Source organism: Aquimarina rhabdastrellae (genome assembly GCA_947387485.1).
In the GTDB taxonomy this organism is placed as follows: domain Bacteria; phylum Bacteroidota; class Bacteroidia; order Flavobacteriales; family Flavobacteriaceae; genus Aquimarina.
Genome location: CANDNT010000001.1, coordinates 1 through 115343 on the forward strand (window position 1 = coordinate 1; position 115343 = coordinate 115343).

Annotated in this window: 109 protein-coding genes, 1 tRNA gene and 1 pseudogene; 54 read left to right on the plus strand and 57 right to left on the minus strand. The window is 30.7% G+C overall.

Annotated features, from left to right (window positions below; genetic code table 11):
- Positions 1-301 precede the first annotated feature (301 nt).
- The 9 genes from ACYEKI_RS00005 to ACYEKI_RS00045 all read right to left on the minus strand — a co-directional run bounded on the left by ACYEKI_RS00005 (position 302) and on the right by ACYEKI_RS00045 (position 7159).
- Positions 302-652: a hypothetical protein gene (locus tag ACYEKI_RS00005; RefSeq protein WP_459209087.1), complete on the minus strand. Its 351-nt coding sequence runs from the start codon at positions 650-652 to the stop codon at positions 302-304.
- A 2-nt stretch (positions 653-654) separates the two neighbouring features.
- Entirely contained in the window at positions 655-1059 is a 405-nt protein-coding gene (locus tag ACYEKI_RS00010; RefSeq protein WP_459209088.1) for a hypothetical protein, read from the minus strand.
- 129 nt (positions 1060-1188) lie between these two features.
- Complete coding sequence (locus tag ACYEKI_RS00015; protein WP_459209089.1) at positions 1189-1521, minus strand: hypothetical protein; 333 nt, start codon at positions 1519-1521, stop codon at positions 1189-1191.
- A 2-nt stretch (positions 1522-1523) separates the two neighbouring features.
- Positions 1524-1913, minus strand: a complete 390-nt coding sequence (locus ACYEKI_RS00020; RefSeq protein ID WP_459209090.1) for a hypothetical protein — start codon at positions 1911-1913, stop codon at positions 1524-1526.
- A 232-nt stretch (positions 1914-2145) separates the two neighbouring features.
- The gene (locus tag ACYEKI_RS00025) at positions 2146-3033 is read right to left on the minus strand and encodes a hypothetical protein (RefSeq protein ID WP_459209091.1); all 888 of its coding nucleotides are present in this window, start codon (positions 3031-3033) and stop codon (positions 2146-2148) included.
- 206 nt (positions 3034-3239) lie between these two features.
- Positions 3240-3800 (minus strand): hypothetical protein, encoded by a 561-nt coding sequence (locus ACYEKI_RS00030; RefSeq protein WP_459209092.1) that lies wholly within the window; start codon positions 3798-3800, stop codon positions 3240-3242.
- 189 nt (positions 3801-3989) lie between these two features.
- Entirely contained in the window at positions 3990-5033 is a 1044-nt protein-coding gene (locus ACYEKI_RS00035) for a restriction endonuclease subunit S (protein WP_459209093.1), read from the minus strand.
- 1 nt (position 5034) lies between these two features.
- On the minus strand, positions 5035-6933 hold the full coding sequence (locus tag ACYEKI_RS00040; RefSeq protein ID WP_459209094.1) for an HsdM family class I SAM-dependent methyltransferase: 1899 nt from the start codon (positions 6931-6933) through the stop codon (positions 5035-5037).
- 10 nt (positions 6934-6943) lie between these two features.
- Positions 6944-7159: a helix-turn-helix domain-containing protein gene (locus ACYEKI_RS00045; protein WP_169673167.1), complete on the minus strand. Its 216-nt coding sequence runs from the start codon at positions 7157-7159 to the stop codon at positions 6944-6946.
- A 139-nt stretch (positions 7160-7298) separates the two neighbouring features.
- Between ACYEKI_RS00045 and ACYEKI_RS00050 the strand changes: the two genes are divergently transcribed.
- Positions 7299-7502 (plus strand): hypothetical protein, encoded by a 204-nt coding sequence (locus ACYEKI_RS00050; RefSeq protein ID WP_159254775.1) that lies wholly within the window; start codon positions 7299-7301, stop codon positions 7500-7502.
- A gap of 162 nt (positions 7503-7664) precedes the next feature.
- Here the strand turns inward: ACYEKI_RS00050 and xerA are convergent, their stop codons facing one another.
- Positions 7665-8738, minus strand: coding sequence for a site-specific tyrosine recombinase/integron integrase (gene xerA, locus ACYEKI_RS00055; protein ID WP_459209095.1), 1074 nt, complete (start codon positions 8736-8738; stop codon positions 7665-7667).
- A 147-nt stretch (positions 8739-8885) separates the two neighbouring features.
- On the opposite strand from xerA, the gene ACYEKI_RS00060 reads away from it, so the two are divergent.
- The 4 genes and pseudogenes from ACYEKI_RS00060 to ACYEKI_RS00075 form a co-directional block, all read left to right on the plus strand.
- Complete coding sequence (locus tag ACYEKI_RS00060) at positions 8886-9254, plus strand: hypothetical protein (RefSeq protein WP_459209096.1); 369 nt, start codon at positions 8886-8888, stop codon at positions 9252-9254.
- Between the two features lie 1058 nt (positions 9255-10312).
- Positions 10313-13561 carry an RHS repeat domain-containing protein gene (locus ACYEKI_RS00065; protein WP_459209097.1) on the plus strand — a complete coding sequence of 1083 codons (3249 nt, stop codon included), beginning with the start codon at positions 10313-10315 and terminating at the stop codon, positions 13559-13561.
- A 6-nt stretch (positions 13562-13567) separates the two neighbouring features.
- Positions 13568-17161, plus strand: coding sequence for a DUF6443 domain-containing protein (locus ACYEKI_RS00070; RefSeq protein ID WP_459209098.1), 3594 nt, complete (start codon positions 13568-13570; stop codon positions 17159-17161).
- A gap of 289 nt (positions 17162-17450) precedes the next feature.
- Positions 17451-17780 (plus strand): annotated as a pseudogene (locus ACYEKI_RS00075) (hypothetical protein); the annotation flags it as partial.
- Positions 17781-18091: 311 nt separating this feature from the next.
- On the opposite strand, the gene ACYEKI_RS00080 reads toward ACYEKI_RS00075, so the two are convergent.
- Positions 18092-18165: transfer RNA gene (locus ACYEKI_RS00080), tRNA-Met, on the minus strand.
- Between the two features lie 143 nt (positions 18166-18308).
- Between ACYEKI_RS00080 and ACYEKI_RS00085 the strand changes: the two genes are divergently transcribed.
- Positions 18309-18701 (plus strand): START-like domain-containing protein, encoded by a 393-nt coding sequence (locus ACYEKI_RS00085; RefSeq protein WP_459209099.1) that lies wholly within the window; start codon positions 18309-18311, stop codon positions 18699-18701.
- 47 nt (positions 18702-18748) lie between these two features.
- On the plus strand, positions 18749-19597 hold the full coding sequence (locus ACYEKI_RS00090; protein WP_459209100.1) for an aminotransferase class IV: 849 nt from the start codon (positions 18749-18751) through the stop codon (positions 19595-19597).
- On the opposite strand, the gene ACYEKI_RS00095 is transcribed toward ACYEKI_RS00090, so the two are convergent.
- From ACYEKI_RS00095 to ACYEKI_RS00115, 5 genes are all read right to left on the minus strand, one after another.
- Positions 19594-20154, minus strand: coding sequence for a YqgE/AlgH family protein (locus tag ACYEKI_RS00095; protein WP_459209101.1), 561 nt, complete (start codon positions 20152-20154; stop codon positions 19594-19596). The two genes, ACYEKI_RS00090 and ACYEKI_RS00095, sit on opposite strands and share 4 nt — an antisense overlap.
- Before the next feature lie 125 nt (positions 20155-20279).
- Entirely contained in the window at positions 20280-20552 is a 273-nt protein-coding gene (locus ACYEKI_RS00100) for an HU family DNA-binding protein (RefSeq protein ID WP_459209102.1), read from the minus strand.
- A 185-nt stretch (positions 20553-20737) separates the two neighbouring features.
- The gene (gene fmt / locus ACYEKI_RS00105; protein WP_459209103.1) at positions 20738-21685 is read right to left on the minus strand and encodes a methionyl-tRNA formyltransferase; all 948 of its coding nucleotides are present in this window, start codon (positions 21683-21685) and stop codon (positions 20738-20740) included.
- Positions 21686-21741: 56 nt separating this feature from the next.
- Complete coding sequence (locus ACYEKI_RS00110; protein WP_459209104.1) at positions 21742-23652, minus strand: RecQ family ATP-dependent DNA helicase; 1911 nt, start codon at positions 23650-23652, stop codon at positions 21742-21744.
- A 2-nt stretch (positions 23653-23654) separates the two neighbouring features.
- Positions 23655-24194, minus strand: coding sequence for an AAA family ATPase (locus tag ACYEKI_RS00115; protein WP_459209105.1), 540 nt, complete (start codon positions 24192-24194; stop codon positions 23655-23657).
- A 131-nt stretch (positions 24195-24325) separates the two neighbouring features.
- On the opposite strand from ACYEKI_RS00115, the gene ACYEKI_RS00120 reads away from it, so the two are divergent.
- The 3 genes from ACYEKI_RS00120 to murA all read left to right on the plus strand — a co-directional run bounded on the left by ACYEKI_RS00120 (position 24326) and on the right by murA (position 26783).
- Positions 24326-24619: a DUF493 family protein gene (locus tag ACYEKI_RS00120; RefSeq protein WP_459209106.1), complete on the plus strand. Its 294-nt coding sequence runs from the start codon at positions 24326-24328 to the stop codon at positions 24617-24619.
- Between the two features lie 172 nt (positions 24620-24791).
- Positions 24792-25445, plus strand: coding sequence for a DUF4290 domain-containing protein (locus tag ACYEKI_RS00125; protein ID WP_459209107.1), 654 nt, complete (start codon positions 24792-24794; stop codon positions 25443-25445).
- A 24-nt stretch (positions 25446-25469) separates the two neighbouring features.
- Positions 25470-26783, plus strand: a complete 1314-nt coding sequence (murA, locus tag ACYEKI_RS00130) for a UDP-N-acetylglucosamine 1-carboxyvinyltransferase (protein WP_459209108.1) — start codon at positions 25470-25472, stop codon at positions 26781-26783.
- A 327-nt stretch (positions 26784-27110) separates the two neighbouring features.
- On the opposite strand, the gene ACYEKI_RS00135 is transcribed toward murA, so the two are convergent.
- Genes ACYEKI_RS00135 through ACYEKI_RS00145 form a run of 3 tightly spaced genes read right to left on the minus strand, consistent with a single transcriptional unit; the run spans position 27111 to position 30086 of the window.
- Positions 27111-27905: an arginase family protein gene (locus ACYEKI_RS00135; protein WP_459209109.1), complete on the minus strand. Its 795-nt coding sequence runs from the start codon at positions 27903-27905 to the stop codon at positions 27111-27113.
- A 7-nt stretch (positions 27906-27912) separates the two neighbouring features.
- Positions 27913-28722, minus strand: coding sequence for a hypothetical protein (locus ACYEKI_RS00140; protein WP_459209110.1), 810 nt, complete (start codon positions 28720-28722; stop codon positions 27913-27915).
- A gap of 26 nt (positions 28723-28748) precedes the next feature.
- Positions 28749-30086, minus strand: coding sequence for a M28 family peptidase (locus ACYEKI_RS00145; protein WP_459209111.1), 1338 nt, complete (start codon positions 30084-30086; stop codon positions 28749-28751).
- 192 nt (positions 30087-30278) lie between these two features.
- Here ACYEKI_RS00145 and ACYEKI_RS00150 point away from each other — a divergent pair, with 192 nt between their 5' ends.
- On the plus strand, positions 30279-30671 hold the full coding sequence (locus tag ACYEKI_RS00150; RefSeq protein WP_459209112.1) for a hypothetical protein: 393 nt from the start codon (positions 30279-30281) through the stop codon (positions 30669-30671).
- Positions 30672-30734: 63 nt separating this feature from the next.
- Here ACYEKI_RS00150 and ACYEKI_RS00155 read toward each other — a convergent pair whose 3' ends face one another.
- Positions 30735-33356, minus strand: coding sequence for a TonB-dependent receptor (locus ACYEKI_RS00155; protein WP_459209113.1), 2622 nt, complete (start codon positions 33354-33356; stop codon positions 30735-30737).
- Between the two features lie 230 nt (positions 33357-33586).
- On the opposite strand from ACYEKI_RS00155, the gene ACYEKI_RS00160 reads away from it, so the two are divergent.
- The 3 genes from ACYEKI_RS00160 (at position 33587) to ACYEKI_RS00170 (ending at position 36025) form a co-directional block, all read left to right on the plus strand.
- Positions 33587-34525, plus strand: a complete 939-nt coding sequence (locus ACYEKI_RS00160; RefSeq protein ID WP_459209114.1) for a tetratricopeptide repeat protein — start codon at positions 33587-33589, stop codon at positions 34523-34525.
- A gap of 11 nt (positions 34526-34536) precedes the next feature.
- A complete protein-coding gene (locus tag ACYEKI_RS00165; protein WP_459209115.1) occupies positions 34537-35226 on the plus strand; it encodes a tetratricopeptide repeat protein in 690 nt (229 codons plus the stop codon).
- Between the two features lie 121 nt (positions 35227-35347).
- On the plus strand, positions 35348-36025 hold the full coding sequence (locus ACYEKI_RS00170) for a hypothetical protein (protein ID WP_459209116.1): 678 nt from the start codon (positions 35348-35350) through the stop codon (positions 36023-36025).
- Between the two features lie 49 nt (positions 36026-36074).
- On the opposite strand, the gene ACYEKI_RS00175 is transcribed toward ACYEKI_RS00170, so the two are convergent.
- From ACYEKI_RS00175 to ACYEKI_RS00195, 5 genes are all read right to left on the minus strand, one after another.
- Complete coding sequence (locus ACYEKI_RS00175) at positions 36075-36389, minus strand: hypothetical protein (RefSeq protein ID WP_459209117.1); 315 nt, start codon at positions 36387-36389, stop codon at positions 36075-36077.
- 48 nt (positions 36390-36437) lie between these two features.
- Positions 36438-36941 (minus strand): flavodoxin family protein, encoded by a 504-nt coding sequence (locus tag ACYEKI_RS00180; RefSeq protein WP_459209118.1) that lies wholly within the window; start codon positions 36939-36941, stop codon positions 36438-36440.
- The gene (locus ACYEKI_RS00185) at positions 36941-37372 is read right to left on the minus strand and encodes a DoxX family protein (protein WP_459209119.1); all 432 of its coding nucleotides are present in this window, start codon (positions 37370-37372) and stop codon (positions 36941-36943) included. The genes ACYEKI_RS00180 and ACYEKI_RS00185 overlap by 1 nt, the downstream gene beginning before the upstream one ends.
- A gap of 66 nt (positions 37373-37438) precedes the next feature.
- Complete coding sequence (locus ACYEKI_RS00190) at positions 37439-38023, minus strand: Crp/Fnr family transcriptional regulator (RefSeq protein ID WP_459209120.1); 585 nt, start codon at positions 38021-38023, stop codon at positions 37439-37441.
- Positions 38024-38224: 201 nt separating this feature from the next.
- Positions 38225-38635, minus strand: a complete 411-nt coding sequence (locus tag ACYEKI_RS00195) for a hypothetical protein (RefSeq protein WP_459209121.1) — start codon at positions 38633-38635, stop codon at positions 38225-38227.
- Between the two features lie 279 nt (positions 38636-38914).
- On the opposite strand from ACYEKI_RS00195, the gene ACYEKI_RS00200 reads away from it, so the two are divergent.
- Together ACYEKI_RS00200 and ACYEKI_RS00205 are read left to right on the plus strand one after the other, a co-directional pair.
- Positions 38915-39892, plus strand: coding sequence for a hypothetical protein (locus ACYEKI_RS00200; protein WP_459209122.1), 978 nt, complete (start codon positions 38915-38917; stop codon positions 39890-39892).
- A gap of 21 nt (positions 39893-39913) precedes the next feature.
- Entirely contained in the window at positions 39914-40756 is an 843-nt protein-coding gene (locus ACYEKI_RS00205) for a GIY-YIG nuclease family protein (protein ID WP_459209123.1), read from the plus strand.
- 85 nt (positions 40757-40841) lie between these two features.
- On the opposite strand, the gene ACYEKI_RS00210 is transcribed toward ACYEKI_RS00205, so the two are convergent.
- The gene (locus ACYEKI_RS00210; protein WP_459209124.1) at positions 40842-41465 is read right to left on the minus strand and encodes a hypothetical protein; all 624 of its coding nucleotides are present in this window, start codon (positions 41463-41465) and stop codon (positions 40842-40844) included.
- Between the two features lie 411 nt (positions 41466-41876).
- Between ACYEKI_RS00210 and ACYEKI_RS00215 the strand changes: the two genes are divergently transcribed.
- The 4 genes from ACYEKI_RS00215 to ACYEKI_RS00230 all read left to right on the plus strand — a co-directional run bounded on the left by ACYEKI_RS00215 (position 41877) and on the right by ACYEKI_RS00230 (position 44256).
- Positions 41877-42317, plus strand: coding sequence for a GNAT family N-acetyltransferase (locus ACYEKI_RS00215; protein ID WP_459209125.1), 441 nt, complete (start codon positions 41877-41879; stop codon positions 42315-42317).
- A gap of 80 nt (positions 42318-42397) precedes the next feature.
- Entirely contained in the window at positions 42398-42958 is a 561-nt protein-coding gene (locus ACYEKI_RS00220) for a hypothetical protein (protein WP_459209126.1), read from the plus strand.
- A gap of 33 nt (positions 42959-42991) precedes the next feature.
- Positions 42992-43351: a hypothetical protein gene (locus ACYEKI_RS00225; protein ID WP_459209127.1), complete on the plus strand. Its 360-nt coding sequence runs from the start codon at positions 42992-42994 to the stop codon at positions 43349-43351.
- 74 nt (positions 43352-43425) lie between these two features.
- Positions 43426-44256 carry a cyclase family protein gene (locus tag ACYEKI_RS00230; protein WP_459209128.1) on the plus strand — a complete coding sequence of 277 codons (831 nt, stop codon included), beginning with the start codon at positions 43426-43428 and terminating at the stop codon, positions 44254-44256.
- 64 nt (positions 44257-44320) lie between these two features.
- Here the strand turns inward: ACYEKI_RS00230 and ACYEKI_RS00235 are convergent, their stop codons facing one another.
- Positions 44321-45712 carry a hypothetical protein gene (locus ACYEKI_RS00235; protein ID WP_459209129.1) on the minus strand — a complete coding sequence of 464 codons (1392 nt, stop codon included), beginning with the start codon at positions 45710-45712 and terminating at the stop codon, positions 44321-44323.
- A 304-nt stretch (positions 45713-46016) separates the two neighbouring features.
- On the opposite strand from ACYEKI_RS00235, the gene ACYEKI_RS00240 reads away from it, so the two are divergent.
- Complete coding sequence (locus ACYEKI_RS00240) at positions 46017-46358, plus strand: hypothetical protein (protein WP_459209130.1); 342 nt, start codon at positions 46017-46019, stop codon at positions 46356-46358.
- Between the two features lie 57 nt (positions 46359-46415).
- Here ACYEKI_RS00240 and ACYEKI_RS00245 read toward each other — a convergent pair whose 3' ends face one another.
- The gene (locus ACYEKI_RS00245; protein WP_459209131.1) at positions 46416-46820 is read right to left on the minus strand and encodes a hypothetical protein; all 405 of its coding nucleotides are present in this window, start codon (positions 46818-46820) and stop codon (positions 46416-46418) included.
- 320 nt (positions 46821-47140) lie between these two features.
- Between ACYEKI_RS00245 and ACYEKI_RS00250 the strand changes: the two genes are divergently transcribed.
- Positions 47141-49369, plus strand: coding sequence for a sulfatase-like hydrolase/transferase (locus ACYEKI_RS00250; protein WP_459209132.1), 2229 nt, complete (start codon positions 47141-47143; stop codon positions 49367-49369).
- A gap of 103 nt (positions 49370-49472) precedes the next feature.
- Positions 49473-49898, plus strand: coding sequence for a VOC family protein (locus tag ACYEKI_RS00255; RefSeq protein ID WP_459209133.1), 426 nt, complete (start codon positions 49473-49475; stop codon positions 49896-49898).
- Positions 49899-49970: 72 nt separating this feature from the next.
- Here the strand turns inward: ACYEKI_RS00255 and ACYEKI_RS00260 are convergent, their stop codons facing one another.
- The 9 genes from ACYEKI_RS00260 to mnmE all read right to left on the minus strand — a co-directional run bounded on the left by ACYEKI_RS00260 (position 49971) and on the right by mnmE (position 59011).
- The gene (locus ACYEKI_RS00260) at positions 49971-51146 is read right to left on the minus strand and encodes an MBL fold metallo-hydrolase (RefSeq protein WP_459209134.1); all 1176 of its coding nucleotides are present in this window, start codon (positions 51144-51146) and stop codon (positions 49971-49973) included.
- Positions 51109-51777, minus strand: coding sequence for an NAD-dependent epimerase/dehydratase family protein (locus ACYEKI_RS00265; RefSeq protein ID WP_459209135.1), 669 nt, complete (start codon positions 51775-51777; stop codon positions 51109-51111). Before ACYEKI_RS00265 ends, ACYEKI_RS00260 begins: the two co-directional genes overlap by 38 nt.
- A gap of 1 nt (position 51778) precedes the next feature.
- Positions 51779-52687 (minus strand): helix-turn-helix domain-containing protein, encoded by a 909-nt coding sequence (locus ACYEKI_RS00270; RefSeq protein WP_459209136.1) that lies wholly within the window; start codon positions 52685-52687, stop codon positions 51779-51781.
- A gap of 68 nt (positions 52688-52755) precedes the next feature.
- On the minus strand, positions 52756-53583 hold the full coding sequence (locus tag ACYEKI_RS00275; protein WP_459209137.1) for an oxidoreductase: 828 nt from the start codon (positions 53581-53583) through the stop codon (positions 52756-52758).
- A 129-nt stretch (positions 53584-53712) separates the two neighbouring features.
- Positions 53713-54072 (minus strand): hypothetical protein, encoded by a 360-nt coding sequence (locus ACYEKI_RS00280; RefSeq protein WP_459209138.1) that lies wholly within the window; start codon positions 54070-54072, stop codon positions 53713-53715.
- Between the two features lie 96 nt (positions 54073-54168).
- The gene (locus tag ACYEKI_RS00285; protein WP_459209139.1) at positions 54169-55347 is read right to left on the minus strand and encodes a leucine-rich repeat domain-containing protein; all 1179 of its coding nucleotides are present in this window, start codon (positions 55345-55347) and stop codon (positions 54169-54171) included.
- 38 nt (positions 55348-55385) lie between these two features.
- Positions 55386-56156, minus strand: coding sequence for a hypothetical protein (locus ACYEKI_RS00290; RefSeq protein ID WP_459209140.1), 771 nt, complete (start codon positions 56154-56156; stop codon positions 55386-55388).
- A gap of 271 nt (positions 56157-56427) precedes the next feature.
- Positions 56428-57390 carry a Fic family protein gene (locus ACYEKI_RS00295; RefSeq protein ID WP_459209141.1) on the minus strand — a complete coding sequence of 321 codons (963 nt, stop codon included), beginning with the start codon at positions 57388-57390 and terminating at the stop codon, positions 56428-56430.
- A gap of 229 nt (positions 57391-57619) precedes the next feature.
- A complete protein-coding gene (gene mnmE / locus ACYEKI_RS00300; RefSeq protein WP_459209142.1) occupies positions 57620-59011 on the minus strand; it encodes a tRNA uridine-5-carboxymethylaminomethyl(34) synthesis GTPase MnmE in 1392 nt (463 codons plus the stop codon).
- Between the two features lie 346 nt (positions 59012-59357).
- On the opposite strand from mnmE, the gene ACYEKI_RS00305 reads away from it, so the two are divergent.
- A complete protein-coding gene (locus tag ACYEKI_RS00305; protein WP_459209143.1) occupies positions 59358-61259 on the plus strand; it encodes a T9SS type A sorting domain-containing protein in 1902 nt (633 codons plus the stop codon).
- 73 nt (positions 61260-61332) lie between these two features.
- On the opposite strand, the gene ACYEKI_RS00310 is transcribed toward ACYEKI_RS00305, so the two are convergent.
- Positions 61333-61713, minus strand: a complete 381-nt coding sequence (locus ACYEKI_RS00310; RefSeq protein WP_459209144.1) for a hypothetical protein — start codon at positions 61711-61713, stop codon at positions 61333-61335.
- A 471-nt stretch (positions 61714-62184) separates the two neighbouring features.
- Here ACYEKI_RS00310 and ACYEKI_RS00315 point away from each other — a divergent pair, with 471 nt between their 5' ends.
- Entirely contained in the window at positions 62185-62523 is a 339-nt protein-coding gene (locus ACYEKI_RS00315) for a DUF4870 domain-containing protein (RefSeq protein WP_459209145.1), read from the plus strand.
- A gap of 135 nt (positions 62524-62658) precedes the next feature.
- Here the strand turns inward: ACYEKI_RS00315 and ACYEKI_RS00320 are convergent, their stop codons facing one another.
- The 4 genes from ACYEKI_RS00320 to ACYEKI_RS00335 all read right to left on the minus strand — a co-directional run bounded on the left by ACYEKI_RS00320 (position 62659) and on the right by ACYEKI_RS00335 (position 67355).
- A complete protein-coding gene (locus tag ACYEKI_RS00320; RefSeq protein ID WP_459209146.1) occupies positions 62659-63129 on the minus strand; it encodes a DUF1842 domain-containing protein in 471 nt (156 codons plus the stop codon).
- A gap of 320 nt (positions 63130-63449) precedes the next feature.
- The gene (locus ACYEKI_RS00325) at positions 63450-64202 is read right to left on the minus strand and encodes a hypothetical protein (RefSeq protein WP_459209147.1); all 753 of its coding nucleotides are present in this window, start codon (positions 64200-64202) and stop codon (positions 63450-63452) included.
- A gap of 266 nt (positions 64203-64468) precedes the next feature.
- Positions 64469-65065 carry a pseudouridine synthase gene (locus ACYEKI_RS00330; protein ID WP_459209148.1) on the minus strand — a complete coding sequence of 199 codons (597 nt, stop codon included), beginning with the start codon at positions 65063-65065 and terminating at the stop codon, positions 64469-64471.
- Positions 65055-67355 (minus strand): type IA DNA topoisomerase, encoded by a 2301-nt coding sequence (locus ACYEKI_RS00335; RefSeq protein ID WP_459209149.1) that lies wholly within the window; start codon positions 67353-67355, stop codon positions 65055-65057. Before ACYEKI_RS00335 ends, ACYEKI_RS00330 begins: the two co-directional genes overlap by 11 nt.
- 203 nt (positions 67356-67558) lie before the next feature.
- Here ACYEKI_RS00335 and ACYEKI_RS00340 point away from each other — a divergent pair, with 203 nt between their 5' ends.
- The 4 genes from ACYEKI_RS00340 (at position 67559) to ACYEKI_RS00355 (ending at position 70610) form a co-directional block, all read left to right on the plus strand.
- Positions 67559-68626, plus strand: coding sequence for a DUF4476 domain-containing protein (locus tag ACYEKI_RS00340; RefSeq protein ID WP_459209150.1), 1068 nt, complete (start codon positions 67559-67561; stop codon positions 68624-68626).
- Positions 68627-68752: 126 nt separating this feature from the next.
- Positions 68753-69424: a DUF6624 domain-containing protein gene (locus ACYEKI_RS00345; RefSeq protein WP_459209151.1), complete on the plus strand. Its 672-nt coding sequence runs from the start codon at positions 68753-68755 to the stop codon at positions 69422-69424.
- Positions 69425-69613: 189 nt separating this feature from the next.
- Positions 69614-70108, plus strand: a complete 495-nt coding sequence (locus ACYEKI_RS00350) for a hypothetical protein (RefSeq protein ID WP_459209152.1) — start codon at positions 69614-69616, stop codon at positions 70106-70108.
- 34 nt (positions 70109-70142) lie between these two features.
- Positions 70143-70610: a hypothetical protein gene (locus ACYEKI_RS00355; protein WP_459209153.1), complete on the plus strand. Its 468-nt coding sequence runs from the start codon at positions 70143-70145 to the stop codon at positions 70608-70610.
- Positions 70611-70763: 153 nt separating this feature from the next.
- Here the strand turns inward: ACYEKI_RS00355 and aroB are convergent, their stop codons facing one another.
- A complete protein-coding gene (gene aroB / locus ACYEKI_RS00360) occupies positions 70764-71831 on the minus strand; it encodes a 3-dehydroquinate synthase (RefSeq protein WP_459209154.1) in 1068 nt (355 codons plus the stop codon).
- Positions 71832-72096: 265 nt separating this feature from the next.
- Between aroB and ACYEKI_RS00365 the strand changes: the two genes are divergently transcribed.
- Positions 72097-73269 (plus strand): proline dehydrogenase family protein, encoded by a 1173-nt coding sequence (locus tag ACYEKI_RS00365; protein ID WP_459209155.1) that lies wholly within the window; start codon positions 72097-72099, stop codon positions 73267-73269.
- A gap of 62 nt (positions 73270-73331) precedes the next feature.
- On the opposite strand, the gene ACYEKI_RS00370 is transcribed toward ACYEKI_RS00365, so the two are convergent.
- Together ACYEKI_RS00370 and pdxR are read right to left on the minus strand one after the other, a co-directional pair.
- Positions 73332-75218 carry a hypothetical protein gene (locus ACYEKI_RS00370; RefSeq protein ID WP_459209156.1) on the minus strand — a complete coding sequence of 629 codons (1887 nt, stop codon included), beginning with the start codon at positions 75216-75218 and terminating at the stop codon, positions 73332-73334.
- Between the two features lie 128 nt (positions 75219-75346).
- A complete protein-coding gene (gene pdxR, locus ACYEKI_RS00375) occupies positions 75347-76825 on the minus strand; it encodes a MocR-like pyridoxine biosynthesis transcription factor PdxR (protein WP_459209157.1) in 1479 nt (492 codons plus the stop codon).
- Between the two features lie 85 nt (positions 76826-76910).
- On the opposite strand from pdxR, the gene ACYEKI_RS00380 reads away from it, so the two are divergent.
- The 3 genes from ACYEKI_RS00380 to ACYEKI_RS00390 all read left to right on the plus strand — a co-directional run bounded on the left by ACYEKI_RS00380 (position 76911) and on the right by ACYEKI_RS00390 (position 81365).
- Complete coding sequence (locus tag ACYEKI_RS00380) at positions 76911-77570, plus strand: pyridoxamine 5'-phosphate oxidase family protein (protein ID WP_459209158.1); 660 nt, start codon at positions 76911-76913, stop codon at positions 77568-77570.
- Between the two features lie 91 nt (positions 77571-77661).
- On the plus strand, positions 77662-79515 hold the full coding sequence (locus ACYEKI_RS00385; protein ID WP_459209159.1) for a CocE/NonD family hydrolase: 1854 nt from the start codon (positions 77662-77664) through the stop codon (positions 79513-79515).
- A gap of 14 nt (positions 79516-79529) precedes the next feature.
- Positions 79530-81365 carry a DUF885 domain-containing protein gene (locus ACYEKI_RS00390; protein WP_459209160.1) on the plus strand — a complete coding sequence of 612 codons (1836 nt, stop codon included), beginning with the start codon at positions 79530-79532 and terminating at the stop codon, positions 81363-81365.
- A 273-nt stretch (positions 81366-81638) separates the two neighbouring features.
- Here ACYEKI_RS00390 and ACYEKI_RS00395 read toward each other — a convergent pair whose 3' ends face one another.
- The 5 genes from ACYEKI_RS00395 to ACYEKI_RS00415 form a co-directional block, all read right to left on the minus strand.
- Entirely contained in the window at positions 81639-82010 is a 372-nt protein-coding gene (locus ACYEKI_RS00395; RefSeq protein WP_459209161.1) for a SnoaL-like domain-containing protein, read from the minus strand.
- A gap of 123 nt (positions 82011-82133) precedes the next feature.
- Positions 82134-83438, minus strand: coding sequence for a cryptochrome/photolyase family protein (locus ACYEKI_RS00400; protein ID WP_459209162.1), 1305 nt, complete (start codon positions 83436-83438; stop codon positions 82134-82136).
- 1 nt (position 83439) lies between these two features.
- Entirely contained in the window at positions 83440-84135 is a 696-nt protein-coding gene (locus ACYEKI_RS00405; RefSeq protein WP_459209163.1) for an SDR family NAD(P)-dependent oxidoreductase, read from the minus strand.
- Between the two features lie 15 nt (positions 84136-84150).
- Positions 84151-84618: an SRPBCC family protein gene (locus tag ACYEKI_RS00410; RefSeq protein ID WP_459209164.1), complete on the minus strand. Its 468-nt coding sequence runs from the start codon at positions 84616-84618 to the stop codon at positions 84151-84153.
- A 64-nt stretch (positions 84619-84682) separates the two neighbouring features.
- Complete coding sequence (locus ACYEKI_RS00415) at positions 84683-85342, minus strand: MIP/aquaporin family protein (protein ID WP_459209165.1); 660 nt, start codon at positions 85340-85342, stop codon at positions 84683-84685.
- Between the two features lie 110 nt (positions 85343-85452).
- On the opposite strand from ACYEKI_RS00415, the gene ACYEKI_RS00420 reads away from it, so the two are divergent.
- Positions 85453-86292, plus strand: coding sequence for a DUF2911 domain-containing protein (locus ACYEKI_RS00420; RefSeq protein ID WP_459209166.1), 840 nt, complete (start codon positions 85453-85455; stop codon positions 86290-86292).
- 88 nt (positions 86293-86380) lie between these two features.
- Here ACYEKI_RS00420 and ACYEKI_RS00425 read toward each other — a convergent pair whose 3' ends face one another.
- Positions 86381-87643: an NAD(P)/FAD-dependent oxidoreductase gene (locus tag ACYEKI_RS00425; RefSeq protein WP_459209167.1), complete on the minus strand. Its 1263-nt coding sequence runs from the start codon at positions 87641-87643 to the stop codon at positions 86381-86383.
- A 160-nt stretch (positions 87644-87803) separates the two neighbouring features.
- Here ACYEKI_RS00425 and ACYEKI_RS00430 point away from each other — a divergent pair, with 160 nt between their 5' ends.
- The gene (locus tag ACYEKI_RS00430) at positions 87804-88226 is read left to right on the plus strand and encodes a GNAT family N-acetyltransferase (RefSeq protein WP_459209168.1); all 423 of its coding nucleotides are present in this window, start codon (positions 87804-87806) and stop codon (positions 88224-88226) included.
- On the opposite strand, the gene ACYEKI_RS00435 is transcribed toward ACYEKI_RS00430, so the two are convergent.
- Together ACYEKI_RS00435 and ACYEKI_RS00440 are read right to left on the minus strand one after the other, a co-directional pair.
- On the minus strand, positions 88221-89543 hold the full coding sequence (locus tag ACYEKI_RS00435; protein WP_459209169.1) for a sensor histidine kinase: 1323 nt from the start codon (positions 89541-89543) through the stop codon (positions 88221-88223). The two genes, ACYEKI_RS00430 and ACYEKI_RS00435, sit on opposite strands and share 6 nt — an antisense overlap.
- A gap of 5 nt (positions 89544-89548) precedes the next feature.
- Positions 89549-90919 carry a sigma-54-dependent transcriptional regulator gene (locus tag ACYEKI_RS00440; RefSeq protein WP_459209170.1) on the minus strand — a complete coding sequence of 457 codons (1371 nt, stop codon included), beginning with the start codon at positions 90917-90919 and terminating at the stop codon, positions 89549-89551.
- Between the two features lie 160 nt (positions 90920-91079).
- Here ACYEKI_RS00440 and ACYEKI_RS00445 point away from each other — a divergent pair, with 160 nt between their 5' ends.
- From ACYEKI_RS00445 to ACYEKI_RS00475, 7 genes are all read left to right on the plus strand, one after another.
- On the plus strand, positions 91080-92327 hold the full coding sequence (locus ACYEKI_RS00445; RefSeq protein WP_459209171.1) for an efflux RND transporter periplasmic adaptor subunit: 1248 nt from the start codon (positions 91080-91082) through the stop codon (positions 92325-92327).
- Between the two features lies 1 nt (position 92328).
- Positions 92329-92481, plus strand: coding sequence for a hypothetical protein (locus tag ACYEKI_RS00450; RefSeq protein ID WP_459209172.1), 153 nt, complete (start codon positions 92329-92331; stop codon positions 92479-92481).
- Between the two features lie 11 nt (positions 92482-92492).
- Positions 92493-93191: an ABC transporter ATP-binding protein gene (locus ACYEKI_RS00455; RefSeq protein WP_459209173.1), complete on the plus strand. Its 699-nt coding sequence runs from the start codon at positions 92493-92495 to the stop codon at positions 93189-93191.
- Positions 93192-93202: 11 nt separating this feature from the next.
- Positions 93203-95593: an ABC transporter permease gene (locus ACYEKI_RS00460; protein ID WP_459209174.1), complete on the plus strand. Its 2391-nt coding sequence runs from the start codon at positions 93203-93205 to the stop codon at positions 95591-95593.
- 5 nt (positions 95594-95598) lie between these two features.
- Positions 95599-97971 (plus strand): ABC transporter permease, encoded by a 2373-nt coding sequence (locus tag ACYEKI_RS00465; protein ID WP_459209175.1) that lies wholly within the window; start codon positions 95599-95601, stop codon positions 97969-97971.
- A 166-nt stretch (positions 97972-98137) separates the two neighbouring features.
- On the plus strand, positions 98138-98317 hold the full coding sequence (locus tag ACYEKI_RS00470) for a hypothetical protein (RefSeq protein WP_459209176.1): 180 nt from the start codon (positions 98138-98140) through the stop codon (positions 98315-98317).
- A 317-nt stretch (positions 98318-98634) separates the two neighbouring features.
- Positions 98635-99402: an alpha/beta fold hydrolase gene (locus ACYEKI_RS00475; protein ID WP_459209177.1), complete on the plus strand. Its 768-nt coding sequence runs from the start codon at positions 98635-98637 to the stop codon at positions 99400-99402.
- 6 nt (positions 99403-99408) lie between these two features.
- On the opposite strand, the gene ACYEKI_RS00480 is transcribed toward ACYEKI_RS00475, so the two are convergent.
- The gene (locus tag ACYEKI_RS00480; protein ID WP_459209178.1) at positions 99409-100164 is read right to left on the minus strand and encodes a DUF481 domain-containing protein; all 756 of its coding nucleotides are present in this window, start codon (positions 100162-100164) and stop codon (positions 99409-99411) included.
- Positions 100165-100561: 397 nt separating this feature from the next.
- Here ACYEKI_RS00480 and ACYEKI_RS00485 point away from each other — a divergent pair, with 397 nt between their 5' ends.
- Positions 100562-100696, plus strand: coding sequence for a hypothetical protein (locus tag ACYEKI_RS00485; protein ID WP_459209179.1), 135 nt, complete (start codon positions 100562-100564; stop codon positions 100694-100696).
- A 76-nt stretch (positions 100697-100772) separates the two neighbouring features.
- On the opposite strand, the gene ACYEKI_RS00490 is transcribed toward ACYEKI_RS00485, so the two are convergent.
- Positions 100773-101351 carry a Crp/Fnr family transcriptional regulator gene (locus ACYEKI_RS00490; protein WP_459209180.1) on the minus strand — a complete coding sequence of 193 codons (579 nt, stop codon included), beginning with the start codon at positions 101349-101351 and terminating at the stop codon, positions 100773-100775.
- An 88-nt stretch (positions 101352-101439) separates the two neighbouring features.
- On the opposite strand from ACYEKI_RS00490, the gene ACYEKI_RS00495 reads away from it, so the two are divergent.
- From ACYEKI_RS00495 to ACYEKI_RS00510, 4 genes are all read left to right on the plus strand, one after another.
- Positions 101440-102036 carry an HD domain-containing protein gene (locus tag ACYEKI_RS00495; protein WP_459209181.1) on the plus strand — a complete coding sequence of 199 codons (597 nt, stop codon included), beginning with the start codon at positions 101440-101442 and terminating at the stop codon, positions 102034-102036.
- Position 102037: 1 nt separating this feature from the next.
- Positions 102038-103204, plus strand: a complete 1167-nt coding sequence (locus tag ACYEKI_RS00500) for an MFS transporter (RefSeq protein WP_459209182.1) — start codon at positions 102038-102040, stop codon at positions 103202-103204.
- 48 nt (positions 103205-103252) lie between these two features.
- Entirely contained in the window at positions 103253-103825 is a 573-nt protein-coding gene (locus ACYEKI_RS00505) for a hypothetical protein (RefSeq protein WP_459209183.1), read from the plus strand.
- A 147-nt stretch (positions 103826-103972) separates the two neighbouring features.
- Positions 103973-104806, plus strand: a complete 834-nt coding sequence (locus ACYEKI_RS00510) for a sulfurtransferase (protein WP_459209184.1) — start codon at positions 103973-103975, stop codon at positions 104804-104806.
- A 49-nt stretch (positions 104807-104855) separates the two neighbouring features.
- Here ACYEKI_RS00510 and ACYEKI_RS00515 read toward each other — a convergent pair whose 3' ends face one another.
- Positions 104856-105686: a UDP-2,3-diacylglucosamine diphosphatase gene (locus tag ACYEKI_RS00515; protein WP_459209185.1), complete on the minus strand. Its 831-nt coding sequence runs from the start codon at positions 105684-105686 to the stop codon at positions 104856-104858.
- 280 nt (positions 105687-105966) lie between these two features.
- Between ACYEKI_RS00515 and aroC the strand changes: the two genes are divergently transcribed.
- Together aroC and ACYEKI_RS00525 are read left to right on the plus strand one after the other, a co-directional pair.
- On the plus strand, positions 105967-107031 hold the full coding sequence (gene aroC / locus ACYEKI_RS00520) for a chorismate synthase (RefSeq protein ID WP_459209186.1): 1065 nt from the start codon (positions 105967-105969) through the stop codon (positions 107029-107031).
- Between the two features lie 186 nt (positions 107032-107217).
- A complete protein-coding gene (locus tag ACYEKI_RS00525; protein WP_459209187.1) occupies positions 107218-108546 on the plus strand; it encodes a dicarboxylate/amino acid:cation symporter in 1329 nt (442 codons plus the stop codon).
- A gap of 259 nt (positions 108547-108805) precedes the next feature.
- On the opposite strand, the gene ACYEKI_RS00530 is transcribed toward ACYEKI_RS00525, so the two are convergent.
- Positions 108806-110359 (minus strand): hypothetical protein, encoded by a 1554-nt coding sequence (locus tag ACYEKI_RS00530; protein WP_459209188.1) that lies wholly within the window; start codon positions 110357-110359, stop codon positions 108806-108808.
- Between the two features lie 206 nt (positions 110360-110565).
- Here ACYEKI_RS00530 and lpdA point away from each other — a divergent pair, with 206 nt between their 5' ends.
- From lpdA to ACYEKI_RS00555, 5 genes are all read left to right on the plus strand, one after another.
- Positions 110566-111972, plus strand: a complete 1407-nt coding sequence (gene lpdA, locus ACYEKI_RS00535) for a dihydrolipoyl dehydrogenase (protein ID WP_459209189.1) — start codon at positions 110566-110568, stop codon at positions 111970-111972.
- Between the two features lie 280 nt (positions 111973-112252).
- On the plus strand, positions 112253-112798 hold the full coding sequence (locus ACYEKI_RS00540; protein ID WP_459209190.1) for a class I SAM-dependent methyltransferase: 546 nt from the start codon (positions 112253-112255) through the stop codon (positions 112796-112798).
- A gap of 45 nt (positions 112799-112843) precedes the next feature.
- Positions 112844-113506 (plus strand): hypothetical protein, encoded by a 663-nt coding sequence (locus tag ACYEKI_RS00545; protein WP_459209191.1) that lies wholly within the window; start codon positions 112844-112846, stop codon positions 113504-113506.
- 171 nt (positions 113507-113677) lie between these two features.
- Entirely contained in the window at positions 113678-114526 is an 849-nt protein-coding gene (locus ACYEKI_RS00550) for a 1,4-dihydroxy-2-naphthoyl-CoA synthase (RefSeq protein ID WP_459209192.1), read from the plus strand.
- A gap of 97 nt (positions 114527-114623) precedes the next feature.
- Complete coding sequence (locus ACYEKI_RS00555) at positions 114624-115331, plus strand: hypothetical protein (RefSeq protein WP_459209193.1); 708 nt, start codon at positions 114624-114626, stop codon at positions 115329-115331.
- Positions 115332-115343: the final 12 nt, after the last annotated feature.

A 115343-nucleotide genomic window follows, 5' to 3' on the forward strand; every position in this document is an offset into this window, starting at 1 on the left:
CACAGGAACAACTGTATGTTTTTCTTCAGAGTGAACAGCCAATTACTCTGATGGGATTTTCACCCATTGGATTCCTATAGCCTCGTGGCACACTAACGGACTTGTGTATGGAACGTAGCGTGCAAAAAGACACTATGCTTTCGGTTTAACACAGAGCCGAATTTTTATATTTTGTTTTTAATTTCTCTTTTTAAAAGCCAAATTAAAAATTTGGCAGACTTCATAAATATACACCAACCTTTTGGCTAAAAACTTATTAGCTATGTTTTATACACAGTGTTAGCAAATGTTACTTTCTTTCTTAATGCCAATCGTAACAACAAAATCTACATTGTTTTGCATTTGGTGTACGAGCTATTTTTCCACATTTCGGACATAAATTTAATTTCAATTCATTTTTATGTTCTTTATAAATTCGAGTTGCAGATTTTACTTTGAATTCCTCAAACCCATTTTCTAATAGCTTTAAAACATTTTGATCAGTTGATATATGTCTATCTCTTAGTTGAATTAATTTTGGATGCAAATTTTCTCGACTTCCCCATTTAATCATTCCAATATTATGATTTCTTGCTTTTTTCTCAAGCTCTGTATTGAATTCAGAGCAATATTGATGAATATAATCAATCAATTCAGGATAGATTCCGTCCACTTTTATTCTTTTTTGTATTTATAAATCCGATATCCATCTTTTTGCTCAAATCCATTTGGCATATATCCTTTTTTCAAAATTCCGTCTCCTATGATTGCCATATTTAATCCCATAGCATCATTTAACTCGTCCGAAATCATTAGTGTTTCTTCCTTCTCATTAAATGATTCAGTAACATAACTTCGAGCATCTTCAATAGTGGTTAATACGTTTTGTTCCAATTTTGTATCCTTTTTGGGTTTATCCTTTTTATGACATTTACATTCAGAGTCTTGAAGTTTAGCCATTTCTTTGCATATGGATTTAGATGCTTTCATTCCTTCTTCATCGCAACTCTCATATTGCTCAATCATTTGTTCGTTTTTCAAAACTTCACATACTTCACATTGTTTTTTACAACTACTCAAAAAAATGATTGTTATTAAAATGTATAAGTATTTCATTGTTGTTTTAATATTTGCTAACGTCTCTTGTATGTTGCGTTTGCATCCCGAAGGGTGCATATGCAATATACGAATTGTTGTGTACAGTATTTTTTATTCTAATTCCATTTTTTCGTTCACAATTTTAGTCCGAAATGGGTTTCCACTTTTAGAAGGGTTCCATCCTAATCCGAACGCCTGTTGAATCCATTTAGAAATATCAGAAGGCTTTACAGGATTAATAATTTCCGTTCCTATGTCATTTGGGTGTTTTCGGTCAGTATAGATAAATAAACTCGTTCCAGGGTTTTCTTCTAGTTCAACAGCAATGTGCAATTTTCCAATTCCATAGACGGACTGACTATAGGTGGACTTTTTACGAATTAACCATCTAAAAACTAACTCATTTACCACTATTTTTCTTGCTCCTTTTTTTGGTATCGCCATTTCTACTCATTGAATTTGTAATATTCAGTTTCTATTCCATTGGTAACTAATATCATTTTGTTTGAATTCAAATATTTTAATTCCGAAATCCAGTTACTGTACAAGTGAGTGAATTTTAATTTGAATCCTTGGTCATATTTTATAATATCAATAAAAGAATGGTCATCAATTATTAAGTATTCCCCTTCATTTTCGGTTTGTTCCATTTCGGTTAGATTTCCCTGTGCTTTTTCAAACCAATAATGGTAAATGGTTTTTGAGTCCAAATTTTTTATTTTCCATTTTCCACTCAAATAAGATTCCACTGCTTTTTCAGTTTCGCAACATTTCAAATGCTGTCCGAGTAAGGTCAGAGGTAAAAAAGTCAATATTAAAATCAGTGCTTTTTTCATTTTCAGAGTTTCGTGCATATTGTACACAACGGACTTGTGTATGGAACGTAGCGTGTAAAAAGACACTAACTTTTCGGATTAACACAGAGCCGAATTTTTATATTTTGTTTTTAATTTATCAATTTTTAAAAGCCAAATTAAAAATTTGGCGGACTTTCTAAATATACACAATCCTTTTGTTTATGCACTTAATAGCTATGTTTTATACACCGTGTTAGCAGCTGCCTTTTTTTCATTTTGATGGGTTAATCTTTTTCAGGCGATAATTTACCAGCTCTGTTAACATTGAATCACAGTTATAAATTGGTATGGTTTTATTTAGTTTTAAGTAATCCGTTAATATTTTTCCAGAATGCTCGGTTAACATACCTGGTAATTTCCCAAAAAACAAGTCAATAACTTTAGATGATAATGGAATCGCTTTAATTAGATTCTCACGTAAGTTCAATATTTTACTATTTTTAGTATATAAATCTTTACCAGCTTTTTCAATTAGTTTAACGGTTTTGATTGTCAGGTTTTTATTTAATTCAATTTCTGATTGTGCTTCTTTATAGTAGCTGAATTCTTTGCTTTCAAGAATGTCAATCAATCTTTTGAATTCTTTCTTTTCTAAATCCAATTTCACAATTGGAAGGTTTGCATTACGAGTTTGAACCGACGAATAAAGAATATCAATGGGATAAATTAATTCTAATGGTAAAACCTCTTTATTATCAATTCTATTCAAAGGTGAGAAAGTCAAAATTCCAGAATTGGTTTGCATTGCATAAAACAATTGAGAAATTCGATGCGATACATTCCGCACAGCTTCTTTTGTTTCCTCCGAGCTTTTCTCTGAAATGTATTTTTCAGTTATTGTTCTAATTTTACTACTGCATTCAGACCATTCTTCCGAAAATGTTTGTGAGTCAATTTTTGTAATGAGTTTCGTCTCTGTATTTGATGGTATACTGGAAGACTGAATATTATCTACTCCAGCCATTGTCAAAGCTGACAACAATAAATGAGGAATGTCAACAGGAATATCGTTTTTTCCAAGTTCACTTTCATTTATTACGTGATGTAATGCAGCTAAAAAACCGTGTTCATAAGGTGTCAGAATTAATTTTCTACTCATAGGTTTCTGGGTTTCTTCAGGTTGCTGCTAACGGTCTCGGCTATGCGTAGTGCGGGAGTTCGAAGCGATTAGTTTCGGACTTCGCACAGCTTTTAGCGAGCCTTTTGTTATTTGTTTTATTTTCTCAACTAATATACAAATTGCGAGCGGAATAGAAGTAATGACCTTTAGGTTTTACCTTTTGCCCGCATTACGTATAGCCCGTGTTAGCCACTGGCTTTTTCTTTATTTTGAGTAATCAACTTTTGAATTCCGTTAATTTCTTCACTATGTTTATCAGCATTAAAATTCCGATTCTTCCCAAAATAGAAAACATCATTATGGTCAAAAATCAAACACCAATTTAAAGTCTTATCCCAAACCACTTCGTCAGAACCAAAAAATATGTCGTTAGAAAATTTGATTATCATTTTCCAGGTCAAAATAAACCCCCATTCTGGTTGCGTAATCCAAAACACTTTTTGGTCAAATGGGATTCCTTTTTCATAAAGCCATTTTTTAACTTTTTGGCTTTGGTTTTCCCCAAATGAAAGTTCATCTTGTTCATTGAAATACTTTCCAATACCTGAAATAGAACCTAAATATCTTTGGGTACTTTCAAATTCCCACAAAAATTTAGATGCGTCACAAGTCAGAGCAATTATTTGATCTTCAAATTCCGCTGACAACTGTTTATTCTCATCTTCAAATTTCCATTTCAGAGGATGTTCTGATAATGGTATTGAAAAAGTATGGACGTTTTCCAATGTGATTTTATTTTCCCTCACGGTTTTGTCTTGAGCTTGTGGCTAACGGTCTGTATAAGATGTCGTAGCCATCCCGCAGGGTGGCTATGCATTTTATACCTTGTTGTATGCCGTTTTTATTTTATTCATTTCGTTTTTCAGTGTTGGCGTGAAAGTTCTTTGCAACCACAGGAACGAGGACTGCAATGTGCTTGAACTTACGTTGGCTAATCAATTCATTTTTATTTTTTGATACTCTTTCAATTTGTTGTATTCCAATTGTTTTATATAGTTTTCCATATAGATATAATCTGGTTCGTTTTGGTCATTTATTGGAAGTAGTATCTTTTCTTTTTTCAATCTATTACCACTCCTTTTATATCCGAAATTGTATTTCCCCCTTACTTTGTCCGCAACAGTTGTTATAAACAACCCAATTTCCCGATTCAAATTTGAATTATATCCAACTGAAATATCAGAAGTAGCAATGAACTCTTCTGTTTTATAAATGGAATAACCCATTGAACCTTCTCCATTTCTTATAAAAGCTATTCCGTTACCTTTGTGTAACAATTTCTCTACCTTTTCTACTTGGCATAGAACACCGTTATTTTGATTTGTAGCTCCCAAATAATTAACCCCTTCTTTGCTCTTTTTTAAATGATTCAAACCTTTAGATTTTCCTTGGGATAAAGTAAATAATTCTCCAATCTCAAACACTTCCCATTCTTTATCTTCTAAAGGAGCAACTTTTTTGAAATCTTCAACTTTTTTAAGACGATTAAGGATGTAGGCGTTATAAATTTTAGTTTTATTCTCTTCTTTTTCTTTTATAAAGGCTTCCATAAATTTAAAATCAGGCTCACCTTTTGTATTAATTGGAAGTAGGATTTTTTCTCTTTTAACAACATTCATTTGTGCTTGCCTACCGTAATTGTATTTGATTCCATTACGGTTGATTATCTGACAAATGAATTTTGCATTATATTCGTTTAAGAGACTGTTTTCAATAACGGTTACATCGTGAGAGCAATAAAATTTATGAGGTTGATAAAAAGCTGTCAGTTTAATTTTTTCAATTGTAATTGCATTTCCATCAAATATTTTAGGGTTTCCTATAAAACCACTAAAACCATTTTCAATAGATTTTGCAGATACAAAAGGAATATTTCCTTTAATCATTTTTTGAGAGTGTAAATAAACTCCTTTGTCTACTTTGAATATGTCTTCAATAACAAATTCTTTCCATTTCTTATTTTTCAAATCCAAATTCATGTTATTTTAGATTTTCAAATAAATAACTTTTTCCTTGCATAATCATGTTGAATTCAAAAGTCAGATATTCTGAAATTGTATTTTCAAAATCTTTTTCTTTTGGTATTTCATCATTGAAATAGTAGAATGAATGTAACCATTCATCTGTAGGTTCTATGGTAGTTTTTACCATAAATTTGGTTTCAGCATCATCTCTATCAAACCAACAATCCAACAGTTTTACTTTTCGCTCTTTAGCTCTTTCTGTCTTTACGGGTCCAATATGTTTGTTAATGACAAAGCCATCATCTTCAAAATTGAAAAACTTAACCCTTTCCTTGGAAGAGTGTGGTTTGTGTGCAGTAAAAACTGCAATACACGGGTTAGTTCCGATGCGATAAAAAGTTTCTTTATTTAAAGTAATTACTCCTTGTAACGTATGATTTTCTAAAATTCGCTTTTTACATTGTTTGTCTTCCTTTCGTTTACCAACCATTGTAGATTGTGGTACAATGGCAATGCAAATTGCATTATCATCAAGACTATTTAACAAATGTTCTATAAAATGGATTTCTGATAGATGTGCTGTATCTTTTCCTTTTGCTTGGGAATAAGGTGGGTTTATATAGCCAACGGTATATTTCTTTTTTCTCAATTTTTTAGCATCCATTGCTAAAAAATTTCCTGGAATAAGTTGACTTTTCCCGTCATCCCTCAAAATCATATTAGTTGTAGCAATGGAGAACATATCTTCTCGAATTTCAATTCCGTGAAGTTGGTTTGATTTGATATGTTTCTTTTGTTCTTCGGTTTCGGCTAAATTTTCCATCCTGTGCATTGCAGAAATTAAGAAACCTGCAGTTCCACAGCAAGGGTCGAGAACCATATCAGTTGGTTTCAAATCAGCTAAATCACAAAATAATTCTGTGATATGTGGTGGTGTAAGCACTACACCAAGACTTTTTCCATCACCACCACTATATTTCATAAACTCTCCATAGAAATTACCTAAAATATCTTCTTTCACATTTGCCGTAATGGAAGCCAATATTTTGGTTTCAATAAATTCTGTAAAATACTTTAACGGTGTTTTTTCTAGTCTTTCGTCAAGTTCATTTAATAATGTACGGTCTCTAATAATATTGAACTGGCGTAAAACTTTATCTTTTTTTGTTTGTGGTGTTACTTTTACTCTACGCATATAATCTTCAATAGCATCAAAGATTTTGTCACCATCAGTTCTAACTTCATCACCATTTAAGTCCTCTACTTTAAAATTTCTATCACTTAAAGCAAGTAAAATTGCTGAAACAACTAAAGGTTTTTCTTTATCTCCTAACTGACCATAATTTCTTAAAGCTTCATGTAAAATGGCAGATTGTTTTGTTAACTCTTCAGCCTCTAAAACCTCTGGAGGTGTTTCTCCAAGCACTTGCTCTTTATAATATTTTTCAATATTTTCAACTGAAAAATTTTCAAAATTTTCTACTGGTTGTAAAAGTTTATACCCATCTTCATCAATAAAAATGGGTCTAATTATGTGGTGTTTTTCATCTCCCGAACAACCAAAAGCAAACACTTTTTTGAAGTTGGTATTCTCAACTATGTGTTTTCCATAATGAAGTGCTCCATTTTCAGCAAAATCAGTAAGCGATTTAACATCTATAGCTAATTCGGTTTCGTCTTCATTTATATAGTTAGCTTGTTTTTCAAGCTCTGCTTTGTCCTCTACAACTATAATAAAGTCATTTGAGATACCTACAAATTCTGGAAAACCAACTTTTCCTGTTCCTTTTTTTGATGCGGTCTTTAGAGCTGTCTGAATTTCTTTAATAACACTTCCATTAGGTGTATATTTAATCTCAGCAGCATCCAATAATTTGCCGATAAAAAAATCTGTTACTCTTTCGTTTTTTGCCATATCTAATATCTCAATTCTCCAGTTTCAAATCACTAAACACTTCTTTAAACATTTCTCCTGGATCTATATCAATTGCCAAAGCAATTAGATACAGTTCATCTGCCCGGAGTTTTGTCGATTCATTTGAAGTCAACTGTGAAAGTCTAGCTTGACTGATTCCTGTCCGTCTTGAAACCATTGCTCTATTCACAGATTTCTTAGTAAGATATAAACCTAAAGAAGTCATAATACTTTTGAATTTGTTGAGATAAATATATACTTCATAAATAAAAATATAGAATATCTAAAGTTTTATTTTGAATTTAGATAGATAGTCATTAGATTTGTTTAGAAAGTCTAAAGAATTATTTATAAAGTATAATGATATGAGCAAAAGATATACCAAAGCAGATTTAGAACAGATTGTCTATAAGCAATTAGATAATCTAAACGCAATGCACGATTTACTCAGAATAATGAAAGTCCAAAATGACTTAATTCAAAATATCAATCAAACGCTCAGAGAGGAAATTGGTCAATTCAAAGAGCAACAAGTCATGTATCCGACAAGAAGAAAGTCAAAATCGTAACTATTGGGAGCGGTGGAGAGATTAATCTCTTTTGGTTTTTTCAGCGTTGGATTTTGGAAGGAGAAAAACCAAATGTGTTTAATGTGCGGTTGGCTTTTCCGTAATGGCATACAACAATTATATATAGTTACCATGGTAACTATATATCTATTATGTGAACAGCTAAATTAGTAAATCTTTTACATTTTTGATTTTTTTTATAGCCACATGGGTATAAATTTCAGTAGTTTTACTGGATTGATGTCCCAGTAATACCTGAATATATCGTAAGTCCACTCCTTCTTCTAAAAGGTGCGTAGCAAAACTATGTCTTAGCATATGTGGATGTACTGATTGGTTAATCCTAGCTTTTTTAGCAGCTTGAGATACAATTTTTAAAATACTGGTAGCACTAAATTTTCTCTCGGGCTCTATAGATTCAAACAAATACAGCTTTGGTTGATACCTTCGGTAGTATTTTCTGAGATTATGTAGAACAGATTGATTGAGAATTGTATATCTATCCTTATTCCCTTTTGCTTTCCTTACTTTGATTAGCATATTTTTACTATCAATATCTGTTAGTTGTAAATCTAATAATTCACCTCTTCGCAGTCCAGAAGAATAAAGGAGGCTAATAATACATTTGTGTTTTATATTTTTTGTAAGATCAATCATTTTTAAGATATCTTCTTTTGCCAGTATGCTTGGAAGTTGTCGCTGTTTTCTAGGCCTTTCAATGTTATAAAACCTATTAGGCATCCCCATTACTACTTCATAATAAAATTTAATACTGTTGATGGCTTGATTTAGATAACTATTAGATTTGTTTTGATTAATGAGATGCTGTAAATAGCTTCGAATTTCTTGCTCGGATAACGATATAATATCTTTATTAAAATAGTGATTAATGAATTTTTCAAATTGAGATATATAGGTTTTACAGGTGTTTAAGGCATATCGTTTGAGTTCTAATTTTGCCAAATATTCTTCGGGGACATACTTAAAAGAAGTTGTTTTACTACGGTTTCGATACCAGTTAATATCTACTGGTTGATTATCACGTATTACCTTTTCTTTAAAAAAAGAATTACTATTGATCCAAGCTACTCCTCTAAATTTCTTAAAAACTTCAGTGAGATTTTCTTTAGTATTTATAATATACACCATTGAAAACTCTTTACTCCATCTTGGGTTTGGAAGTTCTTTTATCAACGCCTGTATTACCTTGTCAGGATAAAATTGTATTCCAATCATCTTTTGATTATGGATCAATAAATGTTTTAAGGTGATATGCTTATTGAGTTTCATTATACAAATATGTGGTATTTATATAGTTTAATAGTATTTTAGTCGAATAATATTCGAATAGAATTCGTTTATTATTCGACTAAATAAAAAATAATGAATACCTGCCCGCATTGTAAAACAGAAATCATAGGAAGATCTGATAAGAAATATTGTTCTATCCATTGTAAATCTGCTCATCAATATCAAAAGCGTAAATCAGAAGAAGCTTTATATTATGCTATCGATAAACAATTAAAAACAAACCGAAAGCTTCTAAAAAACTATAACAAATCAGGAATGTCTACCATACGCAAAGAAAAACTGATTTCTGAAGGCTTTGATCCATCATATTTTACACATTATTGGAAAAATAAAAGCGGACAGGTCTATTTATTTTGTTATGAATATGGCTTTTTGGATTTGAAAGGTGATAAAAAAGAAAAGTATCTCTTGGTAACTTGGCAAGAGTATATGGATAAATAGCTGATAATAAATATGATAATTATAAAACTTCAAAATATGTTAGTTTTGAACAAAAGGTGTACTCTGAAGTGTACTCTTGAACTCTGAAATAATTAAATAAAATTTAAGCTACTGTTTTACAACACCTTAAAAACAGAGTATTCGTTTTACAATCCCGAGGGTTTTAGTTGATTTTCTCGGAAAACCGAGTTTTTACAAAAACAAAAAACCACTGAATATCAGTGGTTTAATTTTGAATTGTAGCGAGAACGGGAGTTGAATCCGTGACCTCCGGGTTATGAAAACGAAACAGCTTATTTGATTTGTTGTTAATAATCAAGTAATTAGGGTTTTAACAAAATACATTATAAAGCATTTAGATACATTAGTGTATATTCAAAGCGTACATAAAGGTGTACAGTAAATACTTCGATATTTTATAATGACTAAAATACTCTCAAAAATCACTATTAGTTATTGAATTTCAATTCAAAAATAAATAAGGAACTTCAATTTTATGTTTATGTTAAGAAATGATATTTTTTTTGTTAAATAATTTATAAATTCTTAAATTTTACAAGTTGTTTTATGTGAGTGATACTGCTGTACTGCTGTTTATGTAAGGTAAGATATTATATATATTATTACATACGATCCTTTGATGGTATTAAGAAATATTAGAAAGCCAAGAGGTGAAACAATCTATTATCATTATGATAATTTTAATCGTTTACAAGTTATTAAAGATGCTAATGGAAATAATGTTAAAGAATATAAATAGAACTATAAAAACTAAATAAACATGATGAAAATTGTAAGTACATCTTTTCTTTTGATTCTTTTTTAATAAAAAATAAATTATATCCAAAAACTTTGTTGTCACTAGGATTTATAAAAAAGCAAAAACTAATACTATAATAGAATAGGATAAAAAATAAACAAATACTTATCATTCAGTATTTCAGAATAATAACACAAGAGTAATATTCAGGCTAGAAGAAAAAACCTTTAAGCTATAGTTTCTCATTTCGAAATATTCGAATTTACCACCAATATTTTTAAATCAACATATCAGTAAAATGAAAAAAAGCTTATTTCTATTACTATCAATCTTTAACTTTTTAAATTTAAAATCTCAAACATTACCATTACCGCAAAACATTCAATCTCCTAACGCTACTTCACTTGGTCTATATGGAGATGTTCCTATTAGTTACTATCATGGTACACCAAATATATCCGTTCCACTATATGAAATTAACGAAGGACAAATTCCTTTGAATATATCTTTAAACTATAATTCGTCGGGAGTTATGGTTAATTCAGTTCCTGGTTGGGTAGGACAAAATTGGAGTTTAAATGCTGGAGGTGTTATCACAAGAGCTATTAAAGGTAATCCAGACGAAATGAATTTTTCTTTAATTGATTATGGGCCTAATTCACAACAGGTAGAGGATGCTAGTTTAGGTTATCTCTATACTCATTCTGATCTACTGTCTACAAGATGGTCTAACCAAAACTACATTGAAAATTTATTAAGTGAAGATCTTTTATATCCTCCTAACGGAGGTACTCCAAAAAGAGATTATCAACCAGATATTTTCACTTTTAATTTTATGGGACATACTGGTAAATTTTTCCTTGGACAAGATGGTGAATGGAAAGTTTCTAGTCAATCAAATCTTAAGATTAGTATTGAAGAAAATGATTTTTTATATCCTCCTAATAAATGTGAATACTATTTATGGGATATAGCTTCGTTTGATTCATCTTCAGATCCAATTTATGGACCATGCCGAAGAGAAAAATTAAAAACTATAGGCACCATTACCATAAAAGATGATAAAGGAAATACTTATGTTTTCGGAGATGAAAAAAATAATATTGAATATACTTTAATGTCATCAATTCTATTTCAACTACCTACAACAAGTGGCTCTTCTATCGATTATCAATATGCTAATTCTTGGTACTTAAAAGAGGTTAGAAATAAACTTAACCAAGTTGTTTATAATTTTGAATACGAAAGATATCATAATTATTCAACAGCTCAGTTTTTTTTAGGAGGCTCAACCATATATCATGAATTTGATAGTTCGGGATTCACATCATCATGTATAAATAGTTATAGCGATATTAATTTGTCTACATTACCAGCTGCTGGAAAATTAATTTTCCCTACATATTTAAAAAAGATAGAAACTAGAAGTGGAAAGGTTTTAGAGTTTATAAAAGATTTAAACTTTTCAAAAACCTACAATTTTAATTCTGGTTCTATTAGAACAGCAATAATGAATCAAGCAAACTGGTTACATCAAAAATGGGGTAGTAATACATCGGTCATTAAATTTGATTTAAAAAATATGTTTTATTATTTACATACAAAATGGGGTGCAGAAGAATTAAACCCAAATTTTAAAAATTACAATTTATCTAATGCCTATGGTATTCGAGATTGTATAATTGATTGGTTAGAAAGTGAATTAAAAACACCTATTCTGAAATCTATATCTACTAATTTTAATAAAGATATAAGATTGAAATACAATCTACCTCTATATCCAGGAGCAACAACTAACCCTGAACGTTTATTTTTAGAAGAAGTTCACCTTAATTATGTTAATTTTTATGCTACAAACCACCCTGTATATAAGTTTGAATATTTCAATAAAGATTTACTTCCAGACTATACTTCTAGAGCTACTGATCATTGGGGATATTACAATGGTACTTCATCAAATGCATCGGGTACAATAGAAGGAACTAATACTTTTAATAATTACTATAATAATCGTAATACTAATGATGCTTTTTCAAGTTATGGAGCACTAACTAAAATAATTTACCCTACAAAAGGCTTTACAACCTTTGATTGGGAATCAAATACATATTCTAAATACGTAAAAGACGATTTCTCAGGTATTGAACAAGTTACAAATACTTTAGCAGGTGGACTCAGAATTCATAAAATTACCAATTACTCTTCTGATGATATACCTATTAACTCAAAAACTTACAGTTATACTATTGGTAACTCTACCAATAGTAGCGGTATCCTTGAACATAAGCCCAAATATTATTGGGACTCTTGGAATATGATAACATCAGCAGGAACGACTTATTTAAAGAAAATTTTTTCACTTACACCACAAATACCGCTATCAAATATTTTTGGGAGTCATATAGGGTATTCTGAGGTAAAAGAAGAATTATTAGATGGTTCTTATACTAAATATTTATACACAAGTAATAATAATGCTAATTATAGAGATACTCCATATGTGAATACATTTAATTTAGATATATCACCACTTTCAAATCATAATGATAAAAGTCTCATAAGAGGAAAATTAGCAGAGGTAGAATTTTATAATAATAGGAATGAAATACAAAGAACTACTAGAATGAATTATAGCTATGATATTAGTAAAAATATTAGAGGTAATGATGTAATTAAAGAAAAAGTATGCCCTTTAAACTCTGTTTTTTCATATATAGGTAATTCATATAATATATATTATTTTGATATGAATATGATAAACGAAGAAGATATAATACATTTAGAAACAGGAGATTTTATAACTAACACTGAAAACTCGTGGTTTTATCATGGTAATTTTGGAGATAGTTTTATTAGAGAAATAAAAAAGTCTTCTTCACTAGGAAATGATATAATAAATAGTGAAGAATTTAAATATACTTTTGATAATGATTTTCCTTTTCGCAATCAATTAAAGAACAATAGAGAACTTAATGTTTTTCAAACATCTTTTTTTAAAAATAATATAAAAACGCATTCAACTAGAATATCCTATGATTCTTTTGGATCTTATATACTTCCAAACAAAACTCAAAAATCTAAAGGTCAATTACCTTTTCAAGATGAAATGGTTATATACAATTATGATGTTTATGGAAACCCTACAGAAGTAAGTAAAAAAGACGGCACACATATCGTTTATATTTGGGGTTATAACGAAACACAATTAGTTGCAAAAATAGAAAATGCTACACTTTCAGATATTCCAGCAAATATAATTACTAATATTAAAAATTTATCAAATGAAGATGATGACAGTTGTTTAGATTCTCAATCATGTGATGAAAAGAATTTACGCATAGCTTTAAACAATTTAAGAGATTTTTCAACTTTAACTAAGGCTCAAATAACAACTTATACTTATAATCCTTTAATAGGAGTAACAAGTATTACGGATCCCCGAGGTGAAACAGTCTATTATCAATATGATAACTTTAATCGTTTACAATTTATTAAAGATAGTAATGGAAATATAGTTAAAGAACATAAGTATAACTATAAAAACTAAATAGCTATGAAAATATATATATATACATTTTTTCTTTTAATTCCTTTTATAGTACAAGCACAAACTACATCAGAAAACTTTATTGTTACCAAGATTTATAAAGAAGCAACAACTAATATTATAACAGGACATGATAAAGATAAAGTAATGTCAACTGTTCAGTATTTTGACGGTTTAGGAAGATCTAAACAAACCGTAAATGTACAAGCTGGAGGAAATACAAATCAAACAACCAAAGATATCATTACTCATTATGAATATGACGATTTAGGAAGACAGAAAAAAGAGTATTTACCTTATGCCAGAACATCTAGTAATGGAGCTATTATAACCGGTAATATTCCTACTGCTATAAACAACTATTATAAAACGAAGTTTCCGTTAGATATTAATAGTTCAGCTCCTAATCCTTTCTCTAAAAAAGAATTCGATAACTCACCACTTAACAGAGTTATGAAACAAGCTGCTCCTGGTTACGATTGGAGACTTAATGGAGGACACGAAATAAAATTCGATTATGATACTAATACAAATCGTGAGGTAAAAGTATATTATGTAACTACAACTTTTGCTAATAATACCTATACACCAACTTTACAATTAAATACTTCAAGCAGTAATAATAATGGATATTATTATGAAGAAGAATTATATAAAACAACTACTAAGGATGAGAATTGGCAAGCTACTCAAACGTATGACAAAGATCATACAATCGAAGAATTTAAAAACAAACAAGGACAAGTAGTTTTAAAAAGAACCTATAATAATAACCAACCTCATGACACTTATTATGTATATGATGATTTTGGTAATTTAACCTATGTCTTACCTCCAAAAATAGAGGCAACTACAAGCATCGTAACTACATCAAAATTAAACGATTTAGGATATCAATACAAATACGACTACAGAAATAGACTTGTTGAAAAGAAAATACCAGGAAAAGGATGGGAATATATTGTATATGATAAGTTAGATAGACCAGTATTAACACAAGATGCAAATTTAAAAGTTAAAAACAAATGGTTATTTACTAGATATGATGCTTTTGGAAGAATTGTATATACAGGATTTATTACTAACGGTAGTAGTAGAATTCAATTACAAAATTCAATAAACAATCATTTAAATGATTTGAATGATTCAACTACAAATTCGGTACAAAATATTGCTGGTACAAACATATTTTACACAAATACTCTTTATCAATATAGGATTTCTGAATTACACACTATAAACTACTACGATACCTATATCGATTTACCAACAGATTTAGGTACTACAATTACTACTAGTTATAATCAAACATCAACTACCAGAACAAAAGGATTGCCTACTGTTAATAAAGTTAGAGTTTTAAATACTAACAGTTGGATTACTATAGTTACTTATTATGATGAAAAAGCACGTCCAATTTATCTGTATTCTAAAAATGATTATCTAAATTCTATTGATATTGTAGAAAATAAATTAGATGATTTCACAGGTAAGGTTTTAGAAACTAAAACAACACATACTATTGCAGATAATGATCCTATAATAACTGTTGATCGTTTTGAATACGATCATATGGATAGAATTATTAGTCAAAAGCAACAAATAAATAATCAACCTCAAGAGGTGATAGTTTCTAATAGCTATGATGAATTAGGACAGTTGAAACGTAAAGAGGTAGGGGGAAAAGTAAATCAAAACAGATTACAAAAAGTTGATTATAAATATAACATTCGTGGTTGGTTAACAAATATCAATCAAGACAACCATAATGACAATGATTTATTTAACTTTAGTATTGGATATAATAATACAAATCTACCGCATAATAAAAGATTATATAATGGTAACATAGCCAAAACGACTTGGCAAACCCAAAGTGCAGATAGGTCTCAAAAAAGTTATGTTTATAGCTATGATGCACTTAATAGAATAACAGATGCGACTGGAGAAACTAACCATAACTATGACCTCTGGGGAATTACTTACGATAAAAATGGAAATATTTTAACATTAGGTAGAGATGGACATGTAAATGAAAACGGCACTCTATTTGGTCCAATGGATGATTTAGAATATACCTATGATAATGGAAATAAATTATTAGCTGTAGAAGATAATGAAAATCAAACCTATGGTTTTAAAGATGGTAATGTTTATGGAAACGATTATTCGTATGATGCCAATGGAAATTTAAAATCTGATAAAAACAAAGGCATAACAAATATTACCTATAATCACTTAAACTTACCTACAATCATATCTTTTGGAGAACCTAGTAGGACTAGAGCTAAAAAGTCTAAGATTAGTATACTTACTCCTATAAAACAACTTTTGTATGTTTATGATGCCAATGGAAATAAACTAGAAAAAATAAATAAAGGAGAATATGGTGACGGAATAGTTACTCAATATGTTGGTAATTATATTTATGATAAGTTTCATTTTAGAGGAAATGAGAGTATTAACTTACAATTTTTTAACCACCCTGAAGGATATGTAAAGAATGATAATGGTACGTTTAAATACATATATCAATATAAAGATCACTTAGGGAATGTAAGATTAAGTTATACTGATAATAACAATGATGGTGTTATTACTCCTAGTACAGAAATTATTGAAGAATCTAATTACTATCCTTTTGGACTTAAACATAAAGGGTACAACGGAGTTAAGAATATTGGTATTGGTAATCATGTTGCCCAGAAGTTTGGATATAATGGAGTTGAATTAGAAGAAGGTTTTGGATTGAATCTTTATGAAATGGATGTTAGAAGTTATGATCCCACTATTGCTAGATGGACTTCTATTGATCCAGTAGCACATTTTTCATATTCTACTTATAATACGTTTGATAATAATCCAATATTTTATGCAGATCCAAGTGGTGCTGATTCTGAATCTTTTGAAGATTTTGTAAATAGATTATTCAGAACTTCTACTAGTAAAATAACTTGGACAAATGATGGTAATGGTATTTTTTCTGATGGTAATGGAAATACCGAAGAATGTGAGAGATGTAAAGAATTACAAAAACAAAGAAAAGAGTTGATAGCTAGAATAAGTGAATTAGAAAAGGATTATCATGGAGCCTTAAAATACGAATTTTTCACAGAAGATTTAACTACTAGTGGTGCAGTAAAAGGTATCTTACTTGAATATGCTAATAAAATTAAAAGCTTTACAGATGAACAATTGGAGTACCTAGAAAAGAATCCAGATAAAGTAAATAAAGTTATTAAAGATATAATAAAAGAATCTATTAAAAAGAGTTCAGGTATACCCTTTGCCACACCAAATACATCTACAAATCAGCAGATAGGAAATGTATTTATGGATACTAAAGACAGATTTGTTTTAATAATGAATTTGGCTAATAAATATGTAAGTACTTCAACTCAAATAATGCATAAAGCAGCACGAGCAAATACGATGAATGTCAAAAGAAAGATGAAAAATGCTCATAACAATCTCAATAATGTGAATTCAGAATTACAGAGTTTGCAACAAAATGACTCTAGAGGTTTTAGTGGCGGTTTTGGCGGTGGTAGTTTTGGTGGTGGTGGTGCTAGTGGAAGTTGGCAAGAAAAGAAGAATTAAATTATATATAAGCACAGAATAGAATTAGTTTTTATTCTGTGTTTTATCTAAAAATGTTTTGAGTAATAAAACTTGAAATTAATGAGGTCTATTGATAAGTCGAGACAGTAAATCTGGGTTAAAGAAAGTAGATTAAATGAATTGTTAAAGATAGATTCATTTGTGAGATAAGTTTAATATTTTCCCTTAAAGTCAACTATATGAACTAATCGATTTAGAATAATATCAAAAACCAAATATCAATTGTATATTATTGGGAGGTAAAGTAAATCTATCATCCCAATGGTAGCTAGAGTTACTTACTTCTTGTAATATTAAATTGGATACACCTATGAGAAATAATCAAATTAACTATAAAGAGCAACCTTATATTTTTAGAAAGACTCAAAAAATAATCGAAACTTTATTCTCTCAGTTATGTGATCAGTTTATGATACGACATAATTATGCTAAATCTTTTGATGGATTTAAAACCAGAATTCTTTCTAAAATTACTGCTTTGACCATGATTCAATACATCAATAAGTTTCTATTTGAAAGAAATATCACAATCTTAAAATTAATATTCCCTGAATGCACTATGGGTATATTAAATTTATATTTCTCTTTGAATGAATAGTTAGAGGTTAGGGAAGGAGGTTTTTGATTGTTAATAATAGTAATTGAACTTAAATACATCATAAATAGCTGATATTCAAAAGTAAAACTTTAAACCTTCAAAATACGTCAATTTAAACAAAAGGTGTACATAAAAAGTGTACAGTAGAGTAATACTAATAACCACCACCAGATATATCTTATTGATTTTATGTTATTTAAAATAATGGAGTAGTCGTTTTACAATCCCGAGGGTTTTGCTGATTATCTCAGTAAAATAGAGGTTTTATAAAAACAAAAACCACTGAAATTCAGTGGTTTAATTTTAATTAGTAGCGAGAACGGGAGTTGAACCCGTGACCTCCGGGTTATGAATCCGACGCTCTAACCAACTGAGCTATCTCGCCATAAACATTAGATTTACTAATGCGGGTGCAAATATAAGAACTAATTATAATTGAACAAGGTTTTTTATTAAAAAATTATTTTTAAGTAAATTCTTTTAAAGTCGATAATTAATCTATATATTGGCTATCTAACAATAAGCAATATGTCAGAAAAAATTAAGTACGGACTCGAATTTGTTATAAAATCTTCACCTCAGTTGTTGTATCAATATATATCAACTCCTTCTGGATTATCTGAATGGTTTGCAGATAATGTAAACTCTAGAGGAGAACTATTCACATTTATTTGGGATGGAAGTGAAGAACAAGCCAAATTAATTAGTAAAAAAAGTGGCGAGCGTGTGAAATTTAGGTGGGTAGCAGATGAAGAAGAAGGAGACGATTATTACTTTGAAATGCGTATTCAAGTTGACGAAATTACTAAGGATGTTTCATTAATGGTAACTGATTATGCCGAAGACGATGAAATTGAGGAAAACAAGATGCTTTGGGATAATATGATTAGTAATTTAAAACACGTTTTAGGATCCGTTTAAAACTTTTAAAAATGTATATTTGTCCCGATTAATTCGGGACTTTTTTTATGGTTAATATTAATGGTAATTTATTAAACGCTTCAGAGGCTACTATCGCATTAAACAATAGGGGATATGCCTATGGCGATGCATTATTTGAAACAATAAGAGTTAATGCTGGAACTATTTTATTTTGGGAAGAACATTATTTTAGATTAATGGCTTCTATGCGTATTTTACGTATGCAAATTCCTATGTCTTTTACTCCAGAGTTTTTACAACAAGAAATACAGGATTTAATAGCTCAAAATGGTTTTACAAATAGTGCTGTAAGAGTAAAAATCACAGTACATCGTGAATCCCTAGGGCTATATACTCCAGAAAATAATGAAGTAGGATATACGATTACTGTTAGACCTTTAGATAATAGTTTTTATACCATAGATGATCATAGAGATAACGAAGTGATATTGTATAAAGATTATTATGTCAACTCAGGATTATTATCTACATTAAAGACTAATAATAAAATTACTAATGTATTAGCAGGTATATTTGCTAAAGAAAATGGTTTTCAAAATGCTATTTTACTGAATACAAATAAAATGGTGACAGAAACTATTAATGGTAATTTATTTTTGGTTAAGGGTAATACAATAAAAACGCCTCCTATTACTGATGGGTGCTTAAAAGGAGTTTTGAGGGGACAATTACTTGAAGTTCTAAAGAAGTTACCAGAATTCACAGTAAAAGAAGAAACGATTTCTCCATTTGAGCTACAAAAAGCAGACGAGTTATTTACAACAAATGTCATCCAAGGGATAGTACCTATAACCAAGTTTAGAAAGAAAATTTATGCTAATCAAATAGCAAGAAGGTTATTAGGAACTTTAAATGCTAAAATAAGATTATCTTAGTTATAACTAGGATTTTCGGGTGCGTTTGACCACAAAAGATATTCACCTCCAAGCTCTATCATTTTTTCTTTCCAGAAAGAATTGTAGGGCTTTTCTATAATATCTTTTTTATAAATATTCTCTACAATCACCCAAGAATTAGCTCTTAGTTCTTGTCTTAACTGTGTAGCTTCCCAACCAGAATATCCTAAAAAGAAACGTATTTCTTTAGGAGTAATCTTATTTTGATTAATAAGTTGCGAAACTATATTAAAATCACCTCCCCAATAAATACCACATGATATTTCAACACTATTAGGGATAAGATCAGGTATTTTGTGTATAAAGTATAAATTATCTTGCTCTACGGGACCACCATTATAAACTTTAAATTCATTCGAAATTTCAGGGATAAGATCAGAAAGCTGATATTCTAGAGGTTTGTTCATAATAAAGCCTATGGAGCCATCCTCGCTATGATCAGCAAGTAAAACCACAGATCTATTAAAAGACATATCTCCAATAATAGATGGCTCGGCTATGAGCAAATATCCTTTGGTGGGCTTGAGTGAAATCATTTAAGGTTGTTTAGTTAAAAATAGTTAAATTTTTGGAATATCCCAAAAGAAAACGTCTTTACTCAATGCTTTTAATAAAAAAACTCCCTTAGGAGGGAGCTTTTATGAATATATTAAATTCTGAATTAGTTTACAGAGTTTTGTAAATCTGCTCCAGCTTTGAATTTAACTACATTTTTAGCAGCAATCTTGATGATGTCACCAGTTTGAGGATTTCTTCCTTCTCTAGCAGCTCTTTGAGAAACTGACCAAGATCCAAAACCTACTAAAGAAACGCGGTCACCTTTTTTAAGCGTACCTTCTATGTTTCCTAAAAATGACTCTAATGCTTTTTTTGCTGCTGCCTTTGTGATTCCAGCATCTTCTGCCATTTTGTCAATTAAATCTGTTTTGTTCATAATTTTGTTTTTAAAATTAATTGTTGGTTAAACCATTTTTATTAAACGCTCTACAAATTTATACGGATTATTTTTTTACACAAGCATTAGCCCAGTAAATACGGGGATTTGTTAATAACTATAGTGGATTGTTAATAAACATTATAAAAAAAACGGTTTTTCTCATTTATTTGCATATAAGAGAGTTAGCTTAACTTAGCTTTTTCATCAAAAGAATACCCATTTAATAATGCTTTAGCTTCCATTGCACGTTTACCTGGAAGCTGTATTTTTTTAAGTATAATAAACCCATCTTTGACAGCTACTTTTATTTCGTTATTTAAAACTATGAGTTTTCCAATAGAGTAGGAATGTGATATTATCTCTTTTGATACATCATAAACCTTTATAGTAAGCTTTTCTTCTGGGTTATATAAATAGGACCAAGCTGTAGGGTAAGGGCATAACCCTCTAACCAAATTAAAAATAGTATCACAACTTTGTGACCAATCAATTTTGGTATTTTCTTTGTTAAGCTTGTATGCTGTTTTTGGATGTTCAATTTGTGGCTGAGGAATAGTATTCACATCTCCTTTTTCAATTTCTTTAACGGTGTTTAAAACCAATTGAGATCCTTGTATCATTAACTTGTCATGAAGCTCTCCAGCATTTTCTTCTTTATCAATTTCAATTTCTTGCTGAAGAATGATATGTCCAGTATCAATTTTTTCGTCTATAAAGAAAGTGGTATTTCCCGTTTTTTCTTCTCCATTAATAATAGCCCAATTAATAGGTGCAGCTCCTCTATATTGAGGTAATAATGATGCATGAAGATTAAAAGTTCCATATTCAGGCATATCCCAAACTACTTTTGGCAACATTCTAAATGCTACTACTATATTAAGGTTTGCATTTAATGATCTTAATTCGGTAATAAAATCTTCATTTTTAAGATTGGTAGGTTGTAAAACTGTTAAACCTTGAGATAGTGCATACTCTTTGACAGCAGATGCTTTTAATTTTCTACCTCTTCCTGCAGGACGATCAGGAGCAGTTATTATACCTACAACATTATAATTATGTTCAACTAAAGTTTTTAAAGTAGCCACAGCAAAATCTGGCGTACCCATAAATAGTATATTTAAATCTCTCACAAGTATTCGGTTTTATAATAAACAAAACTAGAACTTAAGCTCTAATTTCTTTTATATTATTGATTTGTATTAAGTATTAATTGATATTGATTATTCATATTGACACTAATAATGTTTTGTTCAAGCATTAATTGCAAAGTATCTAGTATTATTTCTTTTGAATAAGTAAGTTCTTCAATTAATTGACGCGAAGATAAATTTTGTTGTGTCAAGAGTGTTATAATTTTTTGTTTTATTTCAGAAAGATTCACAGTCTTCTCTTTCTTATTAGCGTAACAAACACTACAAATACCACAATCTTTTGTATCATGCTCTCCAAAGTAGGAGAGTAGTTGCCTACTTTTACACATGAGATCATTTTGTGTAAAAGTAATCATTGCTTCAACTTGTTTAATTTTTGTTGAATTATATTTTTTAATATGCTCTTGAATCATATTAACGGTTCGATCATCCTCTCTAGGCACCAAAAAAGTAATTTCTGCATCACTTTGTATATGATTAAAAAGTAATAATCCTGATTTTTCTACTTCTTTAAGAATCTTTGCTGCCTCTTGAGGTGTCGTACCTACTTTTTGTGCTATATAATTTAGGTCTATAGCTGTTTCTTCATCAAAAATTCCAGTATATGTTCTCAATATAGCTTTGGTTACTAATGCATATTGAGGATATTGTTCTAAATAAATGATAATAGCATTGCTATTTGCTGTAATATGGATTGTACTTCTTTTGATATACCGTTGTGTAAAAATTAATACACTATTTTGATCAAGTGCTTTTAATGCATTATAAGTCACTATAGTATTTAGATTATAGGTCCTACAAAAATGGTTATAATCAAAATTATGTGTGGTTTGATCTCCTTCACCATATGATATCTGAAAGTAATTACAAAGTTTCTTATATACCGTTTTTATAAAGTCAATTTGAGGTAATACTTTGATGAATTGATTTTTTACAGTTACAATATCACCATCATTTTTTAGTAAAATAGCATAAGCTCTTTTACCATCTCTACCTGCTCTTCCAGCTTCTTGAAAATAGCTTTCAATACTCTCGGGTAAATTAATATGAATTACTGTTCGTACATCGGGCTTATCGATTCCCATACCAAAAGCATTGGTAGCAACCATTACCTGAACCTTATCATTAAACCATTGCTCAAAACGACTTTGTTTTTCTTCGGGCGAAATTCCTCCGTGATAATAGGTACTCGATATACCATAATTAGACAATGTTCTACTTATTTCTATAGCAGCTTTACGATTGCGAACATAAATAATAGAACTTCCTGTTTGTTTCGTCAATATTTGTCTAATCTTATAGAACTTATCGACAGTATTGTAAACCATATAACCTAAATTCTCCCTCATAAATGATTTCTGAAAAATTTTAGGCTGAAATAAGTCTAGTTGAGCAACAATATCATCTATAACAATCTTTGTAGCAGAAGCTGTTAAAGCTATTAATGGTGTAGTGGGTTTGAGTATTCTTAAAACCTTTATTTTTTTATATGAAGGTCTAAAATCATTTCCCCACTGTGAAATACAGTGAGCTTCGTCTACAGCAATGAGGTTTACATTCATTAATTTGATTCGTTCTTTAACCAAATCTTGCTGTAAACGCTCTGGGGATAGATATAAAAATTTGTAATTACCATAAATGCAATTATCTAACAAGGTATCTAGTTCACTATAACTAAGACCACTTGTTAATGCCATTGCCTTAATCCCTTTTCTTTTGAGATTTTGTACTTGATCTTGCATTAGTGATACAAGTGGAGAAATAACAATACAAATGCCCTCAAGTGCCATCGCAGGTACTTGAAAGCAAATAGATTTTCCTCCGCCAGTAGGAAGCAAAGCAAAGGTATCGTTATTATCTAATACACTTTGAATGATTTCTTCCTGTAAAGGTTTAAAACTAGTGTAGTTCCAGTATTGTTCTAATATCTGAACTGGAGTTGGCATATTTATGATTTAAGCTGCTCTAGAATAAAGTTAGCTCTTTTTTCTACAGTATCAAAAGGAACTTCTATACAATCATATCCTAAATCACTATAATAACCTAATAAATGTTTATATAATTCTTCTGCCTGTTCAAAAGTTTCATAACGTTCTTTATCCGTTATATGTATCTCTTTCCAAGGGGGCAAGATAAAAATACGATCGTATTTATAATCATGACAAGCAGCGATAAAGTGTTCTGGACTTTCTTCATTAACATAATTCATATAAGCAACTATATCAGGGATTCCTCTATCAAGAAATACACGAGTTTTATCACTTTCTTGTGCATCTTTAAATTGCTGTATACGTCCTTCTAATAATTTTTGACTAAATAGCTCTGGATCTGTTAAAAACAATTGATCTACACCTTCTTTTTGTGCTTCACTAATAATTTGCCTTGATACTTCTTCATAACAAACCTCTCCGTTTGCAACTAAATAATCTATGATAGTGGTTTTTCCGCTTGACGGTCCTCCTATAATTACAATTTTCTCTGTTGTCAATTTCCTTAATGTTTTGCGCAAATTTCGTTAAATAAACTAAAAATTAAAAATCTTAGTAATAAATGAAGAATTGAGTCTAAAATATTGCAGATTGGATAGAACGATTATCTTTGTACAAAAAACTAAGTTGAATGAGTAACATGCCTAATAGCGAGGAGTTTTATAAAAAATTAAAAGAACAATTATTAACAACATCAGATTGGCCAAGTCCATACTTATATAAATTCATTGTTCCTACAGCTATAGATAAAATCAAAAAAATCGAAACGATTTTTAATAATATGGGAGCTGTGATCAATACAAAAGAATCTTCAAACGGAAAATACACTAGTGTATCTATAAATGTGAGGATGAGTGATCCTGATCATGTAATCGCAAAGTATAAAGAAATTGCCAAAAACGTAGAGGGTGTAATTTCTTTATAGAATTGATTAATTTTATAGTATAATTCTAGCAATATTTAGAGCTTAAAAAGTAAAAAAATACAATACTTTTATTTATTTTAGTATTTTGCAAGCCAAATGAGGTCTGTCCTATATAGAGCATACAAGTTTAAAACATTTAGGACAATGATCTTCTTCACTTTTTATATAAACTATGTTAGTAGATAATTTAGAATACAATACAGAGCGCGAAAAGCTTATAATACCTGAATATGGGCGTCATATTCAAAAAATGATTAATCAAGCTGTTGCTATAGAAGATAGAGAGGAACGCAACAAAACAGCAAAAGCGATCATTGATGTTATGGGGAATTTACAACCTCATTTAAGAGACGTACCAGATTTTCAACATAAGTTATGGGATCAATTGATTATAATGAGTGATTTTCAATTAGATGTAGATGCTCCGTATCCTGTTTTGACTAAAGAAAAGTTAGAAGAAAGACCAGAACCACTTGATTATCCTCAAAACTTTCCAAAATACCGTTTTTATGGTAACAATATCAAACGTATGATCGATGTTGCTATAAGCTGGGAAGAAGGCGATCTTAAAGAAGCCCTGGTTTTGACGATAGCCAATCATATGAAAAAATGTTTCTTGAGTTGGAATAAAGACACTGTTGAAGATGATGTTATCTTTAACCATTTATTCGAATTAAGTGATGGTAAAATTAATTTACTCAACAGTGAAGAAGGATTGAGAGATTCTTTTAATCTTATGAAAAGTAATAATAAGAAAAAACATCACTCAAACAATAAAAAGAATTACCGTAATAACAATAATAACAGACATAAGAAACGTTATTAATAACCTAACCAACGATTAAAATTTATGGGTACTTTTCAAATTGAAGGAGGCCATCAGCTCAAAGGAGAAATCCAACCCCAAGGAGCAAAAAATGAGGCTTTACAGATTCTTTGTGCGGTATTATTAACCCCAGAAAAAGTTACAATTTCTAATATTCCAGATATTAGAGATGTAAATAAACTAATTACTATTTTAGGAAATCTAGGAGTAAAGATTCAAAAACTTGGAAAAGGAAAATTTACTTTCAAGAGTGATGAATTGAATCTAGAATACCTAGAAAGTGAACAATTTAAACAAGAAGGAAGTAGTCTAAGAGGTTCTATCATGATTGTAGGACCACTTTTAGGACGTTTCGGAAAAGGATATATCCCTAGACCAGGTGGTGATAAAATTGGAAGACGTAGATTAGATACACACTTTGAAGGTTTTATCAAATTAGGAGCTCAGTTTAGATATAATAAAGAAGAGCGTTTCTATGGAGTTGAAGCTCCAGAAGGATTAACAGGAACATATATGTTACTTGACGAAGCTTCTGTTACAGGAACAGCTAATATTGTAATGGCTGCTGCTTTGGCCAAAGGAACTACAACAATTTACAATGCTGCATGTGAGCCATATTTACAACAGTTATGTAAAATGCTTAACTCTATGGGAGCTAATATCAAAGGTATTGGGTCTAATCTTTTAACGATAGAAGGAGTTGAAGCTTTAGGAGGTTGTGAACACCGTGTGTTACCTGATATGATTGAAATAGGATCTTGGATAGGTTTAGCAGCAATGACTAAGAGTGAGATTACTATTAAAAATGTTAGTTGGAACGACTTAGGGTTGATTCCTAATACATTTAGAAAATTAGGAATCACTTTAGAAAAGAAAGGGGATGATATTTTTATTCCTGCACATAAAGATGGTTATGAAATAGAAAGCTTTATTGATGGCTCGTTTATGACGATTAGTGATGCTCCATGGCCTGGATTTACTCCGGATTTGTTAAGTATCATTTTAGTGGTAGCTACACAAGCAAAAGGTGAAGTAATGATTCACCAGAAAATGTTTGAAAGTCGTCTTTTCTTTGTAGATAAACTAATTGATATGGGCGCAAAAATCATTCTTTGTGACCCACATAGAGCAACGGTTATAGGACACGATTTTAATTCTCAACTTAAAGCAACTACTATGGTTTCTCCAGATATTAGAGCCGGTATTTCATTGTTGATTGCTGCTTTAAGTGCAAAAGGAACTTCAACTATTCACAATATCGAACAAATCGATCGTGGATATGAAAATATAGATGAGCGTTTAAGAGCTATTGGAGCAAAAATTATCCGTACAGCTTAATTAAATAGCTTATAACTTTATAGCTTATTAGGGAATATGGTGCATACTGTATTCCCTAATTCTTTAAATAACTCTTAGCTTATCTAGGTCATTTAAAGAATAACTCAAACTTCAATTTTTATAAAATACTGATAAACAATAGTGTCACTTTTTGACACTTTGATTTCTTTTGTAAATAGAAAGGAGTCCCGTATACTTGTCGAGTGAATATTAAAATAAAATAATTAAAAAAGGCAATCAAATAAATTTGATTGCCTTCGTGAAGATTCCTTATATTTCTGAAACCACTCTTAATATGATTTTTTTAAATCAAAGAGTGGTTTATTTTTATTTCATTAATAAATCTATAATTCCTTTGATAGGTGTAAGTTCATCCATATCTGTAGTTACAGATTCCAATACACTACTACCTACCATTATAAATTCATCCTGCAGTGTTTTAATACATTCTTCGGCAGCTGTTATAGATACACCATTAGGCACTTGATAATAGGTATGGGGATATTCGTTAGGTTCTAAACAATCAAAATCAAAATGAATGTACAAATGTGTAATTCCTTTTAGTTTGAGTGTCTGTACTAAATCCTGAATATCTAATTTCTTTGGAGCATAAATCTTGTCTTTGTCTATTCTTAACTGCTCAGTAGGGTCAATGCTACGTAATCCAACATAATGAATTTGATCTGCTTTAATAGTGGCGGTTAGCAGTATGTCCATTCCTGTAGCTCCTTCTCCCAAGAGAGTACGTAATGGCATTCCATGAAAATTACAGCTAGAAGAGTCACATGGACGATTAATATCTGCATGCGCATCAAACCATAATACACCCATGTTAGGATATAGTGCATTGAGATATGAAACAGGAACAATTTCTAATCCACAATCACCACCAATAGTTTGAATAGTTTTAGGTGATGCTAATTGCAATGTATTCTTAAAATCTTTAAGTTGTTCTACAATAGCTTCATAAAAGTTAATATGGTGTTTTTGTTGTGGTGCTTTTCGCGAAAGCGGTATTTTAACAAATTTTGAAACATTGCAATATGTTAAAACAGTTTGAGCACCAGTTGCAATATTTTCACCTGTCCCTGACCCTTGCCATTGAGGAAAATATACTTTCATAATAATATTATAATGATGAAGTCTTTTTTAGATCTTTTTGAACCTTATCCAAAAATGGTTTCATTTCTAAAAGTTTAATATCATCTCGTTGACGTAATTCTCTTAAAAACCATCCTTTGTGTCCAGCACCATAAATAATTAAAACACGTTTACGTTGGTATCGGTATTGTTCTAGTGCTTTATGAATATTCCAATAATGGGCTATATTGATATTATCCCAACCACCTAAACCTAACTCAACATTAAAGCGATCATTATATACTTGTAATGCAATATCTTGTATGCTATCATACGTATGTGTATGAATAAAATATGGATCATTAACCTTACCTGAAGCTTTGTATAAAGAATCAGTTTTACGATTAGCGGCAAGATAGGCTTGCCAATCCTCGGTACGTGTAGAATCTTTACTTATAGCACGTAATTTATCTCTACGATCTAATGCCATAGGTCGTGTCCATCCAGCAGTAGGAATAATTTCGAAATTCATTTCCTTGGTTAACGGAAAAACGGCATCTGTATATTCTGGAAAACGCATTACTCTAGGTTCAGAGATACTATCATCTCTTTTAAATCCTTCCATAGCAGCTTCAAAACGATCTGGCGGAATTTCGGTAAGAATTAAATCTGGCTTAATAGCTTTTATCAACTTTTTTAAATATGTAGTATTATAAACGCTATCGGTTAGATGTCCGCTATGTATGGCTCCTAAAACTACTACTTTATTTTTGTTAAAATCTTTATGGTTTTCGCTACATTCGCTCGTAGTACATGAAATACAACAAAAAAGTAAGCAGAGATATATTATATGTTTCATAGTATTTATTTTCATCAAAAGAAAGATTATCTAAATGTTGCTGAAGGGAACACAATTGGGCTTTCAAATCCATTTTCTCCCACAGTTGCTATACCAAAGAAATAATTATCAATCACAATTCCTTTTAACAAAAATTCATTGACATTACCTACAAAACGACTGTGATCCCAAGTAGGAGAGGTAGTATCTCTCCAATAAATTTTATATCCCTTAATGGTTTTATCCTTTGATGCTTCCCATTTAAACTTAGCCGAAGGCTCAACGATTCCGCCAATTTTAACACCTGTAGGAGCAGGAGGTGCCCAAGCCAAGCTTGCAAGATTTATAGCATTTACTGCGGTAAGTTTTGCTGCATAGGCAAAATTAACGTGTTCAATAACATCGCCATAATGAATCCCATTTTCTACTCTTATATTTTGATGCTGTTGCGTATAATTTTCGTGAGCTTCCATAATACGTACACCTGCATATCCTAAATCGTTAAACGGACGATGATGTCCACCACGGCCAAAACGATCTAAGCGATAGATCATCATAGGATTCATTTCTGGCATATAGGTCTTTACATTTTTGTGAATATAACGTGCTAATTGTCTAGAAATACCATCAACCTCGCCACCATAAAAGCGACGTAAACGAACTTTGTTTTTATCATCTGTTAGATTAGTTGGTTCTGAAAAAATACGAAAACTACGGTTATCGATAACTCCGTCAACACCTTTAATATTTCCGATCATATCGTTATTAAGCACTCCTATGATATCCCAATTATTCTTCTTTGCATATTTTGCTAATCCAGCTCCACCAAATAAACCTTGTTCTTCTCCAGAAAGCCCTACATAGATAATACTACTTTCAAAACTGTATTTTGATAAAACCCTTGCAGCTTCTAGCGTACCAGCCATACCACTTGCATTATCATTTGCTCCTGGAGCATCTGTAGTATAATCCATAGTATCTGAAGCTCTAGAGTCAATATCACCACTCATGATCACGTAGCGATTAGGATATTTTGTACCACGTTGTATAGCAACAACATTCACTACATAAGCATCTTTGGGAACCCTTGACCCCATATCTGTGGTTACTAAATCTTTTTGATACGATACTTCAAGGCAATTATTACATGATTTTGAAATAGATTCAAACTCTGATTTAATCCATCGTCTAGCTGCACCAATACCTCTTGTATTTGAAATGGTATCGCTAAAAGTATTACGTGTTCCAAAACTAACCAGCTTTTGAATATCTTTCTCGATACGTTTTTCAGATACAGCATCAATGATATCATAAATACGAGCATCTGTTTGTGCTATTAAAGAAAATGAACAGCAAAATAATAATAGAAAATAAAGCTTTTTCATTGCAAAATTGTTTTTGTGGTAAGTTAAAGAAAATGATTCCTAAAAAGTGTTAATCTATTCTCAATATGGTAGGATTTTAAAGCTTTTGATTAAAATTAATAAATGGATACAGCGATTTACTATTTTTTTGTGCATGACGCAACTATTTACGTTTTTTTGAATCTATGAGATACAGACTTAAAATCAAAAAATATGAAACGTTTGAATTTATTCATTGTCATGGTAATACTTCTAGTAAGTTGTAGCAATGATAATGATGAAGATATTACATTAATAGGGAAATGGGAATTAGTAGCACGATTAGCAGATCCAGGTGATGGTAGTGGTACATTTACACCTATAACATCTGATCAATGGATACAATTTAATGATGATCAAACAGTGTTATCAAATGTTTCATTATGTCAATTTAGTTCAAATGATACCGAAGGAGGCGAAGGAACATATGCCGTAGAAGATTCAAGAATACGCCCTATAGGTTGTGATTTTGACGGAACAACAATCAAATTTGAACAAGAGGGTAATAGTTTAATTTTGCATTATATCTGTATAGAAGGATGTAGTGAAATGTATAGAAAAATATAAAATTGTATGTGTGTTGTAATAACAAAGGCGGTTTAAATATCAAACCGCCTTTGCTGTTTATAATTAAAAACTAAAATTCATTCTAGCATAATAGTATGCTCCACTAAAGCCCATTTGTACAGCGTCCCAATATCCTCCAGATTCAGTTTCTCCATCGTTTTGTTGATCTGGATACTCATTAAATATATTATTACCACCTAATGATACTTTTAGATTTTGAGTTAATTGATAACCTAAATTAAGGTCTGTAGTAAATTTTGCACCATAAATATCTTCTGTATCTGCAAAATCTATTAATGTGATTTCGCTAAAGCGCGTAATAGCCAATCCTGCATTGAATTTATCTAATTTGTAAGTTGTATTTAATGTAAACTTACTATCTGGAGCAGAGGCCAATAAAAATGCTTTTTCTCTAGCTCCAAAAAATGTATCAGCATCTAACTGACCATTATTTACATCTGCTATAGTCATATTATTAATGTTTCCTGCAAGTGTAGCTCCTAAAGTTCCGCTTGGTCCAAAATTGTGTTTCCATGAAACAATTAGATCAAGACCTACAGTTTCTGTATCAACACCATTAACAAAGAATTGAGCTTCTGCTACATTAGGTATTTGAGGAGCAGCAAATGTTCCTGTCAAAACAATACGATCTTTTACATTAATATAATAACCATCAACAGTAATCGTAAAATCATTAAAACTAGCGGTCGCCCCCAAAGACGCATTAAGTGCAGTTTCTTCTTTTAATTGTTGAATTCCAAAAGAAGCAGTCACAGGGCTATTATTTGGTGACAATAGTGTCTCTGTTGCTATACCTCCCTGAAAATCAGTAAAACGCAAATTGTAATAAATTTGAGCAAGAGAAGGAGCTCTAAATCCAGTACTAACAGAACTACGTACATTAACATATTCTCCTATTTTTACACGGGTAGCTAATTTACCATTTAACGTACTACCAAAATCACTATAATTCTCAAAACGAGCAGCAGCACTTACCAAAAAAGTATCTGTGATATCCAATTCACCATCTGCATAAAGCGATACATTAGAACGAGTGCGATCTACTTCGTTTGCTGGACTATATCCAGGAAAACCTTGAGAACCTCCTGGCCTTAATTCACCATTAGGTGCTGTAGGTTGTGTTTGATTAGCTGGATCAGTAATAGCTAATCCATTAATATCATAAGTTGCATAAGAAGCTTCTTCTCCAGCAAAAATGATAAAATTTTCTGTTCTATATTCTGCTCCAAAAGCAAGGTTAAATCCTTTTAAGATATCATCAAAATAACGAGATACATCTAGACTTGTTGTATTTTGACTTAAACTATGTCCACCAGCATCAAAATCTGTAGGTGATAGTTCTTCTAAAGAGGCATTCAAAGTTCCTTTAATAAAATAATGAAAGTTGTTTTTTCCCCAAGTATTATTAAAATCAATATTCCAATCATTTGCTGTTTTTGTACGTATACCTACAGAAGCAGAATTGTCTATAATGTTTGATGTAATTCTAGGTGTAAAACCATTAGGAAAAATAGAAGTAACCACACGCTCTCCATCATTACGTGTAAAAGCATAGGCATCTGTATCTCTAAAATTACGTCCACCAAAAGCGTAGATTTGTGTGTTTTCTGATACAGGAACTTCTCCATTAACAAAGAAGTTGAATCCTTCTAGAGCAGCTTCACCAAAACCTCTTCTGAAATCATATCCCGGACGTAAAGTTTTGTTTTTATTTAAATACTCTGTAGTAAAATTTAAGAAACCTTCTTGACCCACTTTTACACCATAATTAGCAGTTACTTTTACAGATCCACCATCAAAATTTTGATCATCTCCAATTGCATTTCCATCACGATCCGTATCTAAACGATTCCCATCAGTATTGGGAGTTCCAGTAGGGAAATCACCTTTGGCATTGGTATTATAAACTCCATAGCTCACACCTCCAGTAAACGTATCTGTATTATCTTTTAAGACAATATTGATAACACCCGCAATAGCGTCTGAACCATATTGTGCAGCAGCCCCATCTCTTAAGATTTCAATACGCTTGATAGCCGATGCTGGAATGGCGTTGAGATCTGTACCCGAATTTCCTCTTCCTCTTGTCCCAAATACATTGATTAGAGATGAACTATGTCTACGTTTTCCGTTGATTAAGACTAAGGTTTGATCAGGCCCTAAACCCCTCAACGTAGCAGGGTCGATATGATCTGCACCATCTGATCCCGATTGTTTATTGGCATTAAATGAAGGTGCTGAATATTGTAGTAATTCGTTAATTTCAATTTTTCCGCTTTGCGAAACCACATCTTGCATGTCAATTACATCAATGGCTACTGGAGTATCTACAGCTGTTCGTTTAGGACTACGAGATCCCACAAGAGTAATTGCACTTAGAGATTCTCCCTCGGTTAAAGTAACATTTATTGTAGATTGATTATTTACTGATACTTCTTGAGTGGCAAATCCCACAAAACTAAAAACTAGTGTTGCGTCTGGAGCAACTGTAATGGTGTAAGTACCATTATCACTTGATGTCGTACCATTTGCAGTTCCTTTTTCTGAAATATTTACAAAAGGTATCGGTGTTCCTTCAATATCAACTACGGTACCTGTAACAATTTGTTGGGCAAAGCCTATATTAGTTATTAAGCCCATTAATAAAAATAAGATTTTTTTCATTATATGATTTTTTATGATATGCTTAAAGGTATTTAAAATTTGATGAAGTCTTTTTGCTTATTCTAAAGAAATGAGGTGTTTAAAGCTTCAATTAGTAACTAAAATATTTTAACTAAAACAAAATCAACTGCTTATGATTTTTCACAAAAACTGGGTAATAATGATCCCTATAAACAGTGTAGTTTGGGTATTTTAGTACATATACTTTTGCTTTTATAAAATTGATGATAATGAAATTAAACTACATCTTAATACTTTTTATAAGTATAACATATCTTTCGTGGAGTCAAAAACAAGAGGATAACTACGAACAATTTAAAAATCAAATAGCTAATGAGGTTTGTGATTGTCTAATATATGAGCTTAAAGATTTTAAATTTAATTCGCTTAAAGCCTGTTTCTCAAAAAGTATGGATTTACACGTAAATAAATTTAATAGCATTATAGAGAATGATAATACCATACAAAATGAACTAGAAAAAAAGAAATTTAAAGTTTCGCTATTATATAATGTACAAGAGCAACTTATCATAGATAGCTATTTATATTATGAAACGTATAAGAACCTTAGAAATGAGCAATTCGAAAAATATGGTAAAAAAGTTTCGCTTGAGGATGTCAATATTTTTAATAAACGTATAGCTGAAAAAAAAGACGATTATCTCATTTTTCAAAGAGGAAATATCTATTATTTCAATAAAAAATATGAAGAAGCTGAACAAGATTATAAGACAAGTTTAGATATGAACCAAGATAATGCTACCTATCAATTGCAATTAGCTAATCTATATGAAAAATTAGAACGTTATACCGAAGCAGAAGAACTTTATCAAAAAGTACTAAAGCATAGCAAAAAGCAAAAAGAAGTTGTGCGAGCTAAAATATTTAAAGCTATAGTTTCACAAAAAGTAAAAGAAAAGGAATGGCTTAATACATTACAATTTAAAAATGATACGTCTCAAAGTGATTTTCTTGAGATTGTGAGATCCTATTTCTGTGATTGTAAAAAAGAAGATTCAAATACAAACTTGTGTATCTATATAAAGGTAAAAGAACATAAAGACCTATTAATTTCATATTTTAAAAAAGATCAAATAACAGTTACAATATTATATAGCTTTATAAAAAATAGCAGCTATACTTCACAAATACAATCAACTTGCAACTAATTAGTAAGCAAATGAAAAAGAAAACAATAATTACTATTTTATTAGCATTATTTGTAATTACAACCAAAGGTAATGCACAAACAGAAAAAGCAGTGTTTTATAAAAAAGTCGCAGAACAAAATTGTGACTGTATAAAAAAGTTTGAGGATTTAGATTTTAAGACAAAAGGAATTAAATCTGATGCTTGCATGAGAGAGAATCTAAAGTCATTTGTTATAGAGTATAAAGCCTTAATTAAAGATGAAGAAAAACTTGCTGATGCTCAGATTAAAAGGTTACTCAAACGAGAAGGAATACAGATTATGATTACAGAATGTAAGCCATTTTATGAAATATTTGATCAGCTATTTTATGAACAACTTAAAAATAAAAAAGAAGAAAATCCGATATTTCAAATAGATACCTTAACCTCAAAAATAAAAGAAAAAGCCACAGCTAGATTATTCACTAACAGAGGCTATTTATATATGGCTTATGATCAGTATGAATCTGCTATAACAGATTTTAAAGAAGCCTTAAAATTAAAGCCTGATTACCATAGTGCAGTGTTTGGCTTAGCACATTATTATATTCATAAAGAAGAATACACAAAAGCATTAGAACTTTATAATCAAATAAAGGTAAACGGAAATGATGATTTTTTAAGCATATTTATAAAACGGGTAAAAAATAGAATGAAGGAAAAAACAAAGAATAAATAGTTTTAACAATATTTAACCTCTTTTTTACTATTAATAATGTATTTTAAAAAAAATAATCTGGTGGAACTCGAAAAACCATAATAGAGTAGAGGCATTATTACAAATCATAAAAAATCAAACAATGAAAATAATCAAACTGTTATTAGCAGCATGTATTATCGTATTTGCATCCTGTAGCAAAGAAGAATCTTTTGAAACCGATGAAGCACTACAAAAAGCAACACAAAACAAAAAAGTAGATTGTGAGATAGTTAAAGTTAGTTGTGGTAAACCAGGAGGAACAGCTACTTATACCTATCAAACTAATTTTGTTGCTAATAACTTCATGTGGACAGAAAATAATCCACATATGAATATTACTACTGGCAATGGGACAAATACGGTAACAGTACAATTTGATACTGATTTTGAGGGTGGAATTTTAAATGTAAGTGCATCAGGAAATAACGGATATAATTGTGCCGAACCTATTTGGATTCCTAAGTGCTCAGAATGTACTCCTCCTAATTATGTAATGATAGAACAAAAAGCTGGAGCATGTAAGGGAGATGTATTTATATTTTATGCAGATCCTAACGGAAGTACTGATGAAGGAACATATCAATGGTCTGCATCTCATGGAGCTATTGTTAACCCTGATGATCAGGGAACAAGACAAGTACGTATTCAATCTCCTTTATCGAGTGGATTTTCAATTTCTGTTACACATGTCAACTCATGCAACAATACAAGTGCAAACGGTTTAACATTAGCAGAGTTTTCTGCAAGTTGCGATGATGGAGGAGGATGGGGATTCTAAACTAATCAAACATAACAAAACAAGCTCAATAAATGAGCTTGTTTTATTTTTAAGCTATAGTTGCATATTCAATTTTTACTGTACCTTCTTCTATTTTTTCAAGAAATATTTTAGAAATCTTATGTTTTAAAAATATTTTCAGCCCATTTTTAGCATGAGTAATACTTTTCCAAAATACAACTTCGACCCATGTATTATCTTCTTGTAATGCAATAAACCTATGTAAGAAACCTTCTATAGTATGTAATACCTCATCTGTTTCTTGACATGCAAATAACATTTGCTGATTACTTATACCAGATTTTGCTTTAAAAGTAACATATTCAATTACAGTAGTATTTTCTTTTATTAAATTGATTTCCATACGATATATTAATAAGGGTAGTTAGTAAAAAAACTTTCACTTTACATATTAAAATAATTGGGTAAAAGCATGTAATCTCTTTTCTGCTACAGACGAAATCACATTCGCTTCATCAATCCACGAATGAATATCACCTAGGTAATTCATTTTAAGATAGGTTGCTGATTTCTGAAATGGTATAAAATATCCTTCAATTGTCATTTGGGAAGAACCACAAGCAATAGCTGCCATGTTTTTATTTTCATACTTTTGACCTAAAGCTTTATCATACAATAAACCATCTGTAAGACGATCTATAAAGTTTTTCATAATACCGCTCATCGTATACCAATAAACTGGTGAAGCAAAAATGATCGTATCAAAACGATCAAAAATATCATGCGCAGTGCTATTAAAATCATCTTCTTGATTTTTAAATTGATAATCAAACGGCAAAATATTTTTGGTAGTTAAATCTAAAACTTCAGCATTTAATTTATCTGCTAGCATTTTTACGATAGTAGCTGTATTTCCATTAGGATTTGAACTTCCTTGAACAATTAGTATACTCATTATGCTTTAGCTTTGGTTAATACTAAAGAATCTAAAGACCATTTACCTCCACCTAAACATGCTAATGCTACAGCTGCAAAGAAGTATACTAAATGAAATTCATAGCCTTCTCCTTGTTGATTACCAAACCAATTCATAAAGAATCCATGTTCCAAATGATAAAAACCAGCTCCCAACATGACTATACTTAATAATAGTGCATTTATTCTTGAAAAAACACCTAATAATAGCATAATTGGACCAAAAAATTCGATAAGAATTACCAATGCTGCTATAATAATGGGTAAATGATAATTAGTGTTTAATATATCTAGAATTCCACCAAAATTGCTAATTTTTTGATACCCATGAGGGAGCATCACTATTCCTAATCCAAGACGCAAAATAATTCCTGCTAGATTAGGATCAGTTTTAATTTTTTTCAAAGCCATAATTTTATTTTTATAATGTTATAGCACAAAATTATGACCGATATATTCTTAAAATCTTAAACTAGATTAAGACTTTTTCTTTAAGTTTTTTGTTCTAAGACTACTTAAAAATTCGGGAGAAATGCCTAAATAAGAAGCTATATGCTTCTGTGAGATTCTACTTTCTAGTATAGGATACTTTTCTTTAAATTTAAGATAACGTTCTTGAGCTGTTAAGCTCATTTTGTAATTAATTCTATCTTCAGATGAGATTAATGCATTTTGTAAGAGTATTCTAAACCATTTTTCTAGCTTAGGTATGCGTTCAAGAAGTTCTTCAAAATCATTTTTATATATCTGTGTTAATTCACAAGGAGTTAATGCTTCTATATAAAAACGAGCTTCAGAAAATTCTATAAAACTTTTTAAATCTACAGCCCACCAATCCTCAACAGAAAAAAATATAGTTTTTTCTAAAGCGTAATCATCAACACTATAGATACGCATACACCCTTGATTGATATAAGAAAGATGTTTACAAATCATTCCTTCTTCTAATAACAATTCTCTTTTTTTAAGATGGCGCTTTTTGATTTTTGAAGCAATTAATTCTTCTTCTTCTCGAGTAAGTGTTATGATTTTTCTGAAATGCTCAATTATGTTAGGCTGCATAGGTATAGCTTAAGGTCAAAACAAAGGTACAATAGATATTTATGATGTGAATATCTCATAAAAAATTGCTTTTTACGGAAAAACGTAAAGCAGTTCATAAAAGATGAAAGAAGCTATTTTATCATATATTTAGACTAATTCAAATAATACCTAAAAGCGTATTAAATAATATGTTTTTAGGTATTAAAATTAGTTGGCAAATTATTGATCACTGATCTTGTTAATTCCTAATAAGGAAGCTAAATATGGATTTGCTTTTAAAATGCTATCAGCGTTCCATACACTATATAGAGCATACGATAAAACACCAATAGTAAATATTTTCCAAACAAAACCTTGCCATACCAAGATAGGATCTATAAACAATAATAATAAATAGTATACTACCACAAGTATTAATGGAATAGCTAATGCTAGTTTAGGCATTTTAAACGAAAGAAAACCAAAACATAAAAAGAGTGCTGTGATTACCATATTACTTATGGCAATTTCTGTTACTCCGTTTAAAAATAAATAAACTCCAGTTAAGCCATAAAGCCCTGCAATTACAAAAAGTAGAATTCGAGCCCGTTTTAAACGAGTAAAAGCTTCGTTAACGTCACTACGTTGCATTACTTGAGTAGAAATAAATACGGCTTGTTCTTTTTCTGTTCCTTGAATAGGATAATTACAAAGACCACAGAATACTTCCAGATTAGAACGATCTGTTTTACAATTGTTACAAGATGTTATTGATGAATGTTTTAATTTGGTTACAATACTACATATTTCACCTTAATTCTACAAATAATAAGCTTATTACGGTTTTCCGTAAGTTTCTTTTAGGATTTACTTGTTTCTTTATATAAGAATAAATTATATTTATACTTGTATTATAAAAAATCAAAGCATATGATATTTAATTTAGATCAACAGAAAAGAGAAATTCATAAGCGCAAAGCTATTAAGTTAGCTGATATAAATTGGAAAGAAGATGATTTACAAAAGTTAATGTTTTCTTATTTACATGAATTGTTACCAGAGGAAGAATTACTTTTAATTATGCAATCTAAACCAGGTAAAGAAGAACCTGATTTAATGGCAATTGATAAAGAAGGTACTTTATATATATTTGAGCTAAAAGCATGGGAGTCAAAAGATGTAAATCTTCTACAAGCGCTAAGATATGGACAAATATATGGTCAATATAATTATAGTGAACTAAATACCTATTATAAAAAAAGGGATAAAAACAGTAATGAATTATTGCATGAGATTAATCTAAAATTCAATACAAATCTTCAAGAAAAAGATATTAATAATAAACAACAATTTATTCTAGTAACAAATGGAATTGACATTAAAACTAGATCAGCCATATTATATTGGCAAGACCAAGGAATAAACATTACTAGTTGGATTTACAAAATATATGATGTTAAAGGTGAAATATTATTAGATTTCGAGACTTTTCTTAAATCATCTAATATATATGAAGATATCGTCGATCAAAAATATTTTATACTCAATACAAATACTAAAGATGGAGAACAGGATGAAAGAGATATGTTAACAGAAAAAAAAGCTGCAGCATATGATTCTCCATGGATACATAAAATAGAAAAACTACAAAAAGGACATTATATTTTTTTATATAGTACAGGAAAAGGGATTATTGCCAAAGGAATAGCAACAGGGAAATTATTAAAAAAAGATCATGATTATAGAAATGAAGAAGAATACTATATGAAATTAAATGATTTTGAAATCCTTAAAGAACCTATCAGTCCATCTGAAATTAAACGAATAGCTAATGTCAATTATCGATTTATGCAGACCATGTTTTCTATTGATGAAGAAACTGGAAAGAAATTATGGAGTAAACAATAATCATCAAATACAGTAATTACTATGACTCGTCCTCAAACAATACAAATATTTTTACCTACGGGATCTCCTACAGGCGTCAAAGAAGCTGAATTAACTAGTAGAATGTTAAAAGCTCTTTATTTTCCTCGAACAATTATCAATAAGGCTGAAAAAAGAGAAATGATTCAATATACAGGAGTATATTTCTTATTTGGTGAAGATGAAAATGGTATTTCTATGGTCTATATAGGAGAAGGTGAGAATTGTTGGCAACGAATAAAAGAACATCAACGTAATAAAGAATTCTGGACAGATTGTATTATAGTTACTACAAAAACTAATGATTATAATAAAACTGATGCAAAATATCTAGAACATCATTGTTTGAAAATAGCTGAAAAAATAAAACGATATAAATTTGATAATGGGAAAGGCTCTACAAAACCATCTATTAGTGAATCCAGAGAAGCTGATTTATTAGATCATTTTGAAACTATCAAAATATTAGTGAGTTCACTTGGATTTCCATTATTCGAAAATCAAAGAGGATCTGATAAAATTATTAAACAAGAAAAGTTTTATTGTAAAGGAAAAGATGCTAAAGCAGAAGCTTTGCTTACAGACGAAGGAGTTTTAGTATTACAAGGTTCAATATGTAACTTAAAAGAAACTATATCAGATGATAAATGGGTTGTTGGCCTAAGAACTCGACTTAAAGAAAAAGGAGTCTTAGTACAGAAAGAAAATATATTAGAGTTTGCCAAAGACGAATTATTCAAATCTCCAAGTTCTGCTGCTGTAACTGTTTTAGGTAGAAGAGCTAATGGTTGGAGAGAGTGGAAGGATAAAACTGGTAAAACTCTTGATGAACTAAAAAGAAATTGAAAATACTGAATAAAATCGTTGTATTGAGAAGTTTTGAATATGAATAAAATATTTTCTCGATACAACGACTTTAATTGAAACTCTTTTATTTTCTTTTTGACTCTTTATCAATAAAATTAATTTCAGAGGGAACTAAAACTTCTTTTTTTCCTTTTTGGATAGTAATTCTTTCCCACTCAAAAAGATGATATACCAAATCAGAAGTATTATCTTGAGATAATAACAAATTTAAACTCTCTTTTACATATGAAACTAATCTCGACATATCGTCTGGTTTCAAAATAATTTTTCTCAAAGCATTTCTCCATGAGAGACTTTCGGTAATATTAGCGTCAGCATGGATTTCCATGATTTTATAAGCAACTTCATTATCTATATCGTTTTTAGGATATTGTCCTCTTTTTTCATCGGTAGGTGCTGAACATATATTAATAGGATTCCATATAATAATGGATTTAATAACATCAAATTCATTAGAATCTTTAATATTAAATGTTTTTTTTATTTTCTTGGCTATTGCTATAATTTCTTCATTATCACAAACAGATCTTATCTTGTTATCAGGCACAATATGTCCTTGATGATCAGAAATCTTATGGTCTTCATATTTTATTGTAATATAATTCCCCTTATATTTACCATTTGCTTCAAAATACTCACTAAAATATTCTGAAAATATTCTATCTGTTTCGCTATTATCTTTACCCATTATACTAAATGATATATGCTCTTACTCTTTTATTATTAGGCTTTTCAGATTCCGCCTATGTTATAAGAAAAGATAGCAGCTACTTAATCGAATATCCTTCTCTTATTACCACAGATACAAAGTTGTACGAAATGCAGCGTTTAATTTATTGTTATGCAATAGAGAACAATATAAATGTTATAAGGAGTAATTGATGAATTATAAAACAATTAGTGAAGAATGTAAAAGTTTATCTCAACAGGCTCGATAACCCAAAAGTAGCCCGAGCTTGTCGAGGGCTACTCTTGGGTTGATCAAATTATTGAAAGGGAAAAGACTTCTTTATACCTCTTTTCACTATCGTTTAAAACTTACTCAAATTCTTTAATTATTTAAATTACTATATTTGACAACATAATATCATATCAAAAAATGAACTATTCAATAGAAACAATACTTCCGACAGAATATAAAGAAGTTGTTGCTGTTTGGGAAGCATCTGTACGAGCTACTCATGATTTTCTTAAAGAGGAAGATATAGCATATTTTAAACCTTTGATTCTTAATCAATATCTAGATGCAGTAACGCTGCGATGTATCAAAAATACAGATAATAAAATCATTGGTTTTTCTGGAGTTGCTGAGCAAAACCTAGAAATGCTTTTTATTCATCCAGCATATCGTGGTAAAGGAGTTGGTAAAGCACTATTACAAAATGCTATAGAAGATCAAAAGATAAACAAAGTTGATGTAAATGAACAAAACGAACAGGCTATTGGTTTTTATTTGCATAGTGGTTTTGTGACTTACAAACGATCTGAACTTGATACTACAGGAAAGCCATATCCAATTTTACATATGGAATTGCAATAAATCTCACCTTATTTTATTGCAATTCAATAGAAGCATGTTTTGCTTCTATAAAACATTTTAATTCATTCAAAAATATATTTATGAATACTACAGAACGTTCTCTTTTAGAATCTAAATTTAAAAGACACCGTATCAAATACAATATTACAAATAACAGTATTACTATTGGTCAAGCACAGATTGATTATGTTTCCTTATTTGGTTTAGCCATTTTACCTAATAGTATTGCACTAATATTACTTCTTTACATCATTTTTGATGATTATGCTTTTGTAGATCGGATACCGTTTAAGATCATCTTTATCATTATTGGTTTATTTGCTGTGGGTATTTCTCAAGCATATAGATTACTTACAAATCAAAAAATCAATGGCAGTATTAAAACATTATCTAATGGTGTTTTAAAAATAGATCATAAAGATTTTAAGGGAACTTTTGATAAACGAAATACTCAAAAAATAGGATATACGCTTGATTATTTTGAAGAAGAAGAAATCTTTCAAGGTTCATTATTCTTATTAGATAACGAAGATATAATGCATCCTTTATTAGGTTTTTATGATGAAGAAGAACGTTATATGCACAACGATCTTCAATGGTATCTAGTCTTTTTTGAAAAGCAACTTAGATTAAATCATTAATGTAATTAGCATCAACTTTTAATTTAACTAAATATGAGTGACCTAATAAACGTTTATGATACCAATAAAATAGTGGAAAAATCTACTGGAATCTATAGTATCTATATTATTGGAGGTTGGGATATAGATTTAGGCGATTTTGATATAATTTTAAAAAATGTAAGAACGAATAAAATAGTTACTCCTAAAAAGAGTAAGTGGCGTTTACAATCTTATGAATTTAATCAAAAAGCAAAAAAAATAATGTCTATTAATATTCCTGAAAGAGGAGAATATCAAATTATATTTAAAAATATTGATAGTTTAAAAGTTTGGAATTTCGATTTTCCATATTTAGGAAGACTATTTATACGCCCTAAAGCCCATCATCTTATAAGTATATATATATGCTAAATACTAAGTTAATTAAAAATACAATTCTAAAAAATGATTACATTTAATATTGCATTATCACACAATCATTATTTATGAAATCAATTTTTAGTTACGTTGTACTATTTTCATTTATAGCATGTAACACCAACCATCAGCCCATTGCAGTTGAAAAAAAGACTAGAGAGATACCAATAAAAGAAAAACAGTTGATAGATCTTTCTCATACCTATTCAGATAAAACTGTGTATTGGGTTACCGCCAAAGAATTTAAATTAGATACTGTTTTTAAAGGAGAAACAGACAAAGGTTATTTTTATTCTGCCAATAATTTTAGTACTGCAGAGCATGGTGGTACACATATAGATGCACCCATACACTTTGCAAAACATGGACAATCTGTAGATGAGATTCCGCTTAAAAAATTAATCGGTGATGCTATTAAAATCAATGTTTCTTCAAAAGCTATGGAAAATCCTGACTATTTAATTTCTATAGAGGACTTCTTGGCTTGGGAAAAACATCAAGGAATTAAAATTCCAGATGGTAGTATCGTATTATTACAAACTAATTTTTCTAAGTATTATCCAGATAGAGTTAAGTATTTAGGCACAGATAAAAGAGGAGAAGAAGCTGTTGCTTTACTTCATTTTCCCGGACTTTCTCCAGAAGCAGCACAATGGCTTGTAGAACATCGTAATATTAATGCTATTGGTATCGATACACCTAGCATAGATTATGGACAATCGACATATTTTAAAAGCCATGTTATCTTATTAGAACAAAATATTCCTGCTTTTGAAAACTTGACAAACCTAGATAAACTACCTTTAAGTGGATTCGAAATTATTGCTTTACCTATGAAAATAGAAGGTGGAAGTGGAGCTCCTTTAAGAATAATAGCTATGCTATCGAAAATTAAATAGCAACATAAGCAAAACGCTTATTAACAAATAATAAGCGTTTTTATTTAAAGTAATACTTTAAGTATTAACATGGATTAAAAACTACTTCTAGATAAAGATTATGACCATCTTTACTAATCCAGTGCTCTGATCTTACATCCCCATTTGAATGATCATATCTTGACCAAAATTTGGCTTTTGATTTTCTTTTCTTATTAGCCTTATTTGATTGAGCACTTCCAGTTTTATGTGCTTTTTGAATACAATTTGCATCTCTAAAAATACCATCAACACGTACTTTAATAAAAGGCTTGTGTCTTCTTTTTTTAACTTTTACCCAACAATTACCACCACAACTTTTAAAAGCTTCACTAGTTCCTTTAATGCGATTTGCTCCTAAAAAACCATTGGAAACATCAATCCTACCAGTTAACATCCATGTTCCATTATTTGTAGAATCAAATGTTGATCCGTTTACCTCTGTACATGCATTCTCTACGATAACACTTACTGGATCAGACATTACTTGAAGAATACCATTATCATCAAAAAACTCTATAGTTACAATAGCATTATATGGTTCAATAGAAATGTCAGTATATGTATGGCTTATATATTCTCCACTTTGTATACTGTTAATATGCGTAGTTATAGGAGTACCATCACCCCAATCAATACTTATTTTATGAAAATTACCTATATAAGGGCTAGAACTTACAATATTACCATCAATATCCTTTTTCGTTTCAAATAATGTCATAGCTATCTTCTTTTCATACACATTACAATTTACATTTTGTAATATTCCAGAAGAGTTATATTCTAAAAATGGACTCACTATTATGTGCATTTTAGTTCCCATAGTATTATTAACAGAACTTAATTCAATCACATCATATTTAGTTAATAAATCTGCGGGTAGAATACCTGTTCCTTTTTCAATCTTCTTAATCTCTTCAAGAGCTTTTTGTTCCTTTTTATCTACAGAAAGAATGATATCGTTAGAATGGAATATATAAACCTTGTCACCAATACCTATTTCGAGATCTTTATTGAGATAAGATTTTTGATATCCAGTAACATAATCCTTTTTCATGATTTCCATGATTTCTTTTTCTGTATTTCCTCGCTCGCTAAAACCGTATCTTTCATTATACAGTTTTCTATAAGAGGAAAATCCTGAGAATTGACTTTCGATATCATCTAAGATTAGATCTTCATCTAATTCTTCATCTTTAGCATCTTCAAATTTTAGATTAATATATTCTTCTAAAAAGCCATAATAAGCATCTACATGATCTTTGTCTTTAAAAAATAAAATTCCGTTTTCTACTCTGGGCATATCTACTCTTGGTAACTCAGAAGACTGTGCCTTTTCCTGTAATTCAAAAGACTCATTTGGGAGTTCTTCTTTTGCACAAGAAAATAATAGTGTTAATAATATAAAGCCTGCGGTTAATGATTTAATGTGTTTCATTTTTTACATTTTATTAAGTTCTTACTCTGTTAAGGCTTTTCAGATTCCGCCTTTCATAGTTTAGTATTACAATCAAACTCTAATCATTTAAAGTGTAATTCCTCACTATTTCATGTGATCGATCATGAGATAGGGTAGATGTAGAGACTTTATTACCCATATTTTTTTACTTTTTTTAAGCAAAAGTGACATATTTACCACAAACAATTAATAAACAGCTATTTATAATCGTTTTTTTCTATACTAAAAAATGTAACACACTATATGTTATTGATGTCTAATAAATTCCTTAATATTAAATTTTATGGATAATGGATTAATACTTTATATAACACTATTTATTCCTTTAGACTTAGTGGCTATATTTTATATGTTATTAGGGCGTAGGAAGAAAAATGATGCTATGAATTTCAAATCAGATATAATGAATTTTGAACGAGCAATAGCAACACATCAATATAAGTCTATTAATAAATATGGTTTCAGACTTATCCAAAATACTCAGCTAACCATGAAACATTTATCAGCTATGTCTAAATCGGTTAATAGCTTAAAAGATGATAATGAAGAATTAAAAGAACTAAGATCTGTTATTTATAATAAGTACCTAAATTGGAGTAGAGGGTATTTAAATAATAAGTTTTAAACGTACAGTTAAGGTGTCATTTTTAAATTAAAACGACACCTTAATTCATATTTCTATTTAAACTCTAGTAAACTTACCATTACTAAATTTAAATTTGCGACCATTTTTATCAATTAATATCCCTCCGTTTTTGGGATATTCTTTTTCTTCTGTTTTGTTAGTAATAGCATCTGCTAATTGATCAATAGTAGAACTATCAACAGCTATAAATGGGTTACGACTTACATGAAAAACAACTCCGTTTGCCGATTCTTGACATCTTCCGTCAGAAGATCTATTTTCAATTTTATAATCACTTGCACTTCTAACGGTTTCTCTTCCTATGTTAGTTACAAAATTATGATCTTGTGTAATGTGACCGTATTCATTGCCATCTTTAAAATACACAGTTTCATTTGAACCTATAGTTCCTGTATACCCTATAATATTTGCTTTTTTATAGAAATCATCTCTATATGCCATGTTGTAAAAGTTATTATTAATTCGAGTTTTTCTTTCGAATTAAGATTTTAATATGCTTACTCTATACAGTTTTCAGCTTACCTGTGCCAGAACATCAAAAAGCACTGGCTAACTTTTTGACTATACAAATTTTAAGAAGTATCATTAATTGTATAGGTAGTTTTGATATGAGCTACATTTCTTAGGTAATGGGCAGTAAATTCCCTGTTATTAAAAAAATGTTTTTAGATAGATTCCACTTATAAACTCTGTGGTTTTGACCTTTTTTGTTACTAACTATTCTTTCTAAATTTAGTAGTCACACTAAATCACATAAATAGATGTCGAAAGAACAATTAAAAAAGAATGAATCAACTGATTCAAAAAACAATGCTCAACTGTTTGGAAACGGAAAAAATGTTTTACTCATCATGGCAGATGAATTTAGATTTCCTATCAATAAAGATGCTGGAGGGATGACTACAGATCTTAAAAATATTTTAGGATTCCAAAACATAGATGGTACTTCTGATAATGTCGAAGAATACATCTCTGAAGATGCTCGTAAACTATTTCCTGGTTTTATGAAATTAAGAGAAAATGCTACAGTACTTAAAAACCATACAGTAGCTACCACTGCTTGTGTACCAAGTAGAGCAGCAATGTTTACAGGACAATATGGAACAAAAAATAAAGTTACTCAAACAGATGGAGTATTTAAAGGTGCTAGCGAAGAAGGCTTTTTCTGGCTAGATCCAGAGGGTATTCCTACACTAGGAGATTGGTTTAAACAAAATAATTATTCCACACATTATTTCGGGAAATGTCACTTTGCACATCCTAAAAAACAAAGCTTAAAGAATTGGGGATTTGATGATTGGGAAACCTCTTTTCCTGAACCACATGGTACTTTAAAAAATAATCTTGGAATGTATAGAGATCATGGTTTTACAGATCTTGTAACGACATTTTTAAGACGTAAAGGGATGGCTCTTGATTATGATCAAGAAGTAGGTCGTATTGAAATGAATGAAAGATTAACTGATGAAGAAAAACAACAACAAATTGATACCATAGATAAAAAGCCATGGTTTGCTGTAGCTTCGTTTACCAATCCACATGATATTACTACTTGGCCAGTTTTACCTGCAAAAGCTCAAGGTGTACTCCATAAGCCTGAAGGAATTGATGATGATTTTGAAGTACATCATAAAACACCATTAGGAATTCCTCCTGAAGGAACATTAAGTACACCTCCTGAGCAAGGAACTTGGAGATTTGATATGAATCCAGGCGGAATTGATGATAGTTATGCTACACTACCTAAATCATGGAGAGAAGATTTAAAAGATAAACCAGATTGTCAATTTGATTATTCTTTAAAACTAGGTATAGCACTTGCTTCAAAAACAGGAAACCAAAAGGTTGCCAATAATTCTCATAAAATAACTGGAATTCCGTTACCATTATCTGAAGATCCTAAAACATGGACCGAAGCTTATATGCAATATTATACATATTTGCATCATGTCTTAGATCAACAAATTGATCGTGTATTAAAAACACTGGATGAGTCAGGTTTAAGAGAAGATACTATAGTAGTTTTTGTTCCTGATCATGGAGAATACGGTGGCTCTCACGGAATGATGATGCAAAAATGGCATACGGCTTATCAAGAGGCTATTCATGTTCCAGTAGTAATTAGTATGCCTAAAGAGGATCGTTCTGCTAATACAACAACACCTAAAGCTATAGAAGCGCTGACAAGTCATATCGATATTGCACCAACGCTTTTAGGCTTAACTGGTGTTACAGCAGACGAAGTTTCTGTACTGAGAAAAGGATTAGGGGGCTCAAGAGTACCAGAGTTTGTGGGTGCTGATATCAGTGAATTGATTACAGGAACGGCTACACAAATTTATGATCGTTTTAATCTAGAAGGTAACAATCAAAGAAACGCTATTTTGTTTACAACTAGTGACATGATTACCGAACCTATAGATTACAAACCTCATAAAATAGATTCATTTCAGGAATATGGTAATGATTTTGATATTTATAGCAAAGCAGTAAAACATTATATCAAAACACCTGATGATAATTTAACTACCGCACAACTAGATGATATTGATCGTTTAAAAAGAGGTCCTGTAATTCAACCCGCAGAAGTGCATTGTATAAGAGAAGGTTCATGGAAACTCGTTCGTTACAGAGATTATCACGATCCAGAAAATGAAAAGAAATTTCAATGGGAATTGTATAATCTTGATAATGATTCAAAAGAAGTAAGAAATTTATTGATCTATAATTATACATCATCTGAAGAAGCATCTGGTCAATTAGAAACAATTCATCATGAAAACGGAATTGATCATGATAATAATGGATCATTTGCTACTCAAACAGCCACCTTAACACGAACTATAGCTGTTGAGGATAATCAAAATTCTTCTAGATTTAAAGCTAATCCTCATATAAAGGGATATACTGATATAGAAGGTCGTCGAATAGAAAGAAAAGCTGAACAATTATATAAAAAAATGCTTCAGTTGATTGATCATATGCTATAAGTCAAAACAAATACTATTTATTTACTAAAGTCATGGGTGAAAGCTCATGGCTTTTATTTTTAACTAATTGTAGGTTATTGTATGATTTTATACATTGTAGCCTATGATAGGTAAACAAATCAAAGGTTTAGGAGAAATTATCCTTAGAGTAGAAGATATGGAAATTATGAAAAATTTCTACCAAGATATAATAGGGTTAGAACTCGTTAATGCTTCAGAAAATTATACTTTTTTTAAAATAGCCGAAGGTTATGGTGGTCATCAACAAACTTTGGCACTCTTTGCAAAAGCTAATGTAACTGCTTTTGGAGATACTATGGGAGCGATAGATCCGAAGCAAAGTAATTTACATCATTTTGCTTTAGAAATAGACAAGAAAGACTACGATGATATTCTTAATTATTGTAAAGAAGCTAATATTCCTCATGTAACCGAAGTTTTTGAATGGGTTAAATGGAAATCAATCTTTATTAAAGACCCAGAAGCTAATATTGTAGAATTTGTATGCTATGATGTAGCTATACTATAAAAGAGAGAGCAGGTAAGGGGTATTGCTCTCTCTTTCTCTTGGGGAATACTTAAAGGTATTATGGCTATGGGTTCATTGCCACCACTTAACTAGTGGACTTGCATCTTGTTTTATTTTTATAGGTGTCCCAATTTGAGGAACCATAATAGGCAATCCCAACATGGTACTCTTTGAGATAACGCGTTCAATAGGTTCTGTCCAACTATGCAAAGCCAACTTAAAGCCACCCCAATGTATAGGCATCATTTTTTTTGCATTTACATCTATTCCTGCTTGTGCTGTCTCTTCTGGAAACATATGTATATCAGGCCACATTTCGTTGTATTGACCACATTCCATTAATGCAATATCAAAAGGTCCATATTTCTCTCCGATCTCTTTAAAATGAGTGCTATATCCACTATCGCCACTAAAGAATATTTTAGATTCAGGTGTTTGAATTACCCATGAACTCCATAATGTAGATTGTCCGTTTGATAATTTTCTTCCAGAAAAGTGTTGTGCAGGTGTACACACAAAATTAAAAGTTTCAAAATTTACTTGCTGCCACCAATCCAATTCTGTAATACGTTCTTGTGGTACACCCCAGGCTTCAAGGTGAACACCTACGCCTAATGGAGTATAAAAATGTGTTACTTTATCTTTTAACTGCTGTATTGACTCATAGTCTAGGTGATCGTAATGATCGTGAGAGATCAAAACAGCATCGATTTTGGGTAATTGCGCTATAGTTATAGGTAATTCTTTGCTAAAACGTTCTCCACCCAGCAGTGGATGTGGAGCAGGAACTTTACCTAGCATAGGATCAATCAGCACATTATAATGTCCTGATTGTAATAAAAAAGTGGAATGTCCAAACCAGATTAAACGATCCTCTTCGATATTGTTATGCAAGGCAGAGGAATCAAATTTGTGTACGGGTATGCTTTTTTGTGGCCTTGTATTAGGTACCTTAGTAAAAAAGAATTTACGCGTCATCGTCATCATATCAGAAAAACTTGGGTCTTGAGGTACATCTTTGGTATTGACAAATTTTCCTTCTTTATATTGTTTTGATGTAGTATATAACTGTTGTCTTTTTTCAGAAATATCGCCACCAAAAGTAGGGTAGTAGCCCACAAACAACATATACGCTATAATAAATAGTGCGATAAGAGCACCTAATGTTATAAACATTCGTTTAGTATATTTTAATATTAATTGTAACATATTATTTTTTTCTTGCCAAAGCATTGATAGCTTTTGCATCTAAGTGTTTTTCGTGTTTTTGATGAAACAGACTATTAATCATAGCTTGACCAATACGGCTTGTTGTAGTAACCGAATCTCTATTTTTGAGCATAGAGAAAAATGGTTTCATTAAGAAATATACACCGTTATACCATCCTGTTCTCGATTTTATTCCTTTTTCAGGAATTATCATACCGGGTCTAAAAGCATAAGCATCTTTAAATCCTTGTAACAATACCATGTTTTCTGTTCTTCCTTTTACTCTTGCCCACATACTGTTTCCGATTTCAGTACTATCGGTTCCTGCTCCAGAAACATAATTAAAAACCATATTAGGATTGAGACTATATAATGTATCTACAAAAGCCTTAGTAGTTTGATATGTTATTTTTGTATAAATCTCTTCATTCATTCCTAATGCTGATACTCCCATACAATAAAAACAAGCATCTATACCAATCAAAAATTCTTCTAATGCTGTAATTTGTGTAAAATCATGTAATAGAAGTTCTTTTATCTTAGGATGAGTCATTCCTATAGCTTTACGATTTACCAGAATGATTTCCTCTATCTTTTCACTTTCTATACATTCTAGCAATACACCTTTTCCTACCATTCCAGTTGAACCAGTTATCAATACCTTCTTCATATCAATTCATCTTTCTATATTGAGCAGGACTTAATCCTGTTTGTCTTTTAAATAATTTACTAAAGTGTTGTGGATACTCAAATCCTAGATCATAGGCTATTTCGCTTATCGTCTCTGTTGTACCTAATAGCTTATTTTTTGCACTATTAATCACAAAAGAATAAATATGATCTTTGGCACTTTTTCCTGTCTCTTTTTTGAGTAAATCACTTAGGTATTTTGGAGACATTTGTAGTTGTTCTCCACAATATTTTACTGTAGGCACGCCTAATTGCGAAAGTTTTTCTGAAGTAAAATATTCTTTAAGCATCTGTTCAAAATCCGAAACTAAATCTTGATTCAAATTAGTTCTCACATAAAACTGACGATCATAATAACGATTACAATAATCTAGCAGCAATTCGATATTAGAAATGATCAGTTTTTGACTATGTTTATCAATGTTTTGCTGATATTCTTTCTTTATTTTTTCAATGATATCTGTTACGGTTTGTTGTTCATCTACAGATAAGTGTAATGCTTCATGAACTTCATAATCAAAAAAGTTATAGCTATCAATAGTTTTTCCTAACTCAGATTTGCGGATTAAATCTGGATGAAAAATGAGAAACCATCCTTTGGCATCATCTGCTATGGTTTTATTTTCTGAGGCTAACACCTGATTAGGTTTACTAAACACCATGGTCCCATCTTTAAAGTCATAAGAATTACGTCCATAATGCAATGCACCAGTAACACCATCTTTTAACGAAATCATATACAATTCTGTAGCAAAACGTACATTATCAAGCATAGGATCTGTTGTTAAATCCTTCATATACATTATAGAAATCAATGGATGCTTAGGAGATTCTAATTGAAGCATCTGATGTATTTCGGCTACACTTTTTATGGTGATAAGATTACTCATATGACATTATGAATTTATTTTTGATTATTATAAAAGTACATTAAACTTGAGATTCTTCGCTATTTCCTTTAGTTTGAAACATTTTTAATCATACGTACAATAGCTTTGTCAAACATACGGTCACTAAACCATTTTCTAAAAAACAAAGTTTGTCCTGCCATTTTACCTGCGGCATAACGTGTTTTAGGTTTACTGCTTTTTATAGCTTTAGAAATCACGGTAGCTATCACATTAGGATGTGAGAAATTACCTTTACTATAGGTATCTGCTGTAACTTTGATCATAAGCTGTGCCAGTTCGCTATATGCTCCTTTATCAGATTTTGAGAAATTTTCGTTAAGTACATCACCAAATTCAGTTTTAATAGCACCAGGTTCTACAATGACAACATCGATCCCAAACGGACTCACTTCTAAACGTAAACAATCACTCCATCCTTCAAGCGCATGTTTTGTAGCGTGGTACCATGCACCTAATGGGCTGTATATTTTTCCACCTATAGAACTTATATTGATGATTTTTCCGCTTTTGTGCTTACGCATGACAGGTAGCACAGCTTTAGTAATTTCGGCTAGACCAAAAATATTGACCTCAAATTGTCTTTTTGCATCCTCATAAGAAGTATCCTCTACAGCTCCCCAAATAGCAAAACCAGCATTATTTACTAAAACATCAATGCGTTGGTGTGTAGCTATGATTTTTTGAATTCCTTCTTCTATCTGCTCGTGTTGTGTAACATCCATGGCAATAGCAAATCCTCCTGCAGTAACGAGATCTTGCATTTTTTCAACCCTACGTGCTAGACCATATACGATATGTCCTTCACTAATAAGCTGTAATGCTGTTGCTTTTCCTATTCCTGAAGAAGCTCCTGTAACTAAAATCACCTTTTTCATGCCTTCACTTTTTAATTATGATGACAAAATTATGTTACAAGACCAGCTTAAATGTATATATTTTACTGTTTACTGTATACATTTTACCTATTTACATGAATAACACGTTTTTTAGACCTAAAAAACAATTTAGTTTAAGAGTTCATCTTTGGACTTTATCCTAAAACAACGTTCTTCTCCTAAGTATAAGGGATTACCAAATTCTTCTGACCAGAAACCATCCAAAAGATCTTTTGAAAGACATCTATAAACTACGGTTCCATTATAAATTTGATGATCATCACCTTGATAACTAAAGTTGATTACCAGAATATTATCCTTAAAAAAGCCATGACCGATTTGCTCTTGTTCTCCATGTATAAGCCATTTGGCTATAATTCTATTGTATTTGTCAAGAGAGAGTGTAAGTGTACCCTTATATGTTATATCTCCTTCATCTTGATTGCTACCTATGATTTGATATCTACCTACTAAATCTGCTATCGTCATTTAAATACTATTAAGGCTACTGATTTGAGTTTTCAAAAATAAAGCTTTAATCTCATTTATAAATTATTCACTGTTCTTTATTAAAGAGTAGTAGTTTTATCCTATATCAATTCCTAATTCTTTAAAAGAGTTTGTAACAGCTGTGTTTAATTCATCTGCTCTTATATAGACCTTACTTGGTGATAGGGTAATAGCTGTAGGTAATTTTATGGATTTTAATTTTGTTTGTTCTAGTATTAATTCTTCTAGTTGAGTATTTTTTGTAAGATCAATTTCTTTAATAGGACATTCTTTTACTCTTAAAGATGTTATATGTTTGTTATTAGATACATCTAATTCCTTAATAGGATTACGTTCAATAATAAAAGTTTTTAATTTTAAATTATGACTAAGATCAATTGTATTTAATTCTCCTTTTTCAATACTCAAAAACGTCAAATTAATATTCTTACTTAAATCTAAACTTTTATGTCCTACAACACTATCATCATCATCCCATTGCTTAAAATCTCCTCCTATAAAAAGTGTTTTTAGGTTAACATTATGTGTAAGATCAATTGAGGTGAATTTATTAGCTGTTATACTTAAATATTCTAAATCTTTATTAATGGAAAGATCTAATGCATCATATTGATTCCAGGTGATATTTAGTTTTTTTAGTTTTTTGAAATCACTTACATTCAATCTACCTTCACCTTCACAATTTTCTATTATTAATGTTTCTAAATTAGGTAAAGACGTATTCTTTTTTTGAAACCAGAAACGGCCAGAAGAACACGAAATTTCTTTAAGATGTTCCTTGTGTCCTAATTCAATCTCTAAGTATCCACCATGTTCAACATCTAATTTTTCAAGTTTTTCATTATTGGTTAAATCTATTTTTTCTAGATTACATAAATCCCCAATGTATAATGTTTTAAGATTCAGGTTATTTTCGAGCGTTATGGTATTTACATTGTCTAAACTCTGTAGTTTAAGTGTTTCTAAGACTATATTTTTTGAGAAATCAATTGTTTTAAGATATTCACTATCTCCTATGGTTATTTCCTTTAATTTTTTGTTATAGCTTAAATCTAATTCTTCTAATTCATAAGAAGTCATAGAGAGTATCTCAAGGTTGGGGAAATACTTTATTTCGTTAATCGAAATAAAATCATCACATGTTAATGTTGTTATCTCCTCAAGAGAATTTATGTTAAGACTGAATATATAATCTCTGAACTTATCATCTTTAAAATGAATTTGGGACAGTTTCTTTACATTTAAATTCTTCATGTTTGTTCTTTGAATTAATTTTTAAATAAAACTAGTTTCTATAAGATGGTAACTTTAAGATATGAAGTATTCTTTTCTAAATCTAAATCTGTCGTTCTGGGAATAATTTTTAAAACGAAAGCAGTACCATTTAACCATTTTATTTTTAAATCTTCTGCTGTTACTACTGCAGCTTCCCAATTTGAAAACGGTATATCAATGAGTTGATGAACTGTTCCATTATTTTCTTTTTTTATAATATTTAGATTTCCATCACCCATAATGTTATCATCAATATAGGCGATATAATTACCGAAAGGAGAAATCGTAGGGTGTTGCCTTAAATGAAAAAGTTTTTCTCCCGTTATAGAAGAATATAGTCGATACGGAGATTCATTGTCATCATCTGATACATACAGTAAAAAAGCCTCCATTTTGGGTATATTACCCAAATAATTTAACGAGTAAAACATATCCTTTTCTGCTGATAAGGTAATTTGCGAACCGTTATCCAACGTAATCTCAAAAGTATTAGAAGCTAAACTATCTATCTTATCAAGCTTTTTTTCAAGCGTTAAATTCTTATCATTTGGTATAGCATCAAAAGTTTGCTTACTAATAAGTTCTAATTTGATAAGTTCTTTAATATTAGGAACAAATTCGTTTGTATAAAGAAAAGTTGATAGGGTATCCTCAGCAGTCGTTTGCGTTAACCGTTTAGTATCATTAATTACAAGCTTATTATCAGATGGCGCATTTTGATTGGATTCTTTTTTACAAGAAATCAAAAAATGAAATATTAGAACTACCAGTGGTATATATCTATTCATATATAGTTTTTTAAGGTTAACTAAAGTAGTTATCCTATAAAATTAAGCATTACTATAGTAGTAGTTCTAAAAATAAAAAAATCTTACCCATGAATATGGTTATAAGATAGGGTAATAGTGTTATTATTTTTTAGTTATATATGAAGTTGTTTTATCTTAATAATCACTTCCCAATACAGAAAATGTAATCTCTTTATTTATATGTATTGTACGGTTTAAAGAAACAAATAAGGTACAAAAAGTACGTTTTAAAAAGTAAAATTAACTCGAATTAAGTCAAATTAAAATGATATTTGGTTAATCTTTTTTCTCCTGTTTTAGTCAAAATTTGTTGTTCTACAGCCCATTTCAAATCTCTACTTGCTGTTGCTTGACTAATATCTTTAAAATTTTGCAAATAATCTTTACGGCTAAACTGATTACTACCTATAATGTCTTTATATAATTCAATTCTATCTTGTGGTGTAAGGGTTCTGTTTTGCGTTTTTAAGAGATTTTCTAAAGATTGAAGTATAATATCAAGCATAAACTCAATAAATGGTGTAGAATGCCCTGATTTATCCGATACACTTAAAACCCTATAATACTCCTCTTGATTCTCTTTGATAAGTCTTTCTACGGGTAGAAATTCAAATACTGGGTATTGCTGCATTAATATCAAAGTTTGCCACAGCCTACCCATACGACCATTGCCATCTAAAAACGGATGTATGAATTCAAATTCGTAGTGAAACACACAACTTTTTATCAATAATATATCTTCATCGGTTTTAAGATAGCTAAATAAATCATTCATAAGTCCTTTTACTAAAGAACCAGTAGGAGCAAGGTGCTCTACCTTAGAACCTTTTACGATACCTACATTTTTTATTCTTAGCTTACCAGCATCTTCTATTAAACCTTGCATTAAAATGGAATGAGCCTTTTCTAAGTCAGTTAGTTTATTAGGATTAAACGTTCGTAACTGCTCATATACTTTTATAGCGTTTTGTACTTCTAAAATATCCTTTTGTGGAGCAATTACTCTTTTATCATTTAAAAGTGCTGTAATCTGTTCTTCTGTTAGCGTATTTCCTTCTATCTCTAATGATGATTGAATAGTTTTAATACGATTCTTTTTTCTTAGCTCAGTAGGAGGTTTGTACAGATGAGTAGCTTTTATTTCTCCTAGTTTTTCAGAAATAGCAACTACTAATTTTAAAATTTCATCTGTAATCTGATATGGTGGTTTCATTTTGTGATAGTATCATTTGATAGTATCACAAAAATATAGTTTTATAAGTATTGTAAATGTTTTGTTGTCATAATTTTTAGTTCAATTGGCTCTTTGATAATTTTATAATCCTTAGAAATATAAAAAGATTGTATTACAAAGAAAAGCAATAGAATAACCCAACAAATCTTTATTTAAAAGGGTTTTTAATATGTTTAGTAAAAGTTTGTTGTTTATTTATTTTGTATGGTTACTTCCCGATACAAAAATTAGCAAAGATATTCCCTAAAAGATCATCACTTGTAATCTCTCCTGTGATTTCTCCAAAAAAGTATAAAGCCTGTCTAATATCAATAGCCATTAGATCTCCAGATAATCCATTATCGATGCCATATTGCACCTTATCAATTTCTTCTAATGCTTTAACCAAAGAATCATAATGTCTAGAATTGGTTACTATGGTTTCGTCATTGCGTAATGCACCAGTGTTTACAAATTCTAATAAGCGATTCTTAAGTTCTTCGGTACCGATATTTTGTTTAGCTGATAATAAGAAAAGTTCTGCTATATGTTCTTGTAGATGAGTAGTTTCTTCTGCTGTAAGCTTATCTACTTTATTCGCAATAACGATTAATGGTTTTTGTGGATACTTATTTTTAATCTTATTGATTTCAACATTAATCGCTGCTATACCTGTGGCATCAATAGCACTAGAATCTATCAAATACATCACCACCTGAGCTTGTTCGATTTTTTCAAAAGTTTTCTGGATACCAATACTTTCTACAACATCTTTGGTCTCTCGTATACCAGCGGTATCAATAAACCTAAAACTTACTCCGCCGATGATAATTTCATCTTCTATCGTATCTCTGGTAGTTCCTGCAATATCAGATACTATGGCGCGTTCTTCGTTTAATAAGGCATTGAGTAGGGTAGACTTCCCTACATTAGGCTCTCCTACAATAGCAACCGGAATTCCGTTTTTGATCACATTACCTATAGCAAAAGAATCTATTAAACGTTTTAAGACTACCGTAATTCTTGAAATCAAATCTTGGAATTGCGTACGATTGGCAAATTCTACATCTTCTTCGGCAAAATCAAGTTCTAATTCGATTAAAGAAGCAAAATTTAACAATTCGTCTCTTAGGTTTTTGATTTCGTTACTAAAACCACCACGCATTTGCTGCATGGCTACTTTATGAGAAGCTTCAGAGTCAGATGCTATTAAATCGGCAACAGCTTCGGCTTGAGATAAATCTAATTTTCCGTTAATAAAAGCACGTAAAGTAAATTCACCTGCATTTGCCATTCTACAACCTTTACGCAACAATAACTGAATGATTTCTTGTTGGATATACGTAGATCCGTGACATGATATTTCTACCGTAGGTTCACCTGTATAAGATCTTGTTCCTTTAAATAGTGATACCAACACTTCGTCAAGCATACGATTACCGTCCATAATATGTCCCAAATGAATTGTATGGCTAGGTTGCTCACTTAATATTTTACCATTAACAGCTTTAAATAAAGAAGAGCACATAGCAATAGCCTCTTTACCAGAAACACGAATTACAGCAATTGCACCTGCACCAGATGCTGTAGCCAGCGCTACTATAGTATCATGTGAAATCATAGATCATCTACTTTGAATGCGCAAAAATATAGATTATAGTGCATATATTATCTATAATTGAAAAGGAATCATACTACCTACCGTAATAAAATACGGTAATTTGTTTTGTTTTTAAACATAACTATTTTACTTTTATATAGTTAGCATACCGAATTATCGCAAAATACTAGTACAGAAACCACACTAAAAGGGGAATGTTAGTGTAACTTTCTAAGGTAGTTTTACCATAAAATATATTTTAAAAGTAAAGGGATTTATACGGAATACTGGCTAAGCGTTTAACGCCAAAGCTTATATATTTTGTCAATACTTAATACCTTAATTATACGATTAAAATTTACTTTTTATGAAATCACTACACACAAACACATTTAAATTTAGGAAGTTTAATCTCTCAACATCTTTTCATTGCTATCTTGTTATAGCATTTTTTATGGTTTCGCTTTTCGCGAAAGCGCAAGAAGAATTACCTAGACATTATATCCCTTATAATGTAAGTATAAAATCTGATACAAATACTGCCAAAAATCAATCAGAAGAAATTACTGAAACCGTATCTGAAAATGGTGCTACATGGTTACGTTTATTCTTTGATGATGTTAATCTAGGTAACAATAGTACAATTACGATTACATCAAACTTAGATGGAGCAACACAAACACTTACAGCAGAGAGTTTAAAGAAATGGAAAAACTCTAGTGCTTATTTTAATGGAGATGCAGTAACAGTTACTTTAAATATTGCTGCTGGAGAAAGTGAAATCGGATTTACTATAGCCGAAATAGGAGTAGGTGAGCCTGACAATGATACACAACGTTCTCAATGTGGATCTGTAGATAATAGAGTAGACTCAACAGACGATGCTATAGGAAGAATTGTACCTATAGGATGTACAGGATGGATTATTACTAATGGTAAATTAGTAACCGCTGGACATTGTACAGGAAGTAGAGCACAATTAATCGAATTTAATGTACCTAAATCAAATCCAGATAGATCTATCGTTCATCCAGGACCAGAAGATCAGTATCCTATAGGTAACTTTATTACTGATTATGTACGAGGTCAACCCGCTACAGATTGGGCTGTTTTTACAGCTAGTGCTAATACACAAACTGGGCTTACTCCTATAGAAGCGCAAGGAAAATCATTTAACGTTGTGCAATCTAGTCCTGGTAATTCGATCACAATTACTGGTTTTGGGACAGATACAGGTATTGACAATCAAACACAGCAAACACATACAGGACCTACTGCTAGTGTAACCAATACTTTTGTTCGTTATCAAACAGATACTACTGGAGGAAATTCTGGTAGTCCTATCATCGATGCTGCTACAGGAAATGCTGTAGGAGTACATGCTTATGGTGGTTGTAGAACAAGCGGAACTGGAAGTAACTATGGTGCTAGAGCTACGATTACTGATTTTTGGGAAGCTATGGATCTAGGAGGTACTACTACTCCTCCAGATGGATGTACTACAATTGATTTTAATGATTTCCAGATCAATTCGTTCTCTAATCAAGATAGTGCAGGTAACTTTGTTATTCAAAACGGTGGAGCTTCTTTATCATTACAAAACAATACATGGAAGAGTATTAGCTATAATTATACTGTTACATCAAATACTGTTATTGAGTTTCAGTTTAGTAGTACCGCTCAAGGCGAAATTCACGCCGTAGGTTTTGAAGATAACAACTCATTGACGTCTTCTAGGTATTTTAGAGTATATGGTACACAAAACTACGGAGTAGGAAACTATGACAATTATCCTGGATCTGGTACAGTTACTTATACTATTCCTGTAGGGAATTTCTATACTGGAACTATGGATAGATTAGTATTTATTAATGATAATGATGCAGGTAGCGGAAACACTTCAGTATTTAGCAATGTTAAAATCTATGAAGGTTCTTGTGGAAGCTCATTAACTTCAGAAGAATTGGTTGCCGAGTTAGAGTCTGCAACGCCACTTTTAGGTGATGAGGATGAAGGAATCTTATCAAGTATTAAAGTAGTGCCTAATCCAGCTAGTGACGCGTTTTCTTTTTATTTAAAACGCTTAAATGGTGAAGAAGTTTCTGCTTCAATCTATACTATTTTAGGACAAAAGAAAGCAACTATTGCTTTGACTGAAGGTTTAAATACTTTTTCTGCTAGAGAAATGGCTTTAACTACAGGAATTTATCTAGTTAAAGTTGAATCTAATACAGGAGAAACAGTAACACAAAAATTAATCATCAAATAATCATCGTATTTGTTAAGGTATTAAGTTTTAATGGAGAAGCCGACTGTATAGTCGGCTTCTTTTATAATAAGGTTTATTTTTTTGAAAATATACCTTTTACTTTATCATAACCTGATTCGGCTCTTAAATCACAACTATCCAAAATAGCGTCGTATAATCTGTCATAATCTCCAGAAGCAATAGCTCCTTCATACGCATCATTAAACTCTTTTAATTGAGCTGTTAAAGCACATAAAAATGCAGCTTTTTGTTGTACTTCTTCATCTGTAGACGTTCCGTTTGTCTTTTTTCCAGATTCTGCTAATTCTTTTATAGACTCTGGATTTATCTTAAATCCTTCACCCACATAAAACTTAATTAAACGTCTTTTTAAAAAACCACCAACCCATACTTTTCTTCTTGCTTCTGGGACTAATTTTAATGCACTAACGATATCTTTTGCTGCTATTGGCATATGTTAACTTTTATGATTTCTTACTCTTTTATTAATAGGCTTTTCAGATTCCGCCTGTTGTTATAAGAAAAGATAGTAGCTACTTAATCGAATATCCTTCTCTTATTACCACAGGCACAAAGTTGTAATATGTAATAGTTATAATTTGTCTTAATGACACCAACAGTAATTTAAGAATCATAAACAGTAGTATTAATGTCATAAAGTTTTTATATCATGTATAATCTAATTATTTAGGGATAGTTTATAACAAGCTTCTGATAGTAACACTAAAACTTAAAAGTAAATAGCTAATAATATTAGGAAAAAAGTATGTTTTGTCGAAAACCTCATGTTATCGAATAATTTTTTTCACAAATAAATGTTAAAAAAGATTAAAATACTGTAACAAAACTAAAGCATTATCGTCATGTAGATGTAATGCTAATTTAATTAGCAATTTTGTAATCAATAACCAAAAAAAGTAAAACCATGAGAAACGATAATCAATTTTTAGTCATAACCCATTTATCACAATTATTAAGTTTAATGACCGGAGTAGGAGGTTTTATAGTTCCGTTAATACTATGGATCACACAAAGAGATAAAGTAGTAGATATGGATGACCACGGAAAGCAAATTTTAAATTTCCAGATCAGTATGTTTATTTATAGTCTTATCTGTGTACCGTTGATTTTATTAATAGGTCTAGGTGCTTTGGGATTAATCGCTATAGGAATCATCACTATCGTTTTTCCAATTCTTAATGCTATAAAAACAAGTAATGGAGAGCATCCATATTATCCCATGACGATGAATATCATCAAATAAGGATAGTATTCTATATATAGTGAGGAACCAAAATGTCTTAAGAAATTAAGGGTTTTGGTTTTTTTATGCATAAAAAAAAGCAACAGTAGTAATTACTGTTGCTTAATGATAATGAAAAAGTAAGTTAAAATGTGTTTATGATAACGCTGGTTCTTTTGCTATTTCAAATGAATTTACTGCTTGCACATAAAAGTCATTAGCTTCTTGCCAATTTCCGTTAGGATCTCTGTATTTAAAATTTGCACGTCCTGTTTGCCAATCATCTTCTAGCACCATACGCAATTCAAAATTAGGTTGTAATTGTAGTCCGTGACCTGCTCCATCTGGCCAGTGAATATCTGGAAAACCAGTAGCAGTTACCAAAATATGTGAGTTATTAGGCATTACCGTTAAATACGTATAATTTCCAGATACTTTACTGTGTTGATCTAGTGGTGGGTTAGTTGCTTGAGTAATATGTGCTATACCACTTACTGTTTTTCCTGGAGTATATACCGCAAGGCTTAAATTTAATCTTACATCTCCTACTATTGGTTGATCAGGTCTTCCAATTCTTACTTCATAATTAACGTGAAACAATCCTAATTGTTTTTTCTCTGTTGACATAATTGATTTGTTTTGTTTGAATATTTTTTAACATGCAAACACTCAAAATATAGTATCGCGATAATCATTAAGTAATTGCTATGCTAAGGTAATCAATGTGTAACCCAATTTATTGAGGTTTGTAAATCAACTATTTACGGACTTAACTTTAGGCTAAAGAAAGAAGATTTATGCTTGTAGGTTTATTCTGTATTTTTCGATATTATGAATGAATTTTATAAATCATAACATACTCATAACTTAATATTTACATTTAATTAAACAAAAAAGAAGGCTATAAAAGCCTCCTTCTTAATTATATCGTAATACTAAACTTAATATTAAAGTTGTTGTAAAATGATGTTTGAATCGTCAGAATTTTGCTGAGAATCAATGTTCATCCATACAAATTGTCCTCCATTACCAAATAATGGATTAGTAATTGTTTGTGGTTGTCCTGATTTAGGCTTTACAATTGTAAAATCTTTATTTTCTGTAACACTTCCTATTCCTGTTACAAAAGCTTCAGCGTTTGGTCCTGGATTAACAATAAAAACTGTAGCTTGGTTTTCTATAAACTGAATACTCATAAACTGAGTTCTGTTGCTGTTGATAGTAAGGTTATACCATTGAGAAGAAGGTACTCTGTAATATCTTCTGAACTTGTCAAAAGGCATGTTCTCGTTAATTGGCATTTCTTGATTAATTAATCCAGCAGTATTAATAGGCATACCTACACTACCAATCCAAGTATCAACTGCATTTGAACCACTACCTTCATCAGTTTTAATAGATACAGAAACAGTATTAGTTTCACTTCCAGAAACTAAAGCAACAGATGCTAACCCATTGTTTCCTGTAGTACCAGGTACTTTTATTGTTACAGGTAAACTACCATTACTCCAGTTTACAATAACATCAATATCGTGATCACTTTGACTAGCATTGTAAAAGAATATTCCGTATAACTGACCTGCCTTTAATCCTTCACAAACAGCTGTTTGTTGATCTCTAAGAGTGATTCTTTGTCCTCCGTCCCAGTTAATTTCATTATTAGTTCCAATAACTGATTGATGTTTAACTTGTACTTCCATTTGATTTTGTTTTAGTATTTGTAAAGTTGTTTGAATTTCGCTGCGATATTGATCAATAATTGCAATACTAAATTACAGCATATCAACACGATACACTTACGGAAAGCTTAGCCTAAAACTACGGACTTAACTTTAGGGTTAAAATGGGGGCTTCGTACAAGTTTTTATAAAAAGGAATTAGGTGTATTTTACGGTAAAAAGGATACACATTAACTTTTTAGTAATACGTTATTTATAATTATTTTAAATAGCTATTTTACAATCAATTATAACATAAAAGAATTCATTTCTTCCCATTCACCAGGTTGCATTTTGCCTATGTGTAAATGACCAACACGCACTCGAACTAAACGTAAGGTAGGATATCCCACTGCAGAAGTCATTTTTCTAACTTGTCTAAACTTCCCTTCGGTTAGGGTTACAGCTATCCATGTAACAGGGCCATGACGCATATCTCTAATCTTCTTTTTTCGCTCTGGCAACTCTGGAATTTCGTTTAAACGTTCAACTTTACATGGTTTTGTTAAGTATTTTTTTCCGTTAATGCCTATTTGAACACCATCACGCATACTTTGAATCGCTTCGTCAGTAATAGCTCCGTCAACTAATGCGTAGTATTCTTTTTCTACTTTTCTACTATTGATATAATTACTCACTTTACCATCTGTGGTAAGCAATAATAATCCTTCAGATTTTTCATCTAATCTTCCTATAGACATAGTACCTTCTGGAAAACTGTGTAATTCTCCTAATAAGCGTTTTGAATTTTGCTTTTGTCCATTATTAATAAACTGACTTAAGTAGCCATAAGGTTTATATAGCATAAAATGACGATGGGGTAGCGGTGAAGTACTATTTTCCATTAATGAGTTTGTAAACTAATTCTTTTGTTAATTGTTGCCCTTGGGCATTAGCTTTTAAATTTTCAAAGGTATATCTAAAATTACATCCTTCTTTATATGCACTACATCCATATGCAGTTTTACCTTTTACAACAGTTCCTTTGGTACACTTGGGACAAGGAATAGGATCTGGAATACTTATTTTTTCCTTTTTAAGACCTACTTTCTTTTTTTCAAAAACTAATTTAAATTCATCGTCAAATCGCATAAGACCTTCTACAGTTTCATTTTCAGATTTAAATCCTTTTAGATTAACTGTACATCCTTTTTCTATCAATCTTAAGTATTGCTTTTCAGAAATTTTCTTTTGCATAAAGGCAAATGGCAATACAAAATCACAACCTGCTTTAAACCCACTACAACCATAAGCTTTCTTACCTTTTAACAAATTGTTTTTATTGCACTTAGGACATTTAACTTGAAGTATATCTTTAGTGTCTTTTTTTGCTTTTACAGGCTTTGTTGGAGCACTTGTGGTATGGCTTATATTGGCTCTATGTGTTTCCATACGTACTTCATAAACCAATTGATCAACCATTTGCTTCATCCCCTTGATAAATCCTCTGGCTGGGTAATTTCCTCTTTCAATTTCTTTTAATTGTTTTTCCCATCTACCCGTCAATTCTGCCGATTTTAATAATTTATTCTGGATGGTATCGATAAGCTGTATACCTGTTTGTGTTGGTAATATTTGCTTTTTATTACGCTCAATATACTTTCGTTTAAAGAGTGTTTCTATAATATTAGCACGTGTTGATGGTCTACCTATACCATTCTCTTTCATTAGATCCCGCATTTCTTCATCATCAACTTGCTTACCGGCTGTTTCCATTGCTCTCAATAAAGAGGCTTCGGTATATTGTTTTGGTGGTTTTGTTTCTTTTTCTAGAAAAGAGGGTTCATGAGGACCTTTTTCTCCTTTTATAAATTCAGGTAAGATTCCGGATTCTTTTTTGGTTGCATTGGGATTTTCAAAAACAACTCGCCATCCTTTTTCTAAAATGACCTTTCCAGTAGTTTTGAAAGAAACATCTCCAGCTTTTCCTATTACAGCAGTATTAGCAACTATACATTCGTCATAAAAAGCTGCAATAAATCGCTTGACAATACTATCGTATACCAATTGTTGATTGTACTGTAAATTGATTTCTACTCCTGTAGGTATAATCGCATGGTGATCGGTTACTTTTTTGTCATTAAAGACCTTTGCTGATTTTTTAATTTTCCCTTGACTTAAAATAGGAGTGATCAAAGGTTCATACTTAGATAGTTGGTTTAGAATCCCTGGTACCTTAGGATAAATGTCATTTGGTAAAAATGTGGTATCAACTCTAGGATAGGTAATTACTTTTTGTTCATACAATCGTTGAGCTATTTTTAAGGTTTCATCTGCCGATAGTCCAAATTTTGTATTGCAGTATACCTGTAGCCCCGTTAAATCAAATAATTTAGGTGCATATTCTTTACCTTTCTTTTTGGTAATCGATACAATTTCAAATTCGTGTTGCTTTACTTTTTCTGCAAAAGCTTCTCCTTCTTCTTTCTTTAAAAAACGGCCTTCTTCACAATTAAAAGTAGTTTCCCTATATAAAGTTTGTAACTCCCAATATGCTTGTGGTTTAAAATTTTGAATTTCTTTAAAACGATGTACCAGCATCGCCAGCGTGGGAGTTTGTACTCTCCCTATAGATAATACTTGTTTATAACCTCCATGCTTAACAGTATACAAACGTGTAGCATTCATCCCTAATAGCCAATCTCCTATAGCTCTAGAGAATCCTGCATAGTATAAATTATCATATTGTGTCGCTGGGTATAACTTTTCAAAACCTTCTTTTATAGCTTCTGTCGTTAATGACGAAATCCATAAACGTTGTACTTCTCCTGTATAACCTGCTTGTTCTATAACCCAACGCTGAATTAATTCTCCTTCTTGACCTGCATCGCCACAATTAATAACAATATCTGCTTGCTTAAAAAGGTTTTTTACAATATTAAATTGTTTTTGAATTCCTGAATCTTCCACTACTTTGGTTTTAAACTTTTCAGGAAGCATAGGCAGGTTATTTAAATCCCAACTTTTCCAATGAGGTTTATAGTCGTTAGGTTCAAAAAGTGTACATAAATGTCCAAAAGTATAGGTAACGGCGTATCCATTGCCTTCAAAATATCCATCTCGCTTTGTTTTAGCTCCCAAAACAGCAGCAATTTCGCGGGCTACACTAGGTTTTTCGGCTATGCAAACTTTCATGAATACTTAGAGTTTTTCTGGGTTTTTATATCGACAAAAATAGGAAAATTAAGATATAATTATGATTTTGGCACGGATTCTGTTTAATTAGATTCCAACAAACAAAAACACTAGTGTAATTAAAAAACGTTAAACATAATGAGCTTTAATATTTTCCGTTAAGGAAATGGTGATTTGACTCAATGAATTAAAACCAAGACGATATGAAAAAATTCTACTTACTTTTAGCAATATGCCTTATGAGTGTAGTTGCTATACAAGGTCAAAAAGATCTAAAAGCCGAAAAAGAACTCTCTAAAATGAGATCCTCTATTCAAGCAGAAAAGAATAGTGAGAGGCAATTGTCATCTTCTATCAACTTTTTTCATCGTCGCAGAGGAACCACTACTAGAGATTTAATAGAAATAGCAAGGTTAATGCCTAATGATAGATCAAAGTTTAAACTATCTGCTAGGGTATATCCTAATATAGTTGATAAACAAAACTTTTTTAATGTATTCAACATTTTTGAGAGATTCTCTTTTGCGATCAAGCTATATCACGAAACGATAGCCAAAGAACGTGTAATTATAGTGGATGAAGAGGTTGATCCACATAGTCATATAGATTTTCCGGATGCTAGACGTTATAGAGGGCGTAACGGTATCAATTGTAGAAGACCTATGAGTGATCGTAATTTTGATAGTTATATTACGAATTTACGTTTACCATATGATGAAAAAGAACGTTTACGTTTTATCAAGCAAGAAGTATTACGTACTTGTTTTTCTACAGCTCAAGTAATGAAGTTAGGATTAGAGTTAGATCTTGAGCGTGATAAGTTAAGCTTTTTAAAATTTGCTTCTAATAGAGTATATGATCTTGGACATTTTGATGCAGCTGCTCAAATTTTAAATCACAGCTATTATAAAGAAGAATTATTACGTTTTATCAATCGTGATGTTGACCAGATAGAAGAAATCGAAATAATTGAAGAAGTTTGTGTTGTTGATGCAGATGAGTTTAGATTCGTACAACAAAGTCTAGATGCTGAACCTTTTAGAGATAATAAAAGAAAATTAGCACAAAAATTGATTAGTAAGCATTGTTTTGATATGCCACAATTACGTATCATTTTTAATAAATTCAATTTTGAAGATGATCGTTTGAAATTGATGATTTTTGCATACGATTATGCTCCAGAACCTAGAAAGATGTATCAATTTAGGAATTTATTAAAATTTAGAAGCAATCAACAAAAATATGATCGTTTCTTGATAGACAAACAATAAGATCTTTTTATGACTAATATAGAAACTCACTTGTAATAAATATACAAGTGAGTTTTTTTATACTCTGATGCAACTAATTTTTAATTCTCTTGTCTTTATATTAAATCAATATTGAAAAACACTGATATGAATAGAATACTAATGCTTCTTTTATTTACAATCACATTAAGTAGTTATAGTCAAGAAACTTCAAAAAATAAGAAATCACAATTCAATCAAGAAATATTAAACGAACTAGAACAATTATTTAAAATTGATCAGATTGCTGCTGGTGTTCAAAAAGGAAGCTATAAAAAACTTTCTGAAAAAGAATGGAACTCTTTTAAGGACAGCGTGTTTGTTAGTAATCAAAAAAGAATTGAAGCCCTGTTTAATCAATATGGCTTTTTAGGATATGACTTGGTAGGAGAACGTGGTTCTAGTATTTTTTGGACTCTGATTCAACATCTTGATCATACACCAGCATTTCAAAAAAGAGTATTAGCAAAGATGAAAATTGAAGTGCTTAATGGAAATGCAAAACCTTCAGACTATGGATATCTTGTAGATCGTGTACAAATCAATACAGGTAAACAGCAAGTTTATGGTACTCAAGTTGATTATAACTGGAAAAAATGCCAAGCATACCCTATAAATCTAAAGGATAGTATTCATGTCAATACTAGAAGAACCCAAATAGGATTAGCGCCTCTTGAAGTATATCTTAATGAGATGTCGCAATTTCATTTTGAACTCAATAAAGAAGCTTTTTTAAGCTTGGGAATAACAGAACCGACATTGTATACCATTAAAAATTAATAGTATTACAATCATTTTTCTATTTCCACTATATTTGAAAGTAGTACTTAATTAATACTCAGAAATATTAAAAAACAAAAAAACATTACTACCGAAAAATTCACTAAGATTTATTCAGATGATGGCATTCTGATCTATCATTGGAATAAATTAGATAATATTATTTTCAAATATTATCTAACTGGTGAATTGAAAAGTATAAAGTACTTAGATAGTCAGCTTTTAGTTATACAAACTAAAAGTGGTAAATCGATTTCTAATAAGGCTACTGATATAGAAAAGAGAGCATTTTTTCAAGAAAATTTATGTGATTTATTAATTGAAAATGATGAAGAAATTGAATATCAGATTATGATTTGGTTTAGGAAAATCAACAAAATAGATTTTGATTATTCGATCGAAGTACTGAACAAATTAATTCAATCAAAAAACAATACTATGAAGGTTCTAGCAATCGAGGTTGCTGGATCAAATTACTTTGAGAAATGTAGCGATAGTATTAGAGCAGAATTAAATAATAAAACAAAAATTAATAGATACAGCGGACTTCAATGGGATGATTTTGAATCCAATGAATTTGATGTTCTATATTCAACTAAAAATATTTCCGAATTAGCTAAAGAAGCATTGAAATTAATAGAATCTAAAAATAATAATACAAATAATAGTAGCCTGAGTACTTGAAAAAGTGTATTGGTATTTTTAAACTTTGAACTGAATGAGAATATTTCCCGAAAACGATTATTCAATCGAATTAAATAAAGATAGTTCATTAGCTATATCAGAATTAGAAAATCAAACTTTGTTGAAAGAACAATATGTTTCAAACTGGAATAATCAAGTATTTATAGGAGAAATTAAAAATGATTCGTTTGAAATAAAACTTTCAAAAAAATTAATTGGAGAAATTTGTGTTCTGAAAGGTAAATTGAAAAATAAGAAAGGAATTTTGAAAATTAAAACTGGTAGAATTTTTAAAGTCCTTTTTATAACGATAGTTCTATTTGTGATTTCAGGAATAATTACTGCAATAATTCAAAATAAATTAGAAGTGATATTTCCTCTTGTTATGACAATTCTAGTTATGAGATTTATTTTTTTAGAAATAGGCTTTCGAGTTATCTCTAAAAGTGGAATTAATAAATTGACTGAAATAATTGGAATAACAGAATTAAAAAAGCGTTGAACAACGAAGTAGAATGTTATTAACTTAAAGAGGATTCAGAAACTCTCATTTATCAGACTTTCACTTTCTATTAGAAAACAAATCATAACTTAAGAAAAAAGGTAATATGAATTAAAATCATATTACCTTTTTTTATATCGATTCAACTTTATTTTAATTTAAGTAATAGTCAAAAGAAGCTAGCAATAATTTTTCCTCTACTACACAATCAATTTTCGTATCTCCTATTGCTGTAAGCAATACAAAATTGATATTACCATTGCTATTTTTCTTATCGTGTACCAATAGTTTTAATATTTCTTTACGATCTTCATCTGGAATAGTAATCTTTGGAAAAGTAGCCAAAATAACTTCTTTTATTTCGTCTAGTTGTTCTTTTGATAAGGATAAAAGTTCGGCAGAAATATAAGCTTCCATAATCATTCCTACAGCAATTGCTTCGCCATGTAACAATGTTTCTCTCTCTGGATGGGTTAAATAATAAGATTCTACAGCATGACCCAAAGTATGTCCGTAATTTAATATTTTACGTAATCCTTGTTCTGTAGGATCTACAAGCACAACTTCGTTTTTAATCACAACAGAATCATAAATAAGTTGTCCTAGATCATTCAATGTAAGATTTGACAAATCTTTGAGTTTATTCCAGTAAGCTTTATCCTTAATTAACCCGTGTTTTAGCATTTCAGCTAATCCGCTACGCATTTGATTAGCAGGGAGTGTTGTTAAATATTCGGTATCAACTAAAACCATCTCTGACTCACTAATGACACCTACTTGATTTTTAAGATTTCCTAGATCAACACCCGTTTTACCACCTACAGAAGCATCTACCATAGCTAATAAGGAAGTAGGAACATTGATGTAGTTGATTCCTCTTTTAAAAGTACAAGCTACAAAACCACCTAAATCAGTAACTACACCGCCACCTAGATTAATCATTAAACTTTTACGGTCTGCGCCTAACTCTGATAAAACATTCCAAACTCCAGTACAAGTTTCTATCGTTTTATGAATTTCGCCAGCTTCAATTTCAATAACTTCGATCTCATAATCTCCTTCGATCTTGCTCATTAAATAAGACAAACAATATTCGTGTGTATTACTGTCTACAAGAATAAATATCTTGGAGTGATTTGCTTGGGTTAAATACTGATTTAACTGTACATAGCATTCTTGCTGGAAGTATACTACAGAGTCTTTAGAAACTATAGGTTGCATAAAACGATTTTTGGCGTGAAAATAAGCAGAATTTATAATAAAATAAACTTACAACTCCTATATTTGTGCATATCTTAATAGATACTATTAAATATTAATAAAAACCTAATTAAGATCAGTTTTTATCTCAAAAATTGATGATATTTTTATAAAATATTTTGTTAGGTTTGACCAAAATTATGATGTGCTTATATAACTATAGATCATTTTAATTGATTGCTCTGTAGTTTAAATTAACTGTGATACGATTAACAAAGTGTAACTAATGAAAAACACCACTATTTTTGACAACACTGAGATTGCTTTTTCTCTTAAAAGTGATTCTGAGTTAGAAAGAGCTTATTTTTTGTTTAAAATGATCTCAAACGAACCTTTGGTTCGCATTGGTACCGCAGTGACCAATTTTGCTTTAAAAGCACATTTACCTGTAAAGGGATTGATACGTGCTACCGTTTTTGATCATTTCTGTGGCGGAGTTAGCGAAGAAGACTGTATTCCTGTAATAGATAAAATGTATACTAAAGGAGTAAGTTCTGTACTTGATTATTCTGTAGAAGGAAAAGAGGAAGAAGCCCAGTTTGATGAAGCTTTAGAAAAAATATTGCATATCATCGAGTTTGCAGACGAAAAAGATGCCATTCCTTTTGGGGTATTTAAACCTACAGGATTTGGTCGTTTCTTAATCTGGCAAAAAAAGACAGAAGGTACACCTTTAACTAGTGAAGAAGAGCAGGAGTGGGATCGTATTGTGGAACGTTTTGATAAGGTTTGTAAAAAAGCTTATGACTGTGATGTTGCACTTTTGATTGATGGAGAGGAAAGCTGGATGCAAGATGCAGCAGATGACCTAGTAACCGAAATGATGCGTAAATACAATAAGGAAAAAGCTATTGTATATAATACCTTACAATTATACCGTCATGATCGTTTTGAGTTCTTAAGAAAATTACATGCACAAGCAAAAGTAGAAGGATTTAAAATTGGTGTTAAGATCGTACGTGGTGCTTATATGGAAAAAGAGATCGAAAGAGCTCAAGAAAAAGGATATCCATCGCCAATTTGTAAAGACAAAAATGCTACAGACGAGAATTTTAATACTACCCTAAAATATATTTTAGAGAATGTAGAAGATATCGCGGTATTTATTGGTACACATAATGAATACAGTAGTGCTTTGGCTATAGATCTTATGAAACAATTAGGTATTGCCAAAGATGATTTTAGAGTTTGGTTTGGTCAATTATATGGAATGAGTGATCATATTAGTTTTAATGTTGCTGATCTAGGCTATAATATTGCCAAGTATTTACCATTTGGACCAGTAAGAGATGTGATGCCCTATTTGATACGTAGAGCAGAGGAAAACACTTCTGTTGCAGGACAAACGAGTAGAGAATTAAACCTATTATCTACAGAAAAGAAACGTAGAAAGTTATAATTAATATTTTAGATAAAAATTGAAAGCCGTTAGTCTTAACTAACGGCTTTTTCTATTATAACTTATCTTGAAACTTTACCTCCATAATTTTTAAGAATAAAGAAAGAATATCCAAATTGCAATTGAGAAAAATTGTTATTTATATTATCAAAATCATGCACCAATTTATATCTTAAAAACAATCTGCCAGTACTCGATAAATCAAGATTTACGCCTATGTTAAATGTGTTTAACCATCGACTATAATCTACCACAGTTTCTGGATCATCTAATTGTCTAGACTTTATAATTAAATCATCATCATTACTGAAATTTTCAAACCAAGATAAACGATCTGTAAGCATTACACTTAAGCGTTTTTCTGGTAGCAAGTGAATTTGAAATTCGATAGGAACTTCAATATTATTTACAAACTTTTCTTCAGCTGTTTCTATATCTGATAATTTGTATCCACTACGTCCAAAATTAACTCCACTATTCAAATACATATTAACTTTGGCATTCTGATTTTCTAAATTTACTAAATTAAAAATCCCTCCTATAGAATAATTACGATGTTGGTAAAGCGATAATTGTGTATGTGAGCCATTAACTTCTGGTAATAAGAATTTATTATTCTTTTCTATTTTAGATAATTTAAATTCTGCATCAAAAAATTGAAGAAAACCAACTCCTTCAGCAGCTCGTGTAATAAAAAATGGCGGAATAAAATAGTGTCCCCATTTTCTATCAGTTCTAAATGTATTAATATTAAAACGTTTACGTACTTCTGTTTGAACAATCCCATTAGGATTCTCTTCATCTACTAAACTTAAAAAGTCGGTATATACTATAGCTTCTAATAAACGTGTAGACTTTTCTTTATGTAGTTTAGTACTTGTATGCGTTTCATCATCCAGCAAAACCAATTGCTTTTTCGGACTTACATCATTTGCATTAACATCCACCTTTTTAACATAGCGAATTACATCTCCTACATTTACTGATAATTCTATATTTTTTTCATTGAAGCGATATTGATTTTGTTTTAAAGAAAATTGATATAGTTTATTAATATCTTTTTTAAATTCATCTAGCGTAGCAATATTATAATGCGTTTTTAAGTCACTTTTAATTGATTTTATTATTGATTCATCATTATTCCAAAATTCTTTGATATCTAAATAGTCATATAATTCTTTAAGAACTTTATCTTTATCTCTTTTATCGGCTAGTAATTCTTCTGTCTTCTTTTTAATAGCATTAATACTATATTTTACTATATTATCGCTAAAAGATTCATCAGAACTTAATATATTATTTGACAGCCTTTTGATATTTGCTGTAGAGCTAATCCCTATCGAATATTTGTTATTAAACGTAATATCTATTTTTTTTCCTCCAAGTATCATGTCACCGTGAACTTGTATTTTTTCTATAAAACCATGATAAAATGTTAATTCTGCTTTAACATTTGTTAAATCTCCGACATATTCCTTTTCGTCTGAAGAGCTAAAAACTTTAATATTATCTTTTAAATGTATCGTTGCAACTTCTAGTTCTTCTTCTTCAGTATTAATATAGGTTACTACTTTTGCAAATTCAGTCTTTATGTACGGTTCAATATTACTATCTACTATATTTCCAATCTTCATTAATTCACCTGAAGAATTTCCTATTGTTATTGTTTCAGCTAGTACATTGTATAATTCATTTTTTAATTTAGCCTTAAATTCAGGATAGGTTAGTGGTTTTAATTTAAAATTTTTCTCATTTGTATCATGTTTTAATGTAAATAGATAAAAATCATCTTCATCAATTGTAATTGATAAAATAACATCCTTATTTCCAAGATAAGGTAAGTTTAAAAATTCCTTTATTAAATCACTAGGTAAAATAGATTTTTGAGCAACTCCATTAAAATAAAATAAAATTGCTATTAAGCATAAGATAATGTAGTTTTTTTTCATAATTTAAAATTTTAGTAAAACTTAACTTATGCAATATGACAGAGTAATTTACGCGTAATAAAACTACGATAAATCCATAAAGATAATCCCGATTTACAACGTAATGTTTTTATGGTTAAAACGTAAATCTACGGAGTTAACATATTTTTAACTAACAACTTAAGCCTGTCTACAATCTCTATAATTTCATCTTCATTAAAATTAGCAAATCCAAAACGCATACCTTGATGTTTAGCATTATTATTATCATATCTAGTCCAATCACTAAATTGGATTCCTTGTGAAAGTGCAAGAGGAGTAATGGTTTCCCAATCATAAGAAGGTTTAAGTTGTACCCATACTGCCATTCCACCATTAGGTACAGTAAATGAGAATAACTGTGAGATATGTTTTTCTAATAATTCGCAAAACAGATCTCTTCGTTTTTTATAATTACGTAATGCTTTTTTTATATGTCTTTGTATATCTCCATTGTTAAGCATCGTAGCCAATGTTGTTTCCATGACTAAATCTCCTTGTCGATCAATAATCCTACGTAGTTTTGCAGCTTCATCTATAAAAGCTTTTGGAGCGACTATATATCCTATACGTATTCCTGGAGCAACTATCTTTGAAAATCCTCCTAAATAAATCACACTTCCATATCGGTCATTACTAGCTAAAGGTAAAATAGGAGCATTATCATAATGAAAATCATAATCATAGTCATCTTCTATAATTGCAAAACCATATTGATTAGCTAATGTTAATAAATGCATTCTACGTGCTGCAGATAAAGTTACTGTAGTGGGATGATGGTGATGTGGAGTCGCATATACAGCAGCTATTTTTTGTTTTGAACAGAGTTCTTCTATAGCCTCAGTCTGTATTCCATCGTCATCAACCGGTATATAATGTAGTATAGCTTTGGATTCTTTAAAAGTATCATCGACAGTCTTATAATTTGTAGCTCCTACAATTACATGTTTATTTTTATACAATAGAAGTTTACTACTTAAATAAATTCCCATTTGGCTACCACGTGTAATTAAGATGTTTGATACATCTATGTTAATTCCTCTTGATTGATTAAGATAGGTTACCAAAGCCTTACGTAATGCCAGATTACCATAAATAGAACCATATCCCATTAGATTTTGGTGATATTCTTTTTTAAGTATATTTCTATATATTTTACCTATTTCATCAAGCGGAGCTAAACGTATATCTGGAATTCCATCACTTAAATGATATATTTTATCAGATAATACCATTGGTTTTCGTTCTAAATACGAATGTTTTTTAAACTCAAAAGAGATATTATTTGATAATACCTCATTAGTATCATCCAATTTATGAGGTGTAACCATGGGTAATTTTGTATTGACAAAAGTACCTTTTGCTGGTATCGTCAAAATCCATCCTTGAGCAATCAATTCTTCGTAACAATTAAGCACAGTTTTTCTATGAATCTCAAGTATCGAAGCCATAGCTCTACTGCTAGGTAATCGTGTTTCTGTAATTAATTTCCCATTTAAAATCAATTTAATAAGTTGATTACATAGCTGAAGGTATAGTGGTTGTTCATTTTTGCGATCAAGTTGAATTTCGGTTTTATATGGAAACATAACTGGACTATTTAATATATCAAAACTGGATGTTAACAAGATACCACAAAGCTATTACTTTTGATAAAAAGAAAAATTTAATACCATGAAAAATTATAATGTAACTCCATTAAACAAAGTTATACGTGGTTCAAAAAGAGCTTCTTATAACCAAGAAGAAATACATGCAATATTAGATGCGGCGTATTTATGTAGTGTAGGATATGTGTATCAAAATAAAGCTATTGTAATCCCTACAGCATATGGTAGAATAGGAGAAACCATCTATATACACGGTTCTTTAAAAAACAGAATGCTACTCAGTTTATTAGAACAAAATGACGCTAGCTTATCTGTAACCTTACTCGACGGATTAGTTCTTGCGCGTTCTGCTTTTCATCATTCTGCAAATTATAGATCAGTTTCTATCTTTGGTAATGTAAGAAAAATAGATGATCCAGTTGAAAAGATGGATGCTTTAAAACAAATTGTAAATCAAATGGTACCTAATCATTGGGATAACATTCGTCATCCTAATGAAAAAGAATTCAATGCTACTCTAGTTCTTGCTATCGATATCACAACAGCATCGGCAAAAGTTAGGGCAGAAGGTGTTATTGATGATAAATCAGATCTTGAATCATCATATTGGGCAGGAGTCATTCCTATTCAACAAAAAGCTTTAACACCTATATCAGATGAGCTGTTAAACGAACACATAGTAATACCAGATTCTGTACTTGATTTTGTAAAGAAAAATCAATAAATCAATTTTAACACTACACGTTAAAGTTTACTTAAATGGTAGTGCACTTCGCTGGGTAATTATATATTAACGACCTTAAAAATAATTACCTATGCGTCTATTTTATTTTAAATTCTTAGCACTGATTTGTTTATTGACATTCAGCACAGTAACTGCTCAAGAAAAAGAAGAATTTAATGTTCCAGATCATTATAGTAAACAAGAAGTTACTATACCTATGCGTGATGGAACAAAATTGCACACTACCATTTACAGTCCTAAAGATACTAGCAAAAAGTATCCTATTTTGATGCAACGTACTCCATATAGTTCTCGTCCATATGGAAAAGATCAGTTTAGGAGTAAGATAGGACCCAACGAATTCTTGATGAAAGAAGGCAACATTATTGTTTATCAAGATGTAAGAGGGCGATGGATGAGTGAAGGACACTATGATAATATGCGTGCTTATATTCCTAATAAAAAAGGAAAGCAGTTTGACGAAGCTAGTGATACTTATGATACTATAGATTGGTTAGTCAAAAACGTAAAAAATAATAACGGTAGAGTAGGTATTTGGGGAATATCTTATCCTGGATTCTATGCTACTTATTCTTTATTAGATGCACATCCTGCATTAAAAGCTGTATCTCCACAAGCTTGTATTGGAGATTTCTTTTTTGATGACTTTCATCACAATGGTGCTTATTTGTTAAGTTATTGGAGAGCTACTGCAGTTTTTGGATACGACAAAGACAACCCTACAAAGACTTCTTGGTATAAATTCCCCGAATTACCTAGTAAAGATCAATATCAATTTTTCTTAGATGCTGGTCCTTTGAGTAATCTAGATAAATATTATAAAGAGGATAACATCTTTTGGACACAACTTAAAGAACATCCTAATTATGATGAGTTTTGGCAAAAGAGAGGTATCATACAACACTTAAAAGATATTAAACCTGCTGTAATGGTTGTAGGTGGATTATTTGATGCCGAAGATTTATATGGACCTTTTGAAACCTATAAAAACATAGAAAAAAACAGTTCAAATTATAATACAGTTGTTTTTGGACCTTGGAGCCATGGGGATTGGTCTAGAGCTAGAAAAAGACAAGCTATTGGTAATGTTTATTTTGGAGATGATATTTCTTTAAGCTATCAACGTGATATCGAAACTAAATTCTTCAATCATTTTTTGAAAGGAAAGGGAGATAAGAAATCAGGTTTAGCCGAAGCTAGAATTTATGATACTGGAGCTAATCAATGGAAAGAATTTACTTCGTGGCCACCTAAGAATACTTCAAAAAAATCATTCTTTTTAAATGCAAATGGAAATTTATCTGATAATGCTTCAACAGCTAAAACAGATTTTATAAGTGACCCTAAAAAACCTGTACCATATTCTGAAGATGTAAAAATGGTTTTTACTCCTAGAAAATATATGACAGACGATCAACGTTTTGCAGCACGTCGTCCTGATGTATTAGTTTATGAAACACCAGTATTAACAGAAGATATGACACTTGCCGGAGAGATTTTGGCAAAACTTAAAGTAGCTACTACAGGTACAGATGCAGACTGGGTGGTAAAAGTTATTGATGTATATCCTAATGACGCAGAAGATCATGAAGAAACTCAAAAATACCTTAAGATGGCTAACTATCATATGATGGTAAGAAGCGAAGTTATGCGTGGACGTTTTAGAAATGATTTTTCAAAACCAGAGCCATTTACACCTAATCAAAAGACTGATGTAACCATTAAATTACAAGATGTTCATCACACCTTTAAAAAAGGACATAAACTACAAATACAGATACAAAGTACCTGGTTTCCGCTTATCGATTTAAATCCACAAACATTTGTTAGTAACATTTTTAAAGCAAATGCGTCTGATTTTACAAAACAAACCCATAGTGTCTACGGAGATTCTTCTGTAGAATTAACTATATTGAACCAATAACTAAATTATAACCCATGAAAAGAAAATCATTTTCTCTTTTGCTCTTATCGGTTGTGCTTGCAGTAAGCTGTAAACAAGAACCAAAACAGCAAGAACCTAAACCTCCAACACAAGAGGAAATCGCTCAAGCATCAAAGAAGCTTAATGACTGGTTTGAATCAAATTTCCAAGAAGAAGTTCAAGAGTCACCTATGATGCAAACTTATTTAGGGATTAAGACAGCAGACTATGGAAAATGGGATGACATGTCTAAAGCTTATGAAGAAAAAAGTCTTGCAAAAACAAAGGCTAGATTACAATACATTACAGATTCTGTAGATACAGCCCTATTAAATAAAGAAACATTACTAAGTTATAACTTATTAAAACAAGATTTACAAAACGGTATTTCTGACTTTCAATATAGATTATATAACTATCCAGTAAATCAAATGCATGGATTGCAAGCAGAATTACCTGCCTTTTTAATCAATATGCATCGTATAGAAAATAAAAGTGATGCCGAAGCGTATATTTCTAGATTAAATGGTGTAGATAAAGTTTTTGATCAATTAGTAGCTAATCTTAAAGAAAGACAAGAAGCAGGAATCTTACCTCCTAAATTTGTTTTTGATAAAGTTATTGATGATAGTCGTAATATCGTTAAAGGAAAACCATTTGATACTAGCAAAGACGAAAGTACTTTATTAGCTGACTTTAAAGGTAAAATAGCTGCAATAGAACTATCTGACGAAGAAAAGCAAAATTTAATAGCTGCAGCAGAAAAAGCACTTAACGAAAGTGTTAAACCTGCGTATGATCAATTAATTTCTGCACTAGAAGCTCAAAAAGCTGTAGCAACTACAGACGATGGTGCATGGAAATTCCCTAACGGAGCTGCATTTTATAACAATGCATTACAACGTACTACCACTACTGGATTAACTGCTGACGAAATTCACAAATTAGGATTATCTGAAGTAGCTAGAATCCATGCTGAAATGGATAAAATCAAAGAGCAAGTTAAATTTGAAGGAACGCTACAAGATTTCTTTAAGTTTATGAAAGAAGATAAACAATTTTACTATCCTAATACTGCTGAAGGTAAAGCGGCTTATTTAAAAGAAGCTGTAGCACTTATCGATACGATGAAATCTAAAATGGATGAATTGTTTATTACGCAACCTAAAGCAGATATCGTAGTAAAGGCTGTTGAAGCATTTAGAGAAAAGAGTGCTGGAAAAGCATTCTATCAAAGAGGAACTCCAGATGGATCTAGACCAGGTACTTATTATGCAAATTTATATGACATGGAAGCTATGCCTAAATACCAAATGGAAGCATTAGCATACCACGAAGGTATTCCAGGGCATCATATGCAAATCTCAATTGCTCAAGAGTTAAAAGACATTCCTAAGTTTAGAAAATTTGGTGGTTATACTGCTTATGTAGAAGGATGGGGATTATATAATGAATTCTTACCTAAAGAAATTGGTATGTATAGCGATCCATATTCTGATTTTGGTCGTTTGGCAATGGAATTATGGAGAGCTTGTCGTCTTGTTGTAGATACAGGTATACATGCAAAAAAATGGACTAGAGAACAAGGTATTGAGTATTATGTTACAAATACACCAAATGCTGAGAGTGATGCTGTAAAAATGGTAGAGAGACATATCGTTATGCCTAGTCAAGCTACTGCTTATAAAATTGGTATGATCAAGATTCAAGAATTAAGAGCTAAAGCCAAAAAGCAATTAGGAGATAAGTTTGATATTAGAGAATTCCACGATGTGGTATTAACTAATGGAGCTGTGCCATTAACTACGTTAGAAGAATTAGTAGATGCATGGATTGCTAGCAAATCTTAATTAATTGTATCCAAATTTGACAATAATAGAAAGGGATTGAATTATCAATCCCTTTTACTTTTATATGCTAGAGTTTACTTTTTTTATACATTTTGATGTTTCTAATCCTGAAGTAATACATGAAGCATAAATAATTACTCCAAGACCTATACAGATACATAATATCAAAATATAGAACGAAGTGTTTCGCTTAAACATGATTATAATTTTAATTAATATTCTTTACTAAAGAGAAAATTAAAATTTTAAAAAATCGCCCATCTTATCTTAATATTAAGATTGTGGTGGTAATTCGTAAAAGAATTGCTCTTGTGTGATTTTACCATTATTTACTGTATAAACTGCTACTTCCTCCATTTGTACACGATTTGCGTCTTTAAAAGTGACATCCATTTTCATGGTACAGGTAAAATGGTTTCCTGCTACAATTGGTTCAGAAATTTCAGAACCATGAAACTCATCTACCATGGCATACCACTGATTACTTTTTTCGGTAACAGCCTCGATTCCTTTCACTTCTGGATTAGGAGCTCCAGCCATCTCTAAACTTGTGATATTAGTATCATAAAGCTCTTTCATGGCTTCCATATTTTTGCCTTCACGACATAGCGTTACTAGTCGATTTGCTACTTCTTGTGTTGTCATTTGTTTATTTATATAGGTTGCTTTAACAAAATACAAAATATTCTTATTCAACAAAAATACCTGCGTATATTCAAAATAAATCTAAATACCACTTATACAACTATATACTTTTTATAACAACAGTTAAGATAAAGCTTCTTTATACGTTTCTAAACAACGTTTTCTAGCATATTTATGATCAATCATAGGTGAAAGATAGGTGAGTTGATCAAAATCTTTAACCCATTTTCTTACATAATTCAAGTCTTTATCAAATTTTTGAATTTGAGTTGTAGGATTAAAAATTCTAAAATATGGAGCTGCATCAACTCCAGAACCAGCAACCCATTGCCAATTTCCTACATTGGCAGAAAGATCAAAATCTAATAACTTTTCAGCAAAATACGCCTCGCCCCAACGCCAATCAATAAGTAAGTGCTTACATAAAAAACTTGCCACCAACATACGTACACGATTATGCATCAAACCAGTCTCATTAAGTTCTCTCATTCCTGCATCTACAAGAGGAAAACCTGTTTCTCCATTTTTCCATCTTTCAAAATCTTCTTCATTATTGCGCCATTTAATTCGATCATATTTAGCCCTAAATGATTTATTGATAGTATGTGGAAAATGCCATAGAATCTGCATAAAAAATTCTCTCCAGATTAATTCTGAACAAAACACTTTATTCTCTTCTTTAATTACTTGATCAATTAGTTTACGTATGCTCACTGTTCCAAATCTAAGATGAGTACTTAAACCTGATGTTCCTTTGCTTTTTGCAGGATAATCTCTCGTATCACCATAATTTATAATAAGTTCTCGAGAAACTATATGTGGCTTAACTTTGATTATCGACGTTTTAAATCCAATAGATTCCAAGGTTATTTGTTTATGCTTAACCGTATATAAATTATTTAAAAGTATTTCTGATGGATAAAAGGATACTTCTCTTAATTGATACGCTTTCATCCACGCTTTCATATATGGTGTATAAACCACATAAGGTGTATTATCTCCTTTAGATATCTCGTTTTTTTCGTAGATTACTTGATCCTTAAAACTTTCAAATGCTATGCCTTGAGTCGTCAAAAAAGTTTCTATTTCATGATCTCTTTGTATAGCATAAGGTTCATAATCGTGATTTGTATATACTTTGGCTATGGTATACTGATTACATAGCTCTTCAAAAATGGCTAATGGTTTTCCGTGAAATATTGCTACAGACGAATTAAATTCATCTTGCAAAAATAATTGCATATCCTGTAAACAGGATACAATAAATTGAACTCTAGCATCATTTTTGGGTAGTTTTTCTAAAATATTTTCATCAAAAATAAATATAGGTAATACTTTGTATTGATCTTTTAATGCCTGATATAGCCCTACATTATCTTCAAATCTAAGATCTCTTCTAAACCAAAAAATCGAAATTTCCTGTTTCATGTTAACTTACATTTAGCGTAGACATTCCTCCATCAACTCCTATGATTTGTCCTGTAATCCAACTGCTTTCTTCACTTAATAAGAATTTTGCGATATTAGCTATATCTTTAGTATTACCGATACGTTTTAAAGGATGTTTTTTACCCATTAAAGCTTTTTTATCTTCATTACTTAATAAGCGCTTTGCAAGAGGAGTATCTGTAAGAGAAGGGGCTATCACATTAACTCGAAGTTTTGGAGCTAGTTCAGCAGCAAGTGATTTTGCAAAACCTTCTATAGCACCTTTTGAAGCAGCAACACTAGTATGATAAGGCATACCTAATTTTACTGCAACAGTACTAAACAATACTATACTCGCTTGTTCTGCTCTTTTTAAATGAGGAATAACATCTTGCAAAACAGTGATTAACCCCATAAAATTCACTTCCATATCCTTTTTAAAATCATCTTTTGATAAGGATTTGAAAGGTCTTAAACTAATGCTACCAGGGCAATACACAAAACCATCAATACGATCAGGTAGTGCAGTGGTATCTATACTATCTGTAATGGTATCGTAAGTGATATGGTTAACTTCTAAATTTCCTAAATTCTCTGCTGTACGTGATGCTACGTATACATTATGTTCTTTATACAGTTGTAATGCAATTTCAAACCCAATTCCGTAACTTCCTCCAATCAATAAAATGTTCTTCATCTATCATTCTTTTTATTAGGATGAAAATTCACCAAAAAGTTCAATGAGTTTTTCTCTTCTATAATCAAAGATTTTTTTGAGTTTTGGCTTCACTATGATTGGGTGTACTAATTGACTTATATATCCCATTGGTAATTTATAGTCAATAATATCTTCCATCAACACACCTCCTTCAATTTCTTTTAAAAAGTGTTTATGATGCCATAGTGCATATGGACCAAATCGTTGTTCGTCTACAAAATATTCTGGTGTTTTGACATGTGTAATTTCTGTAACCCATTTAGTTTTAACACCTGGTATAGGTGCTACTAAGTATTGTATAATTTGTCCAGGGTACATTTTTCTATCTGCTCCAGATAAAATTTCAAAACCCATAAAATCAGGAGTAATTGTCTTTAAATTAGCTGGATTTGACAAGAATTCCCATGCATGTTCTATCGTAATTGGTAATTTTTGCGACGCTTTTAGTGTATATATCTTCATCCATTAATTTTATATAAAGATATACAATTTTGTTTAATTAATTTACATAAACATTAAACAAAACTCAACAATCATCACAACAATCATCTGTTTTAACTAATTTACAAGTCATTACTGCCAAAATTGCACCTATTACTGGAGCAACCATATACAACCATTGATGTTCCCAGTGTCCAGAAAGTAATGCTGGTGCAAGAGAACGAGCAGGATTCATAGATGCATTAGTCATAGGCCCAGCAAACATCGCTTCTAATAACACAACACCACCTATGGCAATTCCTGCCATCATTCCGATTTCTTTAGCTCCTGTAGATACATTTATGATCACCAACATTAAAAAGTAGGTAAGTAAAGTTTCTAAAATTAAAGCTCTAATCTCATCCAGTTTGGGAATTGTTCCTCCTAGAAACTCGCTATCAGGAAAAAGATACCATAATAAAGCGCTAGCTAATATAGCCCCAACACATTGTGCCATTATATACTTAGGAACTTCACTCCACTTAAATTTCTTTGCATAAGCAAAAGCAATAGTTACTGCAGGATTAAAATGTGCTCCAGAGATATCTCCAAAAGCATAAATCATTGCCATTACAATTAATCCCCAAGTAATCGCTATACCTACATGAGTTACATCTCCACCAGTAACTTCGTTAATAGTCATTGCTCCAGTACCACAAAATATTAAGGAAAATGTTCCTATCACTTCAGCTATATATCTTTTCATAGTTTGATTTTAATGAGCTACAAATATACTAGGTCTTATTTTAAGGTTTTGTTAACCTTTTATCTTTATCTATTGTGTATTTTGCGCCTAAATATTCAAAATTTTAACCAATGAAAAAGATCATCTTATTTTTAAGTTTAGCGGCTTTTACCTTTACGTCAAAAGCACAAGTTAAGACACCTCAACCTAGTCCGACATCAAAAATAGAGCAGGTTGTAGGTTTAACAGATGTTACTGTAGAATATTCAAGACCAAGTGCTAAAGGTCGTAAGATTTATGGAGATTTGGTTCCTTTTGGAAAATTATGGAGAACAGGAGCAAATGCCAATACAAAGATCACATTTAGTGATGATGTAAAAGTTGGTGGTCAGGATTTAAAAGCTGGAACTTATGCTGTTTTTACAACTCCTAATGCTGGAAAATGGGAAGTAATTTTCTATACAGATTCTTCAAACTGGGGTACTCCTCAAAAATTTGATCAAAGCAAGGTAGCTGCACAAATAACTACTAGTTCTTCTGCATTACCTATGCCTATAGAAACGTTCACTATTATGTTTAACGATTTTACTTCTGATTCTGCTAATATCTATTTCTTATGGGAAAAAACTATTGCAGCAGTAAAACTAGAAGTACCTTCAAAAAAACAAGCTTTTGCTAGTATAGAAAAAGTATTAGCTGGTCCAACTGCTGGAGATTACTATCAAGCAGCTGTATTCCACAAAGATAATGGTGATGTAAATAAGGCTAAAGAATATATAGAAAAAGCAATTTCATTACGTAAACAACCAGCATTCTGGTACCACAGACAACAATCTTTAATCTATGCTAAAGCTGGAGATAAAAAAGGAGCTATCAAAGCCGCTAAAACTTCTTTAGAATTAGCGGAAAAAGCAGGAAATGCTGATTACGTAAAATTGAATAAAGATTCATTAAAAGAGTGGGGAGCATAATCTTATTGATTAAATAAGAGTGTTACTATTTCACTTTAAAAAAACAAAAAACTCAGCTATATGCTGAGTTTTTTGTTTAAATACCTTTTTAAACTTCTTTACCTCTCATCATTTTTTTCCAATACAAATATGGCAATCCATATTTTTTAAGAAACCACAAGCGTCGATGTTCTTTGTCGCTATTAAAAATCAATAATTGTTTTAATTTGGGATCAGGTGTAAAATTTCCTGTGTAATCAAATTCTGCTAAGACCATTTTATTATAACCTGTTACTAATGGACATGATGAATATCCATTATATTTCTTATCAGAAATCTTTTCTGTTGCTATTAAGTGTAAAATATTAGTCACAACAACTGGTACTTGTTTTCTCACTGCTGCTCCAGTTTTTGCTGTAGGTAAATCTGCTACATCTCCAAGCCCAAAAATATTTGAAAACTTTTTATGTTGCATTGAATGATGATCTATAGCTAACCATCCCGATGAACTAGATAGCACAGATTCTCTTATAAATTTAGGTGCGGCTTGTGGTGGGGCTAAATGCAACATATCAAATGGTAATTCTATAATAGTATTACCAGAACTTTCTTCTTGTAGTGTGGTATCTTTTGTTAAGATACATTCGTTTTCTTCTTCACCAGTGTATTTAAAAAAGACTTTTTTCTGTTTAGCATCAATCTTTACAGGAGCCCAATGATGCCTAAAAAGAATTTGATATCGATCTATGACATGCATTAATGTTTCTCTAATAGGTTTTACACCAAAAATTACAGAACCTGGTGTAGCAAAAATGAGATTCGTTCTAGAGGCTATCTTTTTCCTTTTAAAATAATCAGCCGCTAGATAAGCTATTTTCTGTGGAGCTCCGCCGCATTTAATTGGGGTAGTAGGTTGTGTGAAAATTGCATTTCCACCTTTAAAGTTTTGCAATACTTCCCAAGTATATTCTGGATTGATATAATTACTACAAACTGTACCATTAGCCAAAGCTTCAGGTAAGCCTTCAATTAAAGAGGGCTCCATAACTAATCCTGTAGCTATAACTAAATAATCATACGTAAGTATACCAGTACTTTTTGTTTCTACCATATTTTGCTCTGGATTAACTTTTATGGCATAATCTTGTATCCAAGTTACATTTCTGGGTATTAATTTATGTGTTAATTTTTCTGTTCTTTTAAAGGAATAAGCTCCTGCACCAACCAATGTCCATGCTGGCTGATAAAAATGTTTTTGCGAAGGCTCTAATAAAGCTATATCAAGTTTTTTATTTTTTGATAATAAGCTTGTTGCAGTCATAATTCCAGCAGTTCCTCCACCAATAATTAAGATTTGATAATGTGATTTCATATGATTTAGAATAATAATGAGAAATCTAAAACTAAATTCAACAGATTAGAAATACTGTAACATAGGTTACATAACATAATGTTTGCTATTAAAAAGATTTTATAGGCTATACATAATTCCAAAAAGGATACTATATTTCTTAAAATTTTAATCATCGACAATGAATTTCAAAAAAATAACACCTAGTAGTAAAGAAGATATTACATCTATTTTAAATGGAATTAACACCTATAATTTTAGTAAAGTTCCTGCCACTTCACCTCTTTGGACTCCATTAGAGTTTTCTGTCGTGAATGATAAAGATGATGTTATTGGTGGAATCTTAGGTGGTATAGGTTGCTGGAATGGTTTAGAGATTAAAATATTATGGGTAGATGAGATCTATAGAGGGCAGGGTATAGGTAAGATGCTTATACAGCATATCGAAGCTGAAGCAAAAAAATTAAAAGCTACAATAGCTATGCTTGATACTTTTGATTTTCAAGCAAAAGATTTCTATCTAAAACAAGGATATGCTATCATAGGTATACTCGATAATTTTCCTCAAGGACATCAACGCATTTACTTTTCAAAAGAACTATAGATTAGGAAAACTCAATACAAAAGTGGTCTGTTCTTCTTTTGGTTTAAAGAATATACTTCCTCCATGAGCTTCCATAATACTCCTAGTTAACGTAAGTCCGATTCCAGAACCCTCTTTTCTAGTTGTAAAATACGGTATAAAAATATGTTCTTTGATATTTTCTGCAATACCAATTCCGTTATCTATAAAAAACACATTGGTCTTACTCTCATTTGATATAATCTTAATTTCTAATCGTGGTGTAATACTGTTTACTAATGCATGAATACTATTAGATATCATATTAATAAAAACTTGTTCTATCTGCTCTTTGTCAAGTGAAAGTATAAATTCTTCTTGTATTTCATATATCAACTTAATTTGCTTGTTTTTGAATTCTTCTTGAAACAATTGTAAAGTTTGCGATAGTAATTCTCCTAGATTAACTTTCTCTTTTTGAGGTAAAGGAAGCTCAGTTAATTTACGATATGTATCCACAAAATTAGTAAGATGCTGCGAACGTTTCTTTATGATTTTCAGTCCCATTGCTAGTTCTTCTAAGCTTTCATTATCTATTTCATTTTGGTTTAATATACTACCTAAACTATTTGCCAAACTACTAATAGGAGTAATCGTATTAATGATCTCATGAGACATTACATTCATCAATTTATACCAGGATTCCTTTTCTTTTTTATTGATAAGTTGTTGTACCGTCTCCAATGACAATACCAGATATTCATATTCATACGCCTGTGTTACTGCCGTTTTTAATAAAAATGATTCTGTTTCGTCATTTACACGTATCGTAACAACATTTTTACTAGGCAACCATTCTTTTTGATCAACGAATTGTAATAAAGGTTTTATCTTTTCTTTGAGTAGTTCCCATCTATAATATTTAGGGATATTCAAAAACCTTGTAAGTGCTGTATTTATTTGATAGACCCCAATATTTTGATTAGCATCCTTCCTTAAGATTAAAATGCCTATAGCAAGATGCTCAATAATATTAGTAAAAATTAATTGTTCTGAGTACTGTTGCTTATTTCTTCTCTTTAACTGTTCTAATAGTGTTTTAATTTTAATATAAAGCGGATGTTTTTTTCTTTTATCACCTATTGTTATAGCATAATCATCTGATAACACACAATCCAGAATTTTTTCAAAATCAAGTAAAACTTTTTGAATCACCTCAACTATCAATACGCATTGAATTATTAGTATAACGAATACAATCCAAAAAGTTATAGGATATGATTTATATACTAGAGTAAGTACAATAGTATTGCTGATAATCAACAGTAATCTAAATAGAATAATTTTCTTGATATTCATAATACTTATATATTATGTTTTTCTATACGTCTATACAAAGCTGCTCTAGTTAATCCCAAAACTTTTGCTGCTTTACTAATGTTTCCTTGAAACTTGTGTAAAGCTTCTTGAATCAATCTCTTTTCTGTTTCCTCTAAATTTAAAGAAACTGCTGCTGACTGCTGAAATTTTTTATTTGAGAAATGTAAATCCTCTGTTGCTACAGTATCATTTTCGGTTATAATTACAGCTCGTTCTATTATATGCTCTAATTCTCTAATATTACCTGGCCAATGGTATTCTTGTAAAGCTTTTATTGCTGGTTTGGAAATTTCAACTATAGTTTTACGATATTTTTGTGTTAACTTTTTCAGAAAATGATTTGCCAAAGGCACAATATCTTCCTTACGGTCTCTTAAAGGAGGTAGACTGAGTTCAATAGTATTTATACGGTATAATAAATCCTGTCTAAAACGCTGTTCTTCTACCATTTTATGAATATCGGCATTGGTTGCACAAATAATGCGAACATCTATTGGTCGTTCTTTGGCTTCACCCAAACGGGTTATTTTTCTATTTTGTATTACGGTAAGTAATTTTGATTGTAAATGCAATGGTAGATTTCCTATTTCATCTAGAAAAATAGTTCCTCCTTTGGCTAACTCAAATCGTCCCAAAGTGTCTTTATGCGCATCTGTAAAAGCACCTTTTGCATAGCCAAATAACTCACTTTCAAAAAGATTTTCGTTTAACGCTCCTAAGTCAACATGTATAAAAGGATGATGTTTACGTTGAGATTTTAAATGAATTTCTTTGGCATACACATATTTTCCAGTACCATTTTCTCCCAATATCAAAATAGTAGCATCTGTAGGAGCAACTTTTTGCATTAGTTTGATAGCATCGTTCATAATAGCCGATGTACCTATAATATGTCCAGTACTTTGATGAAAATCATTATTTTTCTGTTCTTGTATATTTTTTAATTGACTTGTTTTACGTTTTGATCTAGCTAATTCTACACCCGCATTAATTACTCCATAAAGCTTCTCTGTATTCCAAGGCTTTAAAATAAAATCTGTTGCTCCTTGTTTAATAGCATCTACTGCTAAGTTTACACTACCAAAAGCAGTCATTAATATTACTGTAGTTTCTCCCGAAATTTCTTTTATACGTTTAAGCCAATACAAACCTTCTTTACCATCCTCATAGCCTATACGATAATTCATATCTAATAAAACCACATCTATAGGTTCTTGAGCAACATATTCAAGAATTTTCTTTGGATTTGTAGTTTTTAATATCTGTGTGAAATAAGGTTTTAAACTTAGCTTTGCCGAAAACAAAATATCTTCGTCATCATCCACAAGCAATATAGTAGCTTCTTTCTTTCTCATAATACATAATTACATTCTTGTTTGATAATGAACAAATAAATGTTCGATTATGAACACTTACTTTCAGCTACAAAAACGCAATTACCTGATTTACAACATATAACATATTCATTCTTTTTTGGTACAACTCTAGTTTACATGTAGTTGTAAATCAAAAAGAATGGACAAGATTTTAGAACCTAAAAAGGGTAAAAAATTAAAAAAGGGAATATGGATAAGCCTAATAGCTCTTTTTATAATAGCTATTACTATCGTAAATCTAACACGTAAGAAACAAGTGAATTTAGATCGTATTACATTAGGAATTAAAAAAGTTACTCAAGGTGATTTTGAAGACGTAATTGTTTTTAATAGTACTGTACACCCAAAAACTTCAATTTTTATAAATGTTATACAAGGCGGTGCAATAGCCGAAGTTTATGCAGAAAGTGGTCAGAGAGTATCAAAAGGAACTCCTTTATTACGTATTCATAATCCCAATGCAGAACTGAGTTATTTAACTCAAGAAACCAATATAGTTGAACAAATCAATAGTTTGAGAAATATAAGAGCTACCATAAAAACGCAGCAATTAGAACTACAACAACAATTACTCAATATTGATAACGATTTTAAAAATGCAGAGCGACAATACAAAATTGATACAACCTTATATAAAAAACATGTTATAGCCCGTAATGCTTATGAAGCCTCTGTACAAGAATTTAACTATCAAAAAGGGCGTAACAAGGTTATAAAAGCTAATGTTAATCAAGAAAAACTGGATAGACAAATACAATTAGCTCGTATCAATACCTCATTGCATAATATGGAGAAGAGCCTCGAGCTCTTAAAAAAGAATAAAGAAAATTTTATAATCAAAGCACCATCAGATGGGTTATTATCTTCTTTTAATCCCGTATTAGGAGAACATTATAATCAAGGACAAAGTATAGGTAAAATAGATGTTCTTGATGGATATAAACTTGAAGCCAAAATGGACGAATATTATATTGCAAAACTTCATGAAGGCATACAAGGTAATGCTATTACTACCGAAGCAACTTATTCTGTAGAAACGTCAAAAATTCATCCCGAAATTGTCAATGGACAATTCACACTAGAATTATTATTTAAAAATGATAGTGCCTCTTCTCATTTAAAAAGAGGTATGACACTTAAAACAAAAGTATTTCTTTCCAATAACAGTAAGGCTTTACTTATACCCAAAGGCCTGTTTTATCAAAGTACTCAAGGTAAATGGGTTTATGTAATGGATGGAAATGATAAAGCTATTAAAAGAAATATAAAGATAGGGAGAGAGAATCCTTTTTATTACGAAGTACTTGAAGGACTATCTGAAGGAGACCAAATACTTACATCAAGTTATGATGATTTTATAGACGTAGAACAAATAAATATTAAATAAGATGGTAAAATTAATTTTACTTTTGGTATTGTACACTTTTACAATGTATAAACCATTAGTTAGCTATTCTAAAGAAGATAGCATAGTAAGTCCTAGTGATAATACAGCTGTAACTAGCACTATTCATCTTCAAAACAAACAATCAACTATTTAAAAGTATTTCTTATGATTATTATAAAAAACTTAAAAAAAATATACAGAACTGAAGAAGTAGAAACTACTGCTATACATAATCTAAATCTAGAAATACAACGTGGAGAGTTTGTATCAATAATGGGAACTTCTGGTTCAGGAAAATCTTCATTACTTAATATTATAGGGCTATTAGATAGTCCTAACGAAGGAAGTTACACTTTTGACAGTATCGAAGTAGCTGATTTTAATGAAAAACAAAGAGCACAACTACGCAAAGAAAACATCGGTTTTGTATTTCAAAACTTCAATCTTATAGATGAGCTTACTGTTTTCGAAAATGTTGAACTTCCCTTGATTTATAACAAAGTAAAAGCTAGTGAACGTAAAAAGAGAGTCAACGAAATTCTAGACCGTATTGGTATAGCGCATAGAGCAAAACATTATCCGTTACAATTATCAGGTGGACAGCAACAACGTGTAGCAGTAGCTAGAGCTCTTGTTACTAATCCTAAGTTAATTCTAGCAGATGAACCTACAGGTAATTTGGATAGTAAAAACGGAAATGAAGTAATGGAACTTTTAACAGAACTTCATGCAAATGGTTCTACTATCGTGATGGTGACACACTCTTCTTATGACGCAAAGTTTTCTAGTCGAATTGTTACCATGAAGGATGGAGAAATTATCTCTGAAAAAGAGAATACACATAACATTGATGTCTTAGTTTAAATTAAAGTATTATGATTCAACTTTGGTTTAAACTATTTTATCGGAACATCCGAAAAAATGTACTTAGTACTATTATCAATATCTCTGGACTTACGATAAGTATTATAGGATTAATTTTAGTGTTACTGTATTATACAAACGAAAACTCTTATGATACTTGGAATCCTCATAATGATCAGATTTACAAAGTAAATCACATTATGGCGGATGGTCAAATTTATAGTACTTCGACTTATCCAGAAGGACCTACATCTGCTGCTGTTATTCCCGAAATAGAATCACAATTTACCATGAATTCTTATTATTCTAGTAAATTACTTATATACAAAGATAAATCTGTATATACTTCGGGGATCGTAAGTGCAAATGAGAACTTTTTTGATTTTTTTCCTCATCCTTTGTTAAAAGGTGATCCTAAAAATATCCTGAAAGATGCTCATAGCATTGTAATATCATCTGAGCTTGAGCGTAAAATATTTGGTACAGAAAAATCTATAGGTCAAACTATAAAGATAGAGGCTGCTAATTATATAGTAACAGGTGTTTATCAATTAAAAAAGCCTAGCAATATAGAACCTCAAGTTATTCTTAAAAAAGAAGCTATTGAGAATACCAATTGGGGAATGCATGGTTATCACACGTATTATAAAGTAACTTCCAATACCGATATTACATCTTTGGAGGATAAGTTACAAGCTGTTTTTATAGATAATTATTATCAAAAAGAAGCCAACAAACTCGATATGTCTCTAGAAGATTATATAGCAAAATATGGTAGCAAACCATTTTTAGAGCCTTTAAACAAAATGCGTTTATCATTAATAGGCGATGGGGGATTAGAAGGAACAGGTAATTATCTCCTGCTTATGATTATGCTTGGTTTATCTATATTAATTTTGCTTATATCAAGTATTAACTTTATCAACTTATCACTTTCAAACGCTCTTGAACGAGCAAAAGAAGTAGGTATTAAAAAAACGCTGGGAGAATCAAGAAGGCGTTTAAAACTATTTTTTGCTCTTGAGATTATAGGACAATGCTTCATCGCTTTAATATGTACTATAGCTGTGATAGAATTAATACTTCCAAGTCTTAATAGTTTTATAGGCAAAGATTTATCTTTAAATGACTCCTATACTTGGATATTAGTTATTCTTATACTATTGATTATTTCTCTTATTATAGGCTATATCTATGGTGTATATCTAAGTAATTTTAAAGCTCTTAATGTATTAAAAGGAAACATACTTAGAAGCAAAAAAATGATTCTCTTGCGTAACCTTATGCTTGGTGTTCAGTTTTTTATTTCGGGACTATTTCTAATAAGTGGTTTTGTTATCTACGCTCAGGTAAATTTTATGAATACTAAAGATTTAGGGTTTAATGGAGATCAAGTTTTAATTGCAACCTTTAATAGTGCTTCAAATAATCATTGGTCAAAATATGAACTCATCAAAAGTAAGTTTAATAATTATACTGGAATACAAAGTATCTCTTCTAGTTTTCAAACTCCTGGAGCAAATAATAATATGTCTCTTGATATTGATTATAAAGATAAAGTAGTAGATACTAGATTTGTTCCTTTAGATTTTGGGCATTTTGAAATGATTAAAGCTAGTTTTGATCAAGGTAGAAGTTTTAATCCATCTTTTTCTTCTGATACCATTAATGCGGTTGTTTTTAATAAAACAGCAATACGTCAATTGGGTATAGAAAACCCCATAGGCAAGATTGTTCCAATGTTTAATAAACAGCTAAAGATTATAGGAGTTGTAAATGACTACCATGTACTTGGTATGGAAGAAGAAATACCGCCCATGTTCTTCCTACATTTTAAAAGTATTCCTTGGTTTAGAAGTCAATTTAATGCTGTGCATTTTAAACTAAAAAAAGAAAACATTGCACAAAGTATTCATGCTATAGAGCAATTCTGGAATGCCGAAATAGAACCTGGTTTTCCTTTTTCATATCAATTTCTAGATCAACAATTTGCCAAGACTTATGAAAAATATGAAAAACAACAACTCATCTTTTTTATCTTAACACTTATCGTGATAAGTATCGCATTATTAGGATTATTTGCTTTATCAAAACTCACTATACAACAACGATTAAAAGAAGTAGCTATACGAAAAACCTTAGGAGCGAGTTCTAGAGAAATTATTATACCATTAATCAAAAATTTTCTAAAAATAGTTGTGATCGCCTCTATCATACTTATTCCTATTGCTTTTTATGGAATGCAACAATGGCTAAATAATTTTACCTATCGTATAGATATGCCGTATTGGCCATATATCATTACTCCAATAATTTTACTGCTTCTCGTTTTATTAATAGTCGGCACAAAAGCAAAACAAGCAACTCGAATAAATTTAATTCATTATTTAAAATTTGAATAGCAATTATGACAACATTATGGTTTAAGCTATTCTACAGGAATAGCAAGAAAAATTGGCTTAACAGCTTTATAAATATTATTGGCCTTTCATTAGGTTTAATTGGGTTAACTATCGTATTATCCTATTTCAATTATGAAAATAGTTTTAATAGTTGGAATCCTCATAAAGAAGAAATTTACAGAGTAATTCACGATGTGAATGATGGCGTTATCTGGGAAGTTAGTAATGCTGTAGAAGGCGCTACATTTAAAGAAGAATTACCTGAAGTAACAAATATTTACCTATCAAATGGTTACTATGATGAAGTTTTAATAGAAACCAATCAAAAGAAAATATTTCTTGATGGTCTTCTCGAAGGTGATGCTAATTTTTTTGATTTCTTTCCTTTTACAGTTTTAGAAGGAAGTATTGAAGGCTTTAAAAATGCAAAAAATAATTTAGCACTTTCAAAAGAACAAGCGACCAAGCTTTATGGACAAGAATCTGCTTTAGGACAAATCATTACTTTTTATGATAAACCCTATACTGTTGCTATGGTTTATGAAATCCCTGGGTCATCATATTTCTCTCCATCTATTGTTTATCAATTCACAGAAAAATTGGAACCGCAATGGGGAAATTTCAGTTATACCTTATTTTGTAAAATTAATAAAGGTTCTAATATAGCGTCTCTTGAAACCAAAATGGCTAACATTTTAAGAGCACATAGAAACAATACTACTGATAAGGTTTTTTTAGAACAATTAGCAAATATAAGATTAAAAGGAAAAAGTAAAGATGGTGGCCCAGAAGGAAAAGGTAATTATAAACTATTAATGATTTTTTTAAGTTTATCTATATTATTGATTTTTATTTCATCTGTAAACTTTGTAAATCTTTCGATTGCTTCGGCTTCATTTAGGGCTAAGGAAATAGGTATCAAAAAGACACTAGGATTGTCAAAAAAACATATTTATTTCCAATTAGGAGGAGAAATCCTATTACAGTGTTTTATTTCCATGATTATCGCTCTAGTTGCTGTAGAGCTCATTCTCCCATACTTTAATACGTTCATGGGATTAAATTTAGATTTAAACGAGCCTAAAATTCTTATTCAGATTTTTTCTATAACTACACTAGTTGCTATAATAATTAGCAGTATTCCATCTATATATTCTGCCAATTTTAAGAGTATAAAAGTTCTAAAGGGTAATATTGCTAGAAGTAAAAAAGGGGTTTTATTACGTCATTTTATGCTTGGTTTACAATTCCTTATATCTGGGTTCTTTTTGATAAGTATGCTTATCATTTTGAATCAAGTAAACTATATGATGCAAAAAGATTTAGGTTTCTCTGGTGATCAAATTGCTATTGTATATGGACATAGTAGTGCAAGTGGCATGTATGATCGTTATCAAGTAGCCAAAAAAGAACTTATCAAACATCCTAACATTAAAAATGTTACCAGTAATTTTTTCATTCCGGGTAATGCTGCTTCTAACTCAACAAATGTTACCTATAGAGATAAAGATATCATAGGATATAGTAATCCTATTGACTTTGGGTATATCGAAACAGTTAATATCGAAGTTTTAAAAGGAAGGTCTTTACAATCTAAATTTGCTTCAGATACCTTAAAAAATATCCTTATTAATGAAGTACTTGCCAAAGAGTTAGGAATCCATGAAGATCCTATAGGCAAAAAGATTGACATAGGATTAAGCGATGGTGTTAACGACGGTAAACAATTAACAATTATAGGAATGGTTAAAGATTATCACATTAGAGGATTTGATCAAAAAATACCACCTATGTTTATGATGCATTGGAATAGTTTTAGTTTCATGAAAAATTATAATTTCAGGAAAATACAATTCAAAATTGATCCAGATAATATTGAGGATACAATGGCTTATATAGAAAACTATTGGAAAACTAATATCGAACAAGATTATCCATTTGAATATGAGTTTTTAAACGATTCTTTTGCTAGAACGTATAAAAAATATCAACGACAACAAACACTCATGAGTATTATTACCATGATTGCCATAAGTATTGCATTGTTGGGATTATTTGCATTAGCTACATTAACTATTCAACAACGCTATAAAGAAGTTGCTATAAGAAAAACTTTAGGTGCCTCTATTTATGAGATTATGATACAACTACTTAAAGATTTCATTAAAATCACCATACTAGCATCGCTCTTTTTAATACCCATCACTTATTATTTTATGCAACAATGGTTAAATGATTTTGTTTATCATATTGATATGCCTTTTTGGCCCTATATTATTACTCCGATTATATTAATACTTCTAGTTATTTTTATTGTTGGTATAAAGGCTTACAATGCAACAAAACTTGATTTAATAACCTATTTAAAATTTGAATAGAATAAGTAAATCATTCTCATACTACTCTAAAAGAAAGGTGTTTAAAGTTTTATGACAGAATTAAAATTAGCTAAGTATCTTAAAATAAAGTTAAAAACTATGTACTGTTAAGATGAATGACCTTTTTAATTTTTAGATTTATTATTAATCTTTAAAAATCATTATTATGCTAAAAAACATTTCAAATTTCGGGGCAGTTTTAAACAAAGTTGAACAAAAAACTATTAATGGAGGTAGATTATCGGCAGATAGTTGTAATGCACCTTATTTCACCGCAGATGGGATTTGTGAAACAGGAGATTATCCTCATCCAATTTATGGACATTGTATCTGTTGCGTTGGTTAAAATAAAAGCGAACTTCGGTTCGCTCTTTTATTTTAACATAAAGCTATAAAACTATCTTCACAAAAGAAATTCCTCTTTTAACTGTAACGTCTACTCATAATCTTACATTTTATAGTATCCTATTAGATCCTCTTTTTATTAATAAGAATTAGGAAACTAATCCTAGTTTAAATCTTTTATCTTGACAAAACTGACAATACACCTCTTAATTCTTTAAAAGAAGAATACGTAATTTAATTAATAAAGTAATAGCAAGATTACCATTGAGGAGTTAAAAAAACTATATTGCATTATAAGTTCTAGAATACTATAATTATATGAAAGAAAAAAACATTGTCATTAACGGTGTTAGATTATATAGCAACTACAATATCACTAATACTGAATTACCTACATTAATTTTCTTACATGATTCATTAGGTTGTACCCAATTATGGAGAAGTTTCCCTAAAGAACTTGCTCAACTTAACAATTGCAATTATTTCATTTATGATCGTCAAGGGTATGGAAAATCAGATCCTTTTTCAAGTAATTATAGAGAACATGATTATCTAGAACAAGAAGCTGTAGTATTAAAGGAAATAATTAATAGAGAACAAATACAAAAGCCTATACTTTTTGGTCATAGTGATGGTGGTAGTATTGCCTTATTAGCTGCGGCTAAATATCCATCACTTATACATGCAATTATTACAGAAGGAGCTCATGTTTTTGTAGAAGATATTACACTCGACGGAATTAAAGCTGCAGTTAAACAGTTTACCACTACAAACTTAAAAGAACGATTAGCCAGATACCATGATACTAAAACTGAAGCTGTTTTTAAAATGTGGGCAGATACATGGTTAAGACCTGATTTTAAAAATTGGAATATAGAATCATTTTTGTCTCAAATCAAATGTCCTAATCTCATTATTCAAGGAGATGACGATGAGTTTGGTTCTGTAGATCAAGTAGATGCAATCACACAACAGACTGAAGGAAATAGTATAAAGCGTATGATTGCTAATCAAGGGCATACACCTCATAAAACTGCAAAAGAAGAAGTACTTAATATTACCTCATCTTTTATCACAAACCTTTAATTTTCTTTAATCAAAAGAATATAATATCCCGTTAGTAAATTTATATTGTGTATTAGGAATTCCTTCTACAGGAAATGCGTCATATACATATGTAAATGTAGATTTAAATGCTAGATTTTTAAATATTCTTAATGCTAAGGAAGTTTCATTAGAGAGACGATAATCTTCAAAATTATTTAATCTAGGTTGATAATATGTTGTACTCACAAATGAAACTGCATCGCTAGGGTGGAGGCTACACGATAGATAACTACTACCTCTAAAATCTCTATGATAAAACCGCTCTTCATCGATTTTATTCTCTTCATACTCATACATAAAAAGATTTCCTAAAAATATTTTATATTTAGGATTATTCCAGAGTGTGAATCTAAAACCAGAACCTAATAAACCTCTAAAACTAATTTTTGATATAGCGTCGTATTGAGATTGTGCAAAAGCTTCCCAAGAAACTTTAGGTTTGAACGCATAATTGTATCTTAAATGTTGTATTCCTTTATTTACCAAAGCATCATCATTAGCCTCTTTAAAATCTAATTTATTGATTAATAAAATCAAGTTCTTTTTATTTCGATATTGTATATGGATATCATTTTTGACATTTATAATGTCATTTCTATTCTTGATTAAGCTCAATTCTAAACTAGTATATCCAGACCATTTTGATGTATCACTCACTCTACGTAATGATTCTATATTCACTATTTGAGCTTGAGTATAAAAAGAACATATACACACTAATAAAAATATACTGTTTTTCATTCTGAATGCTATTTTAAAGCTGGCAAAAAAACAAAAAAACATTTGGCTATAACTAAATTTTTAAACAATATTTTATTTTAATAAAACTTCTTAATCTGAATCGATTAACTACAAAATTTATCATTCAATAACTACTATTACTTTATCTAGTATTATTTTAACATAAATATTGTTTAAGCATACTATTTTTACCTAAAAACCATATAATATGTATTTTTTATACAATATCGTATAACTATAAAAAATAAAGATAAAAACCCTTAAAAACCAAACAACTGATATACAAATAATTACAAATACAAGTTGTATTTATTTTCTCAATTTACGGAAAACCGTAAAAAAACCTTGTCATGATTCTCTAAATTTATTAGACAACCAAACTTAAAACCTAAAAATCATGACCAAAAAAAAGACAAATGAACGCACATTGTATAGAGATGAAAACACAGGTCGATTTGTTTCAAAAAAATATGCTACAGAGCATAAAAACACTACAACCAAAGAAATAAGTAGAAGAAAAAAGAATGATTAAGGGCATCATTAATTAAGGATTTCTAATCAAAATTAAGAAAGGTATTGTAGGAGTTACAATGCCTTTCTATATTAAATTATATTTTGCGTTCATTTTTTAATGTAGTTACTGCTCTATTAAGACTGCGTAATGTAACACCTAGATAATTTGCTAAATCTTGTTTTGGGATAATCTCCAAAAAATCAGGCACATTCTCCTTAATTTGCAATAAATTGTCTGTAATGATATGTAATTGATGATACGAATATCGCATAGCTTTATTATATACCTTATTAGATAACAATTGTAATATTAGTGTATTAAACTTTTTATTTTCCTGAAGTAATTTATTAAAAAACACTGCTTCAATTTCATATACCTCTGTAGTAGTAATAGTAGTTACTGTACAAAATGTTTGTGTATTACGTATAGCTTCTATTTCACCAAAAACACTTCCTGCACCAAAAAACTCTTGAATAAAATCTTTACCACTTTCATCTGTTAAAAAACACTTTACTAGACCGCTTTTAAGAATACATACGTTTTTTATATAACTATTTTGAACAAAGATTTCTTCGTTTTTCTCATATATATGCTTTTTAATACCCTTTACTTCTTTATTTCTAATGAGATATTGTTCAAAATAACTTAGTAATTCAATATTTTCTCGAATCATTACAATCTTGGGACAAATGTCCTTTTGGTTAAAAATTAAGTATTCTTTCTTTGTCACCGTAAAAATATAAAAGTAAAGAAGATTTCAAATGGCAACACAAACTAGATTAGATCAGCAATTAAACTTTATAAAAGAAATAGACAAGCTTAAATATATACAGCGTAAAACAAGACTATTTAATAGTGATAGACATGAAAATGATGCAGAACATAGTTGGCATCTAGCAATGATGTCTCTTGTACTCGCAGAACATTCAAATCAAGATATCGATATTCTCAAAGTATTAAAAATGGTATTGATTCACGATCTAGTCGAAATCGATGCTGGAGATACATTTCTCTTTGATACACAAAAAAATCATACCAATACTACTGATGAAACTATTGCTGCAAAGCGCATTTTTGGATTATTACCTCCTGATCAAACGCAGGCATATATTTCTTTATGGCAAGAATTTGAAAACGCAATAACTCCTGAAGCTAAATTTGCAAAAGCTATCGATCGTCTTGAACCAGTTTTGCAAAATGTATCCAACAAAGGTGGAACATGGAAAGAATTCAATGTTCCTTATAAAACTATTTACAACAAACTAAAAAATAACATGATTAACGGTTCTAAAATATTATGGAACTTCACCGAAAAGAAACTAAATCATTTGTTTACTAATAACATCATTAATTCATAAAATGAATCATACTGTATACAATCGACAATTTGGTTTTATTTGTTTGAGTATGCTTTTTTTCTCAACAAGCTTTAATATGTTGATTCCGGAATTACCTAAGTATCTATCCTCATTAGGAGGAGCAGAGTATAAGGGATTAATCATTTCTTTATTTACGCTCACAGCTGGTATATCAAGACCATTTAGCGGTAAATTATCAGATCTTATAGGTCGTGTTCCTGTTATTATTATAGGTGCTATTGTTTGTATTTTGTGTGGTGTTTTATATCCTTTATTAAGTTCAGTAACCGCATTTTTATGTTTGCGATTATTACACGGGTTTTCTACAGGGTTTACTCCTACAGGTGCTTCTGCTATGGTTGCTGATATAATACCTGAAACACATAGAGGAGAAGCTATCGGAATTCAAGGTTTAGCCTATACCTTAGGATTTGCTATTGGTCCTGCAATAGGTAGTAGTATCAAATTAGTATATTCTTATGATGTACTTTTTTATATATCTGCATTATTTGCTTTTCTCTCCATGATAGTAACTATAAACTTAAAAGAAAGTTTGGCCACCACACAGAAATTCACACTAAATACACTTAAAATCACAAAAAATGATATCATTTCACTTGATGCCTTACCATCTGCTATAGTAATGTTTTTATCCTATATGCCTCTAGGGGTAATTCTAACATTAATTCCTGATTGGACTTCTCATTTAGGATTTCAAAACAAAGGTGTATTTTTTATCTTCTATACTGTTGCTTCAATATCTATTCGTTTTATCGCAGGAAAAGCATCTGATCGTTATGGTAGAATACCCATCATATATATTGGCTTAATAATGGTTATTGTATCATTATTATGTATTGGTTATTATCAAATGGATTATGGAATTTATATAGGTGCAACACTATATGGTTTTGCTATGGGGATACTATCTCCAGCTATTAATGCCTGGACAGTTGATCTAAGTCCAAAAGAAGAAAGAGGAAAAGGTATTGCGACTATGTTTATTGCCTTAGAAGCAGGTATAGGAATAGGCGCTTTTACTTCGGGATGGTACTATAGTAATCAAATACAGCATTTTCCGCAAATTCTCTATAGCTCGTCAGCTATTGTATTTTTAGCTGTATTGTATTTACGCTATAGACATAAAAGACATCGCAATATAAAGTAATTCTTTTACAGGTTTTTCTTAATTTGCTACTTTAAATATATAAACGTTATGCGATTTTTAATTTTGCTATATAGTTGTTTAATAGGAGGGATGATAACCATTCACGCACAAGAACGAAATGAAACTCAACTCTTCTGGGATTCATTACAAAAACTTTGCGGTAAGGCTTATAAAGGAACACTAGAACTTCCAAAAGAAGATGCTCAATTTGGAGGAAAAGAACTCATTATGCATGTAAGATCATGTACCCCAGATCGTATCAAGGTTCCATTTTTTGTAGGAGAAGATAGATCACGAACATGGATACTAGCCTATAAAGACAATCGTATCACATTAAAACATGATCACCGACACAAAGACGGATCAGAAGATGCTATTACACAATATGGAGGTACCACTACTAATATAGGTCAAGCAGGAATACAAATTTTTCCAGCAGATCAAGAAACTACACAAATGTTACCTCGTGCAGCATCAAATGTTTGGTGGATTACAATAGATAATAAAACTTTTACGTATAATTTAAGACGTATAGGAAGTGATCGTGTATTTAAAATCGTGATGGATATTACCCAACCAATTAAAACTCCAGAAGCTCCATGGGGATGGTCAGATGATTAACTTTTATATAAAATTTGAACAGTTTTAAATAATACAAGATTGTAAATTAGATACATTTAAAAAAGCATAATAGCATCATATTTAAATTAAATTCTGTAGGATAATCTAGTGTAAGAATGTATTTTTAAATTTCAAAAGAATATTTATATGAAAGCCCTTGTAACCACAACATGGTTAAAACAACAATTAGACAATCCTAATCTAATCATTTTAGATTCCAGTCCACAATCTAATGTTTCTGGTTTAAAAGCTCCATATGCAGGTATTAAAATTAAAAATGCCCGTCATTTTGATTTAAAAAATACTTTTAGTGATAAAGAGAGTACTTTACCCAATACCTTACCTAAACCTGAATATTTTGAAAAGGAATGTCAAAAGTTAGGAATCAATAAGGATAGTATTATTGTTGTTTATGATGCTTTAGGTATTTATACTAGTCCTAGAGTATGGTGGATGTTTAAAACAATGGGGCATAACAACGTTGCTGTTTTAAATGGTGGATTACCTAGTTGGGTAGCACAAGAATTACCTATAGAATCCTTATCTGTAAAAAGCAATTGGGATTTTGGAAATTTTAAAAGTGCAATAAACACCTCATTATTAGCAAATATGACCGATGTTATTGAAGCAACTACTAGAACTCATATTGCTATTATTGATGCTCGCTCTAAAGCACGTTTCACAGGTGAAGCTCCAGAGCCTAGGGCAAATTTATCAAGCGGACATATACCTAATGCTTACAATATTCCTTTTAAAGAAGTTTTAGATCAATATGAATATGCTTCAGTAGAAGATTTAACAAATGTATTTAATCGCATCCCTAAAGACAAAACACATTATATTTTTAGTTGTGGTTCAGGATTAACAGCTTGTATTATTGCCTTAGCATCAACAATCGTTAATGACAATACATTTGCAATTTATGATGGATCATGGACAGAGTGGGCAGAAAAACAGCCGCATTTAATCCAGAAAAATTAAACCTTTATTTATAAAATAGGTTTAAGAACTATATTCTTAATTCTTGAGCCTATTTTCCAAAAACAGCAAAAGCTGCTAAAATACTTTCTGAATTGATTTCTTCCTCAACCTCATTAGCATAAGAGAATGCATCCATTTCTTCTTTTTTATAATGAATCAATCTCCATCTTTTATCGTTGTATTCTAAAGAGGTTAAATTTTCGACCCAATCTCCAGAGTTCAGGTATAGACAAGTTCCGTTTTCTCTTACTTTTCTAATCATTTTGGGTTGATGAATATGTCCACAAATCACATATTTATATCCATTATCTATGGCTAACTCAGCAGCAACTTGCTCAAAATCACTAATATATTTAACCGCTTTCTTTACACTATTTTTAATCTTTTTAGATAGCGAAAATTTATCTTTCCCCATTCGCACCAATACCCAATTGATAAAACTATTTAAAAGAATAAGTGCATCATATCCCCAGCTACCTATTTTGGCTAACCATTTTGCATTTTGTATAGAAGCGTCGAATACATCTCCGTGAAAAAACCATGCTTTTTTCCCATCCAAATCAAGTACAAGTTTATCTACAACAGAAAAGTTACCCATTTTGGTATCACTAAACTTACGGAGCATTTCGTCATGATTCCCAGTTATATAAATCACTTCTGTACCTTTTGATGCTAAATCAATGATTTTTTTAATAACATTAAGATGTGATTTAGGAAAGTATCGTTTTCTAAATTGCCATATATCAATAATATCACCATTGAGAATAAGCTTTTTGGGCTTCACGCTATTTAAATAATTCAATACTTCTTGAGCATGACAACCATAAGTCCCCAAATGTATATCTGAAAGTACTACTAATTCAACTACTCTTTTTTCCATATTCTTACCCTTAAAACAAAGAAATCTGTAATGATAATCTTACAAGGCAAAGTTCGATAATAGATGTTAAGTTATGATTAATAGATAATGAGTAGATTGTTATTAAATATTAGGTTTGAATTTATGATTTTTACTTCCTAATATATATCTTTTTTATAGAGATCACTCTACAGAAAGGCTTTCAAAAAAAGATCAAGATTCTTACAAAAGAAGCGCAATAAAATGTGAATTATTTAGGATTTTAAAGATTAAAATTTACATTTGTTAAAAAAGAAATGCAATGGCAGGGAATACATTTGGTAAGGTATTTAAAGTAACAACTTTTGGAGAATCTCATGGCGAGGCTATTGGTGGAATTATTGATGGATGTCCAGCTGGAATCACTTTAAATCTTGAGGCTATACAAAAAGAATTAGATCGTAGAAAACCAGGACAATCTGCAATAGTTACACAACGAAAAGAGCCAGACACTGTTGAATTCTATTCTGGTATTTTTGAAGGAAAAACTACAGGTACTCCTATAGGTTTTGTTATCAAAAATGCAAACCAAAAATCAAAAGATTATTCACACATAAAAGATTCATATAGACCATCTCATGCCGATTACACCTATGATCAAAAATATGGTTTTAGAGATTATAGAGGAGGAGGACGTTCTTCTGCAAGAGAAACTGCAAGTAGAGTAGTAGCTGGAGCTATTGCAAAACAAGTTTTAAAAGACATTGATTTTAATGCATACGTAAGTGCTGTAGGAGCTATTACGCTTGACAAACCTTATCAAGATCTTGATTTAACACAAACCGAAAAAAATATAGTTCGTTGTCCAGATACTTCTAAAGCAGAAGAAATGGAACGTTATATCAAGCAAATAAGAAAAGAAGGCGATACTGTAGGTGGTATGGTCAGTTGTGTAATTAAAAATGTTCCTGTCGGTTTAGGTGAACCAGTTTTTGATCGATTACATGCAGAATTAGGTAAAGCCATGCTCTCTATCAATGCTGTAAAAGGATTTGAATATGGTAGTGGTTTTGAAGGTGCAAAACTAAAAGGTAGTCAACACAATGATCTTTTTAATGCAGATGGTAGTACAAAAACAAATCTTTCTGGAGGTATACAAGGTGGTATATCAAACGGTATGGATATTTACTTTAAAGTAGCCTTTAAACCAGTTGCTACAATCATGCAAGATCAAGAAACAATAGATAAAGAAGGAAATATAGTAACCATGCAAGGTAAAGGTCGACATGATCCTTGTGTTGTACCTAGAGCAGTACCTATTGTCGAAGCCATGGCTGCTTTGGTATTAGTAGATTATTGGTTATTAAACCGTACTTCTAAATATTAAAAGAATCACAAACATGTATTAAACAGTATTCTTATCAATTAAGGACACTGTTTTTTTGTATTTAATTTATATATTGAACGACTAATAGAAAAATAAAAAGATTTTTTGCTTAATGAAATGCCTTAATAATTATCCTTATTTGCTTTCATTATAATTAGGTTTAAACAGCTTATTAAAATAGATTTTATGAAGAAAATAGCACTGCATTGGCAGATATTAATCGGAATGTTAGCCGGAGTTTTATTTGGCTATACCATGACACATTTCTCAATTGGAAAAGAACTAGTGAGTGATTGGATAAAACCATTCGGAACTATATTTGTTAATTTGCTTAAACTAATAGCTGTACCTTTAATTGTAGCCTCTTTGATCAAAGGAATATCTGATTTACAAGATATCTCTAAATTCAAAAAAATAGGAGGTAGAACAATTATCATTTACATTTTCACTACTGTTGTTGCTATTTGTATTGGATTAGCTTTAGTTAATATCTTAAAACCAGGAGATGGTATTACTCAAGCAACTATTGATAAGTTAACTACAGAATATGCTAGTAACGCAAAAATATCTGCTCGTATAGCCGAAGCTTCAAAACAGCAAGAAAGCGGTCCTTTACAGTTTATAGTAGATATGGTTCCTCAAAATGCTTTTAAAGCAATGAGCAATAATAAAATGATGCTTCAAGTAATATTCTTTACTATATTCCTAGGAATTAGCATGTTATTAATAAAGCCATCACAAGCAAAACCTCTTAAAAACTTCTTTGACAGTTTAAATGAGGTTATTCTAAAAATGGTGGATTTAATTATGTTATTTGCTCCATATGCTGTATTTGCCTTATTAGCTAATGTTGTAGTAACTTCTGATGATGCAGATATACTATTAGCTCTATTAAAATATGCCGGAGTTGTTGTTTTTGGATTATCCTTAATGGTAGCATTCTATAGTTTATTAGTAGCTGTAATTGCTAAAAAATCTCCACTTTGGTTCTTAAAACAAATTAGTCCAGCTCAATTATTAGCTTTCTCTACCAGCTCAAGTGCGGCAACTCTACCGGTTACTATGGAACGTGTAGAAGAACATATAGGAGTTGATAAAGAAGTATCTAGTTTTGTACTTCCAGTAGGAGCAACTATTAATATGGATGGAACAAGTTTATATCAAGCTGTTGCTGCTGTATTTATTATGCAAGTTTTATGGCCAGAAGGATTAACTTTTAGTAATCAAATTACTATTGTTTTAACAGCGCTATTAGCATCAATTGGATCTGCTGCTGTACCTGGAGCAGGAATGGTAATGCTTGTTATTGTATTAGAAGCAATTGGATTCCCTGCCGATAAATTACCTATAGGATTAGCGCTTATTTTTGCTGTAGATCGTCCATTAGATATGTGTAGAACAACAATCAATGTAACAGGTGATGCAACAGTATCTATGTTAGTTGCAAAATCTGTTGGTAAATTAGGAAAACCAAACGTTAAAAATTGGGATGATAATTATGAAGAGGTCAAATAATAATCAATAAACATAAGTTTATCATATAAAAAAAGAGATTGTATTGCAATCTCTTTTTTTATATGATCTCTTTTAGGAATTTGAACAAAAAGTAAATTTCTAATCAAATAATTACTATTACAAACAAAAAGTCACGATCGTTCCAAATAAAAATAATTATAAGACAATTGAATTAAAAGATATAGTCATAAAAAAAGCCTCTAGATGTTTTATCTAAAGGCTTTTCGTCTATTTAGTATTATTCTTTATTTAATAAAAATTAATCGTTGTCATCAAAAACAACACTCTCATAAGCTCCTATATCTGGAGCAGTAGCACTTCTTGTTATTCCCAATATATCTGTAGTTACACTAGAAGCTCGAGCAGTTCCATTGGCAGCAGAATCTTCACCTATATTCATCTCATTTTCAAAAGCGTCTTTAAAATCTGGTTCTTCATTAAACAAACTATTTTCATATAAGGTAGCGTTCGTAAAATCATACAATGGATTTTGTGCAAATTGATTATTGATATCGTTAAAACGTATCAGGCAATTTTCAAATTTATAATTAAAAGCAGTACCTTCTACCTGATTAAAAGCTAACTCTAAATTCTCATTTCCATAAATGATACAATTATTAAAATTAGCCTCTATTAAATCTGCTATTACAACATTTGTAGCATCAACTTGCAAATTATTATCGATTAAAACGGATGGAAACTGTCTAAAACTAGTATCCCAATAGTTTGCAAAAGTACAATGGTTAAAAGTATATCTTCCTCCTAAAGAACAGTTAAGTGATGCTTGTCCAGAATTGTTAATTACTAGGTTTTCGCCTAAAACATGTCCTGTACGAGCTAATAAACCTACATTAGAACTATTATAGATTTGAGAATTACGAATTGTAAGTGTAGGATCAGTTCCTCCATCATTAGAATCCATTAAAATTCCTACAGTTGCATTTTTTATTGTAGCATGGTTAATCTCATGTCCTGTACTACCTGCCGTAAGCCATATTGCCCCCCATTGTCCCGGAATATCACTAAATAAAGGTTCTAGACGATCGCCTTCAAAAATAACTTCATTCTCCATCAATTCTGGATCAGTACTCAATTCTCCATTTACTTTTAACGAAGCTTGATTTGCGACAATTATACCAGAATCCTCATGAAAATGAATTCGAGCACCAGCATCTATTGTTAATGTTTTATTACTTGGTACCGCTGCATACCCATAGATTACATAAGGCTTTTCGTTAGTAAAATGTAATTCATTATCATCGAGAAAAAAACCTTCAATACGTATTTCATTATTATCTGCATCCATACCTAAACTCAATGTTTCAACTTCTCCTGTCATATTATCTCTAGATGGAAACAAGAAATTTGCATCTTGAATAAGCGTTACAAGATCTACATCTTGTTCATTATTGCCACTATCAAATAATACCTTATCTGTATATAAGAAATTTGTAGCGGTTGTAGTAAGATCAGTAATATCTGCTGTAGTTTCTACAAAAACAAAAATACTATCCTTGGCTAATATTTGAATATTATCAAAAGATTTACCTGGAATTCCATCTACATTTAATCTATAATTAGAAGCATCACCTCTTTCTAATCGTATAGAAGGAATTTCTACATCTTCACTACTTCTATTATATACTTTAAAAGTATACGTACTAGAACCAATATTTGTAAAAACAGTATCTAGATATACGGTATCTCTAGAGAATTGTAGACCACCATTACTAGGAATAGCTTCAAAATCTTTTCGGCATGAACTCCATAATACAATGATAAAAAGTAGCCCTAAAGTTGATAAATATCGCATTGCTTAAATTGAATTTTCGTAAATGTATAACTTTTTGATGATGTCTAATATTGTTTATTTAAAAACTTTTTCTTGTAGATATAGATAAATAAATATAGAATTTGATGAAAAACAACTAGGTCAAAAACTGAAAACATTTGTACATTTGTTTTTAGATAAAGAATACTACTAAGTAGGTTCGGTACAATCAATGTAACTAAGAAATTATGAGTATATACGACGTTGCCGTTATTGGCTCTGGGCCAGGTGGATACGTAGCAGCCATTCGCTGCGCACAATTAGGAATGAAAACTGCAATTATTGAAAAGTATTCAACTTTAGGTGGTACTTGCTTGAATGTAGGTTGTATTCCGAGTAAAGCATTATTAGATTCTTCTCACCATTATGAGCATGCTGTAAAACATTTTGAAGAGCACGGAATTGAGATTCCTGGCGAGGTAAAAGTGAATCTTGAAAAGATGATTGCTCGCAAACAAACTGTTATTGATCAAACTTGTGATGGTATACAATTCTTAATGAAAAAGAATAATATCGATGTATACGAAGGTTTAGGATCTTTTAAAGACGCTACTCATATTACTGTTGCAAAGAATGATGGTAGTCAAGAAACTATAGAAGCTAAACATACTATTATAGCTACTGGATCAAAACCATCTACATTACCTTTTATCTCTATAGATAAAGAGCGAGTAATCACATCAACAGAAGCTTTAAAATTAAAAGAAGTACCAAAACACTTAGTAATTATAGGAGGTGGTGTAATTGGTCTTGAATTAGGTCAAGTATATCGTCGTCTTGGAGCAAATGTGTCTGTGGTTGAATTCATGGATCGTATTATTCCTGGTATGGATAAAGCACTTTCTAAAGAATTGCAAAAAGCAATGAAAAAACAAGGTGTTAAATTTTATACTTCACACAAAGTAACTGGTGTTACTAATACAGGAGATGAGGTTGTTATTACAGCTGATGATAAAAAAGGTAACCCTGTTGAATTTAAAGGTGATTACTGTTTAGTTTCTGTAGGTCGTAGACCATATACAGATGGATTAAATGCCGAAGCTGCTGGTGTTAAAATCAATGAAAGAGGACAAGTAGAAGTAAACGATCATTTACAAACCTCTGCAGCAAATATCTATGCTATTGGAGATGTTATAAAGGGAGCAATGCTTGCTCACAAAGCAGAAGAAGAAGGTACATTTGTTGCAGAAACTCTTGCTGGACAAAAGCCACATATCGATTATAATTTAATACCAGGTGTAGTTTACACTTGGCCAGAGGTTGCTGCAGTAGGAAAAACCGAAGAACAATTAAAAGAAGAAGGTATTGCATACAAAATAGGGCAATTCCCATTTAGAGCTTTAGGTAGAGCTAGAGCAAGTAAAGATCTTGACGGATTCGTTAAAATCTTAGCTGATAAAACTACAGATGAGGTTTTAGGTGTTCATATGGTAGGAGCACGTTGTGCAGATTTAATTGCCGAAGCTGTTACAGCAATGGAATTTAGAGCGTCTGCCGAAGATATCTCAAGAATGTCTCATGCTCATCCTACATTTACTGAAGCTATTAAAGAAGCAGCTCTTGCTGCTACAGATAATAGAGCAATACACGCATAATAGCAAATTGCTTAAAAATATTCAAAAGAGTCATATTAGCATATGGCTCTTTTTTTATATTTTTTTTAAAAGAATCTTCATTTTATTGTAACAAAACTGGCGTATTACCGTCTCAATAATAGGTTCAAGAGTAGTTTTATGAAATACTTAGATGTTTAATTTAGCTATACATCTTGATTTTTTTTATCTTGTGCTTTATATAGGCACTATTGCCTATAGTTTTACTGGGAAAATACTACAGTACAAGAAAAGTAAGGGAATACGAATTTATTTAGCATATATGTCAAAATCATTCACAGTCAATGCCATTAATAATTTAAAGCAAACTGGAAGTCTATTTAGAAGTTCAAAGTTTTTAGCAAAAAAACTTACACAATCATTGAATCAAAATAAGGAATTAGTAGTAGTAGAGTTAGGAGCTGGTGATGGAAGTATTACAAAATACATTTTGAATAAAATGAATCCCGAATCGCATTTATATTCTTATGAAATAAATGAAGTTTTTGCTAATAAATTAAGAGGAGCTATACAAGATGAAAGATTTACGGTATTAAATAACTGTGTATCACATTTAACCACTGATTTTAAAGATAAAAAAATCGACTATGTGATCTCGAGTCTACCTTTGGCTAATATCTCTCAAGAAATTAAAAACAAGCTATTAGTCGATGTAAAATCGATATTAAAGCCCCAAGGTGAGTTTATTCAATATCAATATTCTATAAACGATCAAAAACTACTTAAAAATAGTTTTGCAACATTGAGTACAGATTTTTGTCTTTTAAATATGCCACCGGCTTTTATATATACGTGTAAGGATTTCTAATTTATAGAGATTAATTACTTACATAGACTTTAAAATCATTTTATTATGAAACATATAGCCTTTTTTATCACTTTATTTCTAATTACTTTTCATGTATCTTCTCAATTAGATACTAAAAAATTAGGAACCTCTAACACTTTAGGAAATAGAATTAGTGCAGAAAAAAGTTATTTATCTCCTAATAGTAGTAAAAAACTAGGAGAAACATCAAGAATAAATGGTTTGAGCCTTTATAAACCTACAGATTCTATGCTACCGCTTAATCGAAAGAAACAACATCAAGGTATGCGAATAGAATCTAATTTATTATCACAAGAACAAGGAAAAACACCTAAGTGGTTTGCAAAAGATAATGCTTTTGAAGGAGCTCATTTAAAAAATCAAAGCTTAGGAAGTTTTAAAAATAACGGAAAATTTGTTCAAGTTTATTGCAGAGATCATCAATCAATAGATGGTGACAGAGTTCGTATGTATGTTAATGATCAAGTTGCAGAACCTAACATCTTATTAAATTCTGATTTTATTGGATTTGATATTTTTCTGCAAGAGGGATTTAATCGTATTGAATTTGAAGCTTTAAATCAAGGTGCTTCTGGTCCTAATACAGCAGAGTTTAGATTATATGATGAAAAAGGAAATCAAATCTCTAATAAGGTTTGGAATCTAGCTACTGGTGCTAGAGCTAGATTAACTATCATCAAAGAATAGTTTTCTTTAATGTTATCTATTTTTAGACTGTAAATACTTCTCGCACGATAAATAGTTTATATTTTCTAGTATATTCACACAATATTTTCTTCAAAAAAACGATAAAGCATACCTCTTATGCTGTCTTGTATTTATTTATGTTTTATTTTTGGGTAAAATTATAAAGACTATATGAGTACAAATACAATTGAATGGAAAACTGTAAAAGAGTTTGAAGATATTACGTATAAGAAATCTAATGGTGTAGCGCGTATTGCTTTTAATAGACCTGATGTACGTAATGCATTTAGACCTAAGACTACAAGCGAACTTTACGAAGCTTTTTATGATGCTCAAGAAGATACTTCTATAGGTGTTGTACTTTTATCTGCAGAAGGTCCATCTAGTAAAGATGGTGTATATGCTTTTTGTAGTGGTGGAGATCAAAAGGCTAGGGGACATCAAGGTTATGTAGGAGACGATGGTATGCATAGATTAAATATTCTAGAGGTGCAACGTCTTATCCGTTTTATGCCCAAAGTTGTTATCGCTGTTGTTCCAGGATGGGCTGTAGGAGGAGGACATAGTCTTCATGTAGTATGTGATATGACCTTAGCAAGTAAGGAGCATGCTATTTTTAAACAAACAGATGCTGATGTTACAAGTTTTGACGGTGGATATGGTTCTGCTTATTTAGCCAAAATGGTTGGACAGAAAAAAGCTAGAGAAATTTTCTTTTTAGGAAGAAATTACTCTGCTCAAGAAGCCTATGAAATGGGAATGGTTAATGCTGTAATTCCTCATGCCGAATTAGAAGATACTGCATATCAATGGGCTCAAGAAATCTTAGAAAAATCACCTACATCTATCAAAATGTTAAAATTTGCTATGAATCTTACCGATGATGGTATGGTAGGACAACAAGTTTTTGCAGGTGAAGCAACTCGTCTTGCTTATATGACAGAAGAAGCTAAAGAAGGTAGAAACGCATTCTTAGAAAAGCGTAAACCAAATTTCAAAGATGTTAAATGGATTCCTTAAGACAATTTTAAACATTATTGATACAAAACAAATTCGTTAAAGTGTAAGTTTTAATACATTTTAACGAATACTTTATAATAATTTTAATACGATCCCTGTGCCTGAGATTAGAGAAGAAGATTTAGTAGCCTTATATGACCAAATTAATGATGCCGAAAATAAAAAAGCAGAGTTAGAATATATTGTTGACTATAAAGAGAAGAAGATTGTAAAATCGTATAAAGAGAAAAAAACTCTTATTGCGATAATTTTAGGTGTTATAATTATTAACATACTTTCATTTGGATATTTGATTTATGTAGATAAAATACAATTATCAACTCCAGAAAAAAAACAAGTTGCTACACAAGAAGTTGAAGAAATCACTCCGCTTAAAGAAATTTCTGAACAAGAAGAGACTACAACCGTTATTGATTCCATATCTCAAGATACTATAAGCAATAATGGAGGAGAAGCTATACTTTCTGAAGAGGAAAAATTAGTTATTCAAGAAGAAAAGGAAAAACTAGAAGAATTAAGAGAATTTTATCTAGCAAAAAACCTACTAGACAAAGAAAAGATCTATACAGTTCAGATATCAGCTATTGCTTCAGAGAATCAAGAAATCTCATTGATTTCTGACAATTTATCAAATCACCGAATTTATAGAGATAATGAATATTTAAAATTTAGTTTAGGAATTTTTGAAACACTTGCCGAAGCTCAAGAATTCAGAAAAATATTAATTGATACTGGTTTTAGAAAAGGTATTTTTATTATATCGTATAAAAACGGAAGAAGGCTACAAATTGAGCCTTCTTCTTAATCTTTTTATGAG

What these genes read in the sequence shown, in the direction of transcription:
- ACYEKI_RS00015 (WP_459209089.1), bottom strand. Translation starts at nt 1,521, where the DNA reads ATGGCGATACCAAAAAAAGGAGCAAGAAAAATAGTGGTAAATGAGTTA.
- ACYEKI_RS00020 (WP_459209090.1), bottom strand. Translation starts at nt 1,913, where the DNA reads ATGAAAAAAGCACTGATTTTAATATTGACTTTTTTACCTCTGACCTTA.
- ACYEKI_RS00025 (WP_459209091.1), bottom strand. Translation starts at nt 3,033, where the DNA reads ATGAGTAGAAAATTAATTCTGACACCTTATGAACACGGTTTTTTAGCT.
- ACYEKI_RS00035 (WP_459209093.1), bottom strand. Translation starts at nt 5,033, where the DNA reads ATGAATTTGGATTTGAAAAATAAGAAATGGAAAGAATTTGTTATTGAA.
- ACYEKI_RS00040 (WP_459209094.1), bottom strand. Translation starts at nt 6,933, where the DNA reads ATGGCAAAAAACGAAAGAGTAACAGATTTTTTTATCGGCAAATTATTG.
- ACYEKI_RS00045 (WP_169673167.1), bottom strand. Translation starts at nt 7,159, where the DNA reads ATGACTTCTTTAGGTTTATATCTTACTAAGAAATCTGTGAATAGAGCA.
- ACYEKI_RS00050 (WP_159254775.1), top strand. Translation starts at nt 7,299, where the DNA reads ATGAGCAAAAGATATACCAAAGCAGATTTAGAACAGATTGTCTATAAG.
- xerA (WP_459209095.1), bottom strand. Translation starts at nt 8,738, where the DNA reads ATGATTGGAATACAATTTTATCCTGACAAGGTAATACAGGCGTTGATA.
- ACYEKI_RS00060 (WP_459209096.1), top strand. Translation starts at nt 8,886, where the DNA reads ATGAATACCTGCCCGCATTGTAAAACAGAAATCATAGGAAGATCTGAT.
- ACYEKI_RS00065 (WP_459209097.1), top strand. Translation starts at nt 10,313, where the DNA reads ATGAAAAAAAGCTTATTTCTATTACTATCAATCTTTAACTTTTTAAAT.
- ACYEKI_RS00070 (WP_459209098.1), top strand. Translation starts at nt 13,568, where the DNA reads ATGAAAATATATATATATACATTTTTTCTTTTAATTCCTTTTATAGTA.
- ACYEKI_RS00085 (WP_459209099.1), top strand. Translation starts at nt 18,309, where the DNA reads ATGTCAGAAAAAATTAAGTACGGACTCGAATTTGTTATAAAATCTTCA.
- ACYEKI_RS00090 (WP_459209100.1), top strand. Translation starts at nt 18,749, where the DNA reads ATGGTTAATATTAATGGTAATTTATTAAACGCTTCAGAGGCTACTATC.
- ACYEKI_RS00095 (WP_459209101.1), bottom strand. Translation starts at nt 20,154, where the DNA reads ATGATTTCACTCAAGCCCACCAAAGGATATTTGCTCATAGCCGAGCCA.
- ACYEKI_RS00100 (WP_459209102.1), bottom strand. Translation starts at nt 20,552, where the DNA reads ATGAACAAAACAGATTTAATTGACAAAATGGCAGAAGATGCTGGAATC.
- ACYEKI_RS00110 (WP_459209104.1), bottom strand. Translation starts at nt 23,652, where the DNA reads ATGCCAACTCCAGTTCAGATATTAGAACAATACTGGAACTACACTAGT.
- ACYEKI_RS00120 (WP_459209106.1), top strand. Translation starts at nt 24,326, where the DNA reads ATGAGTAACATGCCTAATAGCGAGGAGTTTTATAAAAAATTAAAAGAA.
- ACYEKI_RS00125 (WP_459209107.1), top strand. Translation starts at nt 24,792, where the DNA reads ATGTTAGTAGATAATTTAGAATACAATACAGAGCGCGAAAAGCTTATA.
- murA (WP_459209108.1), top strand. Translation starts at nt 25,470, where the DNA reads ATGGGTACTTTTCAAATTGAAGGAGGCCATCAGCTCAAAGGAGAAATC.
- ACYEKI_RS00135 (WP_459209109.1), bottom strand. Translation starts at nt 27,905, where the DNA reads ATGAAAGTATATTTTCCTCAATGGCAAGGGTCAGGGACAGGTGAAAAT.
- ACYEKI_RS00140 (WP_459209110.1), bottom strand. Translation starts at nt 28,722, where the DNA reads ATGAAACATATAATATATCTCTGCTTACTTTTTTGTTGTATTTCATGT.
- ACYEKI_RS00145 (WP_459209111.1), bottom strand. Translation starts at nt 30,086, where the DNA reads ATGAAAAAGCTTTATTTTCTATTATTATTTTGCTGTTCATTTTCTTTA.
- ACYEKI_RS00150 (WP_459209112.1), top strand. Translation starts at nt 30,279, where the DNA reads ATGAAACGTTTGAATTTATTCATTGTCATGGTAATACTTCTAGTAAGT.
- ACYEKI_RS00155 (WP_459209113.1), bottom strand. Translation starts at nt 33,356, where the DNA reads ATGAAAAAAATCTTATTTTTATTAATGGGCTTAATAACTAATATAGGC.
- ACYEKI_RS00160 (WP_459209114.1), top strand. Translation starts at nt 33,587, where the DNA reads ATGAAATTAAACTACATCTTAATACTTTTTATAAGTATAACATATCTT.
- ACYEKI_RS00165 (WP_459209115.1), top strand. Translation starts at nt 34,537, where the DNA reads ATGAAAAAGAAAACAATAATTACTATTTTATTAGCATTATTTGTAATT.
- ACYEKI_RS00170 (WP_459209116.1), top strand. Translation starts at nt 35,348, where the DNA reads ATGAAAATAATCAAACTGTTATTAGCAGCATGTATTATCGTATTTGCA.
- ACYEKI_RS00175 (WP_459209117.1), bottom strand. Translation starts at nt 36,389, where the DNA reads ATGGAAATCAATTTAATAAAAGAAAATACTACTGTAATTGAATATGTT.
- ACYEKI_RS00180 (WP_459209118.1), bottom strand. Translation starts at nt 36,941, where the DNA reads ATGAGTATACTAATTGTTCAAGGAAGTTCAAATCCTAATGGAAATACA.
- ACYEKI_RS00185 (WP_459209119.1), bottom strand. Translation starts at nt 37,372, where the DNA reads ATGGCTTTGAAAAAAATTAAAACTGATCCTAATCTAGCAGGAATTATT.
- ACYEKI_RS00190 (WP_459209120.1), bottom strand. Translation starts at nt 38,023, where the DNA reads ATGCAGCCTAACATAATTGAGCATTTCAGAAAAATCATAACACTTACT.
- ACYEKI_RS00195 (WP_459209121.1), bottom strand. Translation starts at nt 38,635, where the DNA reads ATGCAACGTAGTGACGTTAACGAAGCTTTTACTCGTTTAAAACGGGCT.
- ACYEKI_RS00200 (WP_459209122.1), top strand. Translation starts at nt 38,915, where the DNA reads ATGATATTTAATTTAGATCAACAGAAAAGAGAAATTCATAAGCGCAAA.
- ACYEKI_RS00205 (WP_459209123.1), top strand. Translation starts at nt 39,914, where the DNA reads ATGACTCGTCCTCAAACAATACAAATATTTTTACCTACGGGATCTCCT.
- ACYEKI_RS00210 (WP_459209124.1), bottom strand. Translation starts at nt 41,465, where the DNA reads ATGGGTAAAGATAATAGCGAAACAGATAGAATATTTTCAGAATATTTT.
- ACYEKI_RS00215 (WP_459209125.1), top strand. Translation starts at nt 41,877, where the DNA reads ATGAACTATTCAATAGAAACAATACTTCCGACAGAATATAAAGAAGTT.
- ACYEKI_RS00220 (WP_459209126.1), top strand. Translation starts at nt 42,398, where the DNA reads ATGAATACTACAGAACGTTCTCTTTTAGAATCTAAATTTAAAAGACAC.
- ACYEKI_RS00225 (WP_459209127.1), top strand. Translation starts at nt 42,992, where the DNA reads ATGAGTGACCTAATAAACGTTTATGATACCAATAAAATAGTGGAAAAA.
- ACYEKI_RS00230 (WP_459209128.1), top strand. Translation starts at nt 43,426, where the DNA reads ATGAAATCAATTTTTAGTTACGTTGTACTATTTTCATTTATAGCATGT.
- ACYEKI_RS00235 (WP_459209129.1), bottom strand. Translation starts at nt 45,712, where the DNA reads ATGAAACACATTAAATCATTAACCGCAGGCTTTATATTATTAACACTA.
- ACYEKI_RS00240 (WP_459209130.1), top strand. Translation starts at nt 46,017, where the DNA reads ATGGATAATGGATTAATACTTTATATAACACTATTTATTCCTTTAGAC.
- ACYEKI_RS00245 (WP_459209131.1), bottom strand. Translation starts at nt 46,820, where the DNA reads ATGGCATATAGAGATGATTTCTATAAAAAAGCAAATATTATAGGGTAT.
- ACYEKI_RS00250 (WP_459209132.1), top strand. Translation starts at nt 47,141, where the DNA reads ATGTCGAAAGAACAATTAAAAAAGAATGAATCAACTGATTCAAAAAAC.
- ACYEKI_RS00255 (WP_459209133.1), top strand. Translation starts at nt 49,473, where the DNA reads ATGATAGGTAAACAAATCAAAGGTTTAGGAGAAATTATCCTTAGAGTA.
- ACYEKI_RS00260 (WP_459209134.1), bottom strand. Translation starts at nt 51,146, where the DNA reads ATGCAAAAGCTATCAATGCTTTGGCAAGAAAAAAATAATATGTTACAA.
- ACYEKI_RS00265 (WP_459209135.1), bottom strand. Translation starts at nt 51,777, where the DNA reads ATGAAGAAGGTATTGATAACTGGTTCAACTGGAATGGTAGGAAAAGGT.
- ACYEKI_RS00270 (WP_459209136.1), bottom strand. Translation starts at nt 52,687, where the DNA reads ATGAGTAATCTTATCACCATAAAAAGTGTAGCCGAAATACATCAGATG.
- ACYEKI_RS00275 (WP_459209137.1), bottom strand. Translation starts at nt 53,583, where the DNA reads ATGAAAAAGGTGATTTTAGTTACAGGAGCTTCTTCAGGAATAGGAAAA.
- ACYEKI_RS00280 (WP_459209138.1), bottom strand. Translation starts at nt 54,072, where the DNA reads ATGACGATAGCAGATTTAGTAGGTAGATATCAAATCATAGGTAGCAAT.
- ACYEKI_RS00285 (WP_459209139.1), bottom strand. Translation starts at nt 55,347, where the DNA reads ATGAAGAATTTAAATGTAAAGAAACTGTCCCAAATTCATTTTAAAGAT.
- ACYEKI_RS00290 (WP_459209140.1), bottom strand. Translation starts at nt 56,156, where the DNA reads ATGAATAGATATATACCACTGGTAGTTCTAATATTTCATTTTTTGATT.
- ACYEKI_RS00295 (WP_459209141.1), bottom strand. Translation starts at nt 57,390, where the DNA reads ATGAAACCACCATATCAGATTACAGATGAAATTTTAAAATTAGTAGTT.
- mnmE (WP_459209142.1), bottom strand. Translation starts at nt 59,011, where the DNA reads ATGATTTCACATGATACTATAGTAGCGCTGGCTACAGCATCTGGTGCA.
- ACYEKI_RS00305 (WP_459209143.1), top strand. Translation starts at nt 59,358, where the DNA reads ATGAAATCACTACACACAAACACATTTAAATTTAGGAAGTTTAATCTC.
- ACYEKI_RS00310 (WP_459209144.1), bottom strand. Translation starts at nt 61,713, where the DNA reads ATGCCAATAGCAGCAAAAGATATCGTTAGTGCATTAAAATTAGTCCCA.
- ACYEKI_RS00315 (WP_459209145.1), top strand. Translation starts at nt 62,185, where the DNA reads ATGAGAAACGATAATCAATTTTTAGTCATAACCCATTTATCACAATTA.
- ACYEKI_RS00320 (WP_459209146.1), bottom strand. Translation starts at nt 63,129, where the DNA reads ATGTCAACAGAGAAAAAACAATTAGGATTGTTTCACGTTAATTATGAA.
- ACYEKI_RS00325 (WP_459209147.1), bottom strand. Translation starts at nt 64,202, where the DNA reads ATGGAAGTACAAGTTAAACATCAATCAGTTATTGGAACTAATAATGAA.
- ACYEKI_RS00330 (WP_459209148.1), bottom strand. Translation starts at nt 65,065, where the DNA reads ATGGAAAATAGTACTTCACCGCTACCCCATCGTCATTTTATGCTATAT.
- ACYEKI_RS00335 (WP_459209149.1), bottom strand. Translation starts at nt 67,355, where the DNA reads ATGAAAGTTTGCATAGCCGAAAAACCTAGTGTAGCCCGCGAAATTGCT.
- ACYEKI_RS00340 (WP_459209150.1), top strand. Translation starts at nt 67,559, where the DNA reads ATGAAAAAATTCTACTTACTTTTAGCAATATGCCTTATGAGTGTAGTT.
- ACYEKI_RS00345 (WP_459209151.1), top strand. Translation starts at nt 68,753, where the DNA reads ATGAATAGAATACTAATGCTTCTTTTATTTACAATCACATTAAGTAGT.
- ACYEKI_RS00355 (WP_459209153.1), top strand. Translation starts at nt 70,143, where the DNA reads ATGAGAATATTTCCCGAAAACGATTATTCAATCGAATTAAATAAAGAT.
- aroB (WP_459209154.1), bottom strand. Translation starts at nt 71,831, where the DNA reads ATGCAACCTATAGTTTCTAAAGACTCTGTAGTATACTTCCAGCAAGAA.
- ACYEKI_RS00365 (WP_459209155.1), top strand. Translation starts at nt 72,097, where the DNA reads ATGAAAAACACCACTATTTTTGACAACACTGAGATTGCTTTTTCTCTT.
- ACYEKI_RS00370 (WP_459209156.1), bottom strand. Translation starts at nt 75,218, where the DNA reads ATGAAAAAAAACTACATTATCTTATGCTTAATAGCAATTTTATTTTAT.
- pdxR (WP_459209157.1), bottom strand. Translation starts at nt 76,825, where the DNA reads ATGTTTCCATATAAAACCGAAATTCAACTTGATCGCAAAAATGAACAA.
- ACYEKI_RS00380 (WP_459209158.1), top strand. Translation starts at nt 76,911, where the DNA reads ATGAAAAATTATAATGTAACTCCATTAAACAAAGTTATACGTGGTTCA.
- ACYEKI_RS00385 (WP_459209159.1), top strand. Translation starts at nt 77,662, where the DNA reads ATGCGTCTATTTTATTTTAAATTCTTAGCACTGATTTGTTTATTGACA.
- ACYEKI_RS00390 (WP_459209160.1), top strand. Translation starts at nt 79,530, where the DNA reads ATGAAAAGAAAATCATTTTCTCTTTTGCTCTTATCGGTTGTGCTTGCA.
- ACYEKI_RS00395 (WP_459209161.1), bottom strand. Translation starts at nt 82,010, where the DNA reads ATGACAACACAAGAAGTAGCAAATCGACTAGTAACGCTATGTCGTGAA.
- ACYEKI_RS00400 (WP_459209162.1), bottom strand. Translation starts at nt 83,438, where the DNA reads ATGAAACAGGAAATTTCGATTTTTTGGTTTAGAAGAGATCTTAGATTT.
- ACYEKI_RS00405 (WP_459209163.1), bottom strand. Translation starts at nt 84,135, where the DNA reads ATGAAGAACATTTTATTGATTGGAGGAAGTTACGGAATTGGGTTTGAA.
- ACYEKI_RS00410 (WP_459209164.1), bottom strand. Translation starts at nt 84,618, where the DNA reads ATGAAGATATATACACTAAAAGCGTCGCAAAAATTACCAATTACGATA.
- ACYEKI_RS00415 (WP_459209165.1), bottom strand. Translation starts at nt 85,342, where the DNA reads ATGAAAAGATATATAGCTGAAGTGATAGGAACATTTTCCTTAATATTT.
- ACYEKI_RS00420 (WP_459209166.1), top strand. Translation starts at nt 85,453, where the DNA reads ATGAAAAAGATCATCTTATTTTTAAGTTTAGCGGCTTTTACCTTTACG.
- ACYEKI_RS00425 (WP_459209167.1), bottom strand. Translation starts at nt 87,643, where the DNA reads ATGAAATCACATTATCAAATCTTAATTATTGGTGGAGGAACTGCTGGA.
- ACYEKI_RS00430 (WP_459209168.1), top strand. Translation starts at nt 87,804, where the DNA reads ATGAATTTCAAAAAAATAACACCTAGTAGTAAAGAAGATATTACATCT.
- ACYEKI_RS00435 (WP_459209169.1), bottom strand. Translation starts at nt 89,543, where the DNA reads ATGAATATCAAGAAAATTATTCTATTTAGATTACTGTTGATTATCAGC.
- ACYEKI_RS00440 (WP_459209170.1), bottom strand. Translation starts at nt 90,919, where the DNA reads ATGAGAAAGAAAGAAGCTACTATATTGCTTGTGGATGATGACGAAGAT.
- ACYEKI_RS00445 (WP_459209171.1), top strand. Translation starts at nt 91,080, where the DNA reads ATGGACAAGATTTTAGAACCTAAAAAGGGTAAAAAATTAAAAAAGGGA.
- ACYEKI_RS00450 (WP_459209172.1), top strand. Translation starts at nt 92,329, where the DNA reads ATGGTAAAATTAATTTTACTTTTGGTATTGTACACTTTTACAATGTAT.
- ACYEKI_RS00455 (WP_459209173.1), top strand. Translation starts at nt 92,493, where the DNA reads ATGATTATTATAAAAAACTTAAAAAAAATATACAGAACTGAAGAAGTA.
- ACYEKI_RS00460 (WP_459209174.1), top strand. Translation starts at nt 93,203, where the DNA reads ATGATTCAACTTTGGTTTAAACTATTTTATCGGAACATCCGAAAAAAT.
- ACYEKI_RS00465 (WP_459209175.1), top strand. Translation starts at nt 95,599, where the DNA reads ATGACAACATTATGGTTTAAGCTATTCTACAGGAATAGCAAGAAAAAT.
- ACYEKI_RS00470 (WP_459209176.1), top strand. Translation starts at nt 98,138, where the DNA reads ATGCTAAAAAACATTTCAAATTTCGGGGCAGTTTTAAACAAAGTTGAA.
- ACYEKI_RS00475 (WP_459209177.1), top strand. Translation starts at nt 98,635, where the DNA reads ATGAAAGAAAAAAACATTGTCATTAACGGTGTTAGATTATATAGCAAC.
- ACYEKI_RS00480 (WP_459209178.1), bottom strand. Translation starts at nt 100,164, where the DNA reads ATGAAAAACAGTATATTTTTATTAGTGTGTATATGTTCTTTTTATACT.
- ACYEKI_RS00485 (WP_459209179.1), top strand. Translation starts at nt 100,562, where the DNA reads ATGACCAAAAAAAAGACAAATGAACGCACATTGTATAGAGATGAAAAC.
- ACYEKI_RS00490 (WP_459209180.1), bottom strand. Translation starts at nt 101,351, where the DNA reads ATGATTCGAGAAAATATTGAATTACTAAGTTATTTTGAACAATATCTC.
- ACYEKI_RS00495 (WP_459209181.1), top strand. Translation starts at nt 101,440, where the DNA reads ATGGCAACACAAACTAGATTAGATCAGCAATTAAACTTTATAAAAGAA.
- ACYEKI_RS00500 (WP_459209182.1), top strand. Translation starts at nt 102,038, where the DNA reads ATGAATCATACTGTATACAATCGACAATTTGGTTTTATTTGTTTGAGT.
- ACYEKI_RS00505 (WP_459209183.1), top strand. Translation starts at nt 103,253, where the DNA reads ATGCGATTTTTAATTTTGCTATATAGTTGTTTAATAGGAGGGATGATA.
- ACYEKI_RS00510 (WP_459209184.1), top strand. Translation starts at nt 103,973, where the DNA reads ATGAAAGCCCTTGTAACCACAACATGGTTAAAACAACAATTAGACAAT.
- ACYEKI_RS00515 (WP_459209185.1), bottom strand. Translation starts at nt 105,686, where the DNA reads ATGGAAAAAAGAGTAGTTGAATTAGTAGTACTTTCAGATATACATTTG.
- aroC (WP_459209186.1), top strand. Translation starts at nt 105,967, where the DNA reads ATGGCAGGGAATACATTTGGTAAGGTATTTAAAGTAACAACTTTTGGA.
- ACYEKI_RS00525 (WP_459209187.1), top strand. Translation starts at nt 107,218, where the DNA reads ATGAAGAAAATAGCACTGCATTGGCAGATATTAATCGGAATGTTAGCC.
- ACYEKI_RS00530 (WP_459209188.1), bottom strand. Translation starts at nt 110,359, where the DNA reads ATGCGATATTTATCAACTTTAGGGCTACTTTTTATCATTGTATTATGG.
- lpdA (WP_459209189.1), top strand. Translation starts at nt 110,566, where the DNA reads ATGAGTATATACGACGTTGCCGTTATTGGCTCTGGGCCAGGTGGATAC.
- ACYEKI_RS00540 (WP_459209190.1), top strand. Translation starts at nt 112,253, where the DNA reads ATGTCAAAATCATTCACAGTCAATGCCATTAATAATTTAAAGCAAACT.
- ACYEKI_RS00545 (WP_459209191.1), top strand. Translation starts at nt 112,844, where the DNA reads ATGAAACATATAGCCTTTTTTATCACTTTATTTCTAATTACTTTTCAT.
- ACYEKI_RS00550 (WP_459209192.1), top strand. Translation starts at nt 113,678, where the DNA reads ATGAGTACAAATACAATTGAATGGAAAACTGTAAAAGAGTTTGAAGAT.